This is a genomic window from Azospirillum palustre, from assembly GCF_002573965.1.
Classification (GTDB): Bacteria; Pseudomonadota; Alphaproteobacteria; order Azospirillales; family Azospirillaceae; genus Azospirillum; species Azospirillum palustre.
In genome coordinates this window covers 592582-707035 of record NZ_PDKW01000039.1, presented here as the reverse complement: position 1 = coordinate 707035, position 114454 = coordinate 592582, and the positions used below count along the sequence as shown (strand labels likewise).

Genomic DNA, 114454 nt, shown 5'->3' with positions numbered 1-114454 from the left:
GTCCGTCGGTGGAGGAGTCGCTGGTCGAACGCGGCGAAGCCCGTCAGCGCAGCGCCCTGCTGCACGAGGCGATGGCCGTGCTGAACGACCGCGAGCGCGACATCCTGACCAGCCGCCGCCTGTCCGACAGCCCGCTGACCCTGGAGGATCTGTCGGTCCGCTACGGCGTCAGCCGTGAGCGCATCCGCCAGATCGAGGAAAAGGCCTTCGAAAAGGTCGCCCGCCAGACCCGCGTCCTGGCGGCGGCCGTCGCGGCCTGACCCGAAGACAGCTGCGTCCGGAATCCGCGCCAGCTTCGGCGGACGGCACCGTGTAACCCCTCCATCAGCGCCGGCGGTTTCCGCCGGCCTCGTGGAGGCGGCCCATGTCGAAACCCATCCCCCGCGCCCATCCCGAAGTCTCCCGGCCGTCCGCGCGGATGAGTGCCGACGATACCGGCTTCGAAACCGGTTTCTGCACGGCGCTGCGCCTGCATCGGGCCGGATGCTGGGCTCAGGCGCTGGCAATCTACGACCAGCTGCTGGGCAACCCGCTTCTGCCTCCCGCACAGGCGGCGCTCGCCTATGCCAACCGCGGCGCGGCACTGCGCCGGCTCGGCCGGGCGGACGAGGCGGTGTCCTCCTGCATCGAGGCGCTGGTCCGCTGTCCCGACATGGCCGAGGCCTTCGCCAACCTCGGCGCGATTTTGCAGGAGGCCGACCATCCTCTGGCCGCCCTCGACGCCTGCCGCCGGGCCATCGCGCTGGCCCCCGGCCTCCATGCCCCCTATCTGGCGATGGCCCATGCCGGGCAGGATTGCGGCGACCATTCCGGCGCGCTGGCCCTGCTGCACCGCGCAGCAGCTCTCGCCCCGGCAATGCCCAGCGTGCGCTACAATCTGGCCGAGGCGCTGCTCCAGCACGGGCTGTTCGAAGAGGGCTGGCAGGCGTACGAGGCGCGCTGGCAGGCACCGGAACTGGCGCTGACAAAGCCCGCCTGCACCAAACCCGAATGGACCGGCCCCGAATGGACAGGACAGGACATCGCCGGCAAGACCCTGCTGGTGGTGGAGGAACAGGGATTCGGCGACACCCTGCACTTCATCCGCCTGATCCCGCTGGTGAAGGCGCGCGGCGCGCGGCGGATCGTCCTGCACTGCCGGGCTCCGCTGGTCCGGCTGCTCGCCGGCATGGCGGGCGTCGATGCGGTGACCGCCGCCCTGCCCGATCCCGACGCCTACGATCTCTGGGTGCCGCTGCTGTCGCTGATGCAGCGGCTGGCGGTGACGCCCGACCGCATTCCGGCGGCGGTGCCCTATCTCACGCCTCCGCCGGCTGCCGTCCGGCATTGGACCGGTGCCTTGCCGGAGACGGAGGATTTGCGGGTCGGGCTGGTCTGGGCCGGCGACCCGCGGCTGGGCCATGCCGCCGCCAGCCGGACCGACGCCCGCCGCAGCCTCGCCCTTGCCCAGCTCGCGCCGCTGCTGACGGTGCCGGGCGTGTCCTGGGTCAGCCTGCAAAAGGGACCGGCGGCGGCTCAACTGGACAGGCCCGCGGTCTTCGACCCGATGTTTGGCGTCACTGACTTCGCCGACACCGCGGCCATCGTCCGGCAACTCGACCTCGTGATCGGGGTGGACACCGCCGTCGTCCATCTCGCCGGAGCGCTGGGCGTGCCGGTGTGGGTGCTGTCGCGCTTCAGCGGCTGCTGGCGCTGGCTGCTCGACCGCGACGACAGCCCCTGGTACCCGACGCTCCGCCTGTTCCGCCAGCAGCGCCCCGGCGATTGGGCGCCGGTGGTGGCGCGGGTGCGCGAAGAGCTGTTGCGCGCGGCGCGGCTCCCCCGCCATGATCGCGGTCCGGCTCGAACACGATGAAATTCCTCACGGAGTCCGCGATGCCCACCGTCCTTCTGACCGGCTTCGAGCCGTTCGGCGGCGAGCCCGTCAACCCGTCCTGGGAAGCGGTACGGCAGTTGGACGGCTGGGAGTGCCGCGGCCACCGTGTCGCCGCCCGGCTGATGCCCTGCGTGTTCGGCACGGCGCTCGACGCGCTGGAACGCGCGGTGGCGGAAACCGATCCGGTGGCGCTGCTCGCCGTCGGGCAGGCGCAGAGCCGGGCGGAGCTGTCGCTGGAGCGGGTGGCCGTCAACCTCGACGACGCCCGCATCCCCGACAATGCCGGCAACCGGCCGGTCGATGCGCCGGTGGTGGCGGACGGCCCCGCCGCCTATTTCACCAGCCTGCCGGTGAAGGCGATGGCAGCCGCTCTGCGCGACGCCGGCATCCCCGCCGGCCTGTCGCACAGCGCCGGCAGCTTCGTCTGCAACCACCTGTTCTACGGCGCCTGCCATCTGCGGGCGGTGCGGCGGCCGACCTTGCGCGTCGGCTTCCTGCACATCCCGCTCGCGCCGGAGCAGGCGGTGCGCCACCCCGGCATGCCGTCGATGGCAATCGACCGGGTGGTCGCCGGACTGCGCATCGCCGTCGACACCCTGCTGGCGACCGGCGAGGACCGGCATGAGGCGGCCGGCACGCTGGAGTAGCCGGGCTCTGGTTTTTTGATTTTCCGTGCGATTCACGCTCCAGACGATTCCGTCCGGAGCGATCGCACTCTATGCCACCTCGGTCAGCAGCCAGTCCTTGAAACGGCGCACCCGGCGTGCCCGCTCGGCGCCCGGCGCGTGGGCGATCAAATAGCGGCCACGCGGCCGCAGCGTCTCGGTGAAGGGCTGGACCAGCCGACCCGACGCCACATCGTCCCCGGCCAGGAAAACCGGCAGCAGGGCCACCCCCATGCCCGCCGACGCCGCTTCGATGATCATGAAGAAATGCTCGAAAGCCAGCGACAGCGCCGCCTCCGGCAGCGGCAGGCCGAAGGCGGCAAGGTAGACGCGCCAGGAATCGGGCCGGGTGGTGTGCTGCAACAGCCGGTGCTGCGCCAGATCGGCGGGATGGAGCAGCGGCGGCCCCTGCTCCAGCAGCGAGGGCGCGCAGAAGACGCCCATCGTCTCCGGCATCAGGGTCGCGATCTCCGCGCCCGGCCAGTCCTCCACGCCGTAGCGGATGGCGACGTCGATGCGCTCCTTGGCGAAATCGACGCGGTGCTCGCCGATGCTGACCTCGACCTGGATGTCGGGGTTCTCTGCCTGGAAGCCCTTCAGCCGCGGGATCAGCCAGCGCTGCGTCAGGGTCGGCAGCGCGCTGACCCGCAGCACCCCGCCCTCCTGCGCGCGGGCCGCCCGCGCCGCCGCTGCAATGCGGTCGAGCGCCGCCGACGCCTCGCCATAGAAGGCCGCCCCGGTCGGCGTCAGCTCGATCCCGCGGCCGACGCGGCGGATCAGCTCGACCCCCAGATCGGCCTGGAGGGTCTGCATCATGCGGCTGACCGCCCCCTGGGTCACCGCCAGCTCGTCGGCCGCCCTGGTGAAGCTGAGATGGCGGGCCACCGCGACGAAGCTGCGGACGGCGTTGAGCGACGGCAGGACGCGGTCGGGCATGGACAATCCGAATCATGAGTTGAACTCATAAATCTCTGCCCGAGAACTCGTTTGTCAAGTGTGCCGGGATACGCTCTGCTTGGGGCACAAACAGCTCCCTGGCAGCCCCCCGGCAGCCACCTGCCACCCGGTCGCGAAAGGCCAACCCTCCGATGACGACGCTGACGCCCTTCCACATCGCCTTCCCGGTCGACGATCTGGCCGCCGCCCGCCATTTCTACGGCACCGTCCTGGGCTGCCCGGAAGGACGCAGCAGCGACGAGTGGATCGACTTCGACCTGTTCGGCCACCAGATCGTCGCCCACCTGAAGCCGCGCGACCCCGCCGCCGCCCCGGCCCACCACAACGCGGTGGACGGCCATGACGTGCCGGTCCCGCATTTCGGCGTCGTGCTGCAACCCGCCGACTGGGACGTCTTCGCCGAGAAGCTGAAGGCCGCCGGCATCAAGTTCGTGATCGAGCCCTACACCCGCTTCAAGGGTCAGGTCGGCGAGCAGTCCACCATGTTCTTCCTCGACCCCGCCGGCAACGCGCTGGAGTTCAAGGCGTTCGCCGACATGTCGAAGCTGTTCGCGAAGTAACCTGTCAGAAAGCCCGGGCCGCGGGCCGTCCTCACGGATAGGCCCGCCGGCACACCGCCGCGATGGTCTCGCGAAGCCAGCGGTGGGCAGGGCCCGCCTGCAGGCGCGGATGCCAGATGGCGGAGATGGCGAACTCCGCCGTCCGCACCGGCAGCTCGAAGCTGTCAAACCCCTGCCCGCCGGGATAACCGGCCGTCAGCCCGTTGCCCAGGCAGGAACGCGGGACCGCCGCGATCAGGTCCGACCCGGCGGCGACCCGCATCGCGTCGGGGTAGCGCGGAACGACCAGCGCGTCGTCGACTGGCCCGTGAAACTCGCCACGGCGCGACGCGGCGACATGGCCGCAGGCGGCATAGCGCTCCGGTGTCACCGCGCCGTCCGCCAGCAGCGGATGCCCGCTGCGGGCGACGCCGACCAGCCTGTCGCGGAACAGCAGCTGCGTCAGCAACTCCGGCGCCGAGGTGCCGAGCACGCCGATCTCCAGGTCGATCCGCCCGTCCCGCAGCGGCTCCGCCTCCTTGTCGGGCTTCGGCACGAACCGCAGGCGCACATGCGGTGCCGTGTCCGCCACCGCGGCCATCACCGGCGCCGCCATCAGTTCCACGAACCCCTCGCCGGCCCGGATGGTGAAGGTCCGATGGAGCGACGCAAGCTCCAGCCGTCCGGCGGCGGGCCGAAGCACCGCCTGCACATCGCGGCAGAGCGCATGGACGTGGCTGGAAATCTCCTCGGCATAGGGCGTCGGGACAAGGCTGCGGCCGGCCTGGACCAGCAGCGGGTCGCCTGTCACCCGGCGCAGCCGCGCGAGCGCCCGGCTCATGGCGGACGGGCTCAGGCCCAGGCGGCGGGCGGCCCCCGTCACGCTGCGTTCGGTGAGCAGCGCGTCCAGCGGCAGGAGAAGGTTCAAGTCGATGGCCTGCATCGGCGCAGGTTAACCAGACAGACCTCCGACGCATAGCGCCAGGCGCAATCGATCTTTGCATCCTGTGCGTCTGGTGCAAGGCTGGAGCTCCGGACATATGGAGCATGGACATCGACAGCAGGAGCCACGATCCCATGCAGCATCTCCCCAATGACACCCGCCGCAGCATCCTGCTGGTCGGCGCGTCGCGCGGCCTCGGCCATGCCATGGCGGCGGAATTCCTGAAGAAGGGCTGGAGCGTCCTCGGCACGGTGCGCGGTCCCAATCGCACCGAACTCCACGATCTGGCCGACGCCCATCCCGTCCGGGTCGAAATCGAAAGCCTGGACATCTGCGCGCCCGACCAGTTGGCCGCGCTGCGCGACAGGCTGTCGGGCAGAACGTTCGACATGCTGTTCGTCAATGCCGGAACCACCAACCGCGACCCGACCCAGACCATCGGCGAGGTTTCGACCGACGAGTTCATCCACGTCATGACCACCAACGCCCTCGGCCCGATGCGCGTCATTGAAAGCCTGGAGCGCAACGTCTCCGCCACCGGGCTGATCGGCGCGATGTCCTCCGGACAGGGAAGCATCGCCAACAACCTGTCCGGCCAGCGCGAACTCTATCGCGGCAGCAAGGCGGCGCTGAACATGTTCATGCGCAGCTTCGCGGCGCGCCAGGCCGGCACCGCCCGCCCGCTGGCGGTGATGGCGCCGGGCTGGATCCGGACGGCGCTCGGCGGCGCCGATGCGCCGCTGTCCATCGAGGACAGCATTCCGAAGCTGGTCGATGTCCTTCTCGCCAAGCAGGACAGGCCGGGTCTGGAGTATCTCGACTATCGGGGCCAAACCGTTCCCTGGTGAGGAGCGACGGCCCTCACCCGCACCCCGCCATCATCAGCCCCAACGTCTTCTCGTCCGCCCGGTCCGGCATCACCTCGCCGACGATGTGGCCGTCGAACATCACGACGATGCGGTCGGACAAGGCGCGGATCTCGTCCAGCTCGACCGAGACCAGCAGGATCGCCTTGCCCTGGTCGCGCAGGGCCACCAGCCGGCGGTGGATGAACTCGATGGCGCCGATGTCGACGCCACGGGTGGGCTGGCCGACCAGCAGCAGGTCGGGGTTCCGCTCGATCTCGCGGGCCAGCACGATCTTCTGCTGGTTGCCGCCGGAGAAGTTGGCCGCCGCCAGCGAGCCGTCGCGCGGGCGGGTGTCGTATTCCTCCATCCGGCGGGCACAGCTCTCCGCCACCGCGTCGCGGTCCAGCAGAACCCGGCCGTTCCAGGCCGGATCGTCCTGGAAGCCCAGGATCGAGCATTCCTCCGCCGAGAAGCTGGTGACGAGCCCGACCTTCTGGCGGTCCTCCGGCACATGCCCGACGCCCAGGCCGCGCAGCGCGCGGGCGTTGAAGCGGTCGGGCCGGCCGGCCAGTTCCTCCCCGCGCAGGCGGACGGATCCGCCGGCGATGGGCCTCATGCCGGCCAGCGCCTCCAAGAGTTCGGACTGGCCGTTGCCGGACACGCCGGCGATGCCGACGATCTCGCCGGCCCGCACCGACAGGCCGACCCCCTTCACCCGCTCCACACCGGAGGGATCGCGCACCCGCAAGCCCTCGACCCGCAGCACCTCCGCCCCCGGATTGGCTGGCGTCTTGTCGACCCGCAGCAGAACCTTGCGGCCGACCATCAGCTCGGCCAGCTGCTCCCGGCTGGTGTCTCGGGTGGCGACGTTGGCGACCACCTGCCCGCGCCGCATCACCGTGACGTTGTCGGTCAGCTCCATGATCTCGCGGAGCTTGTGGGTGATGATGACGACCGTCTTGCCCTGCTGGCGCAGCGCCCGCAGGATGCGGAACAGATGGTCGGCCTCCTGCGGGGTCAGGACGCCGGTGGGCTCGTCCAAAATCAGGATGTCGGCGCCGCGGTAGAGCGCCTTCAGGATCTCGACCCGCTGCTGGGCGCCGACCGGCAGGTCGCCGACCGGGCTGTCGAGATCGACCTCCAGACCGTAGTCGCGGGCCAGCCGGGTCAGTTCGGTCCGGGCCCGGGCGAGGCCGCCCGCCAGGGTGACGCCGCCTTCCGCCCCCAGCAGCACATTCTCCAGCACGCTGAAGGGGTCCACCAGCATGAAGTGCTGATGGACCATGCCGATGCCGGCGGCCAGCGCGTCACGCGGGGTGCGGATGGCAGCAGGATTGCCGTTCACCCGGATTTCCCCACTGTCGGCGCGCAGATAGCCGTAGACGATGCTCATGATCGTCGACTTGCCGGCGCCGTTCTCGCCGATCACCCCATGGATGGTGCCGGCCGGGACCGACAGCGACACGTCGCGGTTGGCATGGTTGGTGCCGAACCACTTGTTGATCGCCACCGTCTCCAGGGCGACTTCCGACCGGATGGCCGGCGAGTTTTGCTGCGTCATGAAGGGTCCGCTTACGGCTGGTACGGCTTGACCGCCAGCGAGCCCGCGATGATCTGCTTCTTCGCCTCTTCCAGCTTCGCTTCCATCTCCGGCGCGATCAGCTTGCGGTTGTTATCATCAAGCGCATAGCCGACGCCGTCCTCCTTCAGCCCGACGACGCGATGGCCGGCCTTCCAGCTGCCGTCCTTCGCCGACTTCATGCAGTCGTAGACGACGACGTCCACCCGCTTGACCATCGAGGTCAGCACCTTGCCGGGATGGACATGGTTCTGGTTGCTGTCGACGCCGATGGACAGCTTGCCGGCATCGGCCGCCGCCTGCAGCACGCCGAGACCGGTGGCGCCCGCCGCGGCGAAGACCACGTCGGCGCCGCGGCCGAACTGGCTCTTGGCCAGCTCGGCGCCGCGGCCGGGATCGTTCCAGGCGGCCGGCGTGGTGCCGGTCATGTTGACGAACACCTCGTCGGCGGCGGCGACATGCTTAACGCCCTGCTCGTAGCCGGTCAGGAAGTTGCGGATCAGCGGGATGTCCATGCCGCCGATGAAGCCGACCTTGCCGGTCTTCGACGCCAGCGCCGCCGCCATGCCGACCAGGAAGGATCCCTCCTCTTCCTTGAAGGTCACGGACTGGACGTTGGGGGCGTCCAGCTTGTCGTCGATCAGGCAGAACTTGGTCTTGGGCGATTCCTTCGCCACCTTGTCGACCGCCGCGGTCTGCGAGAAGCCGACGGCGACGATGACGGAGGCGCCGCGGCGGACCAGCGTGCGCATCGCCTGCTCGCGCTGGCCCTCGTTGGTGATCTCGAACTCGCGGTAGGCGGTGCCGGTTTCCTTCTTGAACCGCTCGGCGCCGTTATAGGCGGCCTCGTTGAAGGACTTGTCGAACTTGCCGCCCTGGTCGAACACCACGGCCGGCGAGAACTCGTCGGCCAGCGCCGGAGCGCCGCCGCCGACTCCAGCTCCGGCCGCGGTCACCGCCAGCATGGCTGCAAGAATACGCGTCTTCATGTCCCACCCACTCCCGACTGCGGAAACTTGACCCAAAGGATAACCGCGCCATGATTTCACACAACAGGGAAAGCGGACGAAACAACGGAGCGAATCGGGTTGCCCCCGGTTGACGACTGGGACGGGGGCGTTTATCACCCCCGCCGACAGTCATTGCGACGGACTGGCGATTGGCACGGCCATCTGAAGGCACGGCCACCTGAACCTGGCCATAAAAAATTGGGGGCAACGCTCGGTGAACGAAGTCTGGGTGCTCTTGCAGGGAATCGCTCTCGGATTCGCCATCGCCGCACCCGTCGGGCCGATCGGTCTGCTGTGCATCCGCCGCACCCTTCAGCATGGCCCCCTGATGGGCTTCTTCACCGGATTCGGCGCCGCGGTGGCCGACACCTTCTATGGCGCCATCGCCGCCTTCGGTGTGTCGGCGGCGCTCAGCTTCCTGCGCGGGCACGAGATCGCCTTCCAGCTGATCGGCGGCATCTTCCTGCTGGTGGTGGCGGTCCGCACCTTCCGCCAGCATCCCGACGCCGACGAGCGCGAGGCGGCTTCCGCCCCCGACACCAAATCCTGGCTGGCCGGCTTCATGACCGGCCTGTCGCTGACCTTGACCAATCCGGCGACCATCATGGCCTTCATTGCCATCTTCGCCGGCTTCGGACTGGGCGGCACGCTGGACCGGCTGGAAGCCTCCACCCTGGTGCTGGGCGTCTTCATCGGGTCGTCGCTGTGGTGGATAACGCTGTCGATGGGGGTGGCCGCCGTCCGCCACCGCATCTCCGACCGCGGGCTGACCATGCTGAACCACTGCACCGGCGTGGCGCTGGGCCTGTTCGGCCTGTGGGCGCTGGGCATGGCCGCCACCGGCATCGTCGGGATGGCGACGGCCTGATCCCCGGTCGGCAACCGCCTCTCAGCAGCCGGCCGACGGCGTGACACTCGGCGCCTCCGCGGCCGTGCCGCCCTTGCGCAGCAGATGCAGGTGCCGGGACAGCCGCCACAGATAAAGGCCCACCAGCACCACCAGCAGCCCGACGGTGAAATAGCCGACCAGCCGGTGGGCGAAGGGCCAAGTGGACAGCATGTAGCCGGTCCAGGCCAGCAGCAGCGTCCACAGCACCGACCCGATGCCGGACGCCAGCGAATAGTTCAGGATCGACATCTTGCAGGCGCCGGCCGGGATCGAGATCAGCGTCCGCACCCCCGGCACCGGCTGCGAGAACAGCACGGCCAGCCCGCCGCGCTTGGCGAACCAGTCGGTGCTCTGCCGCACCTTCTTCGGGTTGATGGTCAGCCAGGGACCATATTTCTTCAAGAACGCCTCCAGCCGGTCGCGGCCCATCAGCCGGCTCGGCAGGAACCACACCAGCTGTCCGGCCAGCGAGCCGAGCCCGCCGGCGATGGCGACCCCAGCCAGCGTGAACTCGCCGGTTGCCGCCCCGATCCCCGCCAGCGGAATCACCGATTCGGCAGGGATCGGCGGGAAGACCCGCGCCAACGCCACCAGAAAGAAAATCCCGACATAGTGGAGGTTGTGCATCACCTGCACCAGCCAGTCCGTCAAGCCGCCTGCCAAGCCACATCTCCCCTGCCGGACTCCAGCCGCATCCTGAAAACGGCCCGCCGTCATGAAGAGTTCCCGACCGCGAAAAGCGCAAACGGCGGAGGCTCGGGCTCGCCTAATAGCAGAACATTGCCCCGGCCGCAGATACTTTAAAATCGTTCCAAGAATACGACTTTCTTCATAGGTTGTATTTTGTGACATCGGGTAAAGCAATTTTAAGATTATGCAATGTACATAATGAGTTTCTAATAAAAAATAACTTGTAAACTTGTAAATAGAACTCGCAACTTGAGGGGGCGCTAAGAGATGTCTTTGGGAAATCTTAAGATCTCGATGAAGATCATGCTGATCGTCGGCATGCTTTCCGCAATGAGTATGGTTATTGCCGGCTTCGGTGCAATTGGATTGCAATCCCTTGGGTCTGCGATCACGGACCTTGACGAAGCGACGACCGAGGTGCGTCTCAGTTCCCGCCTCAATCGTCTGCTTGCCGAAATCAACCGCGACGAATACAGCCTCGCAGTCGATCCGGGCGAGGTCGGCACCGTATCCGCCGGCATCGAGGAGCGCCGCAAGGCGATTGCCGACGCCATAGCGCGGCTCAAGGGCACGGTCGAGGGAGAGCAGGTGGTCATCCTGCAGAAGATCGAACGGCAGCTTCCCGGCTATTACGAGAAGCTGGCGGCGTCCCTCGATGCGGCGCGCAAGGTCCAGGGCTCGTCCACGCTGAACGACGGACAGCGGACGATCAAGGTCGCCGTGGAGGCGAGCCGCGCCGATGTCAGGACCCTGCGCGGCGACATCACGGCCTTCCTCGATTTCACCGAGAAGGACTCGACCGAACTGGCGCGGACGGCCGAGAAGATGGCGGCCCTGAAGCTGACCTGGATGTTCGTCCTCGCCGGTGTCGGAACCCTGGCGGGGTTGCTGCTCGGCCTGCTGGTTTCGCAGAAGGGCATCGTCGGGCCGATCAAATCCATCGTCTCGTCACTGCGCGGGCTGGCCGATGGAAACCTGACGGTCGAGATCGCCGGAACCGGCCGCCGCGACGAGGTGGGGGCAATCGCCGAAACCGCCAGCGTCTTCAAAGCCAACCTGATCCGCAGCCGCGAGCTGGAAGAGGAGGCGAAGCAGACCGAGGCCAGGGCGGCGGCGGAGCGCAGGCAGACCATGCTCGGCCTGGCGGACGAGTTCGAGACGAGCATCGGCACCGTCGTCGAGGCGGTCTCCAGCGCCGCGGCGCAGCTCCAGTCCACCGCACGGACCATGTCGGCGGTCGCCGAGGAGACGGCCCGCCAGTCGACCGCGGTCGCCGCCGCGACCGAGCAGGCCTCGGCCAACGTGCAGACGGTGGCGGCGGCCTCGGAAGAGCTCAGCAGCTCCATCGGCGAGATCAGCCGGCAGGTGGCCGAGTCCGCCACCATCTCCGGTCAGGCGGTGAGCGAGGCCGAGCGCACCAACGGCACGGTCGAAGGGCTGGCCGTGGCGGCGCAGCGGATCGGCGACGTGGTCAGCCTGATCCAGAACATCGCCAGCCAGACCAACCTGCTGGCGCTGAACGCCACCATCGAGGCGGCGCGTGCCGGCGAGGCGGGAAAAGGCTTCGCCGTGGTGGCGAGCGAGGTGAAGCAGCTCGCCAACCAGACCGCCAAGGCGACCGAGGACATCTCCACCCAGATCGCGGAAATCCAGACCCGGACCGGTGGCGCCGTCAGCGCCATCCGCAACATCGGCCGGACCATCACCCAGGTGAACGAGATCTCCAACAGCATCGCGGCGGCGGTCGAGGAGCAGACCGCTGCCACCGGCGAAATCGGCCGCAACGTCCAGCAGGCGGCCCAGGGAACGCAGGAGGTCTCTTCCAGCATCGCAGGCGTCAGCAAGGCCGCCGAAGAGGCCGGAACCTCGTCGAACGAGGTGCTGTCCGCCGCCTCGCTGCTTTCTCAGGAGGCTGGGCGCCTGCGCAGCGAGGTCAACGGCTTCCTGTCACGGGTCAGGGCTGCCTGACGGGCCGACAGGACGCTTGAACAGAGGACCAGACCCCGGAAGGGCGGAGACGGCGGGGCGTTGGATTGAACGTGCCCGCACATCCCCGACATCCCCGCCCTTCCGGGTGGCCGGCCCCCTGGCACCGAATGGGGCACCGAATGGAGGACCGGCCGGAACAGGACAAACCGGATCGGGAAGCCTGTCTGGAACGATTCAAAGAATGGCTATAAATACCTGATCCGTCCAATCGATTTTTCCGGATACCCCGATAGGGAAAACCGATTGGCGCGGGACGGGGCGGCGGTTTCCCGCTCGCCCCCCTGGCCCCTCACCCCTGGCCTCTTACCCGTTGAACAGGGTCGCGTCGATCCGCCGGACCATCGCCACCAGCCGCGGTGCGAACTCCTCCTCCAGCCTCTTCAGATCGACCATGAAGGCCGGTCCGCCGCAGTTGAAGGCCAGCACCTGAGAGCCGTCGCGCGGCACGAAGGGAACGCCGACGGCATGGACCTCCGACTTCCAGGCGCCGATGGAGCGGCAATAGCCGCGCGTTCGGTAATCCTCGATGGCCTGGAGGATGCCGTCGCGGATCTCCGGCCAGCGTTCCCCCTCATGCTCCTCCAGCTTCGCCATCAGCGGCGCGCGTTCCGCCTCCGGCAAGGCGGCCAGATAGGCGCGGCCCATGCCGGTGGTCGACAGCTTGATGTGGGAGCCGACATCCAGCGACAGGGTGATCGGGCCGGTGGCCTTGCAGCATTCCAGATAGATCATGCTCAGCCGGTCGCGCCCGCCCAGCGCCACCGCCAGCCCGGTCTGGTCGGCCAGTTCCTGCATCAGCGGGCGGGCGACCTGCCGGATGCCCATGCCCGACAGGCTGGCATAGCCGAGCGCCAGCACCGAGGTGCCGAGCCGGTACTTGCCGGTGTTCTGGTCGTAAGCGAGGTATCCCAGCTTGGCCAGCGTGTAGGTCAGCCGCGACACCGTCGGCTTGGGCAGGCCGGTGCGCTGCGCCAGTTCCAGATTGCCCAGCATCGATTCGTTGCGGCGGAAGGCGCGCAGCAGTTCCAGCCCGCGGGCCAGTGCGGTGACGAAGCGCGGATCCTTCTCGTCCTCCGCCAGATCGTCGGCGACCAGAGCCTCTTCCCGCCTGCGCATGCCCGAACCCTCCCGCAAACCAATACGGGACGATCCTGACAGTGGGGGGCCGGCACGTCAATGAAACAGCGTTCCGCAGTACGAAATTTACCGTGCGAAATTTGCTATGGCCAGCCTGTGCCGGGGCTACTGGGTCGCTCCCAGCCCCAGTGTCATCATGCGTTCGTACAGCGACGCGCGCGAAATGCCCAGCAGCTTCGCCGCCCGCGCCTTGACGCCGTTCGCCTCCTCCAGCGCCGCGGCGATGGCATGGCGCTCGGCGGCGTGCAGCACCTCCTGCAACGGCCGCGCACCGGCCGCCAGCGGCAGGGCCGACGCGCCGGCCGGATGCTGGCCGGGCAGAACGCTGCGGATGTGCGGTGCGGTCAGGATCGGCGCGTCGGTCAGCGCCACCACCCGTTCCAGCATGTTGTAAAGCTCGCGCACATTGCCGGGCCAGTCATAGTCGCGCAGCACCTGCACCGCCGATTCCAGCAGTTCCCGCGGCGGCGTGCCCTGCTGGATCGCCAGCTGTTCCAGGATGCGGTCGGCGATGCTCTCGATGTCCTCCGGCCGGTCGCGCAGCGGCGGCAGGGTGATCGGCACCACGTTCAGCCGGTAATAGAGGTCGGCGCGGAACTGCTTCTCGCGCACCAGGGCGTGCAGGTCGCGGCTGGTGGCGGCGATGATGCGGACATCGACCCGCACCACCTTGTTGGAGCCGAGCGGCTCGATCTCCCGCTCCTGCAACACGCGCAGAAGCTTGGCCTGCACCGGCAGCGGCATGTCGCCGATCTCGTCCAGGAACAGGGTGCCGCCGTTGGCGAGTTGGAACTTGCCGTCGCGGTGGCGGCGGTCGGCGCCGGTATAGGCGCCGGGGGCGACGCCGAAGAACTCCGCCTCCAGCAGGGTTTCCGGAATGGCGGCGACGTTGACGCCGACGAAGGGCTTGGACGCCCGCGGGCTGGCGGAATGGATGGCCTGGGCCAGCAGCTCCTTGCCGGTCCCGGTTTCGCCCAGCAGCAGGACGGTCGAATCCATCTGGGCGGCGCGCCGGCCCAGCCGCTTGATCTCGCGGATCGATTCGCTGGCGCCCAGGAACTGCGAGAAGGAGTATTTGGCCCGGCGCTCATGCGCCAGCTCCTGCTGGGTGCGGGCCAGCTCCTCCTGCATCTTCTCGTATTTGCGGACCAGCGGGCGGAGATATTCGGCGCGGTCGAACAGCACGAAGCCGATGGCGCCGATGATCGATCCGTCGGTGCCGAACAGCGGCATCCGCGTCACCACGAAGGACCGGTCGTCGAACTCCATGATGTCCAGCGGCTGCGGCTGGCCGCTGTCGATCACCCGGCGCAGCTGGCTGTTGGGGATGACGTCCTCCACCTGCCGGCCGCGCGGATCGCCGGGAACGCCCAGCAGAGCCTTGTATTTCTCGTCCATCCAGGCGATGCGGCCGGTGTGGTCGACGGCGACGGCGCCGACGCACATGGATTCCAGATGTTCGAACAGGGAGTGGACCGCCCGCTGGCGCAGCGCTTCGAAATCCACGGTGTCGCCCACGTCACCCTCCCAAACGGGACCGATCTTCGTCGTCCCGGTGTCGAGGCCCCTTGCGATGCCCGCTTTGGGGTCTGCTGCGATGCAGCGCAATTTGCCAACAATATCAGAGGTCAACATAGTAGCCCATCCGTCGGATTAAAGGGAAGGCGCACAGGATCGGGCGGGTATGCGCGGTCATGCGCACCCGTTCATCAGACCAGACCTTTATGGAACGGCTCGCAGGCGCACTTTTTAAAAAGGCAACCCGGACCTGTTCTCTACATCCTCCGCCATACCCCTTCGCAATTTCCGGATTTTCAATCAAAGCGGGCGATTGGCGGGTGAGGGGATGAGGAAAAAGAGGGGGACCTCTCGGTCCCCCCTGGGGGAGTTCTGTCGGGAGTTCTGCTGAAACGGCCGGCGGGGTCAGTGCCCCCGCTTCGGCAGGCGGGCCAGCAGTTCGCCGACGATGCCGCGGCGGAAGACCAGCACGCAGACGACGAAGATGCAGCCGATCACCACCGGCACCGGCAGGCTGGTGGAGGCGAGATAGCTTTCCAGCGTCACCACCAGCCCGGCACCGACCACCGGCCCGAACAAAGTGCCCATGCCGCCCAGGAGCGTCATCAGCACCACCTCGCCCGACATCTGCCACGTCACAGCGCCACGAAGGAGCCGATCATGTAAATCTCGCCATGGGCGAAGTTGATCATCCCGATGATGCCGTACACCATCGTATAGCCGATCGCGATCAGGCCGTAGATCGCACCGAGCGACAAGCCGTTGATCAATTGCTGAAGAAAATATTCCATCAGGCAGGCTTCTCCCACTCTCCCAGATCAACGAATAGGCAGGCACGCGAAAACTGGATTTAAGCCGTGTGCGGCAGCGGAGTTCCGATCCGGATGAACGGGGGAGAACATCCAGGACCGAGGCAGGGGACGCTTGGAATCCCGCCGCCGCACCCGGTTCTTGCCGAAGCCCCGCCGGATGCGGGATCCGGCGGGGCTTCGGGCGAATTCGTTACAGGGGACCGCTGCGGGCCGGCATGCAGGGAGCCGGGATCGGGTCAGCCTTCATCGAGGCAGACGCCATCCGGATACGCGACGAGGTCGCGGGGGTGCGGTCATGCACCCGAGCGGCATTCCGTCGTTCGACCATGGTCAACAGCTCCCACTTGCGCGGCACGGGCTTGCAGCCGTGGCGTCCCCACCGGCATCGCTGCCGGACATCCTGCTTGTGAATCGCGGGCCAGTTCGGGCGGAGTGACCGTCCGGACAGCACCAGTCGGCGAAAGGCGCCGCGCCTTACCCTGTTCAAAACTGTTCTTGGTCTTTGGCCCCGGCACTTAAGCGCCGGTTGCATATGTTACCCTTTTTCTTGTGACAGACAGGTAATGCAACTTGATCCGTAGGCGCAACACTCTCTTTCCAAGGGTTGAAAAAAACAACAATCGTTCCGAAGTGTCGCGCCTTTTCCGTTCAAAATTTCTGTCCTTGGCGTTTCCGAGAAATATCGTTCAGTTTATTGTCAACAGCTGTTCACATCATCCGCCGACCAGTTCGCGCGGGTCGGTGAAGGGCTGTGCAAGCGCCTCCGCCACTGCCGGATAGGTCAGCCGGCCGGCCTGGACGTTCAGCCCGGCCAGCAGGTGCGGATCCTCGGCCAGCGCCCGTTTCCAGCCCTTGCCGGCCAGCGCCTGGACGAAGGGCAGGGTGGCGTGGTTCAGCGCCTCGGTGCTGGTGCGGGCGACCGCGCCCGGCATGTTGGCGACGCAGTAATGCACGACGCCGTCCACCACATAGGTCGGGTCGGAGTGGGTGGTGGCATGGCTGGTCTCGAAGCAGCCGCCCTGGTCGATGGCGACATCCACCAGGACCGAGCCGCGGCGCATGCCGGCCAGCTGGTCGCGGCGCACCAGTTTCGGCGCCGCGGCCCCCGGCACCAGCACGGCGCCGATCACCAGATCGGCATCGGCGACCAGCCGGTCGAGCGTGTCGGCGGAGGCATAGACGGTCTTCAGCCGCGGTCCGAACAGGTCGTCGAGCTGAGCCAGCCGCGGCATGGAGCGGTCGGCGATGGTCACGTCGGCACCCAGCCCCATCGCCATGCGGGCGGCGTTGGCGCCGACCACGCCGCCGCCGATGACCAGAACCTTGCCGGGCAGCACACCGGGCACGCCGCCCAGCAGGATGCCGGAGCCGCCGTTGCTCTTCTGCAAGGCGACGGCGCCGACCTGGATCGCCATGCGCCCGGCGATCTCCGACATCGGCGCCAGCAGCGGCAGGCGGCCGGCGCGGTCGGTGACGGTTTCATAGGCGATGGCGGTGCAGCCGCTCTCCATCAGCAGCCGGGCCTGTTCGGGATCGGGGGCGAGGTGCAGATAGGTGAACAGCACCTGATCCGGGCGCAGCCTGCGACATTCCGCCGGCTGCGGCTCCTTGACCTTCACGATAAGCTCGGCCTTCGCAAAGACCTCCTCGGCGGTGCCGGCGATCTCGGCGCCCGCCGCGCGGTAGGCCTCGTCGGAAAAGCCGATCTCGGCGCCGGCGCCGCTCTGCACCAGCAGGGAATGGCCGTCCGCCGCCAGTTCGCGGACCGATGCCGGCGTCAGCCCGACGCGGTACTCGTGGTTCTTGATTTCCTTGGGAACGCCGATGCGCGTGACCATGCGAGAAGTGACCATGAGAGATCTCCCCGATGCGAACCCCCGTCGACGCCTGGTATCCCTGGAAACCATCGGTCAGGCGGATTGTCTCGGTAATGTCACTATACGTCTGGCGGAGCGGGTGAATCTCTGCAAAGCCTTGCATGATTCCCCCATAGTGTGGTGGAGCTTTCGCACGATCCGCCACGTCTTCGAATAAAGTTGCATGCACGCCCTGGATGCCCTGGACCACAAGATCCTTCGCCTGCTCCGCAAGGACGGCCGGATGAGCAACGCCAAGCTGGCGGCGGAGGTCGGGCTGTCACCCTCGGCCTGCCTGCGCCGCCTGCACATGCTGGAGCATTCCGGCATCATCCGCGGCTATACCGCCATCATCGAGACGGGGGAGGAGGAAAAGTCCGTCACCGTCATCGTCCAGATCACGCTGGAACGGCAGACCGACGAGTATCTGCGCCGCTTCGACGCCGCCGTCCGCCGCTGTCCGGAGGTGCGGGAATGCTATCTGCTGTCCGGCAGTTCCGACTATCTGCTGCGGGTGGTGGCGCAGAACCCCAGCGACTACGACCGCATCTACAAGGACTCGCTGTCGCGCCTGCCCGGCGTGGTGCGCATCCAGTCGAGCTTCGCCATCCGCAGCATCGTGCGCCCCGGCAGCCTGCCGGCGCTGGAGGACCGGGCGGACTGACCGGTAAGGGAACGTCCTCCTCCTGCCCAAGGGAGCGCGTTCGCTCAGGACGGGCCTGCTTCAGGGAGTGGACGGGCCGCGTGCCACCGCCCGTGCCACCGCAGTGATCGCGTAATCCTTGAATTCCGGAGCGAACCTGTCCAAGTTCGGGGAACCATGACACTGCCGCCCCGCCATATCCGTAACCTCCTGCGTGCAGGCCGCGTTCACGCAGGCTCGCCCGCCCCGGATCTGGTCGCCTGAGGCAAGGCTCCCGGACCGTCCGGGGCCGACATCGTCTCCAAATCCAAGAGAGCCGCTCGAACCGCATCCATGCGGTCACGGGTTTATCGCGTGCAACCGCTGCATGACCGATGAGGCGCCCACCGGGGGGCGTCGCCTGGCGGTCGGTTGTGCGCATGCCGAGAAAAGCGAAGGAAGACCTCGATGCGTCCCGCAGACCAGTTTCCGCCCATCGTGCTGACCGCCACCGACCATGACCGCCTCTCGGCTCTGGTCGAGGCCGTTTCCGAGAGGTTGCCCGATGTATACGCGTACCTCACGGTCGAACTGGAGCGCGCCGCGGTGATCGATGCCGGCGAACTCGTGACGACGGTGGTCACGATGGGCGCGCGCGTGGCGTTCCGGGATGAGGTGACCGGACAGGAGCGGACCGTCACCCTGGTTTATCCGGGTGATGCCGACCTCGCGGCCGGTCGGGTGTCGGTGCTGACCCCCATTGGCGCCGCCCTCATTGGCGTCGCGGAAGGGCAGTCGATCACATGGTACACGCGCGAGGGCGAGGCGAAGACCCTCACCGTTCTGGCCGTCGAGCCTCCCAGTGCGGACGGGGGTGCCGTCGCCGCATGATCCGCGGTCGGAAGAGCGACTGTATGCAAGACGCTTCACAACCGCTTCGTCGGCTGGGCGGCTATGGGAAATGCAGCCCTGTGCCAAGGCCGCCGGTCGTTCATGTTCCCTCTCACCCGAACAGGTCGAGTTCCGGGTCGGGGGCGGTTTCCGGGTGGGTCAGGTCGGTGCAGCCGATGCCGATCAGACGGAAGGCGCGGCCGTCGACCTCGCGTTCCAGGAGCGCGATGCCGGCCGCCAGGATCGCCTCGGCCGAGCGGGTCGGCTCCACCCGGCGGGAGCGGGTCAACTGCTGGAAATCCTTGGTCTTCAGCTTCAGCACCACGCTGCGGCCCAGCAGCCCCTCGCGCTCCAGCCGGCGGGCGACCTTGTCGGCCAGCGGGCGCAGCTCCTGCGCCAGGGCGGGCAGGGTGGTCACGTCCCAGTCGAAGGTTTCCTCCGACGAGATGCTCTTGCTCGGCGACTCGGGATGGACCCGGCGGGAATCCTCGCCGCGGGCGTAGCTGTAGAGCACCCGGCCCATGGCGCCGTAGCGCTTGACCAGCCAATGCTCGTCCCTGTCCTGAAGGTCGCCGACGCGGGTGATGCCGTCGGCGAACAGCTTGCGCTCCAGCGCCGGGCCGACGCCCCACAGGATGGTGACCCGCTTGGGCGCCAGGAAGGCCGCCGCCTCCGCCCGGCCCAGCGCCGAGAAGCCGCGCGGCTTGTCGAGGTCGGACGCGATCTTCGCCAGCAGCTTGTTGTAGCTGAGCCCGATGGAGGCAGTGATGCGCAGTTCGCGCTCGAAGCGGCGGACGATCTCCACCAGCGCCTGGGCCGGGCTGATGCTGAGGCGGTCTTCCACGCCGGTCAGGTCGAGATAGGCCTCGTCGATGCTGATCGGCTCGACCAGCGGGGTGAAGGCCTCCATGATCTCGCGGGCGCGATGGCCGACCTCTTTGTATTTGGCGATGTTGGGGCGGATGATGGTGGCGTCGGGGCAGCGGTCCAGCGCCTCGCGGATCGTCATGGCCGAGCGCACGCCCGATATCCGCGCAATATAGCAGCAGGCGGCGACCACCCCGCGATGGTCGTCGCCGCCGACGATCACCGGGCGGCTGGCCAGCTCCGGCCGGTCGCGCTTCTCCACCGTGGCATAGAAGCTGTCGCAGTCGATGTGGCCGATGTGCAGGCTGTGCAGCTCGGCATGGCGGAACAGCCGCCGGCTGCCGCATTTCGGGCAGCGCGTGACCTCACCCGATCCTGCGCCGGGGAGGGCGGCGGCGCAGTCGCGGCAGACGCTGTGCAGGGCGGTGGTCATGATGGCTGACCCGTGGCCTTCTCGGTCCGGCGGTGGGGAAGACCGAGAGTAGCAAGACGTGGCGGTGGGGGCCAGTCTTTGGGTACGTATAGTGAACGGAACTGACAATCGGTGTCAGGTCAGGTCAGGTCAGGTCTTGCCGTCGGCCGGCGGATGGGGTGCCGGCAGATGGTCGAGCGGCAAGACGCCGCCGGCCTTGACCGTCTGGATCGCGAAGTTGCTGCGGATGTCGGCAACGCCCGGCAGCTTCAGCAGCGTTCCCAGCAGGAATTTTTCGTAGCCGGCCAGTTCGGGAACGACGACCTGAAGCAGAAAATCGGACTCTCCCGAGACCAGATGGCAGGACACGACCTCCGGCAGCGCCTTCACCGCTTCGCGGAAGGCGGTCGCCTCGCGGTCGTGGTGGCGCTCCACCTTGATGCCGACGAACACCGTCAGGCCAAGGCCGACGGCCTTCCGGTCGAGCGAGGCGTGGTAACCGGCGATGACGCCGGCCTCCTCCAGCAGGCGGACCCGGCGCAGGCAGGGGGACGGCGACAACCCGACCTCCTCGGCCAGTTCGACATTGGTCAGCCGGGCGTCGCGCTGCAAGGCCGCCAGGATGCGGCGGTCGATGGCGTCGAATTTCATACTTAGCATGACCTTTATGCCGAGTGCTGTCTTTTTGGCACGATCCACCAGGATACTGCGCTTCGGCAGCGCAACTCGCAAGGACCTGCCAGCGCTCCCGGAGCTAAATTCGGTCATCGATTTTGGACGAGGGAGGTGGATATGCCGGGGCTTTCGATCTTCATCGGTGCGCTGGCGGTGGTCTATCTGGTGCCGGGAGCCGACATGCTCTTGCTGTTGCAGACAGGGGCACGGCAGGGGCGGCGGCATGCGCTGGCGACGGCGCTGGGGTTGGCAATGGCGCGGGCCACCCATGTGGCGCTGGCCGCCTTGGGGCTGGCGGCGCTGCTGCGCACCGCGCCTGCGGTCTTCGACCTCGTCCGCATTGCCGGAGCCGCCTATCTGGTATGGCTGGGCATCGGCGTCCTGCGCATGCCGCCACTCGGCCCCGCTGTCGCGGGCGGTGCGGCGGGACAGCAAGGGGAGAGTGGCGCTGTGTCATACCTTGCGGACATGCTGCGCGGCTTGCTGACCAACCTGTTGAACCCCAAGGCCTTGCTGTTCTGCTCGGTCCTGCTGCCGCAGTTCATCCAGACCGACGCCGGCGGCGTGTCCGGGCAATTCGCCATGCTGGGTGCGATCCTCGTCGGCGTCGGGATGGCCTTCGACAGCCTCTATGCCCTGGTCGGAGCGGCTCTTGCCGGACTGGTCGCGCGCCACCGGATCGTGGAGGTGGTTCAGCGCTGGAGCTTCGCCGCCCTGCTGATCGGCTTCGGCCTGCGGCTCGCCGCCGTTCAGCGGCTGTAGGGCCTATCTCAGAACGTCGCCACCCACCGCCAGACGGCCGGCGACGACGGCGGCCTGGGTGCGGCTGACCACGTTCAGTTTGCGCAGGATGCTGGAGACGTGGACCTTCACCGTCTGCTCCGACACGTTGAGATCTCCGGCGATCTGCTTGTTCAGCTTGCCGTCGACGATCATCGTCAGGATGCGCAGCTGCTGCGGCGACAGCGAGGCGAAGCGGCGGGCAGCGTCGGCCTCGTCGGCTTCCGATGACACCGCCGACAGCGGCGGCGCCCAGGTCTCGCCGGACAGGATGGCGCGGATGGCGTCGGCCATCGCCGGCATCGACAGCGATTTCGGGATGTAGCCCGAGGCGCCATAGGCCAGCGCCCGGCGGATGGTGTCGGGATCCTGCAAGGCCGACAGGATGGCGACCGGTACGGTCGGATGGTGGGCCAGCATCAGGAACAGGCCGGCGAAGCCGTGGGTGCCGGGCATGTTCAGGTCGAGCAGCACGAGGTCGATCCCGTCCGGCCGCTGCCCCACCGCGGTCATCACCGAATCGAGATCCGGGCATTCGATCACCCGCACCTCCGGCATCGCCCGGCCCAGCGCGTCGCGCAGCGCCGCCTGCACCAGCGGATGGTCGTCGCCGATGACGATTGTCGTCTGTCCGGCCGCCGTTTGCCCGGCGGCCGTTTGGTCGGCTGCCGTCTGTCCAGCCGTTTTCGCTGCGCCTGCTGCGCTGTCCTCGCCCATGGCTTCCGCACTCCCCCCATTTGCGGCCGCCCGGCTTTTGTCCGGTTCCAGCCTTAACGCTCGGCAACGGCCGCCGTCTGCAAGGCCGCCCCGTTCAGGAAGCGGCGCAGCGACGCCGGCTTCACCGGTTTGTAGAGCACCCCGCAGCCGCAACGCTCCGCCTCCGCCCGCACCGCTTCGGAGCGGTCGGCGGTCAGCAGCAGCCCCTTGACCGGGCGGTCCCACAATTCCCGCAACCGCTCCAGAACCGCAAGCCCCGTCTGGCCGTCGCCTACGTGATAATCGACACAGACCACATCGGGAAGCGCCCCGTCGAAGGGGGCGAGCGCCGCCAGGGCGCCTTCGACGTCCGACGCGGTCGCCACCCGGCAGCCCCATTGGCCAAGCAGCGCGCGCAGGCCGGCCAGGATCGGCTCCTCATTGTCGATGCACAGGACCAGAAGCCCGGCCGACAGGGCAGCGGGGGTGGAGACCGGCCGGGTGACCGGGGTGGCGCGCGACTGCTCCATCGGCACCTCCACCGCGAAGCCGGTGCCGCGCCCGACGGTGGAGCGCAGGGTGACGGGGTGGTCGAGCAGCCGGGCGATGCGGTCGACGATGGCGAGGCCGAGGCCGAGACCCTTGTCGGCGGGGTTGCCGCCGCCGTTTTCGCCGCCCAGCCGGCGGAACTCCTCGAACACCTCGTGGCGCTTGGCTTCGGGGATGCCGGGGCCGGTGTCCCACACCTCGATGCGCAGGCGGTCGCCGTGGATGGGGTCGCGGCGGCGCCGGCAGCCGAGCAGGACGCGGCCCTTCGGCGTGTAGCGGATGGCGTTGGACAGGAAGTTCTGCAACACCCGGCGCAGAAGCTGCGGGTCGGAGCGCACCACCGCGCTGCAGCCCACCACCTTCAAGGTCAGCCCGCGCTCCTGCGCCAGGGCGGAGAACTCCACCCCCAGCCCGCCCAGCAGCTCGTCGATGGCGAAGCTGCGCATCTTCACCCGGACATTGCCGGCGTCCAGCGAGGAGATGTCGAGCAGCCCGCCCAGCAGCATCTCGGTCGAACGCAGGGAGGCGGCGGCGTTGTCGATCATGCCGCATTCCGACTCCCGCTGGTCGGGCGTCGGCAGCGGTCCCCGCATGCTCTCCTCCAGCGCCGAGACGAACAGGCGGGCGGCGTTCAGGGGTTGCAGCAGATCGTGGCTGGCGGCGGCGAGGAAGCGGGTCTTGCTGGCATTGGCCGCCTCGGCCTCCGCCTTCGCCTGTTGCAGGGCGTCGGTGCGCTCCTGCACGCGGTGCTCCAGGCTTTCGTTGGCCTCGCGCAGCGCCTCGGCGGCGCGGTAGCGCTCGGTCACATCGGTGTAGGTCGAGACATAGCCGCCTTCCGGCAGCGGGTTGGCGACGATCTCCAGCACCGTGCCGTCGGGGCGGCGCCGCTCGTACCGGTAGGGCCACTGCTGGTTGGCGGTGTCGCGGTTGGTCAGCAGCGCCGTCATGTCGTGGGCGCTGTATTCGCCGCGCCGCTCGTTGAAGCGGATCAAATCGGCGAAGGGCACGCCCACCCTCACCATGTCGGCCGGCAGGTCGAGCAGTTCCAGATAGCGGTGGTTCCAGGCGGCGATGCGGTGGTCGGCGTCGATCACGCAGATGCCCTGGCCGATGTTCTCCAGCGTCGCCTGCAGAAGCTTGCGGTTGAAGCGCAGCGCCTCCGACGCCTCGTCCAGCATCGCCATGGCGTCGCCGCGCGACAGCGTGCGGCCCTGGAGCGAGGCGGCCATCACCACCCGCGCCGACGCCGCCCCGATGGCACCGGCGATCAGCGTCTCGGTGAAGCGGACGGCGTCGAGGTCGGCCGGGCCGGTCTCGCCCTTGCGGCCGGCGGCATGGAGCAGGCCGCCTCTGGCGGGATAGGCGAGAAAGCCGCCTCTGGCGGCGTACGCATCGAAGGCGGCGTTGCCGCGCTCCGCCCCGACGAAGCGGATGGCGAGCGCCCGCAGGTCGGCCAGCCTGGCCAGCGCCTGGGGGGTGTCGTCCTCGTCGCGGTCGGCGCTGGCGCTGGTGTAGAAGACGGCCTGGGTGCGCTCCACAGCACTTGGGCGGGCCAGCAGCGAGCCGGCGACGAAGGCGGTCAGGTTGGCGAGCAGGCTCCAAAGGCTGGCGTGCGAGATGGGGTCCAGCCCCTCGATCCCGAACAGGGCCTGCGGGCGCAGCCAGCCGATGCCCCAGGGGCCGAAATCGAGGAAGGCGTCGGGCACCGGCACGATGCGCGCCATCGACGGCACCAGCAGCGTGTAGACCCACAGCAGGAAGCCGGCGCCCAGCCCGGCCAGCGCCCCCACCCGGTTGGCGCGCCGCCAGTAGAGCCCGCCGAAGAAGGCCGGCCCGAACTGCGCCACCGCGACGAAGGACAGGAGGCCGATGACGGTCAGCGGGTAGTCGCGGTCGACCAGCCGGTGCATGGCATAGGCCAGCAGCAGGATGCCCACCACCGACAGCCGCCGCACCAGCAGCAGCGTGCCGACCATGTCGCGCCGGCCGACGCGGGCGGCGAAGTGCCTGCGCCTCAGCAGCAGCGGCATCACCACGTCGTTGCACAGCATGGTGCTGAGCGACACCGCGGCGACGATGACCATGCCGGTCGCCGCCGACAGGCCGCCGATGAAGGACAGCAGGCTGAAACCGCTCGCCCCCGCCGCGATGGGCAGGGTGATCATGAAGGTGTCGGGGTTGATGCCGTCTTCGAACGTGATGAGGCCGGCGACCGCGATGGGGATCATCAGGGCGCTGAGCGCCACCAGATAGGAGGGGTACATCCAGGCGGCGGCGCGCAGATGGCGGGGATTGTCGTTCTCCACCGTCATCACATGGTACATCTGCGGCAGGCAGAGGAAGGCGATGATCGAGATCGCCGTGTTCGACCACCAGGTCGGGTCGGTGAAGTCGGGCGACAGCAGCGGCTCCGCCTGCGGCCGGGCGATCAGGTCGGTATAGCCGTCGAACATGCCCCAGACGATGAAGGCCGCCACCGCCAGGAAGACGGTCAGCTTCACCAGGCTCTCGAACGCAATGGCCAGCATCAGGCCGCGGTGATGCTCGCTGGCGTTGATGTGGCGGACGCCGAACAGGATGGTGAAGACTGCCATCGACAGCGCCACGGCGAAGGCGGTGTCGCCCCAGACCGGCGGCGGCAGCGCCGCCGGGGCGGCCAGCGACGGGGCCGTCAGCACGTCGAAGCTGGCGGCGACCGCCTTCAGCTGCAAGGCGATGTAGGGCAGCACGCCGACCAGCGCCGTCAGCGTCACCAGCGCCGCCACCGCCTGGCTCTTGCCGTAGCGGGCGCCGATGAAGTCGGCGATGGAGGTGACGTTCTGCGCCTTGGTGATGGCGATGGTCTTGGTCAGTACCGGGCGGGCCGCCAGCAGCAGGATCATCGGCGCCAGATAGATCGGCAGGAAATCGAAGCCGCTGGCCGAGGCCCGGCCCACCGAGCCGTAGAAGCTCCAGCTGGTGTTGTAGATGCACAGCGTCAGCGCAAAGAGGATGCCGGTCGCCCGCGGCGAGGCCGACAGCAGCGCGCCCCCGGCGGTGCGCCGGTCGCCCCACCAGGCGATGGCGAACAGAACCCCCAGATAGGCCGCCGAAACGGCCAGCACCAGCCAACTCTGCACGACCGACGGACCTCTTTGGGGTGGGAAGGGGGAACTGTGCGACGACCCTATCGCAATGCTCCCGCCGCCGCCAACGGGCGGGCTCGGATTTGCTCAAGAACTGTGCAGGGCTGAACGAAGGTAGGGGGCGCAAATGGTTTGCCGACAGAACTATTCTGCGCCTGCCGGACGCCGCCGTCCCGGTCGCCGCTGGTGCGACGGCCGGCGTTCCCGCCCCGGTCCCGGGCATCCGCCCAAGGGTCCGGGGACCGCCGAAGCGGCCATTTCCGTCTCCTCCCTCGGACGGGGACGGCCGCTTCCGCGCCTGCCGTCCGGCCCCGCCGGCAGTGGGACAAACGGGGGTCCCTGTCGGTTTACTGCGTCGTCATCGCTGGGAAAGCGTCGCGGACGGCCCAATCTATGGCAAGATGGTCCATCGTGAGGGAGCCCGGCCGTCGGTGCCGGCCCCGGTGCGTGGCCTGAAACGGAAGACGGACGCCCAAGAGAATGCTGATCGACGCCTATTTGGGGTTCCAGGTCGGGGACGTGGTCCTGGACCGTGCGGAGCTTGCGGCCGGCACCGCCACCATCAAGGAAATCCACGTCGTTCCCTGTGATTGGGCGCATGGCCTCACCGGCATCGCCGTGATGGAGAACGGCGCCGAGCGTTTCATCGTCCAGCTGAAGAAGGTGCGCCCCACCGAGGAAGAGGTCGAGACCGAAAGCAACGTCCGGCCGCTGCGCCACCGCGCGCGCTGAACCCTGTGTCTGACGCTGAACCCTGTGTCTGACAGGGCAAGGCCCGCCGCTCCGGATCGGGGCGGCGGGCCTTTGCTTTTTCGGCGGGGCTTTTTCGGCCGCGGCCTAGAGTCTGTCTGATGCTTATTGAAGCATCAGACAGACTCTAACCTTTTGGTTTTCCGTGTGATTCACGCTTCAAGCGGTTCCGCTTGAACCGATCACACTCTATGCCCGCCGGACCGTCAGTGACGAAGCTGGACGCGCCCGCCGTTTCTGCGCGCGTCATCGACGCTGGCGATGGCGGGCAGGCCGCGCAGGAAGGCGGCGCCGGTGTCGGTCGCCTCGAACAGGACATGGCCCTGGCGGTCCTGGCCGCGGAAACGGGCCTCGGTCGCCATGCCGGCATTGCGGACGGCGGCCGACAGGTCGGACACGGCCTTCCAGATGCGGGCACGGTGTTCGGCGGCGCTGGAGCAGCCGGTCGCATCCGCGACGGCCAGCGTTACGGTAAAGGAATGAAGCTCGATCGCCATGGTGGCACCACGGAACTTGGAGTGCGGGGTTTGGAAAACCCGGAACGTTCCGGCCATCGGCCGGATACGGCGCCGGCCCTTGGGATCGAAAAACTCAGTCGTAACGGGGAAGCTTCGACAGGACGATGTCGCTGATGAGGCCGCGGAGCTGGCTGACCGGGAGCTGTTCGACCGGAATGCTGACAGCGCGGGCATAGGTCTCGCAAACGTGCCAGGCGTGGTCGGGTTCGACCAGGATGTGCCGGGCGAGATCGTGTTCGTCGGCGTTCGCCCGTCCAGGGAGCGCCTTTTCACAGGCCAGAGCGGTTTGCACCATATCGCTGGCCAGATTGTGCAGGTTCATGGATGGCACCTTCCCATGTTCGGGAAATCGTTGGGGACACAAGCAAACTAGACCTTCGTTCCGGATTCCACAATGGTGCCTATGACGTTCGGCTGTGACAATTCGACGATGGAGTCACAACCGGCGCCTGGGCGATGCCACCGCGGGCCGGCCGATACCGGGACCAACATAGGTCGCTGCGAATTATTCCGCCTGTGACCGTTTCGCGGGTCTGACGCGGCAAATTTCGGCCGGCTCGTCCGCCACTGCGCTCTTGCGTCGGGATGGCTTTTGCCTATGGGCGCCACGGTCCGTCCCGCCTCCAACACCATTGCGCAAGCCTGCCGGCTGTGGATTGATGAGTGGGTCGCCATCCATACCGGAGACTGCACCATGTCCCTCGACCTGTGGCTCGCCTTCGCCGCCGCCTCCGCCATCATGCTGATGATTCCGGGGCCGACGGTGCTGATCGTCGTCTCCTATGCCTTGGGCCATGGGCGGAAATCGGCGATGGCGACGGTGGCCGGGGTGGCGCTGGGCGACTTCACGGCGATGACCGCCTCCATGCTGGGGCTGGGGGTGCTGCTGTCGACCTCGGCGGCGCTGTTCACCCTGCTGAAATGGGCGGGCGCCGCCTATCTCCTCTATCTCGGCATCAAGCTGTGGCGGGCGCCGGTCCGGGACGCGGAGGCGGTGGCCGACGACTCGGACGTCAAGCCCTGGCGCATGATGCTGCACACCTATGCCGTCACCGCGCTGAACCCCAAGAGCATCGTCTTCTTCGTCGCCTTCCTGCCGCAGTTCCTCGACACCGCCCGCCCGCTGGCCGGGCAGATGGTGGTGATGGAGGCGACCTTCCTGGTGCTGGCGACGCTGAACGCCGCCGGCTATGCCCTGCTGGCCTCGGCGGCGCGGCGCGCGGTCAGGACCCCGTCGGTGCAGCGGACGGTCAACCGGGTCGGCGGCTCGCTGCTGATGGGGGCCGGGCTGCTGACCGTGGCCTGGAAGCGGACGGCCTGAGCCGGTTCATTGACAAATCATTATAACTTCACCGAAAATTGTCAGCGAATGGGGTGATGCACGCGCCGGTAACGTTCTTGGGGCCGGCGACAGCGAATCGATCCGCGGGGGCGGTGATGGTCGACGGGGGCAAGAGGGCCGACATTGCGGACACTCTCCGGCGGGACTCCGCCGGGGATGTCCTGGAGTTCGCTGCCGAAGCGGAGGAGTCCGCCGACGGCGGGCGGCGCAATCCGCCCTGGCTGCTCCTGATCGTCGACGACGACCACGAGGTCCACGCCATCACCCGCGTCGTGCTGGGCGAGATGATGTTCGAGGAGCGGCCGGTCCGCTTCCTGTCCGCCTACACCGCAAGGCAGGCGCGGTCGCTGCTGGCCGAGCATCCGGGCATCGCCGCCATCCTGCTGGACGTGGTGATGGAGACCGACGATGCCGGGCTGAAGCTGGTCCGCCACATCCGCGAGGAGATGGGCAACCGGCAGATCCGCATCATCCTGCGCACCGGCCAGCCGGGGCAGGCGCCCGAACGGCAGGTGATCGCCGCCTACGACATCAACGATTACAAGGCGAAGAGCGAACTGACGGCGCAGAAGCTCTACACCGCCGCCGTCGCAGCACTGCGCTCCTACCAGCACATCGCCACCATCGAGCATGGCCGCCAGGGGCTGGAGCGGGTGATGGAGGCGGCCGACCATCTGGCCGGGCTGCGCTCGCGCCCGCAATTCCTGGCCGGGCTGGTCGGGCGGGCGGCGGCGCTGGCGACCGGCGCCCACTCCGCGCTGCTGTGCGCCGCCGGGGAGGACGGGCAGCCGTCCATCGTGGCGGAGGCCGGCTTGCCGGCCGAGCTGCCGGCGGAGGCAGCGGCCACGATCATGGCGGCGCTGGCCGACGGGCAGGCGCGCTGGAGCGGCCGCTGCGGAGTCGCCGTGCTGCGCGGCCGCGATGCGCCGCCGCTGGCGCTCTGCCTGCTGGGCGGCCCCTTCGCCGCGGGCGACCGCCCGCTGGTGGAACTGCTCTGCACCAAGGCGGCGGTCGGGCTGGACAATCTGCGGCTTTACGAGCGGCTGAACCAGGCGCAGATCGCCACCGTCCATGCGCTGGGCAAGCTGGCCGAATACAAGGACGAGGTCACCGGCGACCATGTGAAGCGGCTGGGCCGCTGGGCCACCGCCATCGCCCGCGAACTCCAGGCCCGCAACATTTTCGCGCATGAGCTGGACGACTGGTTCTGCGACACCATCGGGCTGGCCAGCGTGCTGCACGATGTCGGCAAGGTCGGCATCCCCGACGCCATCCTGCGCAAGCCGGGCCGGCTGGACGAGGCGGAGATGGCGGTGATGCGCGACCATGCCGCCATCGGCGGCAGCATCCTGCGCGACGCCTGTGGCGGCGACCGCCACGGCTACCTGTCGATGGGCGCGGAGATCGCCGAGAGCCATCACGAGAAGTTCGACGGCAGCGGCTATCCGAAGGGGCTGGCCGGCGACGCCATCCCGCTGGCCGGCCGCATCGTCGCCGTCGCCGACGTGTTCGACGCCCTGCTGCACCGACGCCCCTACAAGAAGGCGTGGGACATCGCCGAGGTGCTGGACCTGCTGCGGGCGGAGGCCGGCAGCCATTTCGACCCGCGGGTGGTCGACGCTTTCCTGGCGGTGCTGAACCGCGACGGGGCAGGGGCGTAACGCCCGCCGCCCCGCCTGCTTTTCAGGGGCCGGTTTTCAGACGCCCAGCACGTCGCGCATGCTGTAGAGGCCCGGCGTCTTGTCCTGCGCCCACAGCGCGGCGCGGACGGCGCCCCTGGCGTAGATGCCGCGGCCCGACGCCTTGTGGGTCAGCTCGACCCGCTCGCCCTCGCTGGCGAAGATCACGGTGTGGTCGCCGATCACGTCGCCGCCGCGCAGGGTGGCGAAGCCGATCTCGCCGCGCGGGCGGGCGCCGGTGTGGCCGTCGCGCACCTTCTGCCAGACGTCCTCCAGCGCCACCCTGCGGCCGGCCGCCGCGGCGCGGCCGAGGCCGAGTGCCGTGCCCGACGGCGCATCGACCTTGCGGCGGTGGTGCATCTCCAGGATGTCGATGTCGTAGTCGTCGTCCAGCGCGTGGGCGACCTGCTCCACCAGAGCCAGCAGCAGATTGACGCCCAGCGACATGTTGGGCGACTGGATGATGGCGGTGTGGGTGGCCGCGGTGGTGATGGCCGCCTGCTGCGACGGGTTGAGGCCGGTGGTGCCGACGACCAGCACGGTTTCCGACTGGGCGGCGAGTGCGGCGTGCCGCTCTGTCGAGTCCGGGCTGGTGAAGTCGATCACCGCGTCCGACTGGGCGAACAGCGCTGCCGGATCGTCGATGGCGGTCACGCCCAGCGGGTCGATCCCGGCCAGGATGCCCAGATCCTTGCCCAGCGCCGGACCGCCCAGCCGCTCGGTCCCGCCGGCCAGCGTGCAGCCCGCGGTCGCCGCGATCTCGCGCACCAGCATCTGGCCCATGCGCCCCGCGCACCCGACGACACCGATCTTCATGACGCCCATCCTCTGTTCAGATCTTCCAGCCGGACTTTCCCGCCCTCCCAGCGGTTTAGCACAGGCCCGGCCGTGGCTTAAGCGCCAAGGCAGCCGCGCAGCGATGCGGCGAGGTTGCGCATCAGGGTGGGGTAGAGCGCCTCGCCCTCCGGCAGGTCGGCGCCTTCGGGGTCGAGCACGCCGGTCCTGGCCTTGGTGCCTTCCACCACCGTGCGGACCAGCGTCGGTTCGAACTGCGGTTCGGCGAAGACGCAGGCGGCGTTCAGCCCGGCGATCTTGGCGCGGATCGCCGACAGCCGCTTGGCCGACGGGCGGCGGTCGGGGCTGACGGTGATGGAGCCGACCGCCGACAGGTCGTAGCGCGCCTCGAAATACTGGTAGGCGTCGTGGAAGACGACGAAGGGCTTGTCCTTCAGCGGCGCCAGCGTGGCCTTCAGTTCCGCATCCAGCGCGTCGATGGCCTGGAGCGTGCGGTCGGCGTTGGTGCGGTAGGCCTCCGCATCGGCCGGATCCCTGGCGGCCAGCGCATCCGCCGTCGCGGTGACGATGGCGCGGGCGTTGGCGGGATCGAGCCAGATGTGGCTGTTCAGCTCGTCATGGTCGTCGTCATGGTCCTTATGATCGTGGTCCTTGTGGCCGTGCCCGTCATGGCCGCCCTCATGCCCATGGTCATGCGGCTCCCAGGCGCCGCCCTCGCGGGTCTGCAGCAGGGTCAGGCCCTTCTGCTCCATCAGGGTCAGCCGCGTCGCCTTCGGCGCGTTGGCCTTCAGCGGCTTTTCCAGGAACCCTTCCAGCTCGGGACCGACCCAGACCACCAGATCGGCGCTCGACAGCGCCTTCGCGTCCGACGGCTTCATCGTGTAGCTGTGCGGCGAGGCGCCGCCGCGGACCAGCAGGACCGGCTCGCCCACCCCATGCATGACCGCGGCGACCAGGGAATGGATCGGCTTGATCGACACCACGACCTTCGGTGCCTCGGCCCAGGCCGGCAGGGCGGCAGTGGCGCTGGCGGTGACGGCAAGAGCGCCCAAGGTGCCGGTCAGAAGGCTGGACAGGGCAAATCGACGCATGGGAGGGATCCTCTAGACTTGCTGGACAGGCTTCCGGTTTCAGCGCATAGGGAAACCGGTTTCACTTTGGTGTCACGTTATAACGTAACATGTCAACACCCCACCAAAACCGGGATAGCTCCGCCCTCTTCGCCGGCCCGCTCGCCTGGACCGAGGATCTGACCGTCCGTTTCGGCAGCCGCACCGTGCTGGACCGCGTCAACATCGCCGTCCAGCCGGGCGAAGTGGTGACGCTGATCGGCCCGAACGGTGCCGGCAAGACGACGCTGGTGCGCGCCGTGCTGGGGCTGACGGCCCCCGATGGCGGACGGGTGCTGCGGCGCCCGAACCTGCGCATCGGCTACATGCCGCAACGGCTGTCGGTGGACCAGACGCTGCCGCTGACGGTGCGCCGGTTCCTGGCGCTGTGGCGGCCGGTGACCGCCGATCAGGTGGCGGCGGCGCTGGAGGAGGCCGGCGTGACGCGGCTTGCCGACGCGGCGGTGCAGACGATTTCCGGCGGCGAGATGCAGCGGGTGCTGTTGGCCCGCGCCCTGCTGGGCGAGCCGGACCTGCTGGTGCTCGACGAGCCCGACCAGGCGGTGGACGTGCACGGGCAGGCGGAGCTGTTCAACCGCATCGCCCAGGTGCGGCAGCGGCGCGGCTGCGGCGTGCTTCTGGTCAGCCACGACCTGCACACGGTGATGGCACGCACCGACCGGGTGATCTGCCTGAACGCCCATGTCTGCTGTTCCGGCCGGCCGGAGGATGTCAGCCGGCACCCGGAATACCATGCCCTGTTCGGCGGCCATGCCCGCGACCTTGCCGTCTATGTCCACCACCATGACCATGCCCATGCCGAGGACGGCAAGGTCGTGCACGACCATGATGGGGACTGCTGCCATGGATGAGTTCGTGATCCGCGCCCTGCTGGCCGGCGGCGGCATCGCCCTGCTGGCCGGGCCGCTGGGCTCCTTCGTGGTGTGGCGGCGCATGGCCTATTTCGGCGACACGCTGTCCCATTCCGCCCTGCTGGGGGTGACGCTGGGCTTCCTGCTGGGCGTCAACCCGATGATCGGCGTGATGGTGGTCTGCGTGTCGCTGGCGCTGGCGCTGGTGGCGTTGCAGCGCCGCCGCCACCTCGCGGCCGACACGCTGCTCGGCATCCTGTCGCACGGCTCGCTGTCGCTGGGGCTGGTGGCGCTGGCCTTTCTGGAGACGCTGCGCGTCGACCTGATGGCGTACCTGTTCGGCGACATCCTGTCGGTGACCGATGGCGATTTGATGGCGATCTATGGCGGCGGCGCGGTGGCGCTGACCGGTCTGGCGCTGCTGTGGCGCCGGCTGCTGGCGGTGACGGTGGACGAGGATCTGGCGCGGGTGGAGGGCATGCCGGTCGACGCCCTGCGGCTGGCCTTCATGCTGCTGATCGCGCTGGTGATTGCCATCGCCATGAAGATCGTCGGCATCCTGCTGATCACGTCGCTGCTGATCATCCCGGCGGCAGCCGCCCGCCGCTTCGCCCGCACGCCGGAAGGCATGGCGGCGCTGGCCTCGGTCCTGGGCATCCTGGCAGTGATCGCCGGGATCCTGGCCTCGCTGAACTGGGATCTGCCAGGGGGCCCGAGCGTGGTGGTGGCTGCCGCCGCCTTGTTCCTGCTGGGATCGCTGGTGCCGTTGCGGCGCTGAGCGCAATCAGGAAAAGATTACGCTCGCATGTAATTCCCGTTTTCCGACGTGCTCGCCTGCGCCATAGTCCCCCGGCGGACGCAGTGGCGGACCGGCCGCCACTGCCGCCGTACCAAGGGAGGGCTGGAGGATGGAGAAGATCCTCGCTCTCCTGATCCTGGTGCTGGAGATCGTCAAGCGGCTGCTTGACCTTCTGACGCACTAAGATCGGGCGGGCGGGCCGGGGAATTGCCGTCCTCGGCCCGCCTACCCCCGATATTGGTGCGGCACCCGCCCGCTGTCAACGGGGTGCCCCAGAACACTCAGTCGTCGATGCTGCGGGCCAGGACTTCGCGTTTGCCGGAGTGGTTGGGCTTGCTGACCACCCCTTCGGTCTCCATCCGCTCGATCAGGCGTGCGGCGGAGTTGTAGCCGATGCGCAGCTGGCGCTGGATGAAGCTGGTCGAGGCCTTGCGCTCGCGGCAGACCACCGCCACCGCCTTGTCGTAGAGGTCGTCGCCCGACCCGCCGCCGGTGCCGGGCAGGGCGCCGTCGTCGAAGGACTCCTCGCCCTCCTCGTCCTCCAGGATGGCGTCGACATAGTTCGGCTCGCCCTGGGCCTTGAGGAACCGGACGATCTGCTCGACCTCGTGGTCGGAGACGAAGGGGCCGTGGACGCGGGTGATGCGGCCGCCGCCGGCCATGTAGAGCATGTCGCCCTGGCCCAGCAGCTGCTCGGCGCCCTGCTCGCCCAGGATGGTGCGGCTGTCGATCTTGCTGGTGACCTGGAAGCTGATGCGGGTCGGGAAGTTGGCCTTGATGGTGCCGGTGATGACGTCGACCGACGGACGCTGCGTCGCCATGATCAGGTGGATGCCGGCGGCGCGCGCCATCTGGGCGAGGCGCTGGATCGCCGCCTCGATGTCCTTGCCGGCGACCAGCATCAGGTCGGCCATCTCGTCGACGATGACCACGATGTAGGGCAGCTCGGTCAGGTCGAGCGGCTGCTCCTCGAACAGCGGCTTGCCGGTGTCGGGGTCGAAGCCGGTCTGGACGCGGCGGGTCAGCGACTCGCCGCCCTCGCGCGCCTCGCGCAGGCGGGCGTTGTAGCCCTCGATGTTGCGCACGCCCAGCTTGGACATGTTGCGGTAACGGTCCTCCATCTCCCGTACCGTCCATTTCAGCGCGACCACCGCCTTCTTGGGGTCGGTGACGACGGGCGTCAGCAGATGGGGGATGCCTTCATAGACCGACAGCTCCAGCATCTTGGGGTCGATCATGATGAAGCGGCAGCGCTCCGGCGGCAGGCGGTAGAGCAGCGACAGGATCATGGTGTTGATCGCCACCGACTTGCCCGAGCCGGTGGTGCCGGCGACCAGCAGGTGGGGGAAGCGGGCGAGATCGGCGACCACCGGCTGGCCGCCGATGTCCTTGCCGAGCGCCAGCGCCAGCTTGCCGCCATGCTTGTCGAAGCCTTCCGCCGCCATCAGCTCGCGCAGCAGCACGGTCTCGCGTTTCGCGTTGGGCAGCTCGACGCCGATGACGTTGCGGCCGGGGACCACGGCGACACGCACCGACACCGCGCTCATCGAGCGGGCGATGTCGTCGGCAAGGCCGATGACGCGGGAGGATTTGGTGCCGGGGGCCGGTTCCAGCTCGTACAGGGTGACGACCGGGCCGGGATGGACCTTCTGGATCTCGCCGCGCACGCCGAAATCGCCCAGCACGCCTTCCAGCTGGCCGGCATTGCGCTGAAGCGCCGCCTCGTCCAACTGCTCGCCGCGGATGCCGGTGGGCGGCACCTGCAGCAGGTCGAGCGGCGGCAGCTCGTAGCCCTGCGGCCCCTCCTCCTCGCCCAGCGGCAGGCGGCTCTGGCGCGGGTCCGATCTGTCGCCTTTGGTCTCCGGCGCGGCGGATTTGGGCGGGGTGACGATGGGAACGGTGCGGACCGGCTTGTCGGTTCCGCCCAGGGCGGTTGTGTTGGGGGCGGTTGTGCCGGGGGCGGCGGCCCGGCTTGCCGCCGGTCCGGCCGTCAGTGGAACCCGGCTGGCATCGAGGCCGGCTGGGGGAGCCTGGGGCACCTGAACGGCTTCGTCGAAACGCGGGATGTCGTGTTTGCCGCCGCGCAGCGAGGCGTCCACCGCGACCGAGGCGGCCTGCGCGGCCGTGCGGCCGTGGCGGCGCAGGGAGTCCACGCCGTTGCGGGCGCCCTGGCGGATCAGGCGGACGCCGTTGACCATGCCGCGGCCGAGCGCGCGGAAGCTGGCGATCCATTCGCCGATCGACAGGCCGGCCGCCAGGAACAGCACCAGCCCGCCGCCCACCGCGGCGACGGTCGCCACCATCGGCTCGGCCCCGAACAGGTTGCCGACCCCGCGCAGCAGCACCTGGCCGATGCTGCCGCCCGGAAGCGGGGCCAGCGGATCGGTGGAGGCGTCGGTCAGGCCGGCCAGCGCCATCGCCACCAGGAACACGCCCCACAGCGCCAGGACGGTGCGGAACAGCGGGTTGCCGAGCTTGCGCTGGGCGCCGAGGCGCCAGCCCCAGAACATCGGCACCAGCGCGATGACGAAGGCGGCCCAGCCCAGCGACTGGATCAGCAGGTCGGCGGCATAGGCGCCGGGGATGCCGAACAGGTTGTGCGTACCGCCCGCGGTGGCGGGGACCGAGTTCAGCGAGGCGTCATGCGGGTCGTAGCTGCCCAGCAGCACCATCAGCAGCAGGCCGAACAGCCCCAGCACGAAGCCCATCGCCTCGCGCGCGCGGGCGACGACGAAGGCGCGCATGGCCGGCGAGAAGAAGGGCGGCTTTTCCTGCCGGTTGCGGCCGGAGCGGATGCGGTCCTTCCCCGGCTCCTTCGCGGCCTCGCGGGGCGCTCCCTTGCGCGGGCTGGGGGCGGGCCGTCCCAGGCTGGGCCGGGGGCGCGCGGAGGAGGGGCCGGCGGGTCGGGCCATGGGACGGAAACCTCGTGCTGTAGAAACCGAAAAAGGGGCTGGTCGGAACCGGGAGCCGGAACCGCTCAGCCGAGAATGCGGACGACGGACGCGCAGGCCTGGGCGACGGCGTCGGTGTCCTGCACCAGGGCGATGCGGATGAAGGACTCGCCGGGGTTGGGCTCGCCGGGGTTGCTGCGCGACAGATAGGCGCCGGGCAGGACGCGGATCGCGCCCTCCGCCCACAGCCGCTTGGCGGCCTCCTCGCCGTTGCCGACCTCCAGCCAGAGGAAGAAGCCGCCGGCCGGGCGGTAATAGCCGTAGCGGCCGGCCAACTCCGCCTCCGCCGCCGCGAACTTGGCGCGGTAGGCGGCGCGGTTCTCCTCCACATGAGCCTCGTCGCGCCACAGCGCGGTGCTGGCGGCCAGGATCGGCAGCGGCATGCCGGCGCAGCCGTAGCTGCGCAGGCGGGAGAAGCGGCCGATCAGCGCCGGGTCGCCGGCGACGAAGCCGGAGCGCAGGCCGGCAGCACTCGACCGCTTGGACAGGGAATGGAAGACCAGAAGGTTGGACCAGGGCTTGCCGTCCGCGTAGGGCCCATTGGTTTCGTAAAGGCCGGCTGCGACCTGGAGCGCGCCGACCGGCGGGGCGTCCAGCCAGATCTCGGCATAGCATTCGTCGACCGCCAGCACGAAGCCGTACTGCCGCGCCAGACCGATGGCCTTGGCGAGATAGGCCGGAGTCGCCGCCGCCCCCTGCGGGTTGGCGGGGGTGCAGAGGTAGAAGAGCGCCGTGCGCTCCAGCAGCTCCGGCGTCAGGGCGTCGAGGTCGGGCAGGAAGCCGGTCTCGCGCGTCGCCGACAGGAACACCGGCTCCGCCCCCGCCATCACGGCGGCCCCCTCATAGGGTGCGTAGAAGGGGTTGGGCATCAGCACCGCCGGCTGCCGCCCGGCTTTCTGCGTCGGCACCGCCAGCAATGCCAGCATGAACAGCGCCTCGCGCGTGCCGGACAGCGGCAGGATGGAGCTGTCGGCCTGCAGCAGCCCGGCCGGCAGATCGTAGCGGCGGTTCAGCCAGTCGCCGGTCGCGGCGCGGAACTCCGGCGTGCCGCCGACCGGGGGATACTTGTTCCAGCCGGATGCGCTGGCGCGCAGAGTCTCCTCGATGATGGCGGGCGGGGTGTGCTGGGGCTCGCCCACCGTCAGCACGACGGGAGCGACGTTGGCGCGCGGGGTGATCGGCGCCAGCAGATTGGCCAGCCGGGTGAAGGGATAATCGGTCAGCAGGTCGAGCCGGTCGTTGCCGATCGCCTCGGTGAAGACGGCACCGCTGTTGACGCTGAAATCCGCAGAAACCATGGCGACCGCAACCCTCTTCGCAACCCCGGATGCCGCACCCCGGCCCGGGGAGGCGGCCATGTCTTCGATTGAGCGACCGATCCTATCGGCGGGGCACGGGGGGCACAAGCGCCCAGAACCTTTGGGCGCGGCGGGTGGCCGAACGGTCACAGCGGACGGAAGACAGTGTCCTTGCGGGTCGCTCCCCTATTTCATCCGGGCGATATTGACGTCCGATTTTCGTCCGGGTAAAATGGGCGCCTCACAACCGGAGTTCCGATCATGTCCGTCACCGTCGAAACCCTCTGCACCGCCTTTCGCGGCGAGCGCCGCCTTGCCGCCGGGGATGCGCTGGGCGTCGCGCGGGCGTTGCGGACGGCACTGGAGGCGGAGCCGGACGGGCCGCCGGTGCTGGTGTTCGACGATGCCACCGGCAAGGTGGTCGACCTCGACCTGCGGGGAAGCGATGAGGAGCTTGCGTGGCGTCTCTCGCCGCCGCCGCGGGGGCCGGGGCGGCCGAAGCTGGGGGTGGTCGCGCGGGAGGTGACGCTGCTGCCACGCCATTGGGAATGGCTGAACGCCCAGCCCGGCGGCGCGTCGGTGGCGTTGCGCAAGCTGGTGGACGAGGCGCGCAAGGGCGGCGAGGCGAAGGACAGGGTGCGCCGGGCGCAGGAGACCGCCTACCGCGTCATGCTGGAGCTGGCCGGCGACCGGCCGGGCTATGAGGAGGCGGTGCGGGCGCTCTATGCCGCGGATCGTGCGCGGTTCGAGGCGCTGACGGCGGACTGGCCGGCCGACGTGCGCGATTACGCCGGTGCGATGGCGGCGGACGTCTTCGGCGACTGAGGATGGCGGCGACTGAGGATGACGACTGAGGGAAAAGAAGCCGGCTGAGGATTAGGACAGGCGCGCGGGACGCGCGCCCGCCGGGTCCGTTCCCTATGGCAAGGAGCGGACCCCGAGCTTCGGCGGCCTTACAGCGCCTCGGCGTTGGTCTCGCCGGTGCGGATGCGCACGGCCTGGGCGATCTCCAGCACGAAGATCTTGCCGTCGCCGATGCGGCCGGTGTTGGCGGCCTTCTGGATCGCCTCGACAACCTGCTCGTACTGGTCGTCGGACACGGCGACCTCGACCTTCACCTTGGGCAGGAAGCTCACGGAATATTCGGCGCCGCGGTAGATTTCCGTCTGGCCCTTCTGGCGGCCGAAGCCCTTGACCTCGCTGACGGTCAGGCCCTGGATCCCGAGCGACGTCAGCGCCTCGCGCACTTCGTCGAGCTTGAACGGCTTGATGATGGCCATAACCAGTTTCATGTGGCTTCCCCTTAAAGCGTTGTTCCGGCCGCGTGCAAGGCTGTGGCAGCCCCGTTGCGGTTCCGGTCCGGCCCGACACCGTACCGTTCCCCCACCGTTGGCCCAAGCCTGTTCGCGTCGACCGCAAAAATCAACGATTACAAGAATCGTGCCGGTTGAAATGCGCTGCAACGATGGGAATATGCCTGTTGATTGGGCGCTTAAAAAGGCGGCATTTGCCCAGAATACGTTCAGCGACAATCTGTCCGGCGGTCTGCCTGCGCCGGCCGGGGACTGGACACTGGACAGGACGCCGCAGTGCGACAATTGTCTGATCGCGGCGTTGCCGGCAAGGCTCAGGCCCGGCCGGCGACCCAGCACAGGCATCGTAAGGCGAGAAGGCAGCGAGCATCATGGCCGTACCGGGCACCGAATCGGGCAACGCGACCGTCCCCCCGCAGGGCGGGGACATCACCACGGAGGTCGTGGTGCTGGGCGGCGGCCTGGCCGGACTGACCATGGCGGCGGCGCTGGCCGGTGCCGGCGTGCCGGTGGTCTGCATCGACCAGGACAGCCCCGAGCGCATGGGCGAACGGGATTTCGACATCCGCACCACGGCGATCTCCTACGCCTCCAAGATGGTGCTGGATGCGGCGGGCGTCTGGCACCACATGGCCGACAAGGCCGGCCCGATGCTGGACATCCGCATCGCCGACCAGTTCTCGCCGCTGTTCATCCATTACGACCACACCGAACTGGCGATGGAGGGCAAGCACCAGCCCTTCGGCTGGATCCTGGACAACAAGGACATCCGCCACGCCCTGTTCACCCGCGCGGCCGAGCTGCCGGGGCTGGTCCATCTGGCGCCGGCCAAGGCGGTGACGGTGGAGCGGACGCGGTCCGGCGTCTCGGTCCGGCTGGCCGACGGGCGGACCGTGCGCGGCCGGCTGCTGGTCGGCGCCGACGGGCGGCGGTCGATGGCGCGCGACAGCGCCGGGATCAGGGTGCGGCGCTGGTCCTACGACCAGAGCGCCATCATCTGCACCATCCGCCACACCGAGCCGAACAAGGGCGTCGCGGTCGAGCATTTCCTGCCCAACGGCCCCTTCGCCGTCCTGCCGATGACGGACAACCGCTGCTCCATCGTGTGGAGCGAGAAGACCTCGCTGGTCGACACCTATCTGAAGCTGCCCGACGACCAGTTCGTCGACGAACTGCAACGGCGCTCCGGCGGCTATCTCGGCGAGATCACGCTGCTGACCAAGCGCGAGGCCTGGCCGCTGTCGGTCCTGCTGGCCGACCGCTTCATCGCCGACCGGCTGGCCCTGGTAGGGGAGGCGGCGCACGCCATCCACCCGATCGCCGGCCAGGGGCTCAATCTCGGCATGCGCGACGTCGCGGCACTGGCCGAGGTGGTGGTCGATGCCTATCGCCTGGGGCTGGACGTCGGCGGGCCGGAGGTGCTGGCCCGCTTCCAGCGCTGGCGCCGGTTCGACACCGTGCTGCTGGCGGCGGTGTGCGACGGGCTGGTCCATCTGTTCTCCAACAGCATCCCGCCGGTGAAGCTGGCGCGCGACCTGGGCATGGCGGTGATCAACCGGCTGCCGCCGGTCAAGCGCTTCTTCATGAAGCATGCCATGGGCGTGGTCGGCGACCTGCCGCGGATGATCAAGGGCCAGCCATTGTAAGCAGTCACTTAGAGCCGGCACCGGTAATCCTTGGCAGCGGGGGGCGGACGCCTTATGTCCGCCATACCGGCCGATTAGGGAGCCGGGCTCCGAACGACCGAGGATGAAGACCGTGCTTCGCCGCCTTTCCGCCGCCCTGCTGTCCGCCGCCCTGCTGGCCCCGCTGCCGGCCGCCTTCGCCCCGCCCGTCCTCGCCGCGCCGGCCACGCCCGTCTCGCTGACGGCGCAGGACCAGGCGGTCGTCGCCAAGGTGGAGGAGTATCTGAACGGCATCACCACCCTGCAATCGAAGTTCCTGCAGGTGGCGCCGAACGGACGGCAGGCGACCGGCACCTTCTCCCTGTGGCGGCCCGGCAAGATGCGGCTGGAATATGACCGGCCGCTGAAGGACTTCATCGTCGCCGACGGAACCTTCGTCTTCTATTGGGACGGCGAGATGCGCCAGCAGTCGAGCGCCCCCATCGGCTCGACGCTGGCCGACTTCATCCTGCGCAAGAACATCCGCCTGTCGGGCGACGTCACCGTCACCGACGTGTTCCAGGCCCCCGGCGTGATCGAGGTCAGCCTGCTGGAGACCAAGGATGCCGGCAAGGGCACCCTGACCCTGGTGTTCGAGGACCGGCCGTTCCAGCTGCGCAAGTGGCGGGTGCTGGACGCCCAGGGCCTGACCACCGAGGTGGCCCTGCTGAACCCGCGGACCGACGTCACCTTCGACCGCGAGATGTTCTATTTCAAGGAGCCGGCGCGCGGGTCGGACTTCGGCCGCAACAACTGAGCGGCGCGCCGCGGGCGGGCAACGAAACCCTTCGCCTTCTGTTGTCATTGCACGGGGTGACAGCGGGAGGCTTTTCATGGCTTACGATCAGGTCGGCCGGCCCGGACCGGCGGGCCGTCTGCACGGCATGAACAGGGTGCTGGCGCGCAACTGGTGGGCGCTGGCCCTGCGCGGGGCGGCGGCGATCCTGCTGGGGGTGCTGGCCCTGCTGATGCCGGGGGTGACGGTGGCGACGCTGGCGCTGACCTTCGCCGCTTACCTGCTGCTCGACGGCGTCTTCGCCATCCTGGCCGGCCTCCGCGCCTCCCGCCACCACGAACGCTCGCTGCCCTTCATCCTGGAGGGGGTGGTCAGCCTGGTCGCCGGCATCGTCGCCGCGCTGTGGCCGGCCGCCAGCCTGTTTGCGCTGGTGTTCCTGATCGCCGCCTGGTCGGTCATCACCGGCTTCGCCGAGGTGATGGGGGCGTGGCGGATGGAGCGTACCCACGGCAAATGGGCCTGGGGCGTGGCCGGGGCGCTGTCGATCCTGTTCGGGCTCAGCATGTGGATCCTGCCGGCGCTGGGCCTGCTGGCGCTCGCCTGGGGTGTCGCAGCCTACCTGATCGCCTTCGGCGTGCTGGCGCTGGTGACCGCCTTCCGGCTGCGGCACTGCCACCGCGGGAACGGCGCCCCACATGGAGGTTCCGGCGGCGGGATGGCGGCGGCGCGTTGAGCGCGCCCGCCAATCCATAGCTCCATCGTACAATTTCCTATACGAACAGTCTCTGGCAGCCTGAAGTCCGGCACAATGTTTGCTGCGTTGCGGCAAAACGGCTGCGAGGGGCTGTGTCATGACGCCGCACCGACCGACTCTTGGGCAAACTGCCGGCCAGCCCGGCGGGAGCCGCACAGGAACTGTGCAACACAACATCCTGGCCGCCGCGGCATCCGGGGTGTCGGACTTCATCGCCGCCCAGGGCGGCTGCCCCGATCAGGTGTTCCACCGCGCGGGCGTGGAGGAGCGTTCGCTCGGCCAGCCGACGCTGGCGCTCGACCTCCGCGCCTATGTGGCGATGATGGAGGTGGCGGCGGCGGAGACCGGCAACGACAATTTCGGCCTGATGTTCGGCCGCCAGTTCCAGCCGGAAATGCTGGGGCTGATCGGCTCCATCGCGCTGGCCGCCCCGACCTTGGGGGCGGCGCTCGACCATCTGGCCCGGCTGTTCCCCTTCCACCAGCAGGCGACCGAGACGCGTTTCGTCCGCGAGGGCGATCTGCTGCGGCTGGAATACCGCATCCTCGACGGCTGCATCGTCGAGCGGCGGCAGGATGCCGAGCTGACCATGGGCATGTTCGCCAATGTGGTGCGCGCCTGTCTCGGCCCGGCCTGGATGCCGGAGGAGGTGCATTTCGAGCATCCCAAGCCGGAAGGCTGGCGCCAGCATGAATCGCTGTTCGACGCGCCCGCCCATTTCGGCCAGCACACCAACGCCATCCTGCTGCGCGACCGCCAGCTCGACCGCCGCATGCCCGGCGGCGACATGGCGCGGCTGACCGGGCTGTGCGGCACGCTGATCGACATCGCCCGCGGCACCGGCACGCCGCCGCTGCTCGACCGGGTGAAGGCCGAGGTGCGGGCGCGGCTGCCGGAAGGCCCGACTTACGTCGAGGACATCGCCGACCGGCTGGGCATCGCCCGCTGGACCCTGCAACGCCGGCTGGCCGACGAGGGGTTGAGCTTCTCCGATCTGGTCGAGGGGGTTCGGCGCGACCTGGCGGCGGTCTATATCCGCCAGCGCCATGTTCCCGTCGCCGACATCGGCGCGCTGCTGGGCTATTCCGAGGTCAGCGCCTTCAGCCGTGCCTTCCGCCGCTGGTTCGGCATGTCGCCGGCGAAGATGCGCGACGGCAAGGGCTGACACCGCCACACTGCGGGCGCAGGTCGATGCCGGCGATCCTATGGCAGCCGGTCGCCTCCTGCCGTAGGATCGCCGCCGGGATATCTCCGGGGCAGGGCCGGCATGACGCGCGCATCAGGGAATGCATCGAGAAATCGTCACCGCTTCTGGCGGGACCCCGCACTTCCGCATCTTGAGGCGCGCAGCATCGAGGACGGGCGGGAGGTCTGCTATGGCTGGCACAGCCATCCGACCTTCTCCATCGGGCTGGTCACCGGCGGCGTCAGCGATTTCCGCATCGGCGCCGAGTGCCACCGGATCGCTGCGGGCACCGTCGTGCTGATGAACCCGGACGAGGCCCATGCCTGCAATCCGCTGGACAGCCGGCCCTGGTCCTATCGGATGCTGTATGCCGACGCCGCTTGGCTGGCGGCGGTCGAGGGGGAGGCGGCGTTCCGGCCCTTCGCCCCGTCTCTGAGCCGCGATGCGGAGCTGGCCGGCCGGCTGGAGCGGCTGTTCGGTGTGCTGTTCGATCCGGCTCCTGATAGTGCCCTTGGCAGCGCCGGCAAGGCGGATGCGGCCCGGTCCTTCTTCGCCGGGCTGCGGCCGGCGCTGGGCGGGGTGCCGTCCACCGTCGATGAGAACGGCGGGCATGCGGCGCTGGACCGGGCCGCCGACTTCATCTCCGCCCACTGCACGCAACCGCTGCGGCTGGCCGACATCGCCGAGGTGTCGGGATTGTCGCCCTCCTATCTGGTGCGGTCCTTCAAGGCGCGCTACGGGCTGACCCCGCATGCCTACCAGATCAACCGCCGCATCCAGTACGGCCGGCGGGAGCTGCAACGCGGCCGGCCGATCGTGGAGGTGGCGCTCGATGCCGGCTTCGCCGATCAGGCCCATTTCCAGCGGGCCTTCAAGCGCCATGTCGCCGCCACGCCCGGCCAATACATGCGCCCGGAGTGACGGCCCAGCATTTCGATCGGGCGTTTCGATCAGGCGGCGATGCCGATGTGGACGGCGCTGGCCGCGAGCAGGGCGGCCATGGCGCGGTTGAACAGGCGCATCCGCCGTCCATCCGCCAGCAGATGGCGCAGCCGGGCGCCGGCATAGGCCCAGCAGGCGACGGACAGGTAGCAGATGACGAAATAGAGCCCAGCGAAGATCCAGAGCCGGGCCGGATCGTCCCCGGCATAGGCGCCGACCCCGGCCAGCGCTGCGACCCAGGCCTTGGGGTTCAGCCACTGCATGGCGGCGCCCCGAAGGACCGACGGGGCCGGGGGCGGCTCGTCGTCGGCGATTCCGCCGCGGCCTCCGCCGTCGCTTCTCCACAGCGTCCAGCCCATCCACAGCAGGAAGGCGACGCCCGCCCAGCGGATGAGCGCGGCAGCGGCGGGCCAGCCGCGCAGAAGCTCCGCCAGCCCGAGCCCGGCCAGCACCAGCAGCAGGACGAACCCCAGCGTGGCGCCGGCGACATGGCGCAGAGTGGCGCGCAGGCCGTGGGAGACACCGCTGGACAGCGCCACCACATTGACCGGGCCGGGAGAGATCGAGGCGGCCAGCGCGAAGCCGGCCATCGACAGGTAGAGGGTCATCATCGCCGCAATCCTATTTCAGCAGCGGCAGCGAGCCGGTCAGCGAGCGCACCAGCGCCGCCGGGCCGTGCAGGCAGAGGCCGAGGTAGCGCAGCTCCTCCTGCCGGGTAACGGCGAGGCGCCGGCTGTAGTCGTCGTAGCTCTTGGCGCGCTGGGCGATGTCGGTCATGCCGACCACAGCCAGCCCCTCGGCCTCCCGCTCCGCCGCCTGCCGGCGCAGCGCGCGCAGGCCCTCGGCATCGGACACCAGGATCGGCATCACGATGGTGGTGATGCCGGGATGGCCGATACCGTCGGCATCCCGAAGGTCGCAGCCCACCAGATCGGGCCGCAGTTTCCCCAGCGTCATCGACAGGGCGGCGGTGGTGTTGGCGATCAGCCCCGGCGGCAGGGCATGGTCGATGATGAAGGCGCAGCGTGTCACGTCGGCTTTCCCCGTGTTGGATCAAGGTCGGGCCGGCGGACTGTCGCGGTTCGGGCGGGGCGGGTATTGAAGGAAATTACCCACCGCCCGGCGGCATCGCTGTCGTTCAGATCCCGACCTCCACCGCCGCGTTGACGACGTAGATCTGCTCGTTGCGGTCGTTCTTGTCGGCCAGGAAGATGCCGCTCGGCGCCAGCATCCCGCCGCCGGTGACGTGGATGCTGACCGCGCCATAGGGGAAGACGGCCTTCACCGCCTCGTGGTCCAGCCGGTCCGCATCGGCCGGCACGGCGAGGTGGACGCGCACCTGCATTTTGCTGGTGTCGCCGTCCACCAGCGCCCGCATGCCCGGCATCGAGTTGCGCTCTATGGCGTTGCGCACGGCGCGGACGGCGGCCTTGGTCACGTCCTGGCCGTGCAGATCCACCCCCATGCCGAGTTCCACGAACATCACCTGTTTCATCGCGCCGGGCTTTCCTGTCGGTGTCGGATGACGGGGATGATGGCGCGGACCCGCGGCAAGGGCCAGGGGGCGGCGGCGGATTTTCGGGGGGTGGAAGGCAATAGCGCCCGGCTCACTCCATCGGCAGCCCCACGTAATTCTCCGCCAGCGCCGTCATGGCGGCGCGGGAGTGCACCAGATAGTCCAGTTCCGCCAGATGGACGCGCTGCTCGAAGGGCGATTCCCGCTCGTTCCGGTGCAGCATGGTGGTCATCGACCAGGAGAAGCGCTCCGCCTTCCAGATGCGGCGCAGGCAGGTGGCGCTGTAGCCATCCAGCCCGTCGGTGCTGCCGGATTTGTAATAGGCGGTCAGGGCGCGCGACAGCACCAACACATCGGCGACCGCGAGGTTCAGCCCCTTGGCGCCGGTCGGCGGCACGATGTGGGCGGCATCGCCGGCGATGAACAGGCGGCCATGCTGCATCGGGTCGCAGACGAAGCTGCGCATGGCGATGATGCCCTTCTGGAAGATCGGCCCTTCGGTCAGGGTCCAGCCGCTGTCGTCCTCCAGCCGGCGGTGCAGTTCGGACCAGATGCGGTCATCGGACCAGTTGGCGATGTCGTCCTTGGGATCGACCTGGATGTAGAGCCGCTGCACCTCGGGCGAACGGGTGCTGAGCAGGGCGAAGCCGCGCTCGTGGTTGGCGTAGATCAGTTCGGGGTGCGACGGCGGCGCCTCGGTCAGGATGCCGAGCCAGCCGAAGGGATAGACCATCTGGTATTCGCTGCGCGTGGCGGCGGGGATCGCCTGCCGGCTCGGCCCGTGGAAACCGTCGCAGCCGGCGACGAAGTCGCAGCGCAGCTCCTCCACCGGCCCGTCCGGGCCGCGGCGGTACTGCACGCGCGGCGCCTTGCCGTCGAGGTCGAGGAACTGAACGTCGGACACGCCGAACAGGATGGTGCCGCCATCCTCCAGGCGGGCTGAGACGAGGTCGCGGATCACCTCGTGCTGGGCATAGACGGTGACGCGCTTGCCGCCGGTCAGTTCCGCCATGTCGATGTGGTGGCTGCGGCGGTCGAAGCGCAGCGTGATGCCGGAATGGAAATGGGCCTCCCGCATCATGCGGTCGCCCAGCCCCATCCCGTTCATCAGATCGACCACCCACTGCTCCAGCACGCCGGCGCGGATGGTGCCCTCGATCTCCTCGCGGCTGCGGTGTTCGAGGATGATCGATTCGATGCCCTGGCGGTGAAGCAGATGGGACAGGAACAGGCCGGCCGGGCCGGCGCCGACGATGGCGACCTGGGTGCGGGCGATTGGGGTGCGGGTTGGCTTGGTGGGGTGCATGTCTCTCGCCCTCCTTGGGGACCAGGGGCAGGTGTGTTTTCGCAAATTGTTGCTCACACCAATCATTGGTGTTCATGCTATTCCCGGTCGGGAGGGCCGGACATAGACGAACCGGCGAAAGGCTTGTACTTTTCAACGCCTGCCCGACGGAGCCCCGTGCGATGTCCGCCCACCTCGCCCCCAGCGCCGAACCCATTCCCCGCTATTGGCTGTACGGCGAACCGCCGGCGGTGCCGGAGCTGCGCTTCGTCCATATCGAGACGATTCCGGAACGGATGCGCTTGTACAATTGGGAGGTCCGCCCGCACCGCCATGACGGGCTGAGCCATGCCCTGCTGGTCGGGGAGGGCGGCGGGCGGCTGACCGCCGACGGGGTGGAGGTGGCGTTCCGCGCCCCGGCGCTGATCGTCGTGCCGGCGCAGGTGGTGCATGGCTTCCGCTTCGATCCCGGCACGGACGGACATGTGCTGACCATGTCGGAAGGGTTCCTGGCCGGCGTGCTGGCCGCGGCGCCGGAGGCGGAGCTGCGCGACGCCGTGGCTCTGCCGCAGGCCTGGACCCTCGATGCCGGGTCGGACGGGGCGGCGGCGCTGGACCGTTGCTTCGCCGAGATCAGGCGGGAGTTCCGCGCCCACCACATCGGCCGGGCCAGCGCCATCGCGGCGCAGGTGATGCTGCTGCTGGTCGCCGCCGCGCGGCTGGCGGCCGACCGGCGGCGGGACAGCGCCGACCGCGACGGGCAGGGGGCGTCGCCCGACCTCAGGCTGCTCGCCCGGCTGCGTCCGATGGTCGACGAGCGGTTCAGCCAGCATTGGCCGGTGGAGCGCTATGCCGCGGCGCTGGGCGTCACGCCGGGCCGGCTGAACGCCGCCTGCCGCCGCGTCACCGGCCTGTCGACCCTGCAGCTGGTGCATGCCCGGCTGATGCTGGAGGCGCGCCGTTCGCTGATCTACACCGGCCATGGCATGGCGGAGATCGGCTATGCCCTGGGCTTCGAGGATCCGGCCTATTTCTCCCGCTTCTTCACCAAGCGCGAGGGGCGGTCGCCGCAGGCCTTCCGCCGGGCGCATGCGGAGGGCGGAACGGGAGGCAGCGTTGACGGGAACGGCCTTGACCGGACCGGGGGCGTCTCACCACAGTAACAGCCTTGCGTCCCATGGCGGCGATGCGGACCGATTCAATGCTTGGGCCCGGTGTGCGGGAAAGGGTGGTGGCGATGGACAGCCTGGACGTCACGATGCGCGAGCCGGCCGAGACGGTCGAACAGTCGCTGTGGCGCCGCCTGCGCGCCGACGCCGTCCGGGTGGCGGAGGAGGAGAGCGGCCTGGCTCCCTTCCTCTATGACGCGGTGCTGGCGCGCGACGGCTTCGGCCCGGCGCTGGCCGCCCTGCTGGTGCGCAAGCTGGCCGACCGCGCCATGCCGGAGGACCGGCTGGCCGCCGTGGTGCGCGACGCGATGGAGGCCGACCCGGCCATCGTCGAGGCCGCCGCCGCCGACCTTGCCGCCATCCTGGCGCGCGACCCCGCCGCCGACGGCTGCCTGACGCCCTTCCTTTATTTCAAGGGCTACCACGCCCTGCAATGGCACCGCGTCGCCCACTGGCTGTGGCGGGGCGGCCGGCACGACCTTGCCCATTTCCTGCAAAGCCGGGTGTCGGAGGCCTTCGCCGTCGACATCCACCCGGCGGTGCCGGTCGGCCGCGGCGTGTTCATCGATCACGGCACCGGCGTGGTGATCGGCGAGACGGCGGTGATCGGCAACGACGTGTCGATCCTGCAGAACGTCACGCTGGGCGGCACCGGCAAGGAGCATGGCGACCGCCACCCGAAGGTGCGCGACGGCGTGCTGCTGTCGGCCGGGGCCAAGGTTCTGGGCAACATCACCATCGGCGCCCATGCCAAGGTCGGCGCCGGCAGCGTCGTGCTGAAGGACGTTCCCGGCTGCGCCACCGTCGCCGGCGTGCCGGCCAAGGTGGTCGGCTGGTGCCGCGACGAGCCGGCCCCGGCGCTCACCATGGACCAGAGCCTGCAGCAGGGCGATTACAGCATCTGAGCGGCCTGTTCCGCGCGCTGTCCCTTCGCTGTCACCGGAAATCCGCGGTCATTGTGCCTATATGCAGCAAGGCGGGTGGGAAGCCCGGAGCTGAGGGCAGGGCGCGAGGGCCGTGAGGGTGTTGCTGGCATTTCTGTTGACGCTGGTCCTGCTGCTGGCCGGGCCGGTGTTCCTGCTCGCCTCCGGTGCGGTGCCGACCGCCGTGGACTGGAGCCGCATCGACCGCAGCCCGGTCGGCCTCGCCCCCGATGCGGCGACGACGCCGGAGGCGGTGGTTCAGGTCTATGCCGCCCGCGTGCTGTCCTGGCGCGGCGCCTTCGGCGTGCATCCCTGGTTCGCCGTGAAGCCGGCCGGCGCCCGCGGCTACACGGTCTACGAGGTGATCGGCTGGCGCGCCTATCGCGGCCTGTCGGTGGTGTCCGTCAGCAACCGCGACCCCGACGGCCGCTGGTTCGGCGCCCAGCCCGCCCTGCTGGCGGAACTGCGCGGCCCTGCCGCCGAAGCCGCCATTCCCAAGATCGCCAAGGCCGCCGCCGGCTATCCCTATGCCGGCGAATACCGCGTCTGGCCCGGCCCCAACAGCAACACCTTCGCCGCCTGGGTCGCCCGCGCCGTGCCGGACCTGCGGCTCGACCTGCCATCGACGGCGCTGGGCAAGGATTACCTGGGCCGGGCCATGTTCGCACGGGCACCGAGCGGCACCGGCTGGCAGATCAGCCTGTTCGGCGTCGCCGGCCTGCTGCTGGCTCTGGAGGAGGGGGTGGAGGTCAATGTGCTGGGACTGACCATCGGCATCGACCCGCTGGACCTTGCGGTGAAACTGCCGGGAATCGGACGGGTGGGATGGTTCGATAGGGAGCCGCTTTGAGAAGAGCGGAAGAACTCGTTGGGAAGGCAGAAGAGAACGGTCAGTTGTCGTGACCGAAGAACACCATCCATGCCTTGAACTGCTAAGGGAGGATGGTGCCCAGGGACGGAGTCGAACCGCCGACACGGGGATTTTCAGTCCCCTGCTCTACCAACTGAGCTACCTGGGCATCTCGGCGCCGCTTGGTGGGTGACCGTTTCGGTCGGTGCGGCGCGTCGTGTGGGGCGCTTTTTAGAGAGGTTCGGACGGGCTGTCCAGAGGAAAATTCAAAAAATTTTCGACCCCTCTCACAGCCCCTCGTCAGGGTCGGATCCGCCCGGCACATCGCCGGTTTCCGGGCCTTCGATGCGGTAGACTCCGCCCAGCCAGCGCGACAGGTCGATGTCGGCGCAGCGCTTGGAACAGAAGGGGCGGGTGGCCGGCTCGGTCGGGCGGCCGCAGATCGGGCAGTTGCTGCCCGCCTTGGTGCCGGCCTGGGCCTGGGTCTGGGGCCGGGCATGGGGCTGGGAGCGCTGCGGTGCGCCGGGGGAGCGGGAGTCGGTCAAAGGAAGGCCTCCGTAACGAACTGTAAGCAGTCAGGGCCGCAGCAGGGCCGCCAGCGGCGTGCCGCGGCGGGCCCGGGTCAGTTCGACCAGGCCCAGTTTGGACATGCCATACACTTGGGTCTGCACCGGGTCGCTTTCCACCGCCTGCGACAAGGCGGCCAGCACACGCTCGGCATCGCCGCGGCTGCGCATGTTGACGAAATCCACCACCACGATGCCGCCGACATTGCGCAGGCGAAGCTGGCGGGCGATCTCCGCCGCGGCGTCGAGGTTGACGTCCAAGGGGTTGCCGCGCTCCCCGGCATTCACGTCGACCACCGTCAGCGCCTCCGTCCGCTCGATCACCAGCGAACCGCCGAGCGGCAGCGGCACCCGGACGTCGAGAAGCTCGGCAATCGCGGAGTCGAGGTCGCGCAGGTCGAACAGGCGCTGGGCGTCCGTATGGCCGCCGAGGCGCGGCAGCAGGTCGGGGGCGTTGTGGCCGCACCAGTCGCGCAAGGTCGACAGCAGCGGCCCGTCGCCGATCCTGATCCCGTCGGCGGGGGGCGGGTCGTCGACCAGGATGGCGGCCGGGGCGGCGGCTCCCTGTTCGATCAGGGCGCGGGTGGGGGCGTCGGGGCCGGAATGCAGCAGGCGCGGGGCGGAGCCGGCGCGGGCGTCGTCGCGGATGGCGCGCCATTGCAGGTGCAGCGCTTCCGATTCGGCGGCCAGCAGTTCGTCGGACACCAGGGCGGCGCCGGCGCGCACGATCCAGCCGGCGCCGGTGGCGAGCTGTTCGATGCGGCGGGCCAGTGCCGTACGCTCCGGCCCGGAGCCGAGGCGCTTCGACACCGCGATGTCGCGGCCGAGCGGAGCATGCACCAGGAACCGGCCGGGCAGGGTGATGTCCATCGTCAGCGACGGACCCTTGGCCCCGGCGGCGTCGGCCTTCACCTGCACCAGCACCGGCTGGCCGGTGCGCAGCAGCGCGCCGATGGGCGCCTGCTTGGCGCCCGGCCGATGGGGACGCGATTGAGGGGAGTCGTCGTCGAGGATGGGACGGCGCACGTCGGCGGCCGGCAGCAGGCCGGAGATGCCATGTCCCGGGCCGTTCCCGAGGTCGACGAAGGCGCCGTTCAGGCCGGTGGCGATGCGCTCCACCCGGCCGAGGATGATGGCGCCGAGCAGCGACGGGCGGCCGGAATGGTCGATGTGCAGATCGGTCAGGCGGCCATCGGTCAGCACCGCAGCCCGCGTCAGCGGGCCGTCGCGGTCGACCAGCAGCTCAAGCCTGCTCATCGTTCGGATGGGGGATCGGAGGGTGCGGGAAGCCGGCGCCATGCAGCATGCCGGCGACCTCGTGCAGCGACAGCCCGACGACATTGCTGTAGGAGCCGCCGATCCAGCGCACCAGCGCCCCCGCCCGGCCCTGGATGGCATAGCCGCCGGCCTTGCCCTTCCATTCGCCGGACGCGATGTAGGCGTCGGTCTCCGACCGGTCGAGCACCTTGAAGGTGACGTCGGTGCGGACCAGCCGGTCGATCCGGAGGTGACCATCCCCGTCGGGCACCAGCAGCACGATGCCGCCGATCACCCGGTGCCGCCGGCCGGACAGCAGGGACAGGCAGCGTCGCGCCTCCTCCTCCCGCTCGGCCTTGGGCAGGATGCGGCGGCCGCAGGCGACCACGGTGTCGGCGGCGAGAATCCACGACTCGGGATGGCGCGCGGCGACGCACGACGCCTTCTCCGCCGCCAGACGCAGGGCGTGCTGGGGCGGGAGTTCGTCGCGCAGCGGCGTTTCATCGAGATCGGCGGGATCGACCGCGTCGGGCACGATGCCGATCTGGCGCAGCAGGTCGAGCCGGCGGGGCGAGGCCGAAGCCAGCACCAGCCGGGGCGCCTTGGACGGGATCGTCACGGGGAACCGCGATGCAGCAAGGATGCTACTTGAACCGGAAGGTGATGCGGCCCTTGGTCAGGTCGTACGGCGTCATTTCCACATTGACGCGGTCGCCCGCCAGGACGCGAATCCGGTTCTTACGCATCTTGCCGGAGGTGTGCGCCAGAACCTCGTGATCGTTGTCGAGCTTCACCCGGAACATCGCGTTCGGAAGCAATTCGACGACGGTCCCGGAAAACTCGATCAGATCTTCCTTTGCCATAGGCCCTTATGTCCGTCCTAATAGTTTCGCGGCAATAACTGACCTTCCAAGGCCGCCGGGTCAAGGGGGATTCCCACCGCCGATGCGTTCGGCCGCAGCCATTCGCGCGGGGCAGCCCCGCGTTGCGTGCCGGAGATGCCCCCTGAGCCGCGTCCCGTCAGACCGACTGGTAGGGGTTGAGTGGCGATGCACCGCCTTCTTCCAGGCGGCGCGGCTGGTCCATCGCCTTGCCGATCGCCGCGAACATCTCGCGCTGGTCGATCTCCATGCGGCGCGTCAGGCGGCCGACGGTTTCCGCCGCACTGAGCGCGCGGCCGCTGGATCTGTCGTGGAACAGGTTGTGATTGGCCTTGGCGGCGCTGGGCAACAGGTCGGCGGCGACCGCCCCCGGCGTCGATTCGGCGGCCCGGATCAGCTTCGCCGCCCCGCCGGAGCCCAGAACATAGGCCATGCGGCTTTCCGATTCGCTGGCTGGGCGGCCCAGCCGCTTCTCCAGCGCCTCGCGTCCTTCGGCCAGATAGCGGGCGGCCATGCCGGCCGACAGGTCGACGTCGTGGCGCAGCTCCAGGATCTGGCGGCGGATCGCCGGGTCCTTGACGCTGGATACCCCGTTGCGGACCTGGATGTGCGAGGCCAGCTCGCCCTGGCCATAGGCGGCGCCGTGGCGGCGGAACAGGTCGAGCCAGGTCGATTCGAGGAACTGGAACGGGCCGGCGGCGGAGCTGCGGCTGTTCTTCGCCGCGCTGTCCAGCCCGCTTTCCTGGGTCGCCTGGGCGAGGATGGCGGTGAAGCTGTGGCCCGACAGGCCGGCGACCTGCTGCGAGGCGACCAGCACCCGCGTGGCGGTCGGCTCCTCGGCCGCAACGGCCTTCACCGCCTCCGCCACCTTGGCGGAGCTTGGGGGCGGTGTCGGTACCGCCGGCTTCAGTCCCGGCAGGGGTGCGCGCGGCACTGCGGTCTCCGCGGACGCGGAGTCGGAAGCCAGCAGGACCGGCGCTTCGGGCTTGGCGGCGGGAACCGGCACAATGCTGCCGTCGGCGAGGCGGATGGGGGTGACCGGCTTGGCCGCGGGCAGCGGAACCTGGGTTCCGTCGCCCAGCAGGATCGGGGCCGGCGGTTTGGCGGCCGGTAAGGGCGGGGCCTTCTGGCCGTTCGCCGGCCGGCCGACCGGCACGGTTCCGGCGCCGGTCCGGGTGGTCTGGACCAGCGTGTCGCGGAAGGACGCCTCGCCGACACTGCCGTCGGAAAGCGCGGGGGAGGCGTCGGGCTTGCGCTCCGGAACGGGGGCGAGAGGGGGCTGCGCAACCTTCATGGCACACACTTCGCTACGGACCGGCCGAGCCTGCCGGGAGAAAGCCCCGTCTTTCCATGCCCCACGAGCGTGGGCATGGCCGGACGGATGCAGGCACTATAGCACCGACTCGTCAGCGATGTGCGATCAACTGTGGGCGCGGGGCGTCGTCCCCGGCCTCATCCTCGCCCTCGCCGGGGAGCGGATCGTCGGGCAGCGGATCGTCAAGATGCGCGACGCGGGCCCAACGGCCGATGGCGGCCAGCAGCTTGGATTTTTCCAGCGGCTTGGCCAGATGGGCGTTCATGCCGGCCTGCAGGCAGCGTTCGACCTCGATCTGCATCACGCCGGCGGTCAAAGCGAGGATCGGGATGCGGCTCTCCGGGCCGGGCAGGGCGCGGATGCGGCGGGTGGCCTCCAGCCCGTCCATCACCGGCATCTGCACATCCATCAGCACGAGGTCGTAGGGCTGTTCCTGCACCGCGGCCACCGCGGCGGCGCCGTCATCCACCGCATCGACCCGATGGCCGGCCCTGGTCAGCATGGTCACCGCCAGATCGCGGTTCATCGCCAGATCCTCCGCCAGCAGGATGCGGGCGCTGGCGGCTCCGGACTCCAGAGGGGACAGGATGGCGCTGTCGGGCTGGATCGCGGCGCTGCCGGCGGGCAGCAGAGGCAGCGAGAACCAGAAGGTGCTGCCGGCGCCGAGCTGGCTTTCCATGCCGATCTCGCCGCCCATCAGCTCCACCAGCCGGCGGCAGATGGCCAGCCCCAGCCCGGTGCCGCCGCGCCCGCGCTCCAGCTGGGTGAAGCGCTGGAACAGGTCGCGCTGCCGTTCGGGGGCGATGCCGATCCCGCTGTCGGTGACGGTGAAGGTGCAGATGCGGCCTCCGCTTTTTCCGCTGTCCTCGACCGCCTTCACCGTCAGGCGGACCGAACCGCGGTCGGTGAACTTCACCGCGTTGCTCAGCAGGTTCAGCAGGAGCTGGCGCAGCCGGTCGGGGTCGCCCATGACGAAGCCGCGGGCGGTGGCCGAGATGCTGGTCTGCAGTTCCAGCCCCTTCTGTTCGGCGGCCAGCCGGACGATGGCGACGCAGCGGTCGGCCAGATCGTCCAGCCGGAAGGGCACGCTGACCAGATCGAGCCGCCCCGCCTCCAGCTTCGACAGGTCGAGCACGTCGTTGATGACGGTCAGCAGCGACCGCCCGGCATCGCGCACCTGCGAGGCGTAGCGCCGCTGCTCCGCCGTCAGCGGGGTTTCCAGCAGCATTTCCGCGAACCCGATCACGCCGTTCATCGGCGTGCGGATCTCGTGGCTCATGGTGGCGAGGAATTCCTCCTTGGCGCGGCTGCCGGCCCGCGCCTCCTCCATGGCGGAGCGCAGCTCCTGCTCGCGCTGCTTCAGGCGGCGCGACATGTTGTTGAAGGCATGGGAGACGACGCGGAATTCGTGGGGGGCGCGGTCCGCCTCGATCACGGTGCCGCCGCCGCCGTCGCCGATGCGGGTGGCCGCGGTGCCGAGTTCCCACACCCAGCGCAGGACCGAGGCGCGCAGCAGCACCCACAGGGCGGTGACGCTGACCAGCGCCGCGATGGCGAGCAGGCCCAGGCTCTGCCACAGGTCGCGCCGTGCCTCCGCGAGGATCGGCCCGGTCGGCATGCCGACGGCGAAGACGGTGTCGGTCTCGTCCGAATGGCGGAAGGCCCACAGCCGGCCGCGGCCGTCGGCGCTTTCCGCATCCAGCGTGCCGTCCTTCTCCGTCAGCATCTGCCGGATATGCGGCATGTTGCCGATGTTGCGGTTCAGCCAGCCTTCCGGGTCGGGCTGGCGGGCCACGATCACCCCGTGGCGGTCCAGCACCATGACGCGGGCGTCGGGCTGCTTCAGCACCTTCACCAGGTCGGTCAGCCAGGTGAGGTCCACCGCCACGCCCATGACGCGGATGATCCGCCCATCCTCGATGATCGGGCTGGCGACGATGATCAGCGGCTTCAGCGAGCGCTTGCCGATGATGAAATCGCTGACCACCCAGTTTTTGGTGTCCAGCACGCGTTGGAAATACTCGCGTTCCCGCAGGGTGATGCCGGCACCGGGGCCGGTGGTGTCGCAGATGATGTTGCCGTCGGCGTCGGTCAGCCAGACGCCGGTGGTCCAGCGGTGCTGGCGCGGCATCGGCGCCAGGGTGGCGACGCAGGCGTCGGTGTGGTCCATCGTCGCGTTGCGGATGGCCGGCACCAGCGACAGCACGCCAAGCAGGTTGCGGGCCTCGCCGATCAGGTCATGCTGGCGCTCCACCCCGTCGTCGGCCAGATGCTGCGCCAGCTCGCGCGCCGCGTCGATGTGGTCGTCGAGCTGCTGGTCGGCAAGGTAGAGCGCCCCCACCAGCGGCAGCGCCAGCGAGGCCAGCACCACGCCCATCAGGCGGGCGCGCAGGCTGCGCGGGCTGAAGGCGCGGAGCAGGCGGTGCATCGGACCTGCGGGCATGGATGACGGCTCTCCGCGGGAATGTTCGTCTACGCCCCCGAGCCTAAGGCGTCGCGCGGCGCGTTGCGATGACACAGCTCAATAGCACTGGCGGGGATGCGAAGTGAACACGGAGCCGCGCAAAAAGTTGCAGAATACCAAATTTATTACCGACCAACCCGTGTGGTGGGCGGTTCGACAGGCAAGAGCCTGTGCGAGCATTTGACGGCCGTCAAGGCCGCCGGGGTGTGCTTCGGGGATGTTCGCGGCATTGCGCCGGCCTCGGGTCAGGAGAACGTCCGCCATGCACACGCAAAGCGAGCACAGGGTCATGCCGGCAAGGCCGGGGAACGGAGCACGGCCGGACCGGGGGGCCGCGGCCGGCTGGGGGACCGGCGTCTTTCCCGGCGTTTCGCGGCAGCGGGTGCGCCGCTTTCTGCTGATGCTGCACCTGACGCTGGGGCTGGCGGTGGGGGCGCTGCTGGCGTTGACCGCGCTGACCGGCGGCCTGCTGGTCTTCTATGTCGACATCGACCGCATGCTGACGCCGGAACTGGTGCTGCCGGCCGGGCAGGAGGCCGGGCAGAACGCTCCGGTCCCGCTCGACCGGGTGGTGCAGGCCCTGCGCGAGGCCCATCCGGCCCGTGGCGGCGGCTGGCGGCTGGAGCTTCCCGACGGGCCGGACCATCCGATCATGGCCCGCTACATGAAGCCGGAGGAGACCGCGGGCAAGTCCTTCGCCCCGCTGATGGTGGCGGTGAACCCCCACAGCGGCGAAGTGCTGTCCTCCCGCTTCTGGGGCCGGACGGCGATGACCTGGGTCTACGACCTGCATTACCTGCTGCTGGCCGGCGAGAGCGGGCAGCTGGTGCTGGCGCTGGGCGGGATCGGCAGCCTGCTGATCCTTGCCAGCGGGGTCTATCTGTGGTGGCCGGCGGCGGGAAAATGGGGGCGGGCCCTGCAGCCGCGCCTGCGCTCCGGCTCCGTCCGGCAGGTGTTCGACATCCATGTGCTGGCGGGCGTCTATGGCCTCGTCGTCCTGCTGCCGCTGATCGTGACGGGGATCGTCATGGAACGGCCGGACTGGGTGAAACCGGCGGTGGAACGGCTGTCGCCGATGACCGCACCGCCCGTCCTCCCTTCCGTCGCGGGCGGGACGGTGGTCGGGGCGGATGCCGCGCTCGCCGCGGCCCTCGCCCGTTTCCCGCAGGCCGAACCGCGCTGGGTCGAGGTGCCGGGGCAGGGCGGCGGCGCCTACCACATCCGCCTGTTCCAGGCCGGCGAGCCCGGCTGGCGCTTTCCCAAGACCAGCGTGTGGGTGAATGGCGGCGACGGCACGGTCATGGATGTCCGCGACCCCACCCGCTGGACCTTCGGCGACGCCTTTTTCGGCTGGCAGCATCCGCTGCACAACGGCGAGTGCTTCGGCCTGTGCTGCCGCATCCTGGTGGCGGTGGCCGGCCTGCTGCCGGCAGTGCTGCTGGCGACCGGGACGGTGCGCTGGCGGCAGAAGAAGCGGACGCGGCCGGCGCGGGCCGTCTAGAGTGTGATCGGTTCAAGCGGAATCGCTTGAAGCGTGAATCACACGGAAAATCAAAAGTTTAGAGTCTGTCTGTTGCTTCAATAAGCATCAGACAGACTCTAACCGCCGGCAAACCGCCGGACGGTCAGACGGTCGGCCCGCGGGAAAGCGGGAAGCGCTGCTTCATCTTGGCCATCAGGCCGTCGCGGACCTGACGGTAGGCTTCCAGCATGGCGTCGCGGGTGCCGTCGACCAGGGTGGGGTCGAAGGTGTTCCAGAACTCCACGTCGCAGGCCATGGTGCGCGTCATCTCGATGGCGCGGTGCTGCGCCTCCGGTGACAGCGAGACGATCAGGTCGAAGTTGGTGTCTTCCAGATCCTCGAAGGTGCGGCAGCGGTGCTTGGACAGGTCGATGCCGATCTCCTCCATCACCGCGACGGCGAAGGGGTCGACCTCGTCGCCCTCGCGGACGCCGACGGAATCCACATAGACGCGGGTGCCGTGGTAATGGCGCATCATCGCCGCCGCCATCGGCGAACGGATCATGTTGTAGGTACAGGCGAACAATACGCTCGTGACCGGCAGAGGGGTGAGGACCGAGGTCGCCGCCATGGCCTTGCCCGGTCCGTCAGCCGCGAATGTGCAGGACGCAGATCAGCGTGAACAGCCGGCGCGCGGTCTGCAGGTCCATCTCCACCTTGCCGGCCAGCCGTTCGCGCAGCATCTCGGACCCCTCGTTGTGCAGGCCGCGGCGGCCCATGTCGATGGCTTCGATCTGCGACGGCGTCGACCGCTTGATGGCGGCGTAATAGCTCTCGCAGATCAGGAAATAGTCGCGGACGATCGACCGGAAGCCGGTGATCGGCAGCATCAGCCGGTCGAGTTCGCTGTTGTCCTCGCGCCGGATGTCGAAGACCAGCCGGTTGTCCTCGATCGACAGATGCAGGTGGTACGGCCCGTCCTCTGTGAAGTCGCAGGGGCAGAACTCGTTGTCCTCCAGCAGGTCGAAGATGGCGACGGCGCGCTCATGCTCGACCTCCGGCTTGTGGCGGACGACACTCCGCTCGTCGAGCGTCACATGGGTGATGCGCCGCTTGCCCTTTGCCGTCGTCACGCCCCGCCTCCCCGTTTGCCCGTGGCCGTTTGCCCGTGGCCGCTTCTTAGTCTTTGTAACCCGGCAGCCGCTGGGCGACGGAGCGCGCATGCGCCTCCAGCCCCTCGGCCATCGCCAGCGTCACCGCCGCCGGGCCGATGGCCCGCAGGCTGTCGGCGTCGCAGGCGACGAAGGTCGTCCGCTTCATGAAGTCCAGCACGTTGAGGCCGGAGGAGAAGCGGGCGCTGCGCGCCGTCGGCAGCACATGGTTGGGACCTGCGACGTAATCGCCGATGGCCTCCGGCGTGTAGCGGCCGAGGAAGATGGCACCGGCATTGCGGATCTTCGCCGCCAGCGCGTCGGGATCCTCCACCGCAAGCTCCAGATGCTCCGGCGCCAGCCGGTCGACCAGGGCGGGGGCGTCGGCCATCAGGTCGCCGACCAGCAGGATGGCGCCATGCTCCCGCCAGCTTTCGCCGGCGATTGCCGTGCGCGGCAGCGTCTCCAGATGCCTGTCCACCGCTGCGGCGACCGCATCGGCGAAGGCGGCATCGTCGGTGATCAGGATCGACTGGGCCGAGGTATCGTGCTCGGCCTGCGACAGCAGATCCATGGCGATCCAGGCCGGATCGTTGTGGCCGTCGGCGACCACCAGGATCTCCGACGGACCGGCGATGCTGTCGATGCCGACGAGGCCGTAGACCTGCCGCTTGGCGGCGGCGACGAAGGCGTTGCCCGGGCCGACGATCTTGTCGACCGGCCGGATCGTCGCCGTGCCGTGGGCCAGCGCCGCGACGGCCTGGGCGCCGCCGATGCGGTAGATCTCGTCGATGCCGCAACGCTTGGCGGCGGCCAGCACCAGCGGGTTGATCGCCCCGTCCGGCGTCGGCACCACCATGACGACACGCTCGACGCCCGCCACCTTGGCCGGCAGGGCGTTCATCAGCACCGAGGACGGGTAGGAGGCGGTGCCGCCCGGCACATAGAGGCCGACGGCGCCGACCGCCGTCCAGCGCGCACCCAGCCGCACGCCGGCGGGGTCGCGGTAGTCGGTGACCTCCGGGATCTGGCGGCGGTGGAACTCCTCGATCCGCGCCGCGGCGAGGTCGAGCGCCTCCAGCGTTTCCGCCGAGCATTTCGCCGTCGCCGCGTCGATCTCGTCCCGGCCGATGCGCAGGGTGTCGGCGGTCAGGGTCTGGCGGTCCCAGCGGGCGGTGTAGTCGATCAGCGCGGCGTCGCCGCGGGCGCGGACCTGATCGATGACGCCGGCGACCAGCGTCTGGACATCCTCGCTGGCCTCGCGCTTGGCGTGCAGCAGCGCCTCGAACCCGGCGGCGAAGTCCGCGTCGCGAATATCAAGCCTGACGGGCATTCACCGCCTCCCGGAACTTGTCGATCCACTGAGAAATCTCGGCCGTCCGCGTCTTGAAGGCGGCGCGGTTGACGATCAGGCGCGAGGTGACGTCGGCGATATGCTCCACCTCCACCAGCCCGTTGGCCTGCAGCGTCGAGCCGGTGGAGACCAGATCGACGATGCGGCGGCACAGGCCCAGCGTCGGCGCCAGCTCCATGGCACCGTTCAGCTTGACGCATTCGGCCTGGACGCCGCGCGCGGCGAAGTGACGCTTGGTCACCTCCGGATATTTGGTGGCGACGCGCACATGGCTCCAGCGCGACGGATCGTCGCTCTCCAGCATCTCCGCCGGTTCGGCGACCGACAGCCGGCAGGCGCCGATGCCGAGGTCGAGCGGGGCGTAGATCTCCGGATAGTCGAACTCCATCAGCACGTCGTTGCCCGCCACGCCGAGATGGGCGGCGCCGAAGGCGACGAAGGTCGCCACGTCGAAGGAGCGCACGCGGATGATGCTGAGGTTCGGCACGTTGGTGGCGAAGCGCAGAAGCCGGCTCTTGTCGTCGTCGAAGGCCGGCTCCGGATGGATGCCGGCATGGCTCAGCAACGGGCGCAGCTCTTTCAGGATGCGGCCCTTGGGCAGGGCCAGCACGAGCTGATCGTCGACAGGAACCTCGGCGGCCGGCAGGCCCAGGGCGCTGGTATCGGCGGACAAAACACTCTCCTCGCATCGCTCGCCGGGGCGGTGTGGGGGCCCCGGATGAACCATCGCCGCGATAGATAGCACATTCCAGGCGCCCGTCACCTGTCACTGTCGCGTCTGCGAGATTTAACGATAAAAATATGCTCAATCGAGAATTTCACACAAAACGCAAAAATAGGTTTGACCAAACTCCATCGAAAGGGTAGATAAAAATCCATGGACGCCCCGCCGGGTATCCCGCGGCAATTTGACTTCTGCAGCTTGCGCCGCGTCACCAAACGCTAAAGCGCCACGATACCGGTCGTGGACCTCTTCAAGAAGGAGAGACCGGAATGACATCGCGAGTTTCCGTTCCCCGATCCGCGCTTCGGACCGCCTTCCCGGCCTGCATGATGCGTTCGGGCCTGTGTTGCCGCTGACCTCGCGGCCCCAAGACACAGAGCCCATCCCGCACATCCGCCGATCCTGAGATCAGGTCCTGAACGCATTTGCGCCGCTGCCCCGCCATGACGAGGGCCGGCCGCGCCGAGGGGAGCAGTCCGCCATGTCCCACGCCAACGCCTACGCCATCGAAGTCCAGGGCCGCTCCGCCGGCATCGTCGTCGCCGAACGCGGCGGCTTCACCTTCTTCGTGTCCGATTGGGCTTTCCGCGATCTCGATCGCCGCGTCTTCCGCAATGTCGGACAGGCCCAGCGCGCCGCCCACCAGCATTACAGCCGGCTGCCCGACACCCGCCGCCGCTGATCCCCGATCAAAGCCCGCCGCCAAGAAACCCACCGCCAAGAAACCCGCTGCTGAAAATCCTGAGGAAAGTCCCGATGAAGCGTATCCTGATGTCGGTGGCCGTCGCCGCCGGGCTGCTGACCGCCGCCACCTCCGCCTTCGCCGCTCCGCTGAAGCTGGGCGTGTCGGCCGGCCCCTATGGCGAGATCCTGGAATTCACCGCCAAGCTGGCCGCCAAGGAGGGCATCGAGGCGCAGGTGATCGAGTTCACCGACTGGAACATGCCCAACGCGGCGCTCCAGGCCGGCGACATCGACGCCAACAACTTCCAGCACCAGCCCTTCCTCGACAATCAGGTCAAGCAGCGCGGCTACGACATCGTCTCCGTCGCCAAGAGCGTCGTGGTGCCGATGGGCGTCTACAGCAGCAAGGTGAAGGCGCTGGCCGACCTGAAGCCGGGCGCTTCGGTGTCGATCCCCAACGATCCCACCAACGGCGCCCGCGCCCTGTTCCTGCTGGCCAAGGCCGGCGTGATCGGGCTGAAGGAGGGGGCCGGCCTCAACACCACCATCGCCGACGTGGTGAACCCGAAGGGCATCAAGCTGGTGGAACTGGACGCCGCCCAGCTGCCGCGCTCGCTCGACGACGTGGATGCGTCGGTCATCACCCTCAACTATGCCGTGCTGGCCGGGCTGGAGCCGAAGAAGGCCCTGGTGCTGGAGGATGACCAGTCCAAGTGGAACCTGGTGTGGGCGGTCCGCAAGGATCGCATGGAAGACCCGACGATCAAGCGCTTCATTGCGCTGTATCGTTCGCCCGAAGTGCGGCAGTTTATCGAAACGCGCTTCAACGGTTCCATCATTCCGACGTGGTGAGGGAGGCTGGGGGACGCTGGACGTCCCCTTTTGCCGATTAAAAGATGATAACGCTAACAAACATTCACAAGACTTACGCGGCGCGCGGCGGCGGGGCTCCGGTCCATGCGCTGGCCGACATCGACCTGTCCATCGCACGCGGCGAGGTCTTCGGGATCATCGGCCGGTCCGGTGCCGGCAAATCCACGCTGCTGCGCACGGTCAATCTGCTGGAAAGCCCGAGCTCGGGCAGCGTCACGGTCGACGGGGTGGAGATGACCGCCCTGTCGGCGGCGGAGCTGCGCAAGGCCCGCCATTCCATCGGCATGATCTTCCAGCACTTCAACCTGCTGTCCTCGCGCACCGTCTTCGACAATGTGGCGCTGCCGCTGGAACTGGCCGGCATGGCCAGGGCGGAGATCCGCCGGACGGTGGAGCCGCTGCTCGACCTCGTCGGGCTGGCCGACAAGCGCGACCGCTATCCGGCGGAGCTGTCGGGCGGGCAGAAGCAGCGCGTCGGCATCGCCCGAGCGCTCGCCAGCAAGCCGAAGGTGCTGCTGTCGGACGAGGCGACCTCGGCGCTCGATCCGGAGACGACGACGCAGATCCTGCATCTGCTGGCCGACATCAACCGGCGGCTCGGCCTGACCATCGTGCTGATCACCCACGAGATCGCCGTCATCAAGGAGATCTGCCACAAGGTGGCGGTGATGGAGAATGGACGGGTGATCGAGCAGGGGCCGGTCTTCGACATCTTCGCCCACCCGAACCACCCGACCACCCGCAGCTTCGTCGATCCCGTCATCAACCGCGGCATCCCCGACAGCCTGCGCGACCGTCTGTCGCCCCAGCCGGGGCCGGGCAGCAACCCGGTGCTGCGCATCACCTTCACCGGCGAGAAGGCGACCACCCCGGTCATCAGCGCCATCAGCCGCCAGCTGAACCTGGACCTGAACATCTGGCACGGCCAGATCGACGAGATCCAGGGCGCGCCGTTCGGCACGCTGGTGGTGGAGGCGCTGGGCGAGCAGGCCAAGGTCGATGCCGCCGTCGCGCTGGTGAAAGAGAACAATCTGGGTGTCGAGGTGTTGGGCCATGCTCTCCCCGCAAATCATTGACCTGCTGATCAAGGGGCTGATCGACACGCTGCAGATGGTGGCGGTGTCGGGTGCCATCGGGACGCTGATCGGCCTGCCCATCGGCGTGATGCTGGCCGTCACCGGCCGGGGCGAGCTGTTGCAGAATTTCGCCTTCAACAAGGTGATGGGGGCGGTGGTCAACATGACCCGCTCCACCCCCTTCATCATCCTGGTGGTGGCGATCATCCCCTTCACCCGGCTGATCGCCGGCACCTCCATCGGCACCAACGCCGCCATCGTGCCGCTGACCGTCGCCGCCGCCCCCTTCATCGCCCGCGTGGTCGAGAATGCGGTGCGCGAGGTGGATCGTGGCTTGGTCGAGGCGGCGCAGGCGATGGGCGCCACGCCGTTCCAGATCATCCGCAAGGTCCTGCTGCCGGAAGCGCTGCCGGGCATCGTCGCCGGCCTGACCCTGTCGGCGGTCAGCCTCGTCGGCTATTCCGCCATGGTCGGTGCGGTCGGCGGCGGCGGCCTGGGCGACCTCGGCATCCGCTACGGCTATCAGCGCTTCCTGCCGGAGGTGATGCTGGCGGTGGTGATCGTGCTGATCGTGCTGGTGCAGATCGTCCAGTCGACGGGCGACCTGATCGCCCGCCGCGTCAACAAACGCAATCTGAAGTCCTGACCCCCCAAAAGACCTGACTCAAGAAACCGAGGAGTGTTCGAGATGCTGCGCTTCCGTTCGCTGGCTTCGCTGCTGGCCGGTGCCGCCACCATGGCCGTTGCTTTCGGCGTGTCGGCCGAAACGATCAAGGTCGGCGTCACCGCCGGTCCGCATGCCCAGATCCTGGAAGCGGTGAAGCCCATCGCCGCCAAGGACGGGCTGGACATCCAGATCCTGGAATTCACCGACTACGTCATCCCGAACCAGGCGCTGGCCGGCGGCGATCTCGACGCCAACAGCTTCCAGCACCAGCCTTATCTGGACAACCAGGTGAAGGACCGCGGCTTCGATCTGGTCAGCGTCGGCAAGACGGTGGTCTATCCCATCGGCATCTATTCCAAGAAGGTGAAGAGCCTGGAAGAGCTGCCGGTCGGTGCCAAGTTCGCCATTCCGAACGACCCGACCAACGGCGGCCGCGTCCTGCTGCTGCTCCAGGCCAAGGGCCTGATCAAGCTGAAGGACGGCGGCACCCTGAAGGCCTCGCCCATCGACATCGTCGAGAACCCGAAGAAGCTGGAGATCGTCGAGCTGGACGCCGCCCAGCTGCCGCGCTCGCTGGACGACGTGACCGCCGCCGCCATCAACACCAACTTCGCGCTGGAAGCCGGCATCGACCCGGTCAAGGACGCCATCGCCCGCGAGGCGGCCGACAGCCCCTATGCCAACGTCATCGCCGTCCGCAAGGCCGACAAGGACAAGCCCTGGGTCGCCAAGCTGGTGAAGGCCTACAACAGCCCCGAGGCCAAGGAGTTCATCCTCACCAAGTTCAAGAACGCCGTGGTTCCTGCGTTCTGAGACCGATGAGGGCACGCCCGGCGGCGCTGAGCGCGTCGCCGAGCGACCCGCCCGCTTTCGGGCAGACCAGCCGCATCGACGGATACCAGGGCCGGCAGCCGGTGCCGAGCGCCGTCCAGTCGCCCGCCGGCCCGATCCGCCAGACCGGTACGCCCAGCGCGCCGGCCATCTCCGCCACCGAGGTTCCGGCGGAGATCACCAGATCCAGCGCCGAGGTCAGGGCAGCGGCGCCGTCGAGGTCGTTCCTCAGGTCGAGCGGCGGGCGGTGGATCGCGATGCCGAACCGCCGCTCGGCGTCGGCCAGTTCGGCCTCGCACTCGTCATATTGAAGGTTGACGATCCGCAGGCCGGGCAGGGTCAGGATCGGCGCCCAGTCGGTCAGCGGGGCGTAATTGGCGTCGCGCAACGCGCCGCGCAGGCCGCTGCGCCAGCACAGGCCGACGGTCAGGGCGGAGCCGGTGCCGCCCAACCAGCCCAGCCACCGCTCCACCGCCGCCTCGTCGGCGCGTAGCCATCCGCCCTGCCTCGCAAAGCTCTCCAGCCCCCAGCCCAGCCGCAATGGCAGCGACCCCGCCGGGACGTGACAGTCGGCATCCGCCGGGTCCTCCGTCGCGGCGCGCACCGTCGCCTGCGGGAAGGAGCGCGCGAACAGCGCCACCAGCCGCGGCTCGCATTCCACGATGACCCGGCCTGCGCCTGAGAGTGCGCGCGCGATCAGTGCGGGGTAGCAGGCGCTGTGCATCAGCTCGTCACCCACCCCCTGTTCGCGCCAGACCAGCAGCGTCTTTCCCGTCAGGTCGCCGCCGTCCCAGGCGGGCAGGCGGAAGCGGCGGTCGGGCAGTGCCTGACCGGCGGCGAAACGGGCTTCCAGGCCGGTCCAGCCGGTGACGAGGTCGCCCCGCGCCAGCGCCGCGTAGCCGCGGTTGAAGGCGGCGAGCGTCAGGGCCGGGTCGTCCTCCACCGCCTGCCGGTAGGCCGCATCGGCCTCGACCGGGCGGCCGGCGGCATGCAGGGCGTTGCCCTGGTTGTAGCGCCACTCCGCCCGCTTGGGCTCCAGCGCCAGGGCGCGGTCCCAGCCCCTCAGCGCGGCGTCGAGCCGGCCCTGCCGCTGCCGCAGATCGGCCAGCCCGGCCCAGCCGGCGCCGGTTCCGGGTGCGAACAGGATCACCCGCCACCAGGCCAGCCCGGCAGCGGTGCTTTCGCCCGCCCGCTCCAGCGCCAGGGCGAGGTTGCCCAGCGTGGCGAGATCGCCGGGGCGGCCCTGGAGCGCCAGACGCAGATGCGCCACCGCCTCCGCCGGCCGGTCGAGCGCCAGGGCGGCCAGCCCCAGATTGCTGACCGCCGCCGGGTCGCCGGGCCGCAGGCGCAGGGCCCTGCCGGCGGTGCGCTCCGCCTTGGCGGCATGGTCGGGATTGCGCAGGGCCTCGGCCGACAGGGCGGTCCAGGCCTCCGCGACCGCGGGATCGAGGGCGAGCGCACGCATGAGGAAGGGGTGCCCCGCTTCGCCCATCGCCTGCCGCGCCAGCCCGGCATTGATCCACAGCCCGGCATGGAAGGGGGCGAGGCGCCGCGCCGCGTCGGTCGCCTCCATCGCTTCGGCAGCCGCCCCGCGGGACAGCCGCAGGGCGCCGAGATTGCCGAGCGCCTCGACATCCTCGGGTGCCAGCGTGGCGGCGGCCTGCCAGTCGGCCTCGGCGTCGGCGAGCGCGCCCATCTCCTGCCGGGCCAGGGCGCGGCGCTTGTGGCGGTCGGCGCTCGGCTCCGCCGCGATGGCGCGGGTCAGCAGGGTGTCGGCGATGTCGGGGCGGCCGGCCTGCTGGCCGAGCAGGGCGTAGCCCTCCAGCGCCGCCGGCACCTCGCCGCCCTGGTCGAGGATGCGCTGATAGGTTTTCTCCGCCTCCGGCCAGCGGCCGGACCCATGCAGGTCGCGCGCTTCGGCCAGCCATTCCTCTATAGGCGGAGCGGGCGGCAGGGCAGGGGGCGGAGCAGGAACCAGACGGCGCAGGTCCGCCGCCATGCGCGCCAGCACGTCCGCCAGCCCCTCGCCGGGGCGGGCGCTCCACAGCCGCATCGACGGGAACCAGGGGCGCACCCCGGTGCCCAGCGCCGTCCAGTCGCCGGCCGGGCCGAAGCGCCAGACCGGCACGCCAAGCGCGCCCGCCATCTCACCGACCGAACTCGCCACCGTCACCACGAGGTCGAGTCCGGCGATCAGCGCCGCCACGCTCTCCAGATCGTTCTTCAGGTCGGTGCCGGGCCAGCGGTGGATCATCAGGCCCAGCTGCGCCTCGACGGCGGCGATCTCCGCCTCGCGCCCGTCATATTGCAGGGTGACCGGGATCAGGCCGGGCAGGGTCAGCAGCGGCGCCCAGTCGGCGAGCGTGGTGTAGGACGCCTTGCGCTCCCCCAGCATGTTCTGGCTGCCCCAGCAGAGGCCGACGCGCAGGCCCGGCCCCAGCGCCGCCAGCCGGTCGCGCCACTCCGCCAGCCGCAGCGGATCTGGTGCCAGCCAGGAGGGCCGGGCGGGAAAGTCGGCGAGGCCGGGGCGCAGCAGCCGCGGCAGCGATCCCAGCGGCAGATGGGCTTCCGCATCGGCAGGATCCGCCGTCTGCGCCCGCACGGTGACGCCGGGCAGGGAGCGGCCGACCAGCCCGGTCAGGCGGGCGTCGACTTCGACGACCAGCGTTTCCGGCCCGAACCGCTCCGCAAGGTCGGGCAGGGCGGTGCCGAACATCAGCTCGTCGCCCAACCCCTGTTCGCGCCAGACCAGCAGGCGCTTCCCCGGAGTGCCGTCCCAGGCCGGCAGGGAAAAGCTGCGCCCGGCCGAGACGCGGCGGGAGGCGAAGCGCGCCTCGTACTCCTCCCAGCCTCCCGTCAGCCGGCCGCGGCCGAGCAGCCGCAGGGCGAGGTTCCAGCGGGCCAGGGCGAAGCCGGGGGCATGGATCAAAGCCTGGGCGTAGAGCGCCTCCGCCTCGTCGCCGCGGCCCTGGGCCTCGCGCAGCAGGGCGAGGTTCACCATGGTTTCGGCATCGCCGGGGGCCAGCCGCAGGGCGTCCAGATGCGCCGCCTCGGCCTCATCGGTGCGGCCGGTTTCCTTCAGCACGACGCCGAGGTTGGTCAGGGCGGCGGCATGGCCGGGGTCGAGCCGCAGGGCATGGCGCAGCGCCGTTTCGGCCTCGCCATAGTCGTCCTGCGCCCGCAGCAGCGTGCCGAGATTGGCCCAGGCCTCGGCATAGCCGGCATTCAGGTCGAGCGCGCGGCGGTAATGCACGCCGGCCTCCGCCAGCCGGTCCTGGTCCTGGAGCGCGCTGCCCAGGCTGTTGTGCGCCTCGGCATAGGCATCGCGGAGCGCGAGCGCCCGGCGGTATTCCGCCTCCGCCTCCGCCAGCCGGCCCAGCGCATGGAGGGCGAGGCCGAGGTTGGCGTGCTGTTCGGCGACGCCGGGGCGCCGCGCGACGGCCTGCCCGATCAGGCGGACGGCTTCGGCATCCTGGCCGCGCTGGTGATGCAGCACGCCGATCAGGTGCAGCGCATCGGCGTTCCGCCCGTCGGCAGCCAGCATGGCGCGATAGGTGCGCTCCGCCCCGTTCAGGTCGCCGGCGCGGTGGTGGGCCAGCGCCTCGCGCAGGAGGGCGGCCAGTCTGGCCGAGAGTCTGGAGGCGGCGGAGGGCGGCATGGGGCGGCGGCCGGATCGGAAAAGAGGTGTCGCTTCGATAGCATGAGTCGGTGGGATGGCGCGCAGGCAAAATCCCAAGAGCATTTAAGGGGACTGGCGCGGCACATTCCATTCTGTATACTTGCGCTCAATTCGGTCCAGGTCAGGCTTCCTCGATCGATCTCCATCCAAAAGGCGTATATCTTGAGTAAGACTGCAATCATTGTCGACGACAGCAAGCTTTCGCGCATGCATGTGCGGGCCATGGTCTTGCGCAACAAGCCGGACTGGACGGTGGTCGAGGCTGCGAACGGCGACGAACTCTTCAAGACGTTGCAGAACACGCCGGTCGATGTTGCGATCATCGATTACAATATGCCCGGCGACAACGGCGTGGAGACCGCGGCCAAGCTGCGCCAGAGCCATCCGGGCATCCACATCGCCATCATCACCGCCAATGCCCAGGACGCGGTGGTGTCCGGCATCCGCGGCGTCGGCGCCGCCTTCATGCCCAAGCCGCTGGAGGAGGAGCAGGTCGTCCGCTTCCTGAACTCCACCGCCCTGCCGCCGCGCCGCCCCACACAGCCGCAGCAGGAGTGACCGCATCGCCATGCTGAGCGATCTGGAGCGCGACGCGCTGGCCGAACTGGGCAACATCGGCATCGGCCGCGCATCGACGGCGCTCGGCCGCATGTTGGGCGGGCTGGTGACCCTGTCGGTCCCGACGGTGGACATGGTGCCGCCGGACACGGTGGCCGGGCTGCTGGACCGGGTGCTGACGCCGCCGCTGGTGGGCATTTCGGAAACGCTGGGCGGCCTGTTCGCGGGCTGCGCCCTGCTGGTCTTTCCCCAGGCCGGCAGCATGGCCCTGGTGCGCGCCGCCCTGCCGCCCGGCGTTCCTGCCGAGGACGTGCCGGAACTGGAGGACGAGGTGCTGGCGGAGCTCGGCAACGTCGTTCTGAACAGCGCGCTGGCCCTGGTCGCCAACCTGCTGGGCGAACCGGTGGAGACCGGCCTGCCGGCGGTGTTCCGCGGCGATGCGGCGGAGGTGCTGCGGGGCTGTTCGGGAACGGTTCCGACGGCGGAGGGGGCCGCGGTGCTGTTCCACATCGATCTGCGCACCAGCCTGCCGGGCGGCGAGGGCGTCGTGGTCGGCGGCCGGGTGGTCCTGCTGCTCGACGCCGGCTCGGCAGGCGCGCTCCAGGCGACGCTCGGCCGCTATATCGGGCGGCTCGTGGCGTGACGGAAACGAGAACAACCGGCCGGCCGGACAGGCGGGTTAAGGAAAGCGGGTAAGGACGATGGCACTCATCAAGAAGACCAAGATCGACACGGCGCGCACCGCCCGGACCAGGTCCGGCGCCGCCGACGAGGGTCCGGACCGGTCCGCTCCCGTCTCCGCTGCCCCCGTCTCCGCTTCCGAGTCTGCGCCGGCCGCCACCGCTGCGAGCGTGCCGCAGCGCCGCCGGGCGCGTGCCGATTCGCGCCGCCGGCAGGCCGCCACCGGCATCGCCGCCGCCTCGACCGAGTTGGCCAGCGGCATCACCCAGGCGGCGTCGGCGGCGGAGGAGCTGCGCCGGGCGATGGAGCAGATCGCCGCCGGAGCCGAGGAGTCGGCCGGCGCCACCCAGCAGTCGCAGCGCATGATCGGCCGCGCCTCGGAACTGCTGACCCGCTCGCGCAGCACGGCGGAACAGGCGGTGCTGCGGGTCGAGGCATTGCAGGCGACGCTGAAGGACGTCAGCGGCCAGATCCTGTCCTCCATCGACGGCATCGTCCGTGCCGCCGAGCGGCAGGAGTCCTCGGTGCGTCTGGTCCGCGACCTGGAAGCCCAGGCGCGTGAGATCGGCGCCATCGTGCAGAGCGTCGCCGCCATCGCCGACCAGACCAATCTGCTGGCGCTGAACGCCGCCATCGAGGCGGCCCGCGCCGGGGAGGCCGGCAAGGGCTTCGCCGTCGTCGCCGACGAGGTGCAGGCGCTGGCCGAACGGTCGGAGCGCAGCGCCAACGGCATCCAGGCGATGGTCGGGGAAATCCAGGATGCGGTAGCCGCCATCGCCGCCGGCATCGTCGCCTCGTCGGACGCGGCCAAGGCGGAAGTGGAGCGCGGCCGCAGGATCGTCGAGCAGCTGGAAGGTGTGCGGTCGGACATGTCGACCCTGGTCCAGGGCGCGCAGGAGACGATCCGCGCCGCGGTCGAAGCCGATCAGGCGGCGCGCGAGGCCCTGCGCGGGGCGGAGACCATCGCCGCCAGTGCTGAGGAACAGTCCGCAGCTGCCGAGGAGGCGTTGAGAACCGTGGGTGAGCAGGCGCTCGCCCTCAACCAGAGCCAGCGCGCCGCCGGCCAGCTGTCGGAAATTGCCGAGGATCTGGAGGGCACCGCCGACCTCGCCGCCACCGCCGACGAGCTGGCGTCTGCCGCCGAGGAGCTGTCGGCCGCCATCGAGGAGATCAACCGGGGGGCGGCGCAGATCATGACCGCCATCGGCCAGATCTCCGGCGGCGCGCGCTCCCAGAGCGCCGCCACCCACCAGCTGGCTTCGGCGATTTCGGAGATCGACGCCGCGGCGACCCTGGCCGCCGGGCGCGCGGGCGAGTCGGTGGAGCGCTGCGGTTCGATGGAAGCGCTGCTGGGCGAGACGCGGGACACCATCGGCCGGCTGGCCGACGGCATGCTGGAGGCGGTGGAGTCCTCCCGCCGGGCGGGGGACCGGCTGGACGCGCTGGACCGGATCGGCCGGCGCATCGACAAGGTGGTGGACGCCATCGCCACCGTCGCCATCCAGACCGGCATGCTGGCGGTCAGCGGCTCCATCGAGGCGGCGCGGGCGGGCGAGTTCGGCCGCGGCTTCACTGTTGTCAGCGGCGACATCCGCAAGCTGGCCGGCGACAGCGCCGACAGTGCGGAGCGGGTGAAGGACATCGTCCGCGACATCCAGGACCAGATGCTGCGGGTTCGCCGCGACGTGGACGAGGTGTCGGCCACCGCGGTGACGGAGATCGCGCGCCACCGCGCCTTCGGCGTCACGCTGACCGCCAGCGCGCAGGAGCTGCGGGTGGTCACCGCCGGCAGCCGTGAAATCCTGGAGGCCGCCACCGAGACGACCGGCGCGCTCCGCGAGACCCGCGTCGGCGTGGAGCAGGTGGCCACCGCCGCCGCCGCCGCGAACCTCGCCGGCACCGAAGCGGCCAAGGCCGCGCGCGAGCAGGCGAAGGGGGCCGAGGAACTGGCGTCGGCGATCGAGGAGATCGCGGCGATGGCCGACAGCCTGCTGGGCGCGGCTTGACCGCCGTGGCCGGAGAGACGGGCGGAGAGACGGACGGCGTTCTCGACTTCGTCACGGTGACGGTCGCCGACCTGCGCCTCGCCCTGCCGCTGTCGGCGGTCCGCGCGGTGATCCGGCTGCCGGAGCTGGTGCGCATCCCGCTGGGGCCGCCCAGCCTGGACGGGCTGGCGCACTGGCATGGCGACGCGGTGCCGGTGCTGGACCTCGCCGGGGCGCTGGGCAGGCCGGGCAGTGCGGCGCCGACGCGGGAGACGCGGGTGGTGCTGGTCGGGCATCGCGGCCAAATGGGCGGCAAGACGGGCGGCCAGACGGTGGGTCTGCGGGTGGATGCGATGGCCGGCATCCTGCGCAGCAGCCCCGACCGCATCGATCCGGTGACGCAGGAGGAGGGCGGGCTCGACCCCGTCCTGCTGGACGGATTGCTGCGTGACGGCCCGGCCACCATCCTGAAGCTGGATGCGCTGATCGACCGCCAGTTCGGCGATCCGGCGGAGATGGAGCGGACGGACCGGGGCTCGGCCTCGGCAACTGCCGGCTTCGGTCCCGTGCCGGCCGGCGGGACCGGTGCCGCGGGTGGCGCCAAGGGCACTGTCGACCGGCAGGCCCTGCTGGTCTTCGAGGTCGCGGGACAGGAATTCGCCCTGCCGGTGGACCGGGTGCGCGAGGTTCTGCCCGCCCCGCGCGAGGTCACCCGCATGGCGCGGTCGAAGGCGCATCTGCTGGGCGTGATGGCGGTGCGCGACCGGCTGCTGCCGCTGGTGGGCTTGCGCGCCCTGTTCGGGCTGGAGGCTGGCGACGGGCATGAATCCAGCGGATTGGCGGCCGGGCGCCGCGTCGTCGTGGTGCGCTCCGGCGGTGGGCAGGCGCCGGTCGGCGTGCTGGTGGACGAGGTGCGCGAGATCCTGCGGCTCGACCCGGCGCTGATCGACCCGGTGCCGCCGTTGCTCGCCCGCGAGCCGGAATTCGAAGATTTGGACGGCATCGCCAGAGCCGATGGTGGCGCAGCGGGCGGCGGGCGGCGGCTGGTGTCGGTGCTGTCGGCGGAGCGGCTGTTCCGCCATGGCGCCGCAATCGGCGCGGAGGCCGGCGCAGAGGCCGGCGCTGCGGAGGCGGTTGGAGAAGGGGACGGGATGGAACCGGCGCAGCCTGCGGATGGCTCCAACGGGATCGGCGGGGCGGGGGAACGCTTCGTCGTCTTCCGCCTTGCCGGGGCGGAGTATGGCCTGCCGGTTTCCGCCGTGCGCGAGGTGCTGCGCCGGCCCGACAGCATCACGCCGCTGCCCAATGCGCCCGACTTCGTCGCCGGCGTGCTGACCCTGCGCGGCGAGGTGCTGCCGCTGATCGACCAGCGCCGGCTGCTGAACCTGCCGGCTGCCGACTCCAAAAGCGGGCTTTCGAAGAGCGGGCCTGCCGGGCTGGAGCGCGGGCGGGTGGTGGTGGTCGGGCGCGACGGGCTGCTGGTCGGGCTGCTGGTCGACGGGCTGTCCGGCCTGCTGACCGTGCAAGCGGAGCGGATCGGTCCGGCCCCGGCGGTGTCGGCGGCGCAGCGCCGGCTGATCCGCCGGGTGGCGACCCTGGATGTGGCCGGGGATGCGGCCGGCGCCGCCCGCCTGATCCTGCTGATGGATGCGGACAGCCTGCTCGACATGGACCGACTGGCGGAGCTGCCCGTTACCCCGCGGTGACGGACGGATGGGGGACGGCGTGCTGACGGTTCTGGTGGTGGACGATTCCGCGCTGATGCGCCGGCGCATCGCGGATCTGCTGGTCGAGGCCGGTTTCCGGGTGGAGACCGCGGCGACGGGGGAGGAGGCGCTGGCGCGCCTGCCGGAGGTCGATCCGGATGTGGTGACGCTGGACATCACCATGCCCGGCATGGACGGGCTGACCTGCCTTGCCCGCATCATGGTGGAGCATCCCAAGCCGGTCGTCATGGTCTCCGCCCTCACCGGGGCGGGGGCGGGGGAGACGCTGGAGGCGCTGCGGCTGGGAGCGGTGGAGGCGGTGCAGAAGCCGGCCGCCGGCTCCATCGGCCGCATCGGCGAGGAACTGGTGGAGACGGTGCGCGCCGCCGCATCCTCCCGCCCGCGCCGGGTGCGCGGCCTGCGGGAGCGGCTGCGCCTGGCCCGCGCCCGCATCGTGGGTGAGGATTTCGTGGCGCCCGCCCCGCCGCCGCCCTCCGTGGCGGCGGCGGGGGAGGTCGAGGGCGTGGTGCTGGTCGGCGTGTCCACCGGCGGGCCCAGCACGCTGGAGGACATCCTGCCGCTGCTGCCGGCCGGCTTCCCCTGGCCGGTGGTGGTGGCGCAGCATATGCCGGTCGCCTTCACCGCGACGCTGGCGCGGCGGCTGGACGAGATGTGCGCGCTGAGCGTGGTGGAGGTGGAGCGGGCGACGGTGCTGGAGCCGGGCAGGATCTGCATCGCCCGCGGCGGCGCCGACGTGGAGCTGGCGCGGCGCGGCGGGCGGTTGCAGGCGGTCTGCGTGCCGTCCTCGCCCGACCGGCCCTGGCACCCCAACGCCGACCGGCTGGTGACCAGCGCCATGCGGCTGCTGCCGCCGGACCGGCTGGTCGGGGTGCTGCTGACCGGCATGGGCAATGACGGGGCGGCGTCCATGGCCGAGCTGCACGCCCGCGGCGGCCGCACCATCGCAGAGTCGGAGGACAGCGCCGTGGTCTTCGGCATGCCGCAGGATCTGATCCGGCGCGGCGGTGCCGGCGTCGTCCTGCCGTCGGACCGGATCGCCGGCCAGCTGACCCGCTGGCTGCCGACCGCCGCGCGGCGGGCCGGACCCGCGTCGGGCAGGAAGGATTAGGGAGTGACGCCATGGGACTTGTGAAGAAAAAGGCCGCTCCGCCGGCTCCCCCGGCGGACTCCGGGGTTGCGCGCGATCCGCTGGCCGCGCTGGAGGATGCCGACGCCGCTGTCCGCCGCGATGCCGCCCACGGGCTGGGCCACAGCCCGCCGCCGGGTGCCGAAGCGGCGCTCGCCCAGCGGCTTCAGGCGGAGGGCGATGCCGGCGTGCGCGAGGCCATCCTGACGGCGCTCGCCCGCATCGCCACGCCTGCGGCAGCGGCGGTCCTCGTCCCCTTCCTCGACCGCGAGGATGCGGCCTTGCGCAACGCGGCGCTGGAAAGCCTGCAGCAGATGCCGGCGGAGATCGCCGCCCCGGCGCTGCTGCCGCTGCTCGACCATGGCGACGCCGACCTGCGCATCTTCGCCGTGCAGGGGCTGGGCATCCTCGCCCATCCGGACCGCGCCGACTGGCTGGCACGGGTCATGGAGCGCGATGGCGACGTGAATGTCGGCCTCGCCGCGGTGGAGGCGCTGGCCGAGGCCGGCAGCCCGGAGGCGCTGTCCAGCCTGGAGACGCTGGCCCGCCGCTTCCCCGACGACGCCTTCGTCGCCTTCGCCGTCGATGCCGCGCGTTCCAGCTTCCGCGGACGGTGAACGGAGTGAGCGACACCGACCCGCAAGGCCTGTCGCCGGAGGATTATGCGATCCTGTGCGGCTTCCTGCGGGAGCGCACCGGCCTGTCCTTCACCGAGGCCAAGCGCTATTTCGTCGACCGCCGCGTCGCCGCCCGCATGCAGGCGGTCGGGGCGACCGATCTGCGCGCCTACATGAACCTGCTGCGCTTCCAGGCGTCGGGGGAGGAGCTTCAGCGGCTCGTCAACCTGATGACGGTGAACGAGACCTATTTCTTCCGCGAGAAGTACCAGTTCGACTGCCTGGTGAATTCCGTCCTCGACGAGCTGGTGCGGGGGCGGCCGAAGGGTTCGCGGCTGCGCATCTGGTCGGCCGGCTGCGCCACCGGGGAGGAGCCCTATTCCATCGCCATCATGCTGCTGGAGAGCTGGAGCCGGGTGGACGATTACGAGATCGAGCTGCTGGCGTCGGACATCGACAGCGCGGTGCTGGAGCGCGCGCGCGAGGGCATCTATGACGAGCGCGCCCTGCAAGGGCTGCCGGCGCATCTGCGCGCCAAATATTTCCAGCCCCTGCGCGGTGCGGCCGCGGAGTGGGGGCCGCGCTGGCAGATCGTCGAGGATTTGCGGGACTCGGTCGATTTCTCGCTGGTCAACCTCGCCGACCCGCAGCAGGTGCGCGGTTTCCGCGGGATCGACGTGATCTTTTGCCGCAACCTGCTGATCTATTTCGACGATCTTGGACGACGGGAGACGGCGAGCATGTTCCACGATGCCCTGGCGCCGGGCGGCTTCGTCTGTCTCGGCCATTCGGAAAGCATGAGCCGCATGTCCTCGCTGTTCGTGCCGCGCCGCTTCCCCGACGCCATCCTCTACCAGAAGCCGGTCGACGGGGGTGCCGCATGAGCGCGAACGATACCGGTGGGCCGGGCGTCCCGGTGCCGCGTGTCCTTGTGGTGGACGACGCCGTGACCGTGCGCGCCTTCAGCCGCCGCGTGCTGGAGGGCGCCGGCTTCGCGGTGGACGAGGCGGTGAACGGCATCGAGGGGCTGGAGCGCGCCATGGCCGCCCCGCCCGATCTGGTGATCGTCGACGTCAACATGCGCAAGATGGACGGCTACACCATGCTGCGCGTCCTGCGCCGCGATCCGGCGCTGCGCGACGTGCCGGCCATCATGATTAGCACCGAATCGAAGGACAGCGACCGCGAGCAGGCCCTGCTGGCCGGCGCCAACTGGTACATCGTCAAGCCGCCGCGGCCGGAGGTGCTGGTGGAGGCGGCGCGGCTGCTGACCGGGCAACCTCTCACCGCGGGGGGCGCGCCATGAGCGAGCTGTTCGACCAGTTCGTCGTCGAGGCGCAGGAGCTGCTGGAGACGGCCGGCGGCGCGCTTCTGGCGCTGGAGCACGATCCCGCCGACCGCGCGTCGGTGGACGAGCTGTTCCGCGCCTTCCACACGCTGAAGGGGGCGAGCGGCCTGTTCGACATGGCGGCCTTCACCCGGCTGGTCCATGCCGGGGAGGACACGCTGTCGCTGCTGCGCGACGGCCGGCGCAGCATGACGCCGGAGCTGGCCGACCGGCTGTCCCGCGCGCTCGACCAGTGCGCCCGCTGGGTGGCGGCGCTGGAGGACAGCGGCGCCCTGCCCGCCGATGCGGCGCAGGCGGCGGAGACGCTGGTCCGCGGGCTGTCCGGGGTGTCTGCGGAGGGGGCGGCCGGTGGCGGAGAGGCCGCCGGGGAGGCGGACGCCTTCCCCTGGGCAGCGGCGCTGGCCGGCGAGGACCGGGAAGCCGCAGGGGTGGCTGCGGCCGGCGGCGTGCTGACCGCCATCGACTATGGGCCCGATCCGGACTGCTTCTTCACCGGAGACGATCCGCTGGCCCTGTTCCGGCGGGTCCCCGACCTGCGGTGGCTCCGGATCGAACCGGCGGAACCGCTGCCGCCGCTGGCGCAGATGGATCCCTACCGCTGCCTGCTGCGTTTCCGCGCGTTGAGCGGTGCGGCGGTGGAGGCAGTAACGCCGGCCTTCCGCAGCGTTCCCGATCAGGTGCGGATCGGCAGTGTCAAGCTGGCCCCTGTTGCGGTGCCGCCTCCCGCCAAGCCGATTGCCATGGCAGCGCCCGGCTCGCTGGCGGCGGCGATGCTGGAGGAGCAGGCGCGCATTCTCGACCTGCCCGGAAGCGCCGCCGAACGCGGGTCGCGCAGCGCCGCGGTGGCGCGTGCGGTCGCCGCGATCCTGACGGCGCTGGGCCGGCCGGCCGACCGGGCCGTGGTGACGGCGGCCTGCGGCGATGCCGGGACCTTGCGCCGCTTCCTGGCCGACGGCCCCCCGGAAAACAGTCCTCCGGAAATGCCCGTCGTGGCCGAGGCGCGGCCTGCCTCGCCGCGCCGCGCCCTGCGGGTGGAGCCGGAGCGGATGGACGCGCTGATGGCGCTGGTCGGCGAGCTGTCGGTGGTGAAGGGGCAGTTGGGACCGCTGGTCCGCCGCGTCGGGGACGGCGAGCTGACACGCGACATGAAGGCGTTCTCCGCCCGGCTGGACAGTCTGGTCGGCGACCTGCGCCATGCGGCGCTGCGCCTGCGGCTGCTGCCGCTCGCCCGTGTGTTCGATCCGCTGCCCCGGCTGGTGCGCGACACCGCCCGCCGGCTGGACAAGACGGTCGAGCTGGTGCTGGACGGGGCGGAGACGGAGGCCGACAAGGACATCCTCGACGTGCTGGGCGAACCGTTGCTGCATCTGGTGCGCAACGCAATCGACCACGGCATCGAGGCGCCGGAGCGCCGGGCTGCCTTGGGCAAGCCGCCGGGCGGCACCTTGCGGGTCCATGCTTTCCAGGACAAGGGCGGGGTGGTGGTGGAGGTGTCGGACGACGGCGCCGGCATCGACCCGGCGGCGATGCGCAAAGCCGCCGTCGCCAAGGGGCTGCTCGCCCCTGATGCCGCCGCGGCGCTCGGCGACGACGACGCCGTGCGGCTGGTCTTCGCCCCGGGCTTCAGCACCGCCGGCAGCGTGTCCGACCTGTCCGGCCGCGGCGTCGGCATGGATGCGGTGCGCGCGGCGGTGGAACGGGCCGGTGGCCGGGTGGAGATCGCCTCGACCCCCGGCAGCGGCACGCGGGTGCGGCTATCGCTGCCGCTGACGCTCAGCATCACCCGGGTCGTGGTGGTGGAGGCGGCGGGATCCGTCTACGGCATCCCGGTGGCGGTGGTCGGCGGCGTCCAGCGGGTGCCGCGGACCGAGATCCGCGGGGTGAAGCGGGCCGAAAGCGTCGTGCTGCGCGACCGGGTGGTGCCGCTGGTCCGGCTGCGCCGCCTGCTGGGCCAGCCCGCCGATGACGGGCATGGGCAAGGGGGCGGGCACGGGCGCGGAGCTGGGGGCGGGGCGGACTGCGTCGTGCTTGTCGAACTGAGCGACGGGCCGGTCGCCGTGGCGGTGGACGATGTCGGCGAGCGCGCCGACGTGGTGCTGCGTCCGATGACCGGGGTTCTGCGGGGCTTGCGCGGCTATGCCGGCACGGCGTTGCTGGGCGACGGCCGGCTGATCCTGGTGCTCGATTTGCGGGAGTTGTTGTGATGCCGATCCGCTATGACGCCGACCTCGCCCGCTTCGAGGCCGCCTGCACCGTCGAGGACGCCCTGCCGCTCGCCGAATGGCTGGAGGCGACGGCGGCGCCGCGCGTCGATCTGTCGGCCTGCATGGACCTGCACACCGCACTGCTGCAACTGCTGCTGGCGGCGCGGCCGACGATGACGGCGGGGCCGGAGGACGCGTTCCTGGCGCGCTGGGTGGGCCCCGCTCTGGGCGTTCCCCCCTCCCCAGGGGGAAAACCTGCTTAGAACTGGCCCTTGGGAATCCGGTAGATGTCCGGGTTTCCGGGGTTGGAGATGTAGGACAGCGACAGGGCCGCCGGGGTCAGCGTCTTTCTGTCGCCAGTCTGCTCGACCGGGCCGGACAGGGTCAGGATCGTTGCCGGACCCTGGGTGGTGATGCCCCGGAACAGCATCACCGATCCATCGGGAAGCACGGCGTCCACCGCCGATTTCTGCGGATCGTACCCCGCGCCGAGCAGGTAAGTCTTCAGCAGCTGCGCTGTTCCCAGGATCTGCTCCGCGGTGGCCGGCACCCCGGCGACCGCCCCCCAGCCGACATTGATCTGGATGAGCGTTTTGCTCTTGTGGCCGAGGATGTAGGCCAGCTTCGCCTTGCCGGTGTCCGGCAGAAGATCGGGCACGGTCACCGAGATGCTGGTGGTGCGCTCGATCTTGTTCTGCTCGACCGCGATATCGGGCCGATTGACCTTGAAGTCCTTCTGGATGGCCGCGATGACCTGCGCCTCGGTCATTCCGAAGGTGGCGCTGCGAAAGCCGGTGACGACCGCGGCGGCGGGCTGTTCCGCCGGTGTCGCTTCGGCAGCACCGGTGGCGGAGGCGGAAAGCCCCATGACACCGATCAGCATCGCCACGGATGCCAGACGCCGGCACCTCAATGAAGAAAAGAACGCCATGGACGACAACCTTCCGCGTGAAATGGCATCAGGCCAGCGACCGGGCGACCAGTTCCGGCCACCGGTGCAGCGAGAAAAGATGCCCATGAATCAAAGCGAGCCAGCCCTTGCGCTGCCAGTCGAGCAACTGGTCGTCGGGCAGCCGGCCCAGCTTTTCCTCGTCGACCACCTGGAACCCGTCGGCGCGGGCCTGGGCTCCGTTGCTCAGGCTGATCTGCGCGGCCTTTTCCGTCAGGACGCCGGCTTCGACGATGGCCTTCACGAAGGCGGCGCTCGTCCGCGCCTCGTTCCGGAAGGTGGCGCAGAAGCTCAAGGCCTGGCGCGTCGCATCCGTCGGCTGGTCGCCGTCGAACAGCGGCACATCCTGGTCCGGGCCGATCAGCGTGCTGTCCGGGTCATAGCCGAGGGCCGAGCTGTCGCCGTCGGGAAGATCGATGAAAATGAACGGGTAGCGGCGAACATAGGCCGGCACGTAGCAGCCCGCCTTCCACCGGCCGTCGGCATCGACGAACAGGTTCTCGTCGGTCTTGATGCCGACGACCGCCACGGCATCGACCGTGGCCCCGGAGGTGAAGACGATCGGATAGTCGGCGAGCGCCGCGCCGAACTCATTGGCAAGCAGTGGGATCAGGCTGGTTTGGCGCGCGAATGCAGCGTTCGGCGCCGACGCAAGGCGCAGACCCTGGTCACGGGCCGGGTCGAGGGAAAACACCCTGTTGTAGAACAAGGGCATCGCGGTGCGCTGCGGTTCCGAAGATGCGGACGGCTGCTCGGTCATTCATACCCTGATTGGTTGGGTGCGCCTCGGCCTGCCGGGATTCGCCGGACTCTGCCGGAGCCGCCAGGATTTGCCAGGACTGCACGCACCGAAGCCCGCCGAAGCGGAGCCCGGATGGTCGACAAAGCTCCAGGGTCCGTCCGGTGCCTAACCGATGCATCGGACCAACTCCGGGCTTTTGATTTTCCGTGTGGGTCACGCGTCGGGCGGGTCCGCTCGACGCGATCGCACTCTAACCTCCAACACCCGCCCTTCAATGGCCGAGGTTGGCGATTTCCACCCGACGGTTCTTGCCGTCCTTGGGATTGCGCGGATCGAGGGGCATCTCGGATCCGTAGCCCGCGGTTTCCAGACGGCCGGGCGAAATGCCGAAGCGGCTGCTGAGATACTCCTTGACCGCATTGGCGCGGCGGGCCGAGAGCTGCTTGTTGTAGGTGGGGCTGCCGACAGCGTCGGTGTGGCCGCCAATGCGGAAGCGATAGCCCTTCAGGTCGGATGTCGTCAGCGCCTGGCCCAGCAGATCGAGCACCTCCGTCGCGGAGGGGAGCAGGGTGGCCGAGTTGAATTCGAACTCGACCTTGAAGTCGAGCTTGCGCATTTGCGAGGACGGCCCGGCAGCCGCCGAATTGTTGGTGCCGTTCGCCAGGTTCAGGCCGCGCTCCACACCCGGCTTGGGGCGGGCGTTGCTGATTGTGGTCTGCTGGGCCGGCGTCAGCGCGTCCACGATGCCGTTGACGGACATTGGCGCTTCAGCGCCGGCGGCCAGTGCCGCACCGGACCAGGCAACCATGAGTGCGACAGCGACGGCCTTCATCTGCATCCCTTTCCGCTGGAACATGGCAGGGCCAATTCTCTCTGTGTGCGTATGAACAGAAGCTGAAAAAACTATAGCCTAATTTTGTACGAATTTCCACCCGGAAGGGTTGGTTCCGATAAGTTTACCGATGCTTTAAGGACGGACATGGAGAAGGTAAGGCAACCGATCAGGGAATCGTCGTCGTCGTCTGCCCCGGATTGACGATGGAGATCACTCCGGCCCAGGCGCACATGCATTTGGATGGAGTGTCGAGTGCCGGCGCCTTGTCCAGAATGACCGTCGGCGCACCGGGAGCCCAGGGGACCGGGGTGTTGGGAATGCAGGGCATGGGCGTCAGCACCCCCATGGCGGCGGCGGTGGCCGAGGCGACCGCCGGGTTGGCGAGGCTGCTGCACATCCCGAACGGCAGGATGTTGACCATGGGCTGATGGTCCATGATGTTGGCTGCAGGCTGGTGGCCGGCCATCGTCCGATGCACCGGCAGCACCACCAGCATCGACGGCGCCATGCCGAAACTGCACTGAAGCGTGGCTCCGTTCACGACCTGCATCGGCATGTCGGCTGCTTCCTCTTCGAAATGGGCATTCGCAAAAGACAGGTGTGGCGGACGCGTCGGACGAAGGCCGGCTCTCGGGCTTTGCCTGCGCTTCACGCTTCACGCGGCTCCGCTTCCACGCGGTCCGATCCGCGCGCCGGCCTTCAGCCACCGAGCGGCATGGGGGCCGCCAGCACGCCGTCCGGTCCCGGTTCCATGCGCAGCAGCGTGGCCGGCCGCTCGCCTTCCATGAAGATGGCGCTCGCCGGACCGAAGAAGTGGATGGCCTGCTCCGGTGTGCAGGTCGGAAGAAAGACGCGCGCCACGCGCGGATCGTAGAAGCGGAAATAGACCACCCGTCCGTCAGGCAGCCGCGCCATGGTCAGATGGCGCAGATGGCTCCGCACCTCGGTCAGCCCGGCATCCGTCTTCAACAGGATGCCCCAGTGCCGGTCCCAGCCTTCGCCGAGGAACCAGCGCGTGAAGGGGGACTCCGGAACGAGCTCCGCCAGATAGGGTGCGGCCTCGGCCAGCTCGGGCTCCAGCTCTCCCCGGTAGAGGCAGATGGACGGTACCCCGTGCCGGTCCAGCATGGGCAGCAGTGCCGGGCAGCCGGCGCCGTCGATCACGGCATAGACCGTCAATCGATCGGCGAACAGCGTGCCCGCCAAAGCCCGAAGCGCCTGTTCCGTGATCATCGCGAGCCTCCGCCGTCCATGGCCGCCGCTTTGCGGCCCGCCTCGCACTGTTCGCAGAAGGGGGTGCCGTTGTTGTAGGCGTCCGTCAGCTGCTTGGCGACCGGATGCGAGCTGAGCGCCAGCTTCGGCGGTGTGTATTTGGGCTTCGGCTCGACGGCCGTGGCGCTGCCGTGGCTGTCGGACGCCGCGGCTTTCGGCAGTTTCGGCATGTCCGGGTGGGCGCCGGCGCCGGACCCCGCCGACCCGCCGCTGTTGATCAGCACCATCGCGCCACTGATGGTGACCCCGGACGGGCCGATGGTGATGAAGCTGCCGGACGCCTTGATGGTGACGGATGCCCCGGCTTCCAGCACCAGATTCATGCCGGCCTTCAGGTGGATTTCCATGCCCGACTGCATGGCGGCGTTCTGCGCGACCTTCTGGTGCAGGTCGTGCTCGACGGTCAGCGACACGGTGCCGGTGACCTTCTCGTTCCGGTCGCCCTCGACCGTCAGGTGCTGGTCGGCATCGACCCGTTCGAGCTGGTTGCCGCCGACGATCAGGTGCCGGTCCCGGCCGATCCGTTCCAGCGTGTCGTTCCGGACATGGTTGTCCTGGTTGCGCTGGGCTTGGATCAGGATCTGCTCCTCGCCCGCCTTGTCCTCGAAGCGCAGCTCGTTGGCGCCCGATCCCTTCACCGTGTTGGTGCGCACGCCCGACTGCGTCGCCTTGGCGGGCAGTTCGTAGGGCGGCATGGCGTCGCCGTTGTAGAGGCTGCCGGTGACGACCGGGCGGTTGGGGTCGCCGTCCAGGAAATCGACGATCACCTCCTGGCCGATGCGCGGCAGGAACTGCGCGCCCCAGCGCTTGCCCGCCCAACTCTGCGCCACGCGGATCCAGCAGGAGCTGGTCTCGTCCGCCTTGCCGGTGCGGTCCCAATGGAAGCGCACCTTGATGCGGCCGTACTTGTCGGTCCAGATCTCCTCGCCGCTCTTGCCGCTGACGATGGCCGTCTGCGGCCCGCGCATCACCGGAAGGGGGGTTTCGCGCGGCGGCCGGAACTGCTCCTGGCTGTTCAGCACGGTGAAGCGGCAGCGGTAGGGCTCTTGCGCGGACGCGGAGTCGCTGCCGCCTTCGAACTCGTCGGACACGATCTCCGACACGGTGGACAGCACCAGATACTCGCGGTTCTGGTCGTCGATCGGGTGGTGCGTCAGCGAGAAGAGCTGGCCGCAGCGCAGGTCCCGGACCGTCGTCGCCGCATCCACCGTCTCATGGCGGCACTGGATCTCCTCCAGCCGCATGCGGGCATAGACCGGCCCCATGCCGCTGCGCTGGCCGGTCTTCATGTAGGCCATGTCGGCCGGATACTCGAACACCTCCATGCCCGACAGCGCGTGCGGGCGCGCCATGGACAGCCCGGTGCGCAGCACCGCCTTCGGCCGCTCGAAGTCGAAGTCGTCCACGGTGCAGGCCCCGCTCAGCACCTGCCGCCCGACGGTCCAGGCGTCGACGGACGGCACGCTTTCGCGGTGGCGCGCCTCGGGATTGTAGCGCAGCCGGTCGGTCGGGGTGAGGTGGTCGTGCGCCCCGACCCCGTCGCCGAGCACCAGCGTGTGGTTCCCGTTCTGGTGCGTGAAGTAATAATAGATGCCTTCATGCTCCAACAGCCGGCTGATGAAGGCGAAGTCGCTCTCCTGATACTGGACGCAATATTCCCAGGGCTGATAGCTGCCGGACAGGCGGTCCTTGATGTCGGTGAAGCCATGCTCGCGCAGCACCGCCTTCACGATGTCCGGAACCGTCTTGTCCTGGAAGATGCGGCAGTCGCGGTTGCGGGTGAGGAACCACAGCCACGGCCGCAGCACCGCCCGGTAAAGGCCGTGCCGCCCGGCCGATCCGACATGGGAGAAGGCCGTCACGAAGCCGTTGAAATGGCGCTCCCCGGTGTCGAGCCTGAGCCGCACCGTCATGTTCTGGCCGAGCATGCTGTCGAAGTCGATCTTCGGGCGTGCGGTCAGAAGATCGATGTCGAAGCGGAACGGCGTGCTGATCTCCTCGACCGCGGTCATGCGGCGGAAGACCAGCACGTCCTCTCCCAGATGCGAGGAGACGGCGATGTCGCGGTAGGCCTGCTTCAGCATTCCAGTTCACGCCTCCGATGCCGGGGTCCGGTGGCTCCCGGCTCAGCCGAAGTCATACGAGAAGTCCTGTTCCGTCACGCCGACATGGATGCGCGGCACGGTGCCGCCCCCCAGCATGCGTTCCAGCATGGCGTTGCTGACGGTCGGCAGCACCGTGTTGGTGAGGATCGCGTCGATCATGCGGCCGCCGCTCTCCAGTTCGCCGCACCGGCTGGCGATCAGCGTCACCACCGCGTCGTCGTAGGTGAAGGGGATGCGGTGCGTCGCCTGGATCCGCTTCTGGATGCGGCCCAGCTGCAGGCGGATGATGTTGCCGATCATCTCGTCGCTGAGCGGATAGTAGGGAATCGTGACGATGCGCCCGAGCAGGGCGGCCGGAAACACCTTCAGCAAGGGTTCGCGCAATGCCTTGGCGATCGCTTCCGGTTCCGGCAGCAGTTCCGGATCCCGGCACATGTTCATGATGAGGTCGCTGCCGACGTTGGACGTCAGCAGGATCAGCGTGTTCTTGAAGTCGATCAGCCGGCCCTCGCCATCCTCCATGATGCCCTTGTCGAACACCTGGAAGAAGATCTCGTGCACGTCGGGGTGGGCCTTTTCGACCTCGTCCAGCAGAACGACGCTGTAGGGCTTGCGCCGCACCGCCTCGGTCAGCACGCCGCCCTCGCCATAGCCGACATAGCCCGGAGGGGCGCCCTTCAGCGTCGAGACGGTGTGCGCCTCCTGGAACTCGCTCATGTTGATGGTGATGACGTTGTGCTCGCCGCCGTACAGCGTTTCGGCCAGCGCCAGCGCGGTCTCCGTCTTGCCGACGCCGCTGGGCCCGCACAGCATGAAGACGCCGACCGGCTTGTTCGGGTTGTCGAGCCTGGCGCGCGAGGTCTGGATGCGCTTGGCGACCATCGCCAGCCCGTGCGACTGGCCGATGACACGCTGGTTCAGCGTGTCGGCAAGCTTCAGGACCGTCTCGATCTCGTTCTTGACCATGCGGCCCACAGGGATGCCGGTCCAGTCGCCGACGACCGAGGCCACCGCCTGTTCGTCCACCGTCGGAAGGATCAGCGGCGCGTCGCCCTGCAACTCGTCCAGCTCGGCCTGCCGGGCCCGCAGGTCGGCCACGAGGCCGGCGCGCTCCGCCTCGGTCAGCGCCTGCTGCGCCGTGTCCGCCGCGGCGTCGGCGCGGGCCTCCAGGTCGGAGCCGGTGCCCTCGATGGCCGCGCCGCCGCTGCGCAGACGGCCACGCAGGGCCAGGATGCGGTCGACCAGCGCCTTCTCGCTCTGCCAGCGGGCCTCGAGCCCGGTCAGGCGGCCGGTCTCGGCGGCCAGCTTTTCCTCCGCCTCGGCGGCGCGGCGCGCCGTGTCGATGCCGACCGCAGCCTCCCTGGCGATGATCGCCAGTTCCGTGCGCAGCGCTTCGATGCGGCGGCGGCTGTCGTCCACCTCGGCCGGGACGGCATGCTGGCTGATGGCGACGCGGGCGGCGGCCGTGTCGATCAGGCTGACCGCCTTGTCCGGAAGCTGGCGCGCCGGGATGTAACGGTGCGACAGCCGGACCGCCGCCTCCAGCGCCTCGTCGAGGATCTGCACCTTGTGGTGCTTCTCCAGGGTGGAGGACAGGCCGCGCATCATCAGGATGGCCTTCTCCTCGCCCGGTTCGGCCACCTGCACGGTCTGGAAACGGCGGGTCAGCGCCGGATCCTTCTCGAAATACTTCTTGTATTCGGCCCAGGTGGTGGCGGCGACCGTGCGCAGGTTGCCGCGGGCCAGCGCCGGCTTCAGCAGGTTGGCGGCGTCGCCGGTCCCGGCGGCTCCGCCGGCACCGATCAGGGTGTGCGCCTCGTCGATGAAGAGGATGATCGGCTTGGGCGACGACTGCACCTCTTCGATCACCTGGCGCAGGCGGTTCTCGAACTCGCCCTTCATGCTGGCGCCGGCCTGGAGCAGGCCGACGTCGAGCGTGCGCAGCGTCACGTCGCGCAGCGGCGGCGGGACGTCGCCGGCCGCGATGCGGAGCGCGAAGCCCTCGACCACGGCGGTCTTGCCGACGCCGGCCTCGCCGGTGAGGATCGGGTTGTTCTGGCGGCGGCGCATCAGGATGTCGACGATCTGGCGGATTTCGTCGTCACGGCCGACGATGGGGTCGATCTCGCCCTTGCGCGCCTTTTCCGTGAGGTCGACGGAAAACCTGGCCAGCGCCTCCTGCTTGCCCATCGCCGCCGGGGGCATGGCCCCGCTCGCCTCGCCGGGCGCGGCCCCGCCGAAATCGGCGCCGTCCGCCTGGGCGTCCTCCGGCGAACCGGCCGTGAGGGCGGCGAACTCCTCCACCAGCGTGTCCAGCCTGACCTTGGCGAACTCGCGCGACAGCGAGGGCAGGGCGTTGCGCAGGCCGGGCGTCTGCAGCATGCCGATCACAAGGTGGCCGGTCGTGACGCGCGGCGCCTTGAACATCAGCGAGGCGGCGACCCAGCCGCGCTCGGTCGCCTCCTCGATCTGCGGGGACAGGTCGCTGATCGCCGTGGCGCCGCGCGGCAGGCGGTCCAGCGCCTCGATCACGTCCCGTGCCAGCCGCGACGGGTCCAGGTCGAACCGGCGGATCGCCCGGTGCAGGTCGCTGTCGGGAAGCTGGAGGATCTGGTGGATCCAGTGCGCCAACTCGACATAGGGGTTCCCGCGCATCTTGCAGAACACGGTCGCGCTTTCGATGGCGCGGTAGGCCACCGGGTTGAGCTTGCCGAACAGCGAAACGCGGCTAATCCCTGCCATTGTCAAACTCCTGGGAACGGTCGGGCGCACCAGTTGCGGTGCGCGCGGCGAAAGGGTCGAGAACGAGATCGTCGGCGTCGCGTGCGGCGCCTTGCGCATCGGCGGGGCGCGGCCCCAACCAGCAGGTCCAGCCCAGCCGGTTCGACCCGTCGAGCCGGAAGGGCGGCACCTCGGGCGCGCGCAGCACGAGCTGGACATCCCATGCGAATTCGTCGCCGGCATAGCCGCGCACGAGCGCGACCAGCCGATCCAGGCTCGGTCCGCCCGGCAGCATGCGGGCGTAGTCGTCCATGCCCATCGGGCCGAGCCGGATGCGGAAGCGGTGCTGCGCATCCACGACCCGCGCCCCCAGCGTCAGCCCCTCTCCCAGGGTCGGCCCGGCGCCGGCGGTCACGGACATGGGGTCGCCGCCCAGACGCCAGCGGCATTCCGGCGGCAGGTCCATCCAGGCCTGGACGAACTCCTGCACCGTCGCCCCGATGGCGAAGAAGCTGGCGATCATGGCGCACAGCCCTTCGGGGTTGCGGGCCTGCCCCACCAGCCGGCCGGCGAAATGGAGCCTCACGCCGTCGGGCAGCGCGTCCCGGTCGCGCAGCGACGGCAGTCCCAGCCCGATCAGGGAGGCCAGATAGGTTGCGAACGGATCGCTGTCGGGGCGATCGTGGCTGACGGTCGGCTCGGCATCCGCCCAGGCGCGGTAGAACAGCGACATCAGCCGGTGGTGGAAGAGGTCGGCGAACCGCGCCAGCGTGTCGTCGCCGTGATAGCGCCGCCGTTCCAGGAGCTGGTCGGTGATGTGAAGGGGCATCGGGCCGTTGGGCCCGAACATGCCGAAGCCATAGGCCAGCAGCCGGTTCGGTCGGCCGTCGCCGCCGGCGACGGCGGCCAGCGTGGCCGGCGCGAAGCCCATCGTCGGCTGCTGCCCCAGCCGCACCGGCTCCTCGGCCGCGCGGCTCCTGTGCCGGCCCAGCCGCGGGGCCTGGGGGTTGGAGCATTCGATCAGGCGCAAGGCGTGGAACAGGCCGAATGCGTGCGGCTCGGCCCGTATCGCCTCAAGCGGATCTACAGCAGCTCGCGGCGGCCGATCCGGGCTGGCCATCGCATCACCTCTCCGCGGTCAAGGCTGTGGATCACTGTTTCGGTGAAGCTGTTCAGCGACACGTATTTGGCGAAGAATTCCTCCAGAACGGCGCCCAGCAGAAAGATGCCGCTGCCGTCGAACGCATGCTCGTCGAAGGTGACGGACACCTCCAGGCCGCGCGCATGCACGATGTGGCCTCGCCCGGGGACACGCCGCACGATGGGCGCCGTCCGGACGTGCCGGATGCCGTCCACCTGCTTGGCGGCGGATGCCTCCTCCCGGTCGGTGTAGAGCTTCAGCAGGTCCCGGAGCGCCTGGGAGCCCCGTTCAGGGTCGCTGTCGGCCAGGGACAGGTAGTTCAGCGACAGGTGGCTGATCAGCCGCCAGGCGGTGGCCCCCTCGGCGTTGGAGGGGCGCGGCTTCGACGGGCCGGCGACGCAGCGGATGGACTCCACCGGGGCGCCCTGGTCCATCGTGAAGTCGGTGTTCAGCTGTCCGAACGACGCGTGCAGCGGCAGGTCGCGGTTGGTGCACAGGGCCATGATGCCGAGCTGGCGCAGGTCGTGGCCATAGGGGGCTTCCTCGCCGTCCACCAGCGAGACGAAGACCTCCGATCCGATGTAGCTCGACCGCGGCCCGACGCGCCTCTGCTTGGTCGACAGCACCCGCGGCTGCCGGGACAGCGCATAGAAGGCATGGTCCGACCCGACGGCATGCTGGTCGCGTGCGGCGTAGAAGGGCTTGAACTCCTGCGCCACTTCCGTCCCGGCGCCATAGCCGGCCACCGACAGCACCGAATGCACCTCGAAATCGAGCGGGCGGGTGCGGTCGGGAACGATGTGGTGCTCGGTGTCGCGGGTGTTCAGGTGGATGCGGTCGGCGCGCTTGGGGAACAGGTTGACGGCGGGCGCGCAGAAAAGCTGGATGTTCTGCTGGTCGATCACGCCGTCCAGCTGCGGGTTGGCGCGGCTGAACAGGATGACGATCTCCAGCTCATCGCCTGTGCAGCGGCGGACCGCGCCGGACAGATCGCGCAGCTCGACGAACTGGAAGCGCGCCGGGAAGCTGAAATACTCGTGCAGAAGCCGGTATCCGTCGAAGGAGCGCGGCGAGGCGGGCAGCAGGGCCTCCCGCTCCGAAAAGCCGCAGCGTGCCAGACTGGCGGCGGGGCGGATTTCCTGCCAGGACGCCGGGCGTTGCGCCGGGCGGATCGCCATGCCGAGGCCGGCGCCGAGGATCTGCTCGCACAGGGCGACCGGCAGGCCGCCGGCGCCCGACAGGAACAGCGGCAGCCGGTCGAGCGCCAGCTTGTCGAAGGTCAGGCCGGCCGTCGTCTTCAGGCGCAGGCGCAGGCCGGCGCGCACGCCGCGGACCTCCGGCACCTCGAGCGCCGCGACCGCACCGGGGGTCGGCAGATAATCGGCGCGGATCAGCTCGATCGGCCACAGCGTCACGTCGTGGCCGGTCCGGTATTCACAGGCGGTGTTCCGCCCCTTGCCGGCCACGCTGCGCAGCACGGTGTCGCCGCGCGGTATCAGAAAGCCTTCCGCAAGCCCGCCCTCGCTCAGGTCCGGCTGGAACCGCACCACCGCCATCGACGGCGTCGGCGCCAGATAATGCGGGTAGACCACCTCCAGCAGATGGTTGATGAAGCGCGGAAATTGCGCCTCCATCTTGATCTGCACGCGCGCGGTCAGGAAGGCGAAGGCTTCCAGCATGCGTTCGACATAGGGGTCGGCGCATTCGAACTTCTCCAGCGCCAGCCGCCCGGCGATCTTCGGGAATTCCTCGGCGAACTCCGCCCCCACTTCGCGCAGGTGGCGCAGCTCGTCGTCGTAATAGCGCAGCAGCTGCGGGTGCATCATCGGAAGCCCGCATTGTCGGAGACATTCACCACGCCCACCTCCAGATCGACCTCGGTGCGCAGGAAAATCCGGATCGGCACCGGCTGGGCCCACAGCTCGCCTTCGATGTCGAAGGTCAGGGCGCGGCTGTTGTGCTGCTCACCCTGCCGGATCAGCTTGACGTTCAGGGTGTTGGGCAGGATGCGCGGTTCGAAGCGACGGATGGCGTCGAACATCCGCCGTTCCAGGTCGGGGAGCTCCACGCCGATGCTGGACAGGCCGGCCAGCGGCGGCATGCCGTAATTCAGCACCGAGCGGGCGATCTCCGGATGACGCTCCTCGTCCAGTTCGGCGCCCAGATTGCTGGCGTTCAGAAGCCAGGCCAGGTCGCGCATCACGCTTTCGCGCAGCCGGCGCAGCGACAGAACCCGCCGTTCACGCGACTCCTGCCGCTGCGCCGGTTCATCGTCGAACAGGCGGTCGAGCAGCGATGGCTGAAGCTTTTCCTGGACCGTCAGTTCAGCCATGATGGTCTTCGGGCATGTCGGCCATCGCGTCTCCACCGTCCTCCGCGGCCATCGGCCCGGTCGCATCCGAGCCGATGGCCCGGTCGATGGGCAAATCAATGGCCAAATCAACGGCGAGGTCGATGCGGCGCACGTCCATCAGCGCGTGCTCCCCCGCTTCGGTCGCCAGCATGCGCTGGCCCAGCCCCGTGTAGAGGCCGCCGGGCGTCTCCACCCAATCCGTGCGCCGGGCAAGCCGCAGAAGGGGGTCGGCGCTCTCGGCGCTGCCGGGATAGCGCGTCGGAACAAGCGCCACGATCTCGCCGCCGTTGGCGAGGGTCAGCGTAACCGCCGTCCACACCAGATCGCGCAGATCCGTCGGGGGTTCGACGTCGATGCTGCGGATGCGGTGCAGGGGAATCCAGCAGTAGCGGTCTTTGACGACGGCCTCCAGAACCGGTCCCAGCCGCTGGTCGCCGTCGGCGATCCAGGAAAAGGGCGTGCCGTCGATGGTGCCGGCGGTGGCCGGGGCCTCGTCCAGCGCCTTCACCCGCAGCGCCGCGGCCTCTTCGGTCTTTCCCAGCCCGTCCAGACGCAGGGCTTCGATCAGCAGGGCGATCCAGTTCTCCGGCTTTCCCAGGACGATGGGGGTTTCCCGTCCGGCGAAGATGCGGGCGCGCAACGGCTCGCAGGGAAGCGCCTCCCGATAGGTGCCGACCATCAATGCGGTTTCGGCGGTCATGTCGCCCGCGACGGCGAGCTGGTTGAGCGAGCGGTCCCAGTCGCCGCAGATCGCGAACAGCTGGAACAGCAGGATGCGCGGCTTCGCGGACGCGGGGTCTTTGCGCACCAGGGTCTTGGCCTGCTCCAAGGCCTTGGCGAGGTCGCCGTCCTTCAGGCTCTGGCGGACATCCGCGCCAGGTTCCATACCGCCCATCGTCGCCACCCGATCCGTTTCGTCAGTCCCTCGCCGCCGGGAGAGGCGATGGGGCGCCCCTCCCGGCGAATGGGATCAGAGCTTCTTGTTTTCCTTGACGCTCCAGCCGGCGTCCTTGAACGCCTCCATGCTGCCGTCCTGCTTCTGCTTGGCGTAAGACACCTTGATGGTCGAGAAGCCGAGCGTGACCTCCTCCAGCGGCTGGTGTTCCGGGCCGTTCGGGTCGCCGACCGAGTTGAAGCTCTGGACGAGCACGTCGGTCAGCAGGATCTTCAGGAAATCGCGCTGTTCGCCGCCGGCCTTGCGGACGATCAGGGTCGCCTGCTTGATGTGCTGGCCGTTGGCGCAGTGCAGGAACAGCAGGTGGGTGGCGCTGTCGGTGTGCTTCAGGAACTTCAGCGCCGAGAAATCCGCCTTACCCGCACCGCCGCCGCTGTTGTGCGCGAAGGTGCCGGACTGGGCGACGCCGAAGGAGAAGCTGCGGACGGCGATCTTGTCCTTGTACTTGGCGTCCAGCGATTCGCCGGGAATGCCGTCGATATCAATGAAAACGTCGTAAGCCATGTTTCAAGCTCCAATGGGTTGGTTGTAACGCAACGACCAGGATTTGGTCGGGACCGGGTTGAGCCGGACGGCCGTGCGCCGACGGAACGGGGCGCACGGCCTTCGGCATCAGGCCCCCCGACCCGACGGCAGCTTCGACACCAGCCGCAGCGACACGGTCAGGCCTTCGAGCTGGTAATGCGGGCGCAGGAAGAATTTCGAGGTGTAGTAGCCGGGATTGCCGTCGACCTCCTCGACCACCACCTCGGCGGCGGCCAGCGGCTTTTCAGCCTTGGTGGTCTCGCTGGAGTTGGCCGGATCGCCATCCACGTACTGGATGATCCACTCGCTCAGCCACTGCTCCGTTTCTTTGCGGCTCTTGAAGGAGCCGACCTTGTCGCGGACGATGCACTTCAGGTAATGGGCGAAGCGGCAGGTCGCGAACAGGTAGGGCAGGCGGGCCGCCAGATTGGCATTGGCCGTGGCGTCGGGGTCGTCGTATTCGGCCGGCTTGTGCAGCGACTGCGCGCCGATGAAGGCGGCGAAGTCGGTGTTCTTCTTGTGCACCAGCGGCATGAAGCCGTTCTTGGCCAGTTCCGCCTCGCGGCGGTCGCTGATCGCGATTTCCGTGGGGCACTTCATGTCCACGCCGCCGTCGTCGGTCGGGAAGCTGTGGACCGGCAGGCCCTCGACCGCGCCGCCGGATTCGATGCCGCGGATGCGCGACACCCAGCCGTAGGTCTTGAAGGAGCGGTTGATGTTGGCCGCCATGGCGTAGGCGGAATTCGACCAGGTGTATTTCCCGTGATCGGCCCCCTCGGCGTCCTCCTCGAAGTTGAACTCCTCGACCGGGTTGGTCTTGGCGCCGTAGGGCAGGCGCGACAGGAAGCGCGGCATGGCGAGGCCGATGTAACGCGAATCCTCGCTCTCCCGCAGCGAACGCCAGCCGGCGTATTCGGGGGTCTGGAAGATCTTGGTCAGGTCGCGCGGGTTGCTCAGCTCCTGCCAGCTGTCCATCTGCAGGACGGCCGGGGACACGCCGGCGATGAAGGGCGCATGGGCGGCGGCGGCGACCTGCGCCATCTGCCCCAGCAGCTCGACGTCCGGCGGGCTTTGGTCGAAATGATAGTCGCCCACCAGGCAGCCGTAGGGCTGTCCGCCCAGCTGGCCGAACTCTTCCTCGTACAGCTTCTTGAAGATCGGGCTCTGGTCCCAGGACGTGCCCTTGAACCGCTTCAGGGTCTTGCCCACCTCCTTTTTGGAGATGCTCATGACCCGGATCTTCAGCATCTCGTCGGTTTCAGTGTTGTTGACGAGATAGTGGAGGCCGCGCCAGGAGCCTTCCAGGGACTGGAAATCCTTGTGGTGCAGGATATGGTTGACCTGCTCGGTCAGCTTCTTGTCGATCTCGGCGATGATCGCCTGGATCGTGCCCGCGGCATCGCCCGACAGGACTTTGGCCGAACGCAGGGCCTCCTCGGCGAGGGTGCGGACGGCGTTCTGGACCTCGCTCCGCGCATTGTCGGAGCGCGGCTTGAATTCCTTCTGGAGGAGGGAGGAGAACTCATCGAGTTCCGCAACGCCGATGGACGTCTGGCCCTGGTGCAGAATGCTGGACTCGGTCATGGGATCAGCCTTCCGACGAGGTTTCGGTGGTCGCGTCGACGGATTCGGGCGCGGGCTTGGGGGCGGACGCCAGGGACTTCAGCAGCGCAGGGTCGCTCAGCGTCTTTTGGATCAGTTCCTCGGCGCCGGCCTTGCCGTCCATGTAGGTCAGCAGGTTGGAGAGCTGCGTGCGCGCCTCCAGCAGCTTGCGCAGCGGCTCGACCTTGCGGGCGATCGCCGCCGGCGAGAAGTCGTCCATGCTTTCGAAGGTGATGTCGACGCTGAGGTTGCCCTCGCCGGTCAGCGAGTTCGGCACCTGCAGGGCGACCCGCGGCTTCATGGCCTTCAGGCGCTCGTTGAAATTGTCGACGTCGATTTCGAGGAACTTGCGTTCTGCGACATTTTGCAGCGGCTCGGCAGGGGTGCCGTTCAGATCGGCCATCACGCCCATGACGAACGGCAACTGCACCTTCTTCTGCGCGCCATACAGTTCGACGTCATATTCGATCTGGACGCGCGGAGCACGGTTGCGGGCAATGAATTTCTGACTGCTTTGTGTCGCCATACCTCGGTTCCTCTCCATGTCCTCTGCCGATCAGGCGCGAGACGGTCGCGGGGGGCGCGAAACGCTCCGCCGGACGGCCACGGTCAGTCGTCGCGGCGGATGCCGCTGATGGTTTCGAATTGGCCGACCCCGTCCGGAGTCAGGTCGCGGAGCAAATCCATGAAATTCAGACCGACCAGGCGGCGCGCCCGTTGCAGGATCTGCGGCACCGGGCTGGATGGCTCGTTCTTCGCGTAATAGTCGCAAATCCTGTCGAGCGTCTTCACCACGTCCTCGTTCGACGCGATGACGCCGGCGGACGCCGGCCGCACCGCGGCGACGGCCGCCGGCACGCCGGTGGACGCGTCCTCTGCGGCCGGCGAGCCCGCCGTCCCCTGGTCCGCCTGGGCTTCCCCGCCGCCGGCCGCCCGCGCCGTCAGGCGGGCGTTCAGCAGGGTCGACGCCTCGCGCAGCACGCCGGCGATGGCGGAGAGGTCCACGGCGTTGGACGCGCCGACCTGATCGGTGACGTACATCTCGATGCGGCGGATGCGGTCGTAGCTGCGCTTCGCCGCCTCCGCCGTCGCCCGCAGGTCGTCGATGGCGCATTCCTGAAAGGCCGCGTCGACCAGCGACGTGTCGGTGCCTTCCGGCGGGTTGGCGGCGCTTGCCGCGACCACCTGCCGCAAGGTGAACCGTCCGGCCGTCCTTGCGGAGACGACGATGCTTTCGCGCACGGCGCGCAGCATCGTCTCGTGGTGGGCAAGTCCGGCGACGATGTTGACCCGCATGGTCGGGTCGTCGTCGTCGTCCGGGTCCAGTTGGGGATGGAGCGTCGGCCAGTACCGTTCCAGCAGGCCGTGGAAGACGTCGAGTCCCTGCGCCAGTCCCGGCAGCCCGTGCAGGCCGAGCAGGGCGCGGCACAGATGCAGGGCGACGCGAATATCCTTGGTACGCCCGAACAGCTCGGCCGTCAGGGCAAGGACCTCCCGCCATTCCGGCGGAACCGCGGGCTGGACGACATCGCCGAGCTGCCGCTCCGGCTGTCCCTCGGCTTTCTTTTCAAGCTCGGTGAACGCCGGGTCGTATTCGCAGTTCTCGCCTTCGGGCTTCGCGGGGGCGATTTCCCGAAGCATCGCCTCGACGTCAACGAATGCGGTCTCCAAGACCTTCTCCATGCACTTGAGGGTGCAGCATCAGGAGTCACAGAACGCCTTTTGGGCATTCTCAGGACCGACCGTCCGCCGATAAACGTTCGTATGCTATGGTTTCTACCGACAAAACGGACTGAATTGTTATCTATATGGATTTTTCAGGACTCAATTGGCGACACAGGTTCCACATATGCGTTTAATTGGATAATACCACTGGCGTATAGGTGTCAACATCGCCTATAAATTCAATCTAATTTCGTATGACGCCGCACCGCCGGGGCGGCCGAAATCCGAATCCATGCAAGCACCAGGCGAGACCGGACCGCGCGCTCATGCTCACTCTGCGTATCACCAAGGGTCGGTTGTGCGGGGCCGTGCGCACTCTGACGCGCACGGGTCTGATCGTCGGCCGGGGCAGCGCCTGCGACTGGATCCTTCCGGACGTCGACTGCATTCTGTCCAACCAGCATTTCAGGATTTCCTGGGTCGACGGGCAGTATGTGCTCACCGACACCAGTTCGAACGGCGTCTACCACAATCGCGCCGAGCATCCGATCGGGCGGGGCGGCTCGGTCGCTCTGGCCGATGGCGATTCGCTGGTGCTGGGCGATTATGAAATGGCCGTGTCGGTCGGGCAGGCGGCGGACCCTGTCGCGCTTTCTCCCTGGGACGAGGCCGTGTTCCAGGATTCGCTCGAAAGTCCCTTCTATGCCGGCGGCGAGGCGGAGCCGTTCTCCGGCTTGCGGACGCCCGCAACTCCTCCCGCGGCGACCCATCCCGACCACGTCCCGTTGGATCGGTCGCACTTCCAGCCGCCGAACCCGATCGAGGCTTTGCCGGACGACTGGCTCGAAAGCCTGGGGATTCCGCAGCAGCCGTCTTCGGGCAAACCGGAGGCCGCGCCGCTTCCGTTCGAACTCGACGCGTTCGACCCCGAAGCCCTGCGGCGGGATGCCGCGGCGCAACCGGCCCCGACCGCCCCGGCCCCCATGGCCGATGCCGACCGCCCGGCCTTCCCCCCGCCGCCGTTGTCCTCCACGCCGTTGCCACCGCCGCCGGTGTCTCCGGTGTCACCGCCCCCGGTTGCGCCGCCGGCAGGATTGGAGCCGGACCCGCCCGCCGCCCGCCCGCCCGCCCCGCCTCCTGTTCACGCGGCGTCTCCCGCGGCGCCTCCTGCCGTGGCGGATGACGGGGCGCTTCTCGCCGCCTTCCTGGACGGAGCCGGGCTTCCGCCCGCGGCGTTGTCCGGGACCGACCCGGTCGCCGCCATGCGTCTGGCCGGCGGCATCTATCGGCAGATGGTCGAGGGGTTGGCCGGTCTGCTCGCCGTCCGCGCCAGCCTGAAGAACGAGTTCCGCATCGACCGCACCACCATCGGCGTGCGCAACAACAACCCGCTGAAATTCTCGCCGGATCCGGCATCGACCGCGCAGCAGCTTCTGGAGGCGCCGCGGCCGGGCTTCATGCCCGGCGACGCCGCCGTCCGCGAAGGGTTCCGCGACCTTCAGCAGCACGAGCTTGCGACCAGCGTGGGCATGCATTCGGCGCTTTCGGCGCTGCTGCGGCGCTTCGACCCGGCGACGCTGAAGGAGCGGCTCGACCGCCAGTCGCTGCTGGCCAGCATTCTTCCGGCCGCCCGCCGGGCGCGCTACTGGGAGCTTTACGAGGGACTCTACAAGCAGATCGTCGCCGAGGCGGAGGACGACTTCCAATCGCTGTTCGGACGGGAGTTCGCCCAGGCCTACGAGCGGCAGGTCCGGAGCCTGTCCACGCCGGAGGACCAGCCGCCCGGGACGGCGTGACCGTGCGCGCGCCGGCAAGGCGACCTCAACCAATGCACCCGTTCAGCGGAGTCGAAGCGTATGTCGTGGGATAACAGGGTCGTCTGGTCCGAGGGCATGTTCGTCCTGCCCCAGCATTTCCAGCAGGCCGACCGCTATGTCGAACGTCTGGTCCGCGCGCGGGTCGCGGCGTTGCGGAGCTTTCCGTGGGGGCTGACCGGGCTGGAGATCAACCGGAACCTGCTGGCGACCGGCCAGTTCGCGGTAACCCGGTGCAGCGGCGTGCTGGAGGATGGAACCCCCTTCTCCATTCCCGACGACGCATTCCCCCCGCCGGCTTTCGAGGTGCCGGAAAACACGCGGGACTGCATCGTCTACCTGACCCTGCCCATCGTTCATCCCGGCGGGGTCGAGGTGGAGATGGACGACGTCACCCAGACCGTCGCCCGCTACAGCGCCCTGGAGGTGGAGGTCGGCGACAGCGTCGGCAGCGCCGGCGGATCCAAGGCGCGGCTGCATCTCGGCCGCCTGCGTCTGCGTTACGCGCTGGAAACCGATCCGCGCGCCGACACCGTCAGCATCGGGCTGGCCCGCATCGTCGAGGTCCGCCCGGACCGCTCGGTCGTTCTCGACGACCGCTACATCCCGCCCAGCCTGACGGCCGCCGCCTCGCCGGTGCTGACCGGCTTTCTGACCGAACTCCATGGGCTGCTGCGCCAGCGTGCTGTGTCGCTGGCCGGACGCGTGTCGGAATCCGGCGTGAAGGGGGTGGCGGAATTCGCCGACTACCTGCTGCTGCTGGTGCTCAACCGCTACGAGCCGGTTCTCGCCCATCTGGCCCAGATCGGCGCCATCCATCCGGAGGACTTCTTCCGGACCTGCGTGCAGATCGCCGGGGAGCTGGCGAGCATCTTCGCGAAAAGCCGGCGTCCGCCGGAGTTTCCGGTCTACCGCCACGACGATCTGCAGAAGAGCTTCGCTCCGGTGATGAGCGAATTGCGTCACGCGCTGACCATGATGATCGATTCGGCGGCGACGCCGCTGATGCTCCAGCAAACGAAATTCGGCATCTGGTACGCGCCTTTGACCGACCGGACGATGCTGTCCAACACCAGCTTCGTGCTGGCGGTGAAGTCGGCCGCCGCGGTGGAGACGTTGCGGGCCACCTTTCCCGGACAGGTCAAGATCGGGCCGGGCGACCAGATCCGCGACCTCATCACGTCGGCCTCGCGCGGGATCCACATCCGCGCGCTTCCGGTGGCGCCGCGGCAAATCCCCTACCACGCCGGCAAGGTCTACTTCGAGTTCGAGCGGAACGGGCCGCAGTGGGATGCCATGCGCTCCTCCGGCGGATTCGCCATCCACATCGCCGGTGACTTTCCGAACATCGAAATGGATCTCTGGGCAATTCGCGAGGTGACGTCGTGAGCGGAGACGATCCTTTCAACCCGTCCGACCGGACCGTCATCCGACCGACTCCCGGCGGACGGCGCCCCGCTGCTCCGCAGGAGTCGCCGGCCTCCGGCTGGCCGCCGCAGCCCACCCCGCCGGGCTCCCCCCCTCCGGACGCGGCGGCGCCGGTCCAGGCCGGGCAGGTGCGTCCCGCGGAGGGGAATCGCGGAGCGGTCCCAGGGGTCGGCGGACCCGTCGTGGCGACGGCGACCGGCATCCTTCTGATGGTTTGCAAGGTGCGCACGATGGTCGCCGCGCCGGACGTCGAGCGGCTGCACGGCCTGATGATCGAGGAAATCCGGAAGTTCGAGCAGCGGCTGCGCGCGATCGGCCTGCCCGGCGATCTGGTGCGCCACGCCCATTACGTGGTTTGCGCCACGGTGGACGACCTCGTGCTGAACACGCCCTGGGGCGGCAGCAGCCTGTGGGCGCGCCAGGGCATGGTGGGCACCTTCCACCGCGAGACGCTGGGGGGCGAGCGGTTCTTCGACAACCTCGCCCAGCTGAAGGCCTCGCCCGGCCGCAATGCCGGCGTCCTGGAACTCATGTATCTGTGCCTCAGCCTCGGCTTCCAGGGGCACATGCGCATCACGCCGCGTGGCGGCGAGGAGATCGCCCGCCTGCGCGAGGACCTGTATCGCCTGCTGCGGCGCGAGGGAACGGAGGACGGGCTGTCCCCGCATTGGATGGGGGTGCGCGAGCCGGCGCGCCGACTGTCGACCATCATCCCCCTTTGGGTGATCGGTGCTGCGGCCGGCGCGCTGCTTCTGCTCGCCTATGTCGGCTTCAGCTTCGCGCTGAACGGCGCCTCGGACAGCCTGTTCGGCCGTCTGGCCGCGCTGCCGCAGCGCGGCATCGTTCTGGTCGCCCGGCCGCCCCTGCCGCCGCCGCCGGTTCCAGTGCAGCTCCAGCAGGCGCCGCGCATCAAGAAGTTCCTGGAGCGCGAGATCGCCGAAGGGCTGGTCACCGTGACGGAAACGATGGACAGCATCGTCGTCCGCATCCGCAACCGCGGCCTGTTCGCCTCCGCCAGCACCACGGTGGAGGCCCCCTTCCTGCCGACCATCGACCGGATCGCCCAGGCGCTGGAAGGCGAGAAGGGCAAGGTCACCATCATCGGACACACCGACAACCAGCCGATCCGTTCCGTCCGCTTCCCCTCGAACTGGAGCCTGTCGGTGGCCCGTGCGGATGCCGTCGCGGCGCTGATCGGCCGGACCCTGACCGACAAGACCCGGGTCAAGACCGTCGGCAAGGCGGATTCCGATCCGGTCGTCGGGAACGACACGCCGGAGGGCCGGGAGCAGAATCGCCGCATCGACGTGGTGCTCAGCAAGGGAGACGGACCATGACCGGCCTCCGTCGCCCGTCCGCTTTCCCTTCCCTTCCCCCTCGCCGGATCCCGCGGCCATGACGTCCATGATCAACATCCTGACCGCCCGCTGGTTCACGACCCTCGTCGGAGCCTTGGTGCTGTGTCTGCTCGTGTGGTTCGTCGGACCGCTGGTCGCCATCGGCGACGCCCGTCCGCTGGAGGCCGATCTCGTCCGGTTCGCCGTGGTGCTGGTCGTGCTCGTCGCCTGGGGCGTGGCGAACATGCTGGCGCTGTCCCGTGCGAGGAAAACCGAAGCGGAACTGGTGGAGGCGGTGACCGGCGGCGCCGACGCCGGTGGCGGGAGTGGCGGCGACGCGGCGGCGGCGGAGGTCGCCACCCTGAAGGCGCGGCTGGACGAGACCGTCGCGCTTCTGCGCAGGTCGAACGCCAAGGGCGCACGGGGCAGACGCTTCCTCTATGAAATGCCCTGGTACATGATGATCGGCCCGCCGGGATCGGGCAAAAGCACGGCGCTGGAGAATTGCGGGCTCGTAAAGCATGCCGCCGGCCGGTCCGGCCGCAGCGCGGTGCGCGGCGTCGGCGGCACCCGCAACTGCGAGTGGCTCTTCACGGAAGAGGCCGTGCTGATCGACACCGCCGGCCGCTACACCACGCAGGACAGCAACGAGTCGGTGGACGCGGCGGGCTGGCACGGCTTTCTCGACATGCTGAAGAAGACGCGGCCGCGCCAGCCGATCAGCGGCGCCATCGTCGCGATCAGCCTCGCCGATCTGGCCGGCGGCTCGGAGTCCGAGCGCGCGTCCCATGCCCAGGCCGTCCGTCAGCGGCTGAACGAGCTGTACGGCACCTTCGGCGTGCGCTTCCCGACCTATCTGCTGCTGACCAAGGCCGATCTGATCGCCGGCTTCACCGAATTTTTCGATGACCTCGACAAGGGGCAGCGCGAGCAGGTCTGGGGCGCCACTCTGCCCTATTCCCCGGACCCCGACGTGACGGCCGAGGGCGGCTTCGCGCAGGAGTTCGACCTGCTGCAGGAGCGGCTGAACACCCGCCTGCACGACCGCCTCCAGCAGGAGTCCGACCCCGCCCGGCGCAGCCTCATCTTCGGCTTCCCGGCGCAGGTGGCATCCCTGCGGGAGCCTGTCACGCAGTTCCTCGCCGACGTGTTCGAGGGCAGCCGCTACGAACACAAGCCGCTGCTCCGCGGCGTCTATTTCACCAGCGGAACGCAGGAGGGGACGCCGATCGACCGTCTGACCGCGAACATCGCGCGGATGGTCGGGGCCGGGCAGGCCGCCGTGTCGCCCTTCACCGGCGGCGGCCGCGCGTATTTCCTGACCAACCTGCTGCGGGGCGTCATCTTTCCCGAAGCCAATCTGGTCAGCACCAACCCGCAGCTCGAACGGCGGCTGCTGTGGATGCAGCGCGGCGTCCTGGCGGCGACCGCCGTGACCGTGCTTGCGGCGCTCGGCGCCTGGACCTGCAGCACCGTGGAAAACCGCTCCCTCATCGCCGAAGGGGAGGCCGCCACCGACCGCTTCGTCGAGCAGATCGAAAGCGTGCCGAAGAACGCCGGGCAGACCCTGCGCCTGGAGGCCGTCCTGCCGCCTCTGGACACGATGCGGGCGCTCGCCCTCAAGGATGGGCAGCCGATCCCGGTCGGGGCGACCTTCGGCCTCTACCAGGGCGACAAGATCTATGCCCAGGCGGCCGGAACCTACAGCCGCGCGCTGAACGCGCTGCTGCTGCCGCCTCTGGTCTACCGGCTGGAGGCGCAGATCCGCCAGAACCAGCAGAACACCGAATTCCTGTACGAGGCGCTGAAGGTCTACCTCATGCTCGGCGGCCAGGGTCCGCTGGACGCCGCCCTGGTCCGCCAGTGGATGGCGCTCGACTGGGGCGGGCTGTACCCGGATCCGGCCGGCGGACCGATGCGCGAGACGCTGCTGGGCCATCTCAACGCCCTGCTGTCGGCTCCGCTGACCCCGGTGCCACTCGACCAGCCGCTGGTCGAGCAGGCGCGCCGCCAGCTCGCGCGGTTCCCGCTGGCCGAACGCGCCTATGCCCAGCTCCGGCAGGTTCCCGCCGCCCGCAAACTGCCGGAATGGCGCGTCGTCGACATCGGCGGTCCGGCGGCTGGACGGGTGTTCGCCCGGCGATCCGGCAAGCTGCTTTCGGAGGGCATCCCCGGCCTCTACACGCGGGACGGCTTCTACACCGTCCTGCTTCCCAGCCTGACCACCATAGCCGAGGATGTCGCCCGCGAAAGCTGGGTTCTTGGCGATCCGGGCCGGGGAGATCAGAACCGCGGAGACCAGGGCCGGGGGGAACAGGGCCGCGAGGCCGACGCCGGGCAGGTCGGGCAGCTGTCCCGCGACGTCCTCCAGCTCTACCTCAACGACTACATCGCCCGCTGGGACGGCGTGCTCGCCGACCTGACCCTGGTTCCGATGCAAACGGCGTCCGTCGCCGCCCAGGTGGCGAGCGAGCTGTCCGGGCCGGCGTCGCCGCTGCGCAACGTCCTGCTTGCCGCCAATGCCCAGACCAAGCTGGCCGCCGGGAAGTCGGCGACGGCCGACGCGGCGGCGACCGTGACCAACGTGGCGACCGCGGCCAAGCTGCCGGGGGGCGACCGGCTCGCCTCGGTCATGGCCACGACCACCGCTGCCGCCAACGCGCTTCCGGAACCGGGAAAGGCCGTGGACGACCATTTCGCGCCGCTGCACAGCTTCGTCGAGGGCCGGACGGGCGTCGCGGGGGCATCGCTCGACGACCTGATGCGGCTGCTGAACGACCTTTACCTGCAATTGAACCGTGCCCAGGGAGGCGGGCCGACCGGCGTGCCCGGCGTGCCCGGTGCGGCGCTCGGCCCTTCGCCGGCCCAGCAGATCGCCGCCGTGGCATCGCGCATGCCGGGTCCCGTCGCGGCGCTGGCCCAGCAGATGGGCCGGGCCGGCTCCAGCGCCACGGTGGGCACCACCCGCACCGAGCTGAACGCCCAATGGACGGCACAGATCCTGCCCTTCTGCCGGCAGGCGACGGAAAACCGCTATCCGGTCTACCGTTCGGGCGCGGCGGACGTGATGCTGGCTGACTTCGCAAAGCTGTTCGGCCCGAACGGCCTGATCGACAGCTTCTTCAACCAGCAGCTCCGCCCCTATGTCGACATGACGCGCCAGCCCTGGCAGTGGCAGAAGGTGGACGGCGCCGATCTGGGCATCGCGTCCGGCGTCCTGGCGCAGTTCCAGCGCGCCATCGCCATCCGCGACACCTTCTTCTCCGGCGGCGCCGGGCCGATGGTCAGGTTCGACCTCGTGCCCACCATGTTCGACAGCGGCGTGACGCAGGCGGTCATCGAGGTGGACGGGCAGCCCGTGAAGCTGGTCGCCGGCCAGACGCGCCCCCTGCCGGTGCAGTGGCCGGGGCCGAGCCCGCAGACCCGCGTGACCGTGAACGACGGCCAGACGCCCGATATGACGGTGGATGGCCCCTGGTCGTGGTTCCGGCTGCTCGACCGTGCGAAGGTCGCCGGCAGCGGCATGCGCGACCGGATAACGGTGACGCTCGCCGCCGGTGGCGGCAACATCGGGTTCGAGCTGCGGGCCGGCAGCGTTCTCAATCCCTTCGCGATGAAGGAGTTGAGCGAGTTCCGCTGTCCGGGGGCCCTGTGATGGCGGCCGAGGCGGGCTGGGCCGGCGCCGGGTTCCACGGCAAGCTGCCTGTCCGGGGCGACTTCGTCACCCGGAACCTGCCGGCGCCGGTCGTGGAGGCTTTGGACGACTGGCTGCAGGACGGCATTGCGCACAGCCGCGACCGGCTCGGTGCCGATTGGCTGGACCTCTATCTGAGCAGCCCGATCTGGCATTTCGCGCTCGATGCCGCCATTGCCGGGCCCGCCGCCCTGACCGGCCTCATGATCCCCAGCGTCGATCGGGTCGGCCGCTATTTCCCGCTGATGGTGCTCGGCCCACTGGAGGCGACGGGAGGCCTGGTCGAACCCGCGCTCCGCCACCGGTCCTGGCGGGACCGCGCCGAGAAGGCCGCCCTGCTCGCGCTTGACGACGGGGTGGACCTGGAGCGGTTCGAGCGGGAGGTCGCGGCGCTCGGCGTTCCGGACGGGACGGCGGGCTTCGCCCCGCTGGACACCGCCGCCGCCGGCCTGGCGGAGGACGCGCTGCGGGCGCGGCACGGCGACCGGATCAGCCTGTGGTGGACCGCGGGGTCGGAGCGGGTGGCCCCGGTGCTGCTCGCCGCCGCCGGCCTTCTGCCGGCCGATCTCTTCACCAGCCTGCTCGACGGCGACTGGACACGGCTGAACGGGCTTGCAGCCTCGATGCGACCGCTGGGAGGCCGGATATGACCGCCTATGGCAGAACCACCCGTCTCGGTCCTCTGACCGTCCGCTCGGCGGCCGCCACCCATGTCGGGCGCGTGCGCAAGCTGAACGAGGACAGCCTGCTCGACCGGTCCGAGATCGGTCTGTGGGCGGTGGCGGACGGCATGGGCGGCCATCAGCGCGGCGAATACGCCAGCGCCGCCATCGTCCAGGCGCTGGAGGCGATTGCCGCCCCGGACGGTGCGCCGGCCCTGATGGCCGCCGTCAAGGGAGGGCTGGAGGCGGTCAACGGACAGCTCCGGCTCCAGGGCCAGCGGAGCGGGGGGCCGATCGCCAGCACGGTCGTCTGCCTGCTGCTGTCCGGCTGGAGCTTCGCCTGCGTCTGGGCCGGCGACAGCCGGCTCTACCTGTTGCGCGACGGCCGCATTTTCCGGGTCAGCCACGACCACAGCGTCGTGCAGGAACTGGTGGACGCCGGCGCCCTGCACCCGGACGAGACGGCCAGCCATCCGCGCGGCAACGAAGTGACCCGCGCCGTCGGCGCCTTCGACGAACTCGGGCTGGACATGCGGCAGGGCCGCGCGCAGCCGGGCGATCTGTTTTTGCTGTGCAGCGACGGCCTGACCAAACTCGTCGCCGACCAGGAGCTGGCCACCCTGCTGGCCGCGCCCGACCTTCCCGGCACCGACCTCGCCGCTGCCGTCGACAGGCTCATCGCCACCGCGCTGGAGCGCGGCGGGTCCGACAACGTGACGGTTGTGGCGGTTTCCTGCCAAGCCGCACCGGGCACGGACGATGTCGACACCCTCGTGCTGAAAAAGCGCCCCACCGCCATCGAGGGATCCCACGCCGCCGCCCCGATGGCGGCGTATCCGGGATCCGGTGGCAACGCCGATGAGTCCGTTCAATGACGCTGCCGCACGACGATCCTTCCGCATCGCAGACCGCTCCGGCCGATGGCACCGCCACGCCGGGTACGCTTCCGTCCGATGCGCTGCCGGTCAATGCGCCGACCGTGATCGCTCTCGGCAGCGGACGGGAAACCGCGGTGCCCGTTGCCACCGTCCCCCCTGTGGGGCAGGTCGCCACGCAGATCGTCGCGTCGGGGGCGTCGGGGGCGACGGCGGTGCCCGCGCCGGCGGTCACCGCCGGTCCAGCCACCGCCGGTCCATGGACGGGCTCCGGCGCGTCGATGGCCGTCCAGCCCGGCATGGTGCTCAGCCATACCTTCATCGTCGAGCAGGTGGTGGCGCGCGGCGGCATGGGCGAAGTGTACCGGGCGCGCCATGTCGAGTTGAACACGCTGCACGCCATCAAGGTCATCCTGCCCGAACTGGCCCAGGATCCCAAGCTGGTGGACCTGTTCCGGCGCGAGGCTTCGGTTCTGCGTCAGGTGCGGCACGACGCGGTCGTCGCCTATGACGGGATCAACCGGGACGAGTTCGGCCGCCTGTTCCTGGTCATGGAGTTCGTCGACGGTCCTTCGCTGACCGCGGTCATGCGCGACGGTCCGTTCAGCGCCTCGGATGCGACGGTGCTGCTGGACCGCATCGCCGCCGGTCTGGCCGCCGCGCATGAGAAGGGGGTCGTTCACCGCGACATCTCTCCCGACAACATCATCCTGCCCGGCCGCCGGATCGAACTGGCCAAGATCATCGACTTCGGCATCTCCAAACAGACGGCGCCGGACGCGGCAACCATCATCGGCGACGGGTTCGCCGGGAAATACTCCTACGCCTCGCCGGAGCAGATCGGGATGCATGGGGGCGTGGTCGACGCCCGGTCCGACATCTACAGTTTCGGACTCGTCCTCGCCGCGGTCCTGTTCGGCCGGCCGCTCGACATGGGCAACTCGCCGCAAAGCGTGATGGAGCGCCGGATGCGGGTGCCCGATCTCGGCACCGTTCCGTCGCCGTTGCGGGAGGTGCTGACCGAAATGCTGGCGCCGGACCCTGCCAGACGGACGCAATCGGCGGCCTCGCTGATCGGCATATGCAACGCTCGGTCCCGTGCCGCGTCCAAGGCGGGGAACGGTGCCGGCAAGGGCTCCCGCCCTGTCGCGCTGATCGTTGCCGCCGGTCTCGCCGCTGCGGCCCTGATCGGCGGGGTGGGGGGCTACCTGGCGCTTTCCGGCCCGGCATCCGACCGCCCGCCTCCGCCGATCGCCGACAAGCCAGTCGACAAGCCCGCTGAAAAAGTTGCTGAAAAAGCCGCTGAAAAAGTCATCGTGAAGTCCGCCGAGCTTGTCCCATCGCCGCCGGCCCTGGCGCCGACTGTGGCTCCGGCCGTGACGCCGATAGCGCCCTCTCCGGCAGCGCCTCAGGCATCCCCACCGGTCGCCCTTGCTTCGGCACAACCTGCGACCCTGCCGCCGGTCCCGCCGCCGGTCGCGCCCCCTGTTGCGGCGGGCGGGTCGCCCGCCGTGCTTCAACCGCCCGCCATCCAGGCGCCCCCTGCTCAGATCGCCGCCTTGCGGCCTGCGCCGACGCCGGACGATGTGCGGACGCGGCTGGAGCAGGCCCGCCGGAGCCTGTCCTGCGCGGGGCTGCACATCGACAGGTCCGGCGGCGGCCGTTTCGCGGTTTCGGGCTATGCGGGGTCGGACGCCGACCTCCGTCTTCTCAACGACCGGTTGAGCGAGCTGACCGTGGAGAGCAGGATCGACCTGTCGCTGTCGGTCCGTCCGTGGCCCTTCTGCGAGGCGTTGGCCATCGCCATTCCGCCCACCGAAGCCATGCGTGGCGAGCATGTGCAGATCGGCCTCAACAAGCCGTCCCTCGTCTACCGTGACGGGGAAACGCTGCTGGTGACGGTCAAGGCCGGCATGCTCAGCGGCCATCTCACCGTCGATTACCTGGATCTCGACGGCAACATCGTGCACATGGTGCCCATGCCTCTCCGCCGCGACGGCCGGATCAACGCGCGGCAGTCGATCACGCTGGGCGCCGAAGCGAACAAGGTCGACAAGAACACGCGGGTCTACGACATCTCCGCCCCCTTCGGGCCGGGCATGATCCTGGCGGTGCTGACGGCGAAACCGCTGTTCGCCGCGGACCGGCCGGAGGTCGAGCGCGCCTCCGACTATCTCCCGGCTCTGCGGGCCAAGCTGGCGAATCTTGGGGAAGGCAACCGCGAACTGGCCAGCGACGCGGTCTTCTTCACGACGGTCGCCCGCTGAGAATGGCTCCCATTCCATTGCGCCGGATCGGGTTTGCTGCCCTTCTGCTCGCCGTCCCGGCGGGTGCGGCAGCCCTATGGACGCTGGGCATCCGGCCACCGGCGGCACCTGAGCCGGCAGCTCCGCCGGTCGTCGCCGTCGCCGTGCCGCCGCCGGTGGCCGCAGCGCCGCCTGCACCGGTCTACGGCAGTTTGCGTCCGGCACCATGTCCGTCGCCCGACCCGGCCCCACCCTCCGCCCCCTCTCCGCGCTGTGCCGCCCTGACGGTGCCGCAGGATTGGGACCATGCCGCGGGTCCGGTGGTGGACGTGTTCGTGACGGTGTTGCCGGCCACCGGCCCGGCACCGCATGCGGAGCCCGTGCTGGTGTTGACGGGCGGCCCCGGACAGGCGGGCAGCGACGAGATCGGCTCCGCCGGAGCCATGCTGAAGGCGATGCGCGCCCGCCGCGACATCATTCTGCTCGACCAGCGGGGAACCGGCCGTTCCGTTCCATCGCTCCGCTGCCCGGCCATAGATCCCATGCGCTTCTGGTACGGCGGCCTGACGGCCGACGACGTGCTGGGATGCCTCGGCCCGGTGCAGGCGGCCGGCTATCGCCTGGAGCATTTCGACACGCGGCAGAGCGCGCTGGACGTTTCCGCCCTGCGGCATGCGCTCAACCTCCCGAACTGGAACGTCGTCGCGACCTCTTACGGCACCATCCTGGCGCAGGAGCTGGTGCGCGAGGACGGCGATGCGATCCGGACGCTGACCCTGAATTCCCCGACAACGGCCTCCGCGACCTGGCTGGACGATGACCGGCTGGCATCGGTGCAACGCGTATTCCGAACGTTGGCCGAAGATTGTGCGGCGATGACCGATTGCGCCCGGCATTTCCCCAGCCTGGCCGGCGCGGTTCCGCGGATTGCCAAGGCGCTGTCCGCGAAGCCGCTGACCTTGCGTGTGCGCGACCCGCGCAACGGCCGCGAGTCCGAACTCCGGCTGGGGTGGCCGGTCATTGCAGGAACCCTGGCCTTCCATCTCGGAACCGGCGCCGAAATGGTTCGGGTGCCCGCCATGCTGGACTATCTCGACAAGGTAAGCGCCGACCGCCAGGGAGCCGACATGCGGCGGCTGACGGACATCCTGGCGCCGGAGCCCTTCTGGCGGATATTCGACCACCTGGCCTACGGCCTCAATCTGGTCATCGGTTGCCGCGAGAACCGCCCGCGCATCGACGCCCGCGCCGCCCGTGCCGCCGGCGCGGCCTATTACCCGCAGGTGGTCGCCGAAGCCATCGAGACCGACTACGACATTGCCTGCCCGGCGCTGAAACTGCCGCCGGCGGACCCGGCCTTCTACCGCCCGGTGGCGGCGAACATTCCCGCCCTGATCCTGACGGGGGTCTACGACACGCTGTCGCCGACGGTGCAGGCGGAGGCGCTTGCGAAGGGGTTCGGCGGCGCGAAAATCGTCCGCTTCCGTGGATTGGGCCATGATGTGCTGGGCGCCAGCTCCTGCGCCGGGGCGATCGCGGCGCGCTTCGTCGAGACCGCCGGAACGGAAGCGCCGCAAGACTGCGCGGACCGGTTCCTGCCTCCATCCTTCGATACCACGCTGCTGGGGGGCGAGGAGGCGAGACGGTGACATCCATCCGAGATCAGGCCGGCGCCGGCCGGGGGGATCGCCGTCGGCCGTGGGACAGGCTGTCCGCCTTATGCTCCAGGGACTGCCTCTTTCGCGAGCATATGGAATCCACATGCACTTTGTTGCGAGTGATTTAAAAGCAACGCACCTATGGCAAGATGTATGATGTCGTCTTGCGACGACCAGAGCGCTTGACCGATGGCATATGCTCTTGTTAATCCACTCCTGGGCGGATTTCCATCTCACCGGTTGATGGTAAGTCAGTCCTGAATAGGAAGGGTTGTGGTCTCTTCGCGCAAAGCGCATCGAATTTGTCTCAACGGCCTTGTTCCTGTGTCCGGAACCGGCGCGAACTGTCGGAAGAAGAAATGCGAAAACTTCCCGGTTTCCTCCGCGTTGGCATGGTCGGCCTTGCTCTGGCGACCGTGGGGCAGACCGGTTTTGCACAGGGCCTGCCGTCGGACATCTCCAAGGCATTGCGCCTGCCGGGCGATGTGGAGCCCGGCCGCGGGACCGAGCGCGTCGCCCCTCCCCGCATGGATGACACGGAGCCGGGTGCCATCTCGGTTCCGCAGTCGGCCACCAGCAAGGCTCCGGCGGGAGCGCAGCGCACGACGCTTTTGCTGAAGAACATCGAGTTCGTCGGGATGGAGGCGTACACACAAGAGGAATTCGCGCCTCTCTTCGCCCCCCTGATCGGCACGACCGTCTCGCTGGAGTCGCTGTTCGAACTGGCCGACAAGATCGCGACGCGGTACCGCGAGGATGGTTATTTCCTGAGCCGGGCCCTGGTGCCGGCCCAGACCATCCGTGACGGCGTCTTCAAGATCCAGATCATCGAAGGCTATGTCAGCGACATCGTGATCGACGGCGACGCCGGTCCGGCCGAACCGCTGATTCGCGGCTTCGTCGAAAAAATCGTCGCGCACCGCCCGGTCAGCCTGTCCGACGTCGAACGCTATCTCCTTCTGGCCAACGACATCCCCGGCTATACGGTGCAGAGCAATTTCCGGCGCTCCAGCACGGCGGTCGGGGGTGCGCAGATGGTCGTCACCGCCCAGCGCAAACCGTTCGACGGCTATGTCTCCGTCGACAATTACGGCTCCCATTATCTGGGGCCGACCACCGTCGTCGGCGGCCTGTCGGCCAATTCCTTCACGCCCTTCGGCGAGCGGACCAGCCTCACGGCCCTGAGCACGAGCCAGTTCAGCGAACAGAAGATGGCGCAGCTGACCTACGAGCAGTATGTGGGCAGCGAAGGCCTGTCGGTGCAGGGTTTCGCCCTCTACGGAAAGGTCGCTCCCGGCTTTCTGCTGAAGCCGCTCGACGTCCGCGGCAAGACGATCAAGCTCGGAGCGAGCTTCCGCTACCCGCTGCTGCGCTCGCGCGACCTGTCGGTCTATGCGGGTGGCGCCTTCGACTATCTGAACGGCGACACCTACGTGTCCAAGGCCCAATACACCCAGGACCGGCTGCGGGTGGTGCAGGGCAGCCTGACGGCCAACATGCGCGACAGCCTGATGGGGGGCACGGCGCTGACGTTCAAGGTCCGTCAGGGCCTTCCCATCATGAACGCCAGCACCTCGTCCAGCCCGCTTCTGTCCCGCGTCGGCGGCAGCGGGGAGTTCACGAGCTACCGCATCGACGTTTCCCGCGTGCAGACGATCATCCCGCCGCTCGAACTCGTGCTCAGCGCCGCCGGCCAATACAGCCGGCGCCCCTTGCTGGCGAGCGAGCAGTTCGCGGTGGGCGGCACCGCCTTCGGGCGCGGCTACGACCCGGCGGCGCTGTCCGGCGACCGCGGTGTCGCGGCATCGGCCGAACTGCGTTACCCGCTCGCCCTCGGGCTCGACCTGCTCGACTCCGTCACACCCTACTCGTTCGTCAACACCGGTCACGTGCGGAATTGGACGGGGACGCAGCTCCAGGGACATCTCTGGTCCGCCGGCGCCGGGTTGCGGATGAACTTCATCGAAGGACTTGCCGGTCATGTCGAGGTGAGCCGTCCGCTGACGGCCACGATCATCGACAACGACAGCTCTCATAACACGCGCTTCAACTTTTCACTGACCTACCAGTACTGACCCTGGCCCAGGGCCGGCGGTTCCGTGCCGGCCAGGCGACGACAGAGACAGCGCGCAGACAAGGGATGCGGATCATGCGGAAGCCCTCGGTATCGAAGAGCTTGAAGACGGCCTCCCGCCCGCGGAACCGCGGCCGTCATCCCGCAGCCACAGTCAATCCGGCGGGCGTCGCCGCAGGCCAGGACTTCCGGGTCAATGGTTTCCGGCTCCAGGGCCTCCGGGTCCCGCGCGGCCGTTTCCTGGAGACGTCGGCCCTCACCGGCGTTCTCGCGCTGGCGGGATGCCTGGCCGTCGGCGCCTTGGTCCTCGGCGGCGCCTCGGCCTTTGCCAACCCGGTGAACGGCACCGTCGTCGACGGTTCGATCTCCATCGGCGGGCAGCCGGGGGAGCTGGTCGTCCGGCAGTCCACCGACAAGGCGATCATCGACTGGCAGAGCTTCAACATCGGCGTGGGCGAACTTACCCGCTTCGTGCAGCCCAGCGCTAACTCCATCACGCTCAACCGCGTCACCGGCGGCATGCGGTCGGACATCGCCGGCTCGCTCCAGGCCAACGGCAACATCTGGCTGGTCAATCCCAACGGCGTTCTGATCAAGAGCGGCGCCCGCGTCGACGTGGGTGGCCTGCTCGCCACCACCGCCGACATCCGCAACCAGGACTTCATGGCGGGCGCCTACGGCTTCGATCGCGCCTCCGCCAATCCGAACGCCACTGTCGTCAACGAGGGGACCATCACCCTGGCCGACCGCGGCATCGCCGCCCTGGTTGCGCCGCATGTCCGCAATTCCGGCCTGATCGAGGGGCGCCTGTCGCAGGTTGTCCTGGCCGGCGCCCCGACCTTCCTGGTCGATTTCCAGGGCGACGGCCTGATGCGGTTCGAAGCCACCGGCGTGGTGGAGAAGGCGCCGGAGGGCGTGCAGGAACTCGTCCGCAACAACGGCGTCGTTCGCGCTCCCGGCGGGCGGGTCACCATGACCGCGCGCGCCGCGAGCGGTATCCTCGACAAGGTCATCAACATGGATGGCGTCGTCGAAGCCCAGAGCGTCCAGACCGTCAATGGCACCATTGTTCTGTCCGGCGAGGACAGCGGCACGGTGGCCGTATCCGGACGGCTCGACGTGCAGGGAACCGATCCGGGCACGGTCGGCGGCACCGTCCAGGTCAGCGGCCAGAAGGTGGCGGTCGAAAGCAGCGCCCGGATCAATGCCCAGGGCCGACGCGGCGGCGGCACCGTCCAGATCGGCGGCGGTGCCCAGGGCAAGGGGCTGCGTTTCACCGCGAAGCAGACCAAGGTTGCGGCCGGTGCCCGCATCGACGCGAGCGCCACCGAGCGCGGCGACGGCGGCCAGATCGTCGTGTGGTCGGATCATTCGACTGAGTTCAGCGGGTCGATCGTGGCACGCGGCGCCGGGACCGGCGGAAACGGCGGCTTTGCCGAAGTGTCCGGCAAGTCCGCTCTCAATTTCCGTGGGTCGGTCGACCTTGCCGCGGCCGGGCAAGGCCGGGGCGGCACGCTTCTGCTCGACCCGACCGACATCACCATCGGCAACGCCGATGCGAACGTCACCGGCGCGCCGAGCTATCAGCCCGACGGAACCAATCCGGCGGCGGCGACGATCGATGCCGCGACGCTCGGCGGTTTCCTCAACGCCGGAACGAACGTCACCGTCGTTACGACCAGCGCCGGCGGTGGTACCGGGAACATCCTGGTCGCCGCGCCGATCACCATGAACGGTGTCGGAAACACTGCCACCCTGTCCCTGCAGGCGGATGGCGGAATCACGGTTCAGAACACGGGTTCGATCGCCAGCACAGCCGGCACGCTGAACGTGACGATGAACGCCAACGGCGGCGGTGTCTCGATCGACGGCGCAATCTCCATCACCGGAAATCTGTCAATCACCGCCGCAGGCTCCATCCTGCAGTCGGCAGCTTTGACTGTGGGCGGAACCTCGTCCTTCACCGCGGGTGCCAACGCGATCACGCTAAGCAACGCCGGCAATGCGCTGACGGGGGCGGTGACGCTGAGCAACAGCGGCACCAACGACGCGTCGCTGACCAACACACTGGCGACCTCGCTGAGCGGCACGGTCGGGCAGGACCTGACGGTGATCAGCGGCGGGACGCTGGGCTTCGGCGCGACGACGGTGGGCCGCACCCTGACGGCCACGGCGAGCGATGCGGTGACGCAGAC

99 protein-coding genes, 1 tRNA gene and 2 pseudogenes (1 of these 102 cut by a window edge) are annotated in these 114454 nt (G+C 69.2%); 50 read left to right on the top strand and 52 right to left on the bottom strand.

Going from position 1 to position 114454, the window contains the following annotated elements; translation table 11 throughout:
• From rpoH to pcp, 3 genes are all read left to right on the top strand, one after another.
• Positions 1 to 260, top strand: partial view of an RNA polymerase sigma factor RpoH gene (rpoH, locus tag CRT60_RS09340; protein ID WP_098736116.1) — the end only. Its footprint begins 622 nt before the window's first position; only the last 260 of its 882 coding nucleotides appear in the window; its start codon lies beyond the left edge, outside the window; its stop codon occupies positions 258 to 260.
• Positions 261 to 364: 104 nt separating this feature from the next.
• On the top strand, positions 365 to 1855 hold the full coding sequence (locus CRT60_RS09335) for a tetratricopeptide repeat protein (protein WP_244592373.1): 1491 nt from the start codon (positions 365 to 367) through the stop codon (positions 1853 to 1855).
• Positions 1856 to 1875: 20 nt separating this feature from the next.
• Complete coding sequence (pcp, locus tag CRT60_RS09330; protein ID WP_098736284.1) at positions 1876 to 2523, top strand: pyroglutamyl-peptidase I; 648 nt, start codon at positions 1876 to 1878, stop codon at positions 2521 to 2523.
• 69 nt (positions 2524 to 2592) lie between these two features.
• On the opposite strand, the gene CRT60_RS09325 is transcribed toward pcp, so the two are convergent.
• Positions 2593 to 3477 (bottom strand): LysR substrate-binding domain-containing protein, encoded by an 885-nt coding sequence (locus CRT60_RS09325; RefSeq protein ID WP_098736114.1) that lies wholly within the window; start codon positions 3475 to 3477, stop codon positions 2593 to 2595.
• Positions 3478 to 3629: 152 nt separating this feature from the next.
• On the opposite strand from CRT60_RS09325, the gene CRT60_RS09320 reads away from it, so the two are divergent.
• Positions 3630 to 4058 carry a VOC family protein gene (locus tag CRT60_RS09320; protein ID WP_098736113.1) on the top strand — a complete coding sequence of 143 codons (429 nt, stop codon included), beginning with the start codon at positions 3630 to 3632 and terminating at the stop codon, positions 4056 to 4058.
• 31 nt (positions 4059 to 4089) lie between these two features.
• Here CRT60_RS09320 and CRT60_RS09315 read toward each other — a convergent pair whose 3' ends face one another.
• A complete protein-coding gene (locus CRT60_RS09315; RefSeq protein WP_342210671.1) occupies positions 4090 to 4965 on the bottom strand; it encodes a LysR family transcriptional regulator in 876 nt (291 codons plus the stop codon).
• A gap of 149 nt (positions 4966 to 5114) precedes the next feature.
• Between CRT60_RS09315 and CRT60_RS09310 the strand changes: the two genes are divergently transcribed.
• Positions 5115 to 5828, top strand: coding sequence for an SDR family NAD(P)-dependent oxidoreductase (locus tag CRT60_RS09310; protein WP_098736283.1), 714 nt, complete (start codon positions 5115 to 5117; stop codon positions 5826 to 5828).
• Between the two features lie 13 nt (positions 5829 to 5841).
• Here the strand turns inward: CRT60_RS09310 and CRT60_RS09305 are convergent, their stop codons facing one another.
• Together CRT60_RS09305 and CRT60_RS09300 are read right to left on the bottom strand one after the other, a co-directional pair.
• Positions 5842 to 7389 (bottom strand): ABC transporter ATP-binding protein, encoded by a 1548-nt coding sequence (locus CRT60_RS09305; RefSeq protein WP_211100113.1) that lies wholly within the window; start codon positions 7387 to 7389, stop codon positions 5842 to 5844.
• Between the two features lie 11 nt (positions 7390 to 7400).
• Positions 7401 to 8396, bottom strand: a complete 996-nt coding sequence (locus tag CRT60_RS09300) for a BMP family lipoprotein (protein ID WP_098736111.1) — start codon at positions 8394 to 8396, stop codon at positions 7401 to 7403.
• Positions 8397 to 8631: 235 nt separating this feature from the next.
• On the opposite strand from CRT60_RS09300, the gene CRT60_RS09295 reads away from it, so the two are divergent.
• Positions 8632 to 9285 carry a LysE family translocator gene (locus CRT60_RS09295; RefSeq protein ID WP_098736110.1) on the top strand — a complete coding sequence of 218 codons (654 nt, stop codon included), beginning with the start codon at positions 8632 to 8634 and terminating at the stop codon, positions 9283 to 9285.
• A 21-nt stretch (positions 9286 to 9306) separates the two neighbouring features.
• On the opposite strand, the gene CRT60_RS09290 is transcribed toward CRT60_RS09295, so the two are convergent.
• The gene (locus tag CRT60_RS09290; protein WP_098736109.1) at positions 9307 to 9969 is read right to left on the bottom strand and encodes a DedA family protein; all 663 of its coding nucleotides are present in this window, start codon (positions 9967 to 9969) and stop codon (positions 9307 to 9309) included.
• Between the two features lie 294 nt (positions 9970 to 10263).
• Between CRT60_RS09290 and CRT60_RS09285 the strand changes: the two genes are divergently transcribed.
• Positions 10264 to 11964: a methyl-accepting chemotaxis protein gene (locus CRT60_RS09285; protein ID WP_098736108.1), complete on the top strand. Its 1701-nt coding sequence runs from the start codon at positions 10264 to 10266 to the stop codon at positions 11962 to 11964.
• 324 nt (positions 11965 to 12288) lie between these two features.
• Here CRT60_RS09285 and CRT60_RS09280 read toward each other — a convergent pair whose 3' ends face one another.
• From CRT60_RS09280 to ald, 5 genes and pseudogenes are all read right to left on the bottom strand, one after another.
• Positions 12289 to 13101 (bottom strand): IclR family transcriptional regulator, encoded by an 813-nt coding sequence (locus tag CRT60_RS09280; protein ID WP_098736107.1) that lies wholly within the window; start codon positions 13099 to 13101, stop codon positions 12289 to 12291.
• Positions 13102 to 13227: 126 nt separating this feature from the next.
• A complete protein-coding gene (locus CRT60_RS09275) occupies positions 13228 to 14640 on the bottom strand; it encodes a sigma-54 interaction domain-containing protein (protein ID WP_244592372.1) in 1413 nt (470 codons plus the stop codon).
• 405 nt (positions 14641 to 15045) lie between these two features.
• A pseudogene (locus tag CRT60_RS09270) lies at positions 15046 to 15279 on the bottom strand (branched-chain amino acid ABC transporter permease); the annotation flags it as partial.
• Positions 15279 to 15431: pseudogene (locus CRT60_RS09265) on the bottom strand (ABC transporter permease subunit); the annotation flags it as partial. The pseudogenes CRT60_RS09270 and CRT60_RS09265, both read right to left, overlap by 1 nt.
• Before the next feature lie 734 nt (positions 15432 to 16165).
• Positions 16166 to 17290 carry an alanine dehydrogenase gene (gene ald / locus CRT60_RS09260; protein WP_098736105.1) on the bottom strand — a complete coding sequence of 375 codons (1125 nt, stop codon included), beginning with the start codon at positions 17288 to 17290 and terminating at the stop codon, positions 16166 to 16168.
• A gap of 202 nt (positions 17291 to 17492) precedes the next feature.
• Here ald and CRT60_RS09255 point away from each other — a divergent pair, with 202 nt between their 5' ends.
• Entirely contained in the window at positions 17493 to 17972 is a 480-nt protein-coding gene (locus CRT60_RS09255) for an Lrp/AsnC family transcriptional regulator (protein WP_098736104.1), read from the top strand.
• A 426-nt stretch (positions 17973 to 18398) separates the two neighbouring features.
• Positions 18399 to 18821 carry a nucleoside diphosphate kinase regulator gene (gene rnk, locus CRT60_RS09250; RefSeq protein WP_098736103.1) on the top strand — a complete coding sequence of 141 codons (423 nt, stop codon included), beginning with the start codon at positions 18399 to 18401 and terminating at the stop codon, positions 18819 to 18821.
• A gap of 112 nt (positions 18822 to 18933) precedes the next feature.
• On the opposite strand, the gene CRT60_RS09245 is transcribed toward rnk, so the two are convergent.
• Positions 18934 to 20121: a DNA polymerase IV gene (locus CRT60_RS09245; RefSeq protein ID WP_098736102.1), complete on the bottom strand. Its 1188-nt coding sequence runs from the start codon at positions 20119 to 20121 to the stop codon at positions 18934 to 18936.
• Between the two features lie 129 nt (positions 20122 to 20250).
• A complete protein-coding gene (locus CRT60_RS09240; protein WP_098736101.1) occupies positions 20251 to 20760 on the bottom strand; it encodes an Lrp/AsnC family transcriptional regulator in 510 nt (169 codons plus the stop codon).
• Between the two features lie 132 nt (positions 20761 to 20892).
• Here CRT60_RS09240 and CRT60_RS09235 point away from each other — a divergent pair, with 132 nt between their 5' ends.
• A complete protein-coding gene (locus CRT60_RS09235) occupies positions 20893 to 21537 on the top strand; it encodes a LysE family translocator (RefSeq protein WP_098736100.1) in 645 nt (214 codons plus the stop codon).
• Between the two features lie 3 nt (positions 21538 to 21540).
• On the opposite strand, the gene CRT60_RS09230 is transcribed toward CRT60_RS09235, so the two are convergent.
• Positions 21541 to 22272 (bottom strand): LuxR C-terminal-related transcriptional regulator, encoded by a 732-nt coding sequence (locus tag CRT60_RS09230; RefSeq protein ID WP_244592371.1) that lies wholly within the window; start codon positions 22270 to 22272, stop codon positions 21541 to 21543.
• A 53-nt stretch (positions 22273 to 22325) separates the two neighbouring features.
• A complete protein-coding gene (locus CRT60_RS09225) occupies positions 22326 to 25919 on the bottom strand; it encodes a hybrid sensor histidine kinase/response regulator (RefSeq protein ID WP_098736099.1) in 3594 nt (1197 codons plus the stop codon).
• A 486-nt stretch (positions 25920 to 26405) separates the two neighbouring features.
• Between CRT60_RS09225 and CRT60_RS09220 the strand changes: the two genes are divergently transcribed.
• Complete coding sequence (locus CRT60_RS09220) at positions 26406 to 26657, top strand: hypothetical protein (protein WP_098736098.1); 252 nt, start codon at positions 26406 to 26408, stop codon at positions 26655 to 26657.
• A gap of 224 nt (positions 26658 to 26881) precedes the next feature.
• Here CRT60_RS09220 and CRT60_RS09215 read toward each other — a convergent pair whose 3' ends face one another.
• Positions 26882 to 27172 carry a hypothetical protein gene (locus tag CRT60_RS09215; RefSeq protein WP_098736280.1) on the bottom strand — a complete coding sequence of 97 codons (291 nt, stop codon included), beginning with the start codon at positions 27170 to 27172 and terminating at the stop codon, positions 26882 to 26884.
• Between the two features lie 94 nt (positions 27173 to 27266).
• Positions 27267 to 27515 (bottom strand): hypothetical protein, encoded by a 249-nt coding sequence (locus tag CRT60_RS09210; RefSeq protein ID WP_098736097.1) that lies wholly within the window; start codon positions 27513 to 27515, stop codon positions 27267 to 27269.
• A 372-nt stretch (positions 27516 to 27887) separates the two neighbouring features.
• Here CRT60_RS09210 and CRT60_RS09205 point away from each other — a divergent pair, with 372 nt between their 5' ends.
• Together CRT60_RS09205 and CRT60_RS09200 are read left to right on the top strand one after the other, a co-directional pair.
• Complete coding sequence (locus CRT60_RS09205) at positions 27888 to 28514, top strand: LysE family translocator (RefSeq protein WP_098736279.1); 627 nt, start codon at positions 27888 to 27890, stop codon at positions 28512 to 28514.
• Positions 28515 to 28630: 116 nt separating this feature from the next.
• Entirely contained in the window at positions 28631 to 30196 is a 1566-nt protein-coding gene (locus tag CRT60_RS09200; protein ID WP_098736096.1) for a response regulator, read from the top strand.
• A 36-nt stretch (positions 30197 to 30232) separates the two neighbouring features.
• Here CRT60_RS09200 and dapB read toward each other — a convergent pair whose 3' ends face one another.
• A complete protein-coding gene (gene dapB / locus CRT60_RS09195) occupies positions 30233 to 31030 on the bottom strand; it encodes a 4-hydroxy-tetrahydrodipicolinate reductase (RefSeq protein WP_098736278.1) in 798 nt (265 codons plus the stop codon).
• Between the two features lie 77 nt (positions 31031 to 31107).
• On the bottom strand, positions 31108 to 32100 hold the full coding sequence (gene znuA, locus CRT60_RS09190; RefSeq protein WP_098736095.1) for a zinc ABC transporter substrate-binding protein ZnuA: 993 nt from the start codon (positions 32098 to 32100) through the stop codon (positions 31108 to 31110).
• Between the two features lie 89 nt (positions 32101 to 32189).
• On the opposite strand from znuA, the gene znuC reads away from it, so the two are divergent.
• Together znuC and znuB are read left to right on the top strand one after the other, a co-directional pair.
• A complete protein-coding gene (gene znuC / locus CRT60_RS09185; RefSeq protein WP_204561755.1) occupies positions 32190 to 32990 on the top strand; it encodes a zinc ABC transporter ATP-binding protein ZnuC in 801 nt (266 codons plus the stop codon).
• A complete protein-coding gene (znuB, locus tag CRT60_RS09180; protein WP_098736094.1) occupies positions 32983 to 33768 on the top strand; it encodes a zinc ABC transporter permease subunit ZnuB in 786 nt (261 codons plus the stop codon). Before znuC ends, znuB begins: the two co-directional genes overlap by 8 nt.
• Before the next feature lie 302 nt (positions 33769 to 34070).
• On the opposite strand, the gene CRT60_RS09175 is transcribed toward znuB, so the two are convergent.
• Both CRT60_RS09175 and CRT60_RS09170 read right to left on the bottom strand, forming a co-directional pair.
• Positions 34071 to 36701, bottom strand: coding sequence for a DNA translocase FtsK (locus CRT60_RS09175; RefSeq protein WP_244592370.1), 2631 nt, complete (start codon positions 36699 to 36701; stop codon positions 34071 to 34073).
• Positions 36702 to 36766: 65 nt separating this feature from the next.
• Positions 36767 to 38038 carry an aminotransferase class I/II-fold pyridoxal phosphate-dependent enzyme gene (locus CRT60_RS09170; protein WP_098736093.1) on the bottom strand — a complete coding sequence of 424 codons (1272 nt, stop codon included), beginning with the start codon at positions 38036 to 38038 and terminating at the stop codon, positions 36767 to 36769.
• A gap of 261 nt (positions 38039 to 38299) precedes the next feature.
• Between CRT60_RS09170 and CRT60_RS09165 the strand changes: the two genes are divergently transcribed.
• Positions 38300 to 38863, top strand: a complete 564-nt coding sequence (locus CRT60_RS09165; protein ID WP_098736092.1) for a DUF2239 family protein — start codon at positions 38300 to 38302, stop codon at positions 38861 to 38863.
• A 128-nt stretch (positions 38864 to 38991) separates the two neighbouring features.
• Here the strand turns inward: CRT60_RS09165 and glnK are convergent, their stop codons facing one another.
• Positions 38992 to 39330, bottom strand: a complete 339-nt coding sequence (gene glnK, locus CRT60_RS09160) for a P-II family nitrogen regulator (protein WP_012977707.1) — start codon at positions 39328 to 39330, stop codon at positions 38992 to 38994.
• Between the two features lie 392 nt (positions 39331 to 39722).
• On the opposite strand from glnK, the gene CRT60_RS09155 reads away from it, so the two are divergent.
• The 5 genes from CRT60_RS09155 (at position 39723) to CRT60_RS09135 (ending at position 44612) form a co-directional block, all read left to right on the top strand.
• Positions 39723 to 40997 (top strand): UbiH/UbiF/VisC/COQ6 family ubiquinone biosynthesis hydroxylase, encoded by a 1275-nt coding sequence (locus CRT60_RS09155; protein ID WP_098736091.1) that lies wholly within the window; start codon positions 39723 to 39725, stop codon positions 40995 to 40997.
• 103 nt (positions 40998 to 41100) lie between these two features.
• A complete protein-coding gene (locus CRT60_RS09150; protein WP_098736090.1) occupies positions 41101 to 41772 on the top strand; it encodes a LolA family protein in 672 nt (223 codons plus the stop codon).
• A gap of 76 nt (positions 41773 to 41848) precedes the next feature.
• Positions 41849 to 42484, top strand: a complete 636-nt coding sequence (locus CRT60_RS09145) for an HdeD family acid-resistance protein (RefSeq protein WP_098736089.1) — start codon at positions 41849 to 41851, stop codon at positions 42482 to 42484.
• Between the two features lie 184 nt (positions 42485 to 42668).
• Complete coding sequence (gene qhpR / locus CRT60_RS09140) at positions 42669 to 43670, top strand: AraC-like transcriptional regulator QhpR (RefSeq protein WP_098736088.1); 1002 nt, start codon at positions 42669 to 42671, stop codon at positions 43668 to 43670.
• Between the two features lie 102 nt (positions 43671 to 43772).
• A complete protein-coding gene (locus tag CRT60_RS09135; protein ID WP_098736087.1) occupies positions 43773 to 44612 on the top strand; it encodes an AraC family transcriptional regulator in 840 nt (279 codons plus the stop codon).
• Positions 44613 to 44641: 29 nt separating this feature from the next.
• On the opposite strand, the gene CRT60_RS09130 is transcribed toward CRT60_RS09135, so the two are convergent.
• The 4 genes from CRT60_RS09130 to pobA all read right to left on the bottom strand — a co-directional run bounded on the left by CRT60_RS09130 (position 44642) and on the right by pobA (position 47455).
• Positions 44642 to 45244 carry a LysE family translocator gene (locus CRT60_RS09130; RefSeq protein WP_204561752.1) on the bottom strand — a complete coding sequence of 201 codons (603 nt, stop codon included), beginning with the start codon at positions 45242 to 45244 and terminating at the stop codon, positions 44642 to 44644.
• A gap of 10 nt (positions 45245 to 45254) precedes the next feature.
• Positions 45255 to 45665, bottom strand: coding sequence for a DUF2000 domain-containing protein (locus CRT60_RS09125; protein WP_098736086.1), 411 nt, complete (start codon positions 45663 to 45665; stop codon positions 45255 to 45257).
• A 106-nt stretch (positions 45666 to 45771) separates the two neighbouring features.
• Positions 45772 to 46128, bottom strand: a complete 357-nt coding sequence (locus CRT60_RS09120) for a Lin0512 family protein (protein ID WP_098736085.1) — start codon at positions 46126 to 46128, stop codon at positions 45772 to 45774.
• 112 nt (positions 46129 to 46240) lie between these two features.
• On the bottom strand, positions 46241 to 47455 hold the full coding sequence (gene pobA / locus CRT60_RS09115) for a 4-hydroxybenzoate 3-monooxygenase (protein ID WP_098736084.1): 1215 nt from the start codon (positions 47453 to 47455) through the stop codon (positions 46241 to 46243).
• 161 nt (positions 47456 to 47616) lie between these two features.
• Here pobA and CRT60_RS09110 point away from each other — a divergent pair, with 161 nt between their 5' ends.
• The 3 genes from CRT60_RS09110 (at position 47617) to CRT60_RS09100 (ending at position 50376) form a co-directional block, all read left to right on the top strand.
• The gene (locus tag CRT60_RS09110; protein WP_098736083.1) at positions 47617 to 48597 is read left to right on the top strand and encodes a helix-turn-helix domain-containing protein; all 981 of its coding nucleotides are present in this window, start codon (positions 47617 to 47619) and stop codon (positions 48595 to 48597) included.
• Between the two features lie 95 nt (positions 48598 to 48692).
• On the top strand, positions 48693 to 49508 hold the full coding sequence (gene cysE / locus CRT60_RS09105) for a serine O-acetyltransferase (protein ID WP_098736274.1): 816 nt from the start codon (positions 48693 to 48695) through the stop codon (positions 49506 to 49508).
• A 121-nt stretch (positions 49509 to 49629) separates the two neighbouring features.
• The gene (locus CRT60_RS09100) at positions 49630 to 50376 is read left to right on the top strand and encodes a DUF3750 domain-containing protein (protein WP_244592369.1); all 747 of its coding nucleotides are present in this window, start codon (positions 49630 to 49632) and stop codon (positions 50374 to 50376) included.
• A gap of 93 nt (positions 50377 to 50469) precedes the next feature.
• Here the strand turns inward: CRT60_RS09100 and CRT60_RS09095 are convergent.
• From CRT60_RS09095 to CRT60_RS09065, 7 genes are all read right to left on the bottom strand, one after another.
• Positions 50470 to 50545: transfer RNA gene (locus CRT60_RS09095), tRNA-Phe, on the bottom strand.
• Positions 50546 to 50663: 118 nt separating this feature from the next.
• Positions 50664 to 50921: a DNA gyrase inhibitor YacG gene (locus tag CRT60_RS37690; protein ID WP_098736081.1), complete on the bottom strand. Its 258-nt coding sequence runs from the start codon at positions 50919 to 50921 to the stop codon at positions 50664 to 50666.
• Between the two features lie 30 nt (positions 50922 to 50951).
• Complete coding sequence (locus tag CRT60_RS09085; protein ID WP_098736080.1) at positions 50952 to 52199, bottom strand: ribonuclease E/G; 1248 nt, start codon at positions 52197 to 52199, stop codon at positions 50952 to 50954.
• Positions 52186 to 52818, bottom strand: coding sequence for a Maf family protein (locus tag CRT60_RS09080; protein ID WP_098736079.1), 633 nt, complete (start codon positions 52816 to 52818; stop codon positions 52186 to 52188). The genes CRT60_RS09085 and CRT60_RS09080 overlap by 14 nt, the downstream gene beginning before the upstream one ends.
• 25 nt (positions 52819 to 52843) lie before the next feature.
• Entirely contained in the window at positions 52844 to 53062 is a 219-nt protein-coding gene (infA, locus tag CRT60_RS09075; protein WP_012977999.1) for a translation initiation factor IF-1, read from the bottom strand.
• A gap of 157 nt (positions 53063 to 53219) precedes the next feature.
• Positions 53220 to 54374, bottom strand: coding sequence for a lysozyme family protein (locus CRT60_RS09070; RefSeq protein ID WP_098736078.1), 1155 nt, complete (start codon positions 54372 to 54374; stop codon positions 53220 to 53222).
• 112 nt (positions 54375 to 54486) lie between these two features.
• Positions 54487 to 56838, bottom strand: coding sequence for a hybrid sensor histidine kinase/response regulator (locus tag CRT60_RS09065; RefSeq protein ID WP_098736077.1), 2352 nt, complete (start codon positions 56836 to 56838; stop codon positions 54487 to 54489).
• A 283-nt stretch (positions 56839 to 57121) separates the two neighbouring features.
• Between CRT60_RS09065 and CRT60_RS09060 the strand changes: the two genes are divergently transcribed.
• Complete coding sequence (locus CRT60_RS09060; RefSeq protein ID WP_244592368.1) at positions 57122 to 58360, top strand: PepSY-associated TM helix domain-containing protein; 1239 nt, start codon at positions 57122 to 57124, stop codon at positions 58358 to 58360.
• Between the two features lie 124 nt (positions 58361 to 58484).
• Here the strand turns inward: CRT60_RS09060 and CRT60_RS09055 are convergent, their stop codons facing one another.
• From CRT60_RS09055 to hisG, 4 genes are read right to left on the bottom strand one after another with little or no spacing between them, the layout of a single operon-like run.
• Entirely contained in the window at positions 58485 to 58952 is a 468-nt protein-coding gene (locus CRT60_RS09055) for an arsenate-mycothiol transferase ArsC (protein ID WP_098736076.1), read from the bottom strand.
• Positions 58953 to 58968: 16 nt separating this feature from the next.
• Positions 58969 to 59454 (bottom strand): UPF0262 family protein, encoded by a 486-nt coding sequence (locus tag CRT60_RS09050; RefSeq protein WP_098736075.1) that lies wholly within the window; start codon positions 59452 to 59454, stop codon positions 58969 to 58971.
• A 46-nt stretch (positions 59455 to 59500) separates the two neighbouring features.
• On the bottom strand, positions 59501 to 60805 hold the full coding sequence (hisD, locus tag CRT60_RS09045) for a histidinol dehydrogenase (RefSeq protein ID WP_098736074.1): 1305 nt from the start codon (positions 60803 to 60805) through the stop codon (positions 59501 to 59503).
• Positions 60789 to 61499 (bottom strand): ATP phosphoribosyltransferase, encoded by a 711-nt coding sequence (gene hisG, locus CRT60_RS09040; RefSeq protein ID WP_425290399.1) that lies wholly within the window; start codon positions 61497 to 61499, stop codon positions 60789 to 60791. The genes hisD and hisG overlap by 17 nt, the downstream gene beginning before the upstream one ends.
• Before the next feature lie 532 nt (positions 61500 to 62031).
• Between hisG and CRT60_RS09035 the strand changes: the two genes are divergently transcribed.
• The 5 genes from CRT60_RS09035 to CRT60_RS09015 all read left to right on the top strand — a co-directional run bounded on the left by CRT60_RS09035 (position 62032) and on the right by CRT60_RS09015 (position 65663).
• Positions 62032 to 62232 carry a hypothetical protein gene (locus CRT60_RS09035; protein ID WP_045583820.1) on the top strand — a complete coding sequence of 67 codons (201 nt, stop codon included), beginning with the start codon at positions 62032 to 62034 and terminating at the stop codon, positions 62230 to 62232.
• A gap of 74 nt (positions 62233 to 62306) precedes the next feature.
• The gene (locus CRT60_RS09030; RefSeq protein WP_098736073.1) at positions 62307 to 63086 is read left to right on the top strand and encodes a MetQ/NlpA family ABC transporter substrate-binding protein; all 780 of its coding nucleotides are present in this window, start codon (positions 62307 to 62309) and stop codon (positions 63084 to 63086) included.
• A 44-nt stretch (positions 63087 to 63130) separates the two neighbouring features.
• Positions 63131 to 64183 (top strand): methionine ABC transporter ATP-binding protein, encoded by a 1053-nt coding sequence (locus CRT60_RS09025; RefSeq protein ID WP_098736072.1) that lies wholly within the window; start codon positions 63131 to 63133, stop codon positions 64181 to 64183.
• Entirely contained in the window at positions 64161 to 64829 is a 669-nt protein-coding gene (locus tag CRT60_RS09020; RefSeq protein ID WP_098736071.1) for a methionine ABC transporter permease, read from the top strand. The genes CRT60_RS09025 and CRT60_RS09020 overlap by 23 nt, the downstream gene beginning before the upstream one ends.
• 42 nt (positions 64830 to 64871) lie before the next feature.
• Positions 64872 to 65663, top strand: a complete 792-nt coding sequence (locus CRT60_RS09015; protein WP_098736070.1) for a MetQ/NlpA family ABC transporter substrate-binding protein — start codon at positions 64872 to 64874, stop codon at positions 65661 to 65663.
• Here the strand turns inward: CRT60_RS09015 and CRT60_RS09010 are convergent.
• Complete coding sequence (locus CRT60_RS09010; protein WP_098736069.1) at positions 65635 to 69339, bottom strand: tetratricopeptide repeat protein; 3705 nt, start codon at positions 69337 to 69339, stop codon at positions 65635 to 65637. The two genes, CRT60_RS09015 and CRT60_RS09010, sit on opposite strands and share 29 nt — an antisense overlap.
• A 183-nt stretch (positions 69340 to 69522) precedes the next feature.
• Between CRT60_RS09010 and CRT60_RS09005 the strand changes: the two genes are divergently transcribed.
• From CRT60_RS09005 to CRT60_RS08960, 10 genes are read left to right on the top strand one after another with little or no spacing between them, the layout of a single operon-like run.
• A complete protein-coding gene (locus tag CRT60_RS09005) occupies positions 69523 to 69918 on the top strand; it encodes a response regulator (RefSeq protein WP_098736068.1) in 396 nt (131 codons plus the stop codon).
• A gap of 10 nt (positions 69919 to 69928) precedes the next feature.
• Positions 69929 to 70561, top strand: a complete 633-nt coding sequence (locus CRT60_RS09000; protein WP_098736067.1) for a chemotaxis protein CheC — start codon at positions 69929 to 69931, stop codon at positions 70559 to 70561.
• Positions 70562 to 70619: 58 nt separating this feature from the next.
• Positions 70620 to 72605, top strand: coding sequence for a methyl-accepting chemotaxis protein (locus tag CRT60_RS08995; protein ID WP_098736066.1), 1986 nt, complete (start codon positions 70620 to 70622; stop codon positions 72603 to 72605).
• 5 nt (positions 72606 to 72610) lie between these two features.
• Entirely contained in the window at positions 72611 to 74290 is a 1680-nt protein-coding gene (locus tag CRT60_RS08990; RefSeq protein WP_244592367.1) for a chemotaxis protein CheW, read from the top strand.
• A 19-nt stretch (positions 74291 to 74309) separates the two neighbouring features.
• Entirely contained in the window at positions 74310 to 75419 is a 1110-nt protein-coding gene (gene cheB / locus CRT60_RS08985; protein ID WP_161958007.1) for a chemotaxis-specific protein-glutamate methyltransferase CheB, read from the top strand.
• Positions 75420 to 75430: 11 nt separating this feature from the next.
• Positions 75431 to 76054, top strand: a complete 624-nt coding sequence (locus CRT60_RS08980) for a HEAT repeat domain-containing protein (RefSeq protein ID WP_098736063.1) — start codon at positions 75431 to 75433, stop codon at positions 76052 to 76054.
• A gap of 5 nt (positions 76055 to 76059) precedes the next feature.
• Positions 76060 to 76938, top strand: a complete 879-nt coding sequence (locus CRT60_RS08975) for a CheR family methyltransferase (protein ID WP_098736062.1) — start codon at positions 76060 to 76062, stop codon at positions 76936 to 76938.
• Positions 76935 to 77360, top strand: a complete 426-nt coding sequence (locus CRT60_RS08970; protein ID WP_098736061.1) for a response regulator — start codon at positions 76935 to 76937, stop codon at positions 77358 to 77360. Before CRT60_RS08975 ends, CRT60_RS08970 begins: the two co-directional genes overlap by 4 nt.
• Positions 77357 to 79606, top strand: a complete 2250-nt coding sequence (locus CRT60_RS08965) for a chemotaxis protein CheA (RefSeq protein ID WP_098736060.1) — start codon at positions 77357 to 77359, stop codon at positions 79604 to 79606. The genes CRT60_RS08970 and CRT60_RS08965 overlap by 4 nt, the downstream gene beginning before the upstream one ends.
• Positions 79606 to 79869 carry a hypothetical protein gene (locus tag CRT60_RS08960; protein ID WP_098736059.1) on the top strand — a complete coding sequence of 88 codons (264 nt, stop codon included), beginning with the start codon at positions 79606 to 79608 and terminating at the stop codon, positions 79867 to 79869. The genes CRT60_RS08965 and CRT60_RS08960 overlap by 1 nt, the downstream gene beginning before the upstream one ends.
• Here the strand turns inward: CRT60_RS08960 and CRT60_RS08955 are convergent.
• The 15 genes from CRT60_RS08955 to tssA form a co-directional block, all read right to left on the bottom strand.
• The gene (locus CRT60_RS08955; RefSeq protein WP_143273177.1) at positions 79866 to 80495 is read right to left on the bottom strand and encodes a hypothetical protein; all 630 of its coding nucleotides are present in this window, start codon (positions 80493 to 80495) and stop codon (positions 79866 to 79868) included. The two genes, CRT60_RS08960 and CRT60_RS08955, sit on opposite strands and share 4 nt — an antisense overlap.
• A 70-nt stretch (positions 80496 to 80565) precedes the next feature.
• On the bottom strand, positions 80566 to 81315 hold the full coding sequence (locus tag CRT60_RS08950) for a SapC family protein (protein WP_098736057.1): 750 nt from the start codon (positions 81313 to 81315) through the stop codon (positions 80566 to 80568).
• Between the two features lie 253 nt (positions 81316 to 81568).
• Complete coding sequence (locus tag CRT60_RS08945; protein WP_161958006.1) at positions 81569 to 82129, bottom strand: OmpA family protein; 561 nt, start codon at positions 82127 to 82129, stop codon at positions 81569 to 81571.
• A 169-nt stretch (positions 82130 to 82298) separates the two neighbouring features.
• Positions 82299 to 82688 (bottom strand): DUF4280 domain-containing protein, encoded by a 390-nt coding sequence (locus CRT60_RS08940; protein ID WP_098736055.1) that lies wholly within the window; start codon positions 82686 to 82688, stop codon positions 82299 to 82301.
• A gap of 143 nt (positions 82689 to 82831) precedes the next feature.
• Positions 82832 to 83365, bottom strand: a complete 534-nt coding sequence (locus CRT60_RS08935) for a DUF4123 domain-containing protein (protein WP_098736054.1) — start codon at positions 83363 to 83365, stop codon at positions 82832 to 82834.
• Entirely contained in the window at positions 83362 to 85488 is a 2127-nt protein-coding gene (locus CRT60_RS08930; RefSeq protein ID WP_098736053.1) for a type VI secretion system Vgr family protein, read from the bottom strand. The genes CRT60_RS08935 and CRT60_RS08930 overlap by 4 nt, the downstream gene beginning before the upstream one ends.
• A gap of 42 nt (positions 85489 to 85530) precedes the next feature.
• Positions 85531 to 88251, bottom strand: a complete 2721-nt coding sequence (gene tssH / locus CRT60_RS08925; protein ID WP_098736052.1) for a type VI secretion system ATPase TssH — start codon at positions 88249 to 88251, stop codon at positions 85531 to 85533.
• Entirely contained in the window at positions 88238 to 89350 is a 1113-nt protein-coding gene (tssG, locus tag CRT60_RS08920; protein ID WP_098736051.1) for a type VI secretion system baseplate subunit TssG, read from the bottom strand. Before tssG ends, tssH begins: the two co-directional genes overlap by 14 nt.
• On the bottom strand, positions 89314 to 91197 hold the full coding sequence (gene tssF, locus CRT60_RS08915; protein ID WP_204561749.1) for a type VI secretion system baseplate subunit TssF: 1884 nt from the start codon (positions 91195 to 91197) through the stop codon (positions 89314 to 89316). Before tssF ends, tssG begins: the two co-directional genes overlap by 37 nt.
• Positions 91194 to 91703, bottom strand: a complete 510-nt coding sequence (gene tssE / locus CRT60_RS08910; protein ID WP_098736050.1) for a type VI secretion system baseplate subunit TssE — start codon at positions 91701 to 91703, stop codon at positions 91194 to 91196. The genes tssF and tssE overlap by 4 nt, the downstream gene beginning before the upstream one ends.
• Positions 91696 to 92610 (bottom strand): type VI secretion system accessory protein TagJ, encoded by a 915-nt coding sequence (locus tag CRT60_RS08905; RefSeq protein WP_098736049.1) that lies wholly within the window; start codon positions 92608 to 92610, stop codon positions 91696 to 91698. Before CRT60_RS08905 ends, tssE begins: the two co-directional genes overlap by 8 nt.
• Positions 92611 to 92694: 84 nt before the next feature.
• The gene (locus CRT60_RS08900; protein ID WP_098736048.1) at positions 92695 to 93183 is read right to left on the bottom strand and encodes an Hcp family type VI secretion system effector; all 489 of its coding nucleotides are present in this window, start codon (positions 93181 to 93183) and stop codon (positions 92695 to 92697) included.
• Between the two features lie 108 nt (positions 93184 to 93291).
• On the bottom strand, positions 93292 to 94788 hold the full coding sequence (tssC, locus tag CRT60_RS08895; protein ID WP_098736047.1) for a type VI secretion system contractile sheath large subunit: 1497 nt from the start codon (positions 94786 to 94788) through the stop codon (positions 93292 to 93294).
• Between the two features lie 4 nt (positions 94789 to 94792).
• Positions 94793 to 95332 (bottom strand): type VI secretion system contractile sheath small subunit, encoded by a 540-nt coding sequence (gene tssB / locus CRT60_RS08890; RefSeq protein ID WP_098736046.1) that lies wholly within the window; start codon positions 95330 to 95332, stop codon positions 94793 to 94795.
• Between the two features lie 83 nt (positions 95333 to 95415).
• Positions 95416 to 96477, bottom strand: a complete 1062-nt coding sequence (gene tssA, locus CRT60_RS08885) for a type VI secretion system protein TssA (RefSeq protein ID WP_161958005.1) — start codon at positions 96475 to 96477, stop codon at positions 95416 to 95418.
• Between the two features lie 320 nt (positions 96478 to 96797).
• Here tssA and tagH point away from each other — a divergent pair, with 320 nt between their 5' ends.
• The 10 genes from tagH to CRT60_RS08835 all read left to right on the top strand — a co-directional run.
• Positions 96798 to 98267, top strand: coding sequence for a type VI secretion system-associated FHA domain protein TagH (tagH, locus tag CRT60_RS08880; protein ID WP_161958004.1), 1470 nt, complete (start codon positions 96798 to 96800; stop codon positions 98265 to 98267).
• A gap of 60 nt (positions 98268 to 98327) precedes the next feature.
• Positions 98328 to 99674 (top strand): type VI secretion system baseplate subunit TssK, encoded by a 1347-nt coding sequence (gene tssK, locus CRT60_RS08875; protein ID WP_098736043.1) that lies wholly within the window; start codon positions 98328 to 98330, stop codon positions 99672 to 99674.
• A 221-nt stretch (positions 99675 to 99895) separates the two neighbouring features.
• Entirely contained in the window at positions 99896 to 101050 is a 1155-nt protein-coding gene (gene tssL, locus CRT60_RS08870) for a type VI secretion system protein TssL, long form (protein ID WP_098736042.1), read from the top strand.
• A 58-nt stretch (positions 101051 to 101108) separates the two neighbouring features.
• A complete protein-coding gene (gene tssM, locus CRT60_RS08865) occupies positions 101109 to 104705 on the top strand; it encodes a type VI secretion system membrane subunit TssM (RefSeq protein WP_098736041.1) in 3597 nt (1198 codons plus the stop codon).
• Entirely contained in the window at positions 104705 to 105394 is a 690-nt protein-coding gene (tagF, locus tag CRT60_RS08860; RefSeq protein ID WP_098736040.1) for a type VI secretion system-associated protein TagF, read from the top strand. The genes tssM and tagF overlap by 1 nt, the downstream gene beginning before the upstream one ends.
• The gene (locus tag CRT60_RS08855) at positions 105391 to 106281 is read left to right on the top strand and encodes a PP2C family protein-serine/threonine phosphatase (protein ID WP_098736039.1); all 891 of its coding nucleotides are present in this window, start codon (positions 105391 to 105393) and stop codon (positions 106279 to 106281) included. Before tagF ends, CRT60_RS08855 begins: the two co-directional genes overlap by 4 nt.
• The gene (locus CRT60_RS08850; RefSeq protein WP_098736038.1) at positions 106278 to 108548 is read left to right on the top strand and encodes a serine/threonine protein kinase; all 2271 of its coding nucleotides are present in this window, start codon (positions 106278 to 106280) and stop codon (positions 108546 to 108548) included. The genes CRT60_RS08855 and CRT60_RS08850 overlap by 4 nt, the downstream gene beginning before the upstream one ends.
• A gap of 2 nt (positions 108549 to 108550) precedes the next feature.
• Positions 108551 to 110176, top strand: a complete 1626-nt coding sequence (locus CRT60_RS08845) for an alpha/beta fold hydrolase (RefSeq protein ID WP_143273175.1) — start codon at positions 108551 to 108553, stop codon at positions 110174 to 110176.
• Between the two features lie 368 nt (positions 110177 to 110544).
• Positions 110545 to 112260 (top strand): ShlB/FhaC/HecB family hemolysin secretion/activation protein, encoded by a 1716-nt coding sequence (locus CRT60_RS08840; RefSeq protein WP_098736036.1) that lies wholly within the window; start codon positions 110545 to 110547, stop codon positions 112258 to 112260.
• A 74-nt stretch (positions 112261 to 112334) separates the two neighbouring features.
• A partial coding sequence (locus CRT60_RS08835; RefSeq protein ID WP_161958003.1) for a two-partner secretion domain-containing protein occupies positions 112335 to 114454 on the top strand: 2120 nt, incomplete at its 3' end.

Bases quoted from the DNA above. Each gene is read 5' to 3' on its own strand.
- CRT60_RS09070 (WP_098736078.1), bottom strand. From the start codon at position 54,374: ATGAAGGTTGCGCAGCCCCCTCTCGCCCCCGTTCCGGAGCGCAAGCCC.
- glnK (WP_012977707.1), bottom strand. From the start codon at position 39,330: ATGAAACTGGTTATGGCCATCATCAAGCCGTTCAAGCTCGACGAAGTG.
- CRT60_RS09085 (WP_098736080.1), bottom strand. From the start codon at position 52,199: ATGAGCAGGCTTGAGCTGCTGGTCGACCGCGACGGCCCGCTGACGCGG.
- CRT60_RS08940 (WP_098736055.1), bottom strand. From the start codon at position 82,688: ATGCCGATGCAGGTCGTGAACGGAGCCACGCTTCAGTGCAGTTTCGGC.
- CRT60_RS09255 (WP_098736104.1), top strand. From the start codon at position 17,493: ATGCACGCCCTGGATGCCCTGGACCACAAGATCCTTCGCCTGCTCCGC.
- CRT60_RS08935 (WP_098736054.1), bottom strand. From the start codon at position 83,365: ATGATCACGGAACAGGCGCTTCGGGCTTTGGCGGGCACGCTGTTCGCC.
- tssE (WP_098736050.1), bottom strand. From the start codon at position 91,703: ATGGCTGAACTGACGGTCCAGGAAAAGCTTCAGCCATCGCTGCTCGAC.
- CRT60_RS09060 (WP_244592368.1), top strand. From the start codon at position 57,122: ATGCACACGCAAAGCGAGCACAGGGTCATGCCGGCAAGGCCGGGGAAC.
- CRT60_RS08970 (WP_098736061.1), top strand. From the start codon at position 76,935: ATGAGCGCGAACGATACCGGTGGGCCGGGCGTCCCGGTGCCGCGTGTC.
- CRT60_RS09015 (WP_098736070.1), top strand. From the start codon at position 64,872: ATGCTGCGCTTCCGTTCGCTGGCTTCGCTGCTGGCCGGTGCCGCCACC.
- CRT60_RS08960 (WP_098736059.1), top strand. From the start codon at position 79,606: ATGCCGATCCGCTATGACGCCGACCTCGCCCGCTTCGAGGCCGCCTGC.
- tssG (WP_098736051.1), bottom strand. From the start codon at position 89,350: ATGGCCAGCCCGGATCGGCCGCCGCGAGCTGCTGTAGATCCGCTTGAG.
- infA (WP_012977999.1), bottom strand. From the start codon at position 53,062: ATGGCAAAGGAAGATCTGATCGAGTTTTCCGGGACCGTCGTCGAATTG.
- CRT60_RS09110 (WP_098736083.1), top strand. From the start codon at position 47,617: ATGTCCGCCCACCTCGCCCCCAGCGCCGAACCCATTCCCCGCTATTGG.
- CRT60_RS09170 (WP_098736093.1), bottom strand. From the start codon at position 38,038: ATGGTTTCTGCGGATTTCAGCGTCAACAGCGGTGCCGTCTTCACCGAG.
- tssM (WP_098736041.1), top strand. From the start codon at position 101,109: ATGACGTCCATGATCAACATCCTGACCGCCCGCTGGTTCACGACCCTC.
- CRT60_RS08945 (WP_161958006.1), bottom strand. From the start codon at position 82,129: ATGAAGGCCGTCGCTGTCGCACTCATGGTTGCCTGGTCCGGTGCGGCA.
- CRT60_RS08845 (WP_143273175.1), top strand. From the start codon at position 108,551: ATGGCTCCCATTCCATTGCGCCGGATCGGGTTTGCTGCCCTTCTGCTC.
- tssF (WP_204561749.1), bottom strand. From the start codon at position 91,197: ATGATGCACCCGCAGCTGCTGCGCTATTACGACGACGAGCTGCGCCAC.
- tagF (WP_098736040.1), top strand. From the start codon at position 104,705: ATGGCGGCCGAGGCGGGCTGGGCCGGCGCCGGGTTCCACGGCAAGCTG.
- CRT60_RS09130 (WP_204561752.1), bottom strand. From the start codon at position 45,244: ATGATGACCCTCTACCTGTCGATGGCCGGCTTCGCGCTGGCCGCCTCG.
- pcp (WP_098736284.1), top strand. From the start codon at position 1,876: ATGCCCACCGTCCTTCTGACCGGCTTCGAGCCGTTCGGCGGCGAGCCC.
- CRT60_RS09165 (WP_098736092.1), top strand. From the start codon at position 38,300: ATGTCCGTCACCGTCGAAACCCTCTGCACCGCCTTTCGCGGCGAGCGC.
- tagH (WP_161958004.1), top strand. From the start codon at position 96,798: ATGCTCACTCTGCGTATCACCAAGGGTCGGTTGTGCGGGGCCGTGCGC.
- CRT60_RS09155 (WP_098736091.1), top strand. From the start codon at position 39,723: ATGGCCGTACCGGGCACCGAATCGGGCAACGCGACCGTCCCCCCGCAG.
- CRT60_RS09230 (WP_244592371.1), bottom strand. From the start codon at position 22,272: ATGGGCGAGGACAGCGCAGCAGGCGCAGCGAAAACGGCTGGACAGACG.
- CRT60_RS08855 (WP_098736039.1), top strand. From the start codon at position 105,391: ATGACCGCCTATGGCAGAACCACCCGTCTCGGTCCTCTGACCGTCCGC.
- CRT60_RS09280 (WP_098736107.1), bottom strand. From the start codon at position 13,101: ATGCGCAGGCGGGAAGAGGCTCTGGTCGCCGACGATCTGGCGGAGGAC.
- rnk (WP_098736103.1), top strand. From the start codon at position 18,399: ATGCGTCCCGCAGACCAGTTTCCGCCCATCGTGCTGACCGCCACCGAC.
- CRT60_RS08930 (WP_098736053.1), bottom strand. From the start codon at position 85,488: ATGCTGAAGCAGGCCTACCGCGACATCGCCGTCTCCTCGCATCTGGGA.
- CRT60_RS09030 (WP_098736073.1), top strand. From the start codon at position 62,307: ATGAAGCGTATCCTGATGTCGGTGGCCGTCGCCGCCGGGCTGCTGACC.
- CRT60_RS09305 (WP_211100113.1), bottom strand. From the start codon at position 7,389: ATGACGCAGCAAAACTCGCCGGCCATCCGGTCGGAAGTCGCCCTGGAG.
- pobA (WP_098736084.1), bottom strand. From the start codon at position 47,455: ATGCACCCCACCAAGCCAACCCGCACCCCAATCGCCCGCACCCAGGTC.
- CRT60_RS09240 (WP_098736101.1), bottom strand. From the start codon at position 20,760: ATGCTAAGTATGAAATTCGACGCCATCGACCGCCGCATCCTGGCGGCC.
- CRT60_RS08980 (WP_098736063.1), top strand. From the start codon at position 75,431: ATGGGACTTGTGAAGAAAAAGGCCGCTCCGCCGGCTCCCCCGGCGGAC.
- CRT60_RS09300 (WP_098736111.1), bottom strand. From the start codon at position 8,396: ATGAAGACGCGTATTCTTGCAGCCATGCTGGCGGTGACCGCGGCCGGA.
- CRT60_RS09150 (WP_098736090.1), top strand. From the start codon at position 41,101: ATGAAGACCGTGCTTCGCCGCCTTTCCGCCGCCCTGCTGTCCGCCGCC.
- CRT60_RS08905 (WP_098736049.1), bottom strand. From the start codon at position 92,610: ATGGAACCTGGCGCGGATGTCCGCCAGAGCCTGAAGGACGGCGACCTC.
- CRT60_RS08850 (WP_098736038.1), top strand. From the start codon at position 106,278: ATGACGCTGCCGCACGACGATCCTTCCGCATCGCAGACCGCTCCGGCC.
- CRT60_RS09205 (WP_098736279.1), top strand. From the start codon at position 27,888: ATGTCCCTCGACCTGTGGCTCGCCTTCGCCGCCGCCTCCGCCATCATG.
- CRT60_RS09285 (WP_098736108.1), top strand. From the start codon at position 10,264: ATGTCTTTGGGAAATCTTAAGATCTCGATGAAGATCATGCTGATCGTC.
- CRT60_RS09320 (WP_098736113.1), top strand. From the start codon at position 3,630: ATGACGACGCTGACGCCCTTCCACATCGCCTTCCCGGTCGACGATCTG.
- CRT60_RS09310 (WP_098736283.1), top strand. From the start codon at position 5,115: ATGCAGCATCTCCCCAATGACACCCGCCGCAGCATCCTGCTGGTCGGC.
- tssB (WP_098736046.1), bottom strand. From the start codon at position 95,332: ATGGCGACACAAAGCAGTCAGAAATTCATTGCCCGCAACCGTGCTCCG.
- CRT60_RS09200 (WP_098736096.1), top strand. From the start codon at position 28,631: ATGGTCGACGGGGGCAAGAGGGCCGACATTGCGGACACTCTCCGGCGG.
- CRT60_RS09245 (WP_098736102.1), bottom strand. From the start codon at position 20,121: ATGACCACCGCCCTGCACAGCGTCTGCCGCGACTGCGCCGCCGCCCTC.
- znuB (WP_098736094.1), top strand. From the start codon at position 32,983: ATGGATGAGTTCGTGATCCGCGCCCTGCTGGCCGGCGGCGGCATCGCC.
- CRT60_RS09000 (WP_098736067.1), top strand. From the start codon at position 69,929: ATGCTGAGCGATCTGGAGCGCGACGCGCTGGCCGAACTGGGCAACATC.
- CRT60_RS09120 (WP_098736085.1), bottom strand. From the start codon at position 46,128: ATGAAACAGGTGATGTTCGTGGAACTCGGCATGGGGGTGGATCTGCAC.
- CRT60_RS09020 (WP_098736071.1), top strand. From the start codon at position 64,161: ATGCTCTCCCCGCAAATCATTGACCTGCTGATCAAGGGGCTGATCGAC.
- CRT60_RS08840 (WP_098736036.1), top strand. From the start codon at position 110,545: ATGCGAAAACTTCCCGGTTTCCTCCGCGTTGGCATGGTCGGCCTTGCT.
- CRT60_RS08900 (WP_098736048.1), bottom strand. From the start codon at position 93,183: ATGGCTTACGACGTTTTCATTGATATCGACGGCATTCCCGGCGAATCG.
- CRT60_RS08995 (WP_098736066.1), top strand. From the start codon at position 70,620: ATGGCACTCATCAAGAAGACCAAGATCGACACGGCGCGCACCGCCCGG.
- dapB (WP_098736278.1), bottom strand. From the start codon at position 31,030: ATGAAGATCGGTGTCGTCGGGTGCGCGGGGCGCATGGGCCAGATGCTG.
- tssH (WP_098736052.1), bottom strand. From the start codon at position 88,251: ATGGCAGGGATTAGCCGCGTTTCGCTGTTCGGCAAGCTCAACCCGGTG.
- CRT60_RS08950 (WP_098736057.1), bottom strand. From the start codon at position 81,315: ATGACCGAGCAGCCGTCCGCATCTTCGGAACCGCAGCGCACCGCGATG.
- CRT60_RS09215 (WP_098736280.1), bottom strand. From the start codon at position 27,172: ATGGCGATCGAGCTTCATTCCTTTACCGTAACGCTGGCCGTCGCGGAT.
- CRT60_RS09135 (WP_098736087.1), top strand. From the start codon at position 43,773: ATGACGCGCGCATCAGGGAATGCATCGAGAAATCGTCACCGCTTCTGG.
- cysE (WP_098736274.1), top strand. From the start codon at position 48,693: ATGCGCGAGCCGGCCGAGACGGTCGAACAGTCGCTGTGGCGCCGCCTG.
- CRT60_RS09035 (WP_045583820.1), top strand. From the start codon at position 62,032: ATGTCCCACGCCAACGCCTACGCCATCGAAGTCCAGGGCCGCTCCGCC.
- CRT60_RS08965 (WP_098736060.1), top strand. From the start codon at position 77,357: ATGAGCGAGCTGTTCGACCAGTTCGTCGTCGAGGCGCAGGAGCTGCTG.
- CRT60_RS09065 (WP_098736077.1), bottom strand. From the start codon at position 56,838: ATGCCCGCAGGTCCGATGCACCGCCTGCTCCGCGCCTTCAGCCCGCGC.
- CRT60_RS09175 (WP_244592370.1), bottom strand. From the start codon at position 36,701: ATGGCCCGACCCGCCGGCCCCTCCTCCGCGCGCCCCCGGCCCAGCCTG.
- CRT60_RS09235 (WP_098736100.1), top strand. From the start codon at position 20,893: ATGCCGGGGCTTTCGATCTTCATCGGTGCGCTGGCGGTGGTCTATCTG.
- CRT60_RS09335 (WP_244592373.1), top strand. From the start codon at position 365: ATGTCGAAACCCATCCCCCGCGCCCATCCCGAAGTCTCCCGGCCGTCC.
- znuA (WP_098736095.1), bottom strand. From the start codon at position 32,100: ATGCGTCGATTTGCCCTGTCCAGCCTTCTGACCGGCACCTTGGGCGCT.
- CRT60_RS09025 (WP_098736072.1), top strand. From the start codon at position 63,131: ATGATAACGCTAACAAACATTCACAAGACTTACGCGGCGCGCGGCGGC.
- znuC (WP_204561755.1), top strand. From the start codon at position 32,190: ATGTCAACACCCCACCAAAACCGGGATAGCTCCGCCCTCTTCGCCGGC.
- hisD (WP_098736074.1), bottom strand. From the start codon at position 60,805: ATGCCCGTCAGGCTTGATATTCGCGACGCGGACTTCGCCGCCGGGTTC.
- CRT60_RS09010 (WP_098736069.1), bottom strand. From the start codon at position 69,339: ATGCCGCCCTCCGCCGCCTCCAGACTCTCGGCCAGACTGGCCGCCCTC.
- CRT60_RS09325 (WP_098736114.1), bottom strand. From the start codon at position 3,477: ATGCCCGACCGCGTCCTGCCGTCGCTCAACGCCGTCCGCAGCTTCGTC.
- CRT60_RS09210 (WP_098736097.1), bottom strand. From the start codon at position 27,515: ATGAACCTGCACAATCTGGCCAGCGATATGGTGCAAACCGCTCTGGCC.
- ald (WP_098736105.1), bottom strand. From the start codon at position 17,290: ATGGTCACGCGCATCGGCGTTCCCAAGGAAATCAAGAACCACGAGTAC.
- CRT60_RS09055 (WP_098736076.1), bottom strand. From the start codon at position 58,952: ATGGCGGCGACCTCGGTCCTCACCCCTCTGCCGGTCACGAGCGTATTG.
- tssK (WP_098736043.1), top strand. From the start codon at position 98,328: ATGTCGTGGGATAACAGGGTCGTCTGGTCCGAGGGCATGTTCGTCCTG.
- tssC (WP_098736047.1), bottom strand. From the start codon at position 94,788: ATGACCGAGTCCAGCATTCTGCACCAGGGCCAGACGTCCATCGGCGTT.
- CRT60_RS09220 (WP_098736098.1), top strand. From the start codon at position 26,406: ATGCTGATCGACGCCTATTTGGGGTTCCAGGTCGGGGACGTGGTCCTG.
- CRT60_RS09145 (WP_098736089.1), top strand. From the start codon at position 41,849: ATGGCTTACGATCAGGTCGGCCGGCCCGGACCGGCGGGCCGTCTGCAC.